Raw genomic sequence first — 115343 nt, 5'->3', positions numbered from 1 at the left:
TTCGCCTTTGTTGGTCAATATGGTGAGAAAGCCCTAAGTCAATTATTTACTCGGGGCATCCGCGACCAAGCGTGTTTTAGTGAAAGTTTACTGACTTTTTTTTCACAGCAACTCTGCGTATTAAGTAGCGATATGCGTGCACGTTTTTTGCAGATTTTAATTATCGCTTTTTCCACGTTACCAACTGGCGTTTTTCAGTCGTTAGAAGAGCGCGAACACCTTATGACCGAATTGAAGGAAAGCATGGATCACCTTATGGCGATGGAATTGACTTTAGCTCAACGGACATTAAGTGATAAAAAAGAGAATATTTTATGAATAAAATAACCGGACTATTATTAGATATTCGCAAACGTCCTGAATTGATGGTTTTAATCATCATGGTAATGGTTATTGCGATGCTGATTATTCCGCTACCGACTATTTTGGTCGATTTGTTAATCGGCTTGAATATCATGATATCAGTATTGATATTCATGGGGTCATTTTATATTACCCGGGTACTGGATTTTAGATCATTCCCGTCCATCTTATTAATTAGCACTTTATTTCGGCTAGCATTATCAATCAGTACCAGTCGACTTATTTTAATTGAAGCCGATGCTGGCGATATTATTGCCACATTTGGCCAGTTTGTTATTCAAGATAATCTGGTCGTTGGGATGGTGGTCTTTGCCATTGTCACGATTGTACAGTTTATTGTGATAACGAAAGGTTCAGAACGTATTGCCGAAGTCGCGGCGCGTTTCTCGCTGGATGCGATGCCCGGTAAGCAGATGAGCATTGATGCTGATCTTCGTGCGGGTGTTATCGATGAAGCAACGGTGAAAGAGAAACGTAATGAGATGGAAAACGAAAGCCAACTTTACGGCTCTTTTGATGGTGCGATGAAGTTCATCAAAGGGGATGCTATCGCCGGTATTATCATTATTTTTGTTAACTTGATTGGCGGTATTTCCGTCGGTATGGCTCAACAGGGCATGGATATGTCCACCGCGCTTAATACCTTTACCTTGTTGACGATTGGTGATGGTCTAGTGGCGCAAATCCCTGCACTGCTTATTTCCATCAGTGCCGGCTTTATTGTGACCCGTGTGGGCGGAAATGAGAAGAATCTCGGTGAAAATATTGTTTCTGAACTGTTCGCCAAAGATTTCACGATTCTGATTACGGGTATTATTGTACTGGCCATTGGTTTCCTGCCTGGATTTCCTACCCATATATTCCTGCTGCTGTCCGGTTTAATGTTTGGGCTGTTATGGTATCGCTTCTATCAAAAACGTCAGGATAAAAAACAGCTATCAGGTGAAAAGCAAGGCGAGACGGGAGTCAGTATTGATGTGGCAGAAGGTGAGACTCGGCGGGAAAGCCATGAGTCGGAGGATGAATATGTCCCTGAAACACTACCGATTATTATTTCTGTGAGCCAAGCGCATAAGACGTTATTAGAGGAGAATTATTTTCTCTCACGTATTAAGAAAGATATTTTTGTTCGCTATGGCTACCGTATTCCAGATATTGCCATTAACTATTCGCCGGTAGTACCTGATAACAAAATTATTGTGCTTATTAATGAAGTGCAGGCGGGGAGTTATAATATCTGTTTTGGGGGTTATCGTCTTCTCACTGTTAATGATGAACTGGAATATCTTGGATTAGAGTTGACTCAATATAGTGATGATAACAGAGTCGTTAGTTCTTGGCTTGAGGGTAAGTATGTTGATGAGATTAAGCAGTTAGGGTTAATCGTACGTGATGATATGCAAGAAATGATCGATTGCATTGGAACGCTATTATTGCATCACATTTCTGAATTCTTTGGTATTCAAGAAACAAAGAACTTACTCGATGATTTGGAAAAGAAATACCCTGAATTATTAAAAGAGTGTTATCGCCACGCAACAGTCCAAAAAATCACTGAAGTATTTCAGCGTTTGCTGATGGAAAAGATTTCTATTCGTAATATGAAGTTGATTCTGGAAACGCTGGTGCAGTGGGTCCCGAAAGAAAAAGACGGCATGATGTTAGTCGAATATGTTCGGGGTGCGATGGCCCGATATATCTCATCCCGTTTTGCCACCGACGGGCGTTTGAATGTCCTGATGATCAATGCCCAGTTTGAAGATACGATTCGTCAAGGAATTAGGCAAGCTTCTGGAGGCGGTTTTCTTAATCTTGAACCAGCGAAAACAGACGAAATTATTCAGGCATTTTCGCTGGCATTGGAAAACAGTTATTTATCAATTCGTGACATGAATGTTCTTGTGCCCGTTGATATTCGTCGTTTTGTGAAAAAAATCATTGAAAGTCGCTTTCCTGAATTAGAGGTTCTCTCATTTAACGAGATCTCCGAAACAGTGAAAGTTAATGTCATTAAAACTGTATAAAGGAGAGTTAACATGAAATATCGGTTTATCGAAGCGTTAAATACATTTTTATCTTATGAAGGTCGTCAGGATTTAATTAATACTCAATTAGATTGTCACTCTACTATTCAGTTGGAGTTGAACGAGTCGCCACCCATTAACGTCGATCTGGCGAGTGATGATGTTATTTTGTGGAGCAACCTTTATGAATATCATGCCACAGGTTTCGATACTAAAAGCAGCTCATTATTAAGCGAACTGTTGGCTTATACACCGCGTAATTTCCAAATTGGGCAACCCGCGCTGAATATTACCAATGATACTTTTGTCCTTTCCGCAGTCATGCCTGAAGCCGCGATGAATGACCCGCAGTTATTCTCCGCCAGTCTGGAAGAGTTTTATGAGCGCAGCCATCAGCTCATGACACTGTTAACTGCTTAAGTGATGAAAATTTTTGAAACCTGCGCGCATCCGTCGCGCATTCATGGTTGTCTCATTGAAGCCCCACTGCAAGGGGTCTTTATCGGTGAAATATGTCTGATTGAGCGTGATTTACGCCAGCGAGAAGTCATTGCCAAAGCTCAGGTTGTCGGTTTTAGAGGCAATCTGACCCTATTAAGTTTGATTGGTCGGGCGCAAGGAATGACACGTGACGTGGTGATCCGCCCGACTGGCCAACCCTTTGTTTTTGAAATGGGTGATCATTTAGCGGGAAAGATTTTTAACGCCGTTGGGGAGGAAGTTGGTGTTCTGAGCCGTGAAGCTACGATAGTGAAATCCCCATACACGACTTCGCGTCGAGTTGATAGCCCGCCGGTTGGCGTTGAGCTGCGTCGCCCGGTTAATGAGCCTTTGGTCACGGGTGTTAGGGCGATCGATGGTTTACTCACTTGTGGGCGAGGGCAACGTATGGGGATCTTTGCATCCGCAGGCAGTGGTAAAACGTCCTTAATGAGTATGATCATGAACCATGCGGAGGCGGACATTTGTGTTGTCGCGTTAATTGGTGAACGTGGCCGCGAAGTCACGGAGTTTATCCATGAGCTGCAAGCATCACCGCGCAGTGCACGAACTATTTTAGTGTACGCCACATCAGATAGCCCAGCCGTAGAGCGATGTAATGCCGCTTTATTGGCGACTGCAATTACAGAGTATTTTCGCGACCAGGGGCGAGATGTGTTGTTGTTTGTTGATTCAATGACCCGATATGCACGTGCCTTGCGTGATGTCGCACTGGCCGCAGGGGAGCTTCCGGCTCGACGCGGTTACCCTGCTTCTGTTTTCGAACAACTTCCACTTTTATTAGAACGTCCCGGCGTATTACAGCATGGCTCGATTACGGCGTTTTATACGGTTCTGTTGGAGAGTGAAGAAGAATCTGACCCCATTGGGGATGAGATTCGTTCGATTATTGATGGTCATATTTATCTCAGTTCAAAACTTGCCGGACGGGGCCATTATCCCGCCATTGATGTTCTGCACAGTATCAGTCGCGTTTTCTCCAAAGTCAGTACTCCCCACCATCGTCAGGCGGCGGCCAAAACACGTGAAATGCTTGGGCGGCTGGATCAGATACAGCTTTATCTTGATCTCGGTGAGTACCAGCGTGGTGAGAATGCAGACAACGATCATGCGTTGGATAAGCGGGATGCAATCGAAGCGTTCTTACAACAGTCAATGGAGGATTCGGGCAATTTTGAAAGTACGCTCAGTCATATCAATGAGTTGGCAGGCTAATGGTTAAGAATTTGCTGAGTTTGACGGAGCGAAGGCTGGAGCGAGTAAAGCAAGAGCGGCAAACATTGCTGCGTGCGATACAGACCCTGAAGCAAGAACAGCAAGATATTCATATGCGTGTTAACGCTCTGGAAGCCCAGAGTACTCTTTATGAACAGTCCGCAGAGCTTACTCGTGACGCTTTTTTTGAGCGGCAACGTCATAAGGCGGCCTTATTGGCAGAGGTTGCCCGCCTGTTATACCAACAGGAGAGCTTAAGCTCGGAACAGAAAAAACTCGAGCAGCAACAACGGTTGTTACAACAAAGATTAATAGAGACGAATAATCGGTATGAGAAATTCCAAAGTTATCTAAAGCAGGAGCGTCTCAGACTGAGGTTAAATTTAGCACTTCAACAGCAAGACGAAATTGAGGAATTATCCACGTATGGTGGCGATAAAACAGGCACCTAATAGCACTGCATTTGATCTCAAGTGTGATGACTCCGCCCGAGTGTCTCCGTCGAAAGTTCGGCGTGGTGATAATGAACCGAAAGTGAGCTTTATACGGGAGGAAGCGCAAAAAAAAGCAGCAGAGTTGCTGGAGAAAATTAAGCAGCGCAAAAAAAAGATGGAAGAGCAGGTTGCTCCGGCGGTACTGATTCCCGTCATGACAGTGAGCAATATGCCCCTTAGCACGCAGCTTAAATTGCAGGCCGCACCTTTACCAAGCACTGAACATTTTCAGGCGGGAGAGATGATGCCATCCCTGCAAAACGTGGTAGCAGTCCGACCCCAAACTGGTGAGAAAACGTCGGCTAAACCCGTCATGTCAGGTGAGTTTATCGGCGAAAAAGCACCGATAAGTACCGTTGAGGCTAAAACAGATACTCAGCTAAATGCTGTCCAACAAGATAGCGATGCTGTTCCATTGGATGCCTTATCTTCAGCGAATCGTGACCAGTCAACAATATCGAAAGTTTCTGTCGCCTCGTTATCCGCTGAGGGGCAAAAACAGAATGATCACGACACCTCGGTCAATGCTCGCCGGCCTGATGTCGTGGCCAAAGAGGGTGATATTGCTTCATCAGCACTGGGCCATGAATTGAGCACTGCTGCTTTACATGCGCAGAAAAAAGCGCCTGCTCAAGGTGATGAGTCACCGCTTGAACTGTTTACCCAACAGCCGGCTGTACAGTCTTCTTCGTTTGCGGAGCCAGTCGAGGTTAAAGCGCCGAATAGGGCGCTACCCGAGGCATTAGTGGCTGAAGGTAAGCCGACAGCAGGGAATCGCACACTGAGTTACACCTTCACTCAGTGGAAAAATAGCCCGGTGGTGACGTTTGAGTTATCTGGTGCAGGTGAACTAACTGCGATAACGACTAGCGCCGACGTTCAGCAAACGCTACAGGAAAATCGGCATTTACTGACATCGGATAACCCGTTGCGTTTTCGCGATGATGAGCAAAATAAAGAGCGTCGCGAGCAGCAACAAGCCGAGCAAGAGGACGAGGCATAACCATGCTTAATATTCGTCGACTCAGTACGCTTCAGATTCAGGTGATGCGCTGGCAACAGCGCTATCAACCAGAAAAAAGTGCGATTACCCCCGAAACTGGGGAACTTTATTTTCGTGCTCAGCTATATAGCACCACTGAAAAAATCTCTGTGCTAATACCTGTTGATCAGTGGTGTTGTCATAGTTGGCCTGAGCTGAACAGCTGTGCTTGGCAAGCATTGGATAGCCAGAGTCTCGTCAGTGTTTTCATGAACAAAAATGAAGGTTGTACTTTTTTCGCGAATGAGTTTCGCGTGGACAGTGTTGAGATTGTTGAAGGTGGAGTGATTAATCGACCTTGGCTGACAGTTATGGAGCCTTTGTTAGGGACCGTATTGTTAGCGTCACCGATTCGCCAGCTTGAGGCTGTATCTGCCCGAATGAACATTGGGTCAAACGTGACTCAACAGCTTGATTGGGTACTGGGCTACAGCTACATCAGCGCAGGTTTATTACAGACGCTAGCACTGCGTGATGTGCTCTGTATTCAGCAACTGCAACTGCAATTAACCATAGCGGGTCGTGCGATAGCCCGTTTTCAGAAACAGCAAGAGGGAGTATTCGTGGTGGAAGAAAATATTGACTATGCCTCGGGGGCGGAAGATACCCTGCCAAGGTTGGATGACGTGCTGCCGGAGGACTCACCACGCCCGTTCAATATGGGTGATGTCACTGTAAAATTAACCTTTGTATTAGGCCAAAGTGAAATCCCATTAGAAGAATTGGCCTTTATTCAACCAGGTTCAGTGTATGAGTTAGGTGCAGATAAAGATCGTGAAGTGAAAGTTTACGCCAATAAGCAACTGATCGCGGAAGGGGAGCTTATTTATATCGGTGACGATAATGAGTTGGGTCTGGAGGTCACAAAGTTGGCGTGCCAAGGCCATTTAGGGTCATAAGTCGATGCCAACTATTCCCAGCGATATTCCCTTATTGGCGATTGTTGCACTTTCTACATTGCTGCCTTTTATTATCGCGGCGGGGACTTGCTACTTAAAGATCTCAGTAGTGTTAATCATGGTCCGTAATGCCATGGGCGTGCAACAAGTCCCCTCCACCATGGCACTTAATGGGATCGCACTGTTGCTCTCACTGTTTGTGATGATGCCAGTTATCCAAGATGTGCATCAGTATATGCGCACCGAACAAGTTGATTTCAGCAATGCTGAGTCGATGGATAACTTTGTTGAAGGAGGACTAGGCAGCTACAAAGCCTACCTGAAAAAATACTCTGACCCAGATCTGCTTAAGTTCTTCGAGTCAGTCCAGCAGGGGCGTAGTGAAGATCCAACCGTAGAAGAGGACATTGAACCAACCTTATTCTCATTGTTACCGGCGTACGCATTGAGTGAAATTAAGTCAGCATTCGAAATTGGATTTTATATCTATCTACCGTTTGTGGTGATTGATCTGATTATCTCCAGCATTTTGCTCGCCCTTGGGATGATGATGATGAGTCCAGTCACGATTTCTGTTCCGGTAAAGCTAATTTTGTTCGTGGCAATCGACGGTTGGTCACTTATCTCTAAGGGGCTGATTATGCAATACATGGAACTGGCGCAGCATTAGTAAGGTAATTAACAGATGGACGAAATTATATATGCCAGTAACAAAGCTATGTTGCTCATCGTGCTGCTGTCGGCAATTCCGGTCTTTGTTGCGACGGTCGTCGGATTATTAGTGGGCTTGATTCAAACCGTGACTCAGCTTCAAGAGCAAACGCTGCCCTTTGGCATCAAATTACTGGCGGTGTTTGGATCGCTATTTATGATCTCAGGTTGGCTGTCCGATAAGGTCATGAATTATGCCACTGAAGTACTGGCGATCGCACTGGCACCTGCGGGGATCGGCTAATGAGTGCGGAGGCGCTGGGGTTTTACGTATCGTTCTATTCTGCTTTTCAGATAGGGTTATTGAAGTTGGTACTCGCTTGGGTACGGATCGCACCGGTGTTTTTTTTCTTGCCGTTTCTCAGTGCTAAGTTACTTAACAGCGGCATTATTAAGAATTGTGTTGCTGTCTTTCTGGCTTTAGGGCTGTGGCCTTTTTTCTCAGCACATGAAATCGATTGGGAAGAGACATTTTTAAGTGAACTCATCCTATATGAGCTGACTGTCGGTTTGATTCTGGCATTTATTCTTAGCTTGCCGTTTTTTATCGCTAATATCATCGGTGAACTGATAGATAACCAACGAGGGGCGACGATCAGCGATACTATCGATCCAGCAAATGGCGTGGAGTCTTCCGAGATGTCCGTCCTAGTCAGCTATATCATTGTGATGATTTTTCTGGCACAGGGTGGAATGTTGTTACTGGCGCAGACTTTTGCTGAGAGCTATCGGTTATTGCCCTTTGCCGCAGGTTTTACACATTTCGATAGCTTGCCGTTGGGGCGCTGGCTCAATCAATTAGTGGTGCAAGGGATTATTCTTGCAGCTCCTATTTTGGTGACTTTATTTATTACGGAGGTTGCGCTAGGGCTATATTCCCGTTTTTGCCCCCAGCTCAACGCCTTTTCTTTATCATTAACCATTAAGTCCGTCATTGCATTCATGGTGTTCTTACTCTATTTCCAGAATGAAGTCCCTTCTATTTTGGTGAATATGATCTCCCTGAGCCCGCTGTACGATATTTTTGGCGTAGCGCAGCAATAATCGCGGAGGTGTAATATGGCAGAAAAAACAGAAAAGCCTACCGAGAAAAAAATTCGCGATTCGGCAAAGAAAGGACAAAGTTTTAAAAGTAAGGATATGGTTGCCGCTGTAGTATTAGTTGCTGGAGCAATGGCGATTTCCGGTTTCTCCAGCTTATATGGATTAGGGAGTTTACTGCAAAAGATTTTACTCTCCCCGACCGAAATTGGTGTTGAAGCATTTTTGGATAAACTATATAGCTTATTTTTATGGGCCGTGGTTCCAGTTTTACTGGCCTGCTTTTTACCTGGTGCGATCATTTCGCTATTACAAAGTCGCTTTCGTTTGGCGACAGAAGCGGTGAAAATTGACTTTTCTCGCTTAAATCCGATTTCAGGTATAAAAAAAATATTCTCCATGCGCTCATTAAAAGAGTTCGTGAAAGCTTTTTTCTATTTATTGGTGTTTGGAACGTCAGCATTACTGTTTTTTGTTTTTTGGCGACAAGAGATATTTATGCTCTATCGCACCACAATCAATGGAATGATTAATCAGTGGGCTCATCTGTGTATTGTTTTTATTGTTGTTTTTCTGGCTGTGGCATTATTGGTTTTGATTATTGATACACTCACCGAATTTTTCCTTTTCATTAAAGATTTGAAAATGGAAAAACAAGAAGTGAAGAAAGAATATAAAGATAATGAGGGAGATCCTCATATTAAGAACGCCCGTAGAGGTTTGCATCAGGAGCTATTATCGGAAGAAGTGAAGTCTACTGTCCGTGACTCGACCTTTGTGATGGCAAACCCGACGCATATCGCTATGGCAATCTATTTTAATGATAATGTGGCTCCATTGCCATTCATCATGATGAAAACCAAAGGAATACAAGCAAAAGCGATAATAGCCTATGCCGAACAACAAGGGATACCGGTTGTGAGGGATATCCCTTTGGCTCGCCAATTGTGGCGGAACTATCGTAAAGACAGTTTTATCGATGAGCAGGGGCTAGATGATGTGATGAAAATTATTCACTGGCTGATACGTGTTGAACTGGAAAATATGGGCATTGATATTGATGCCGTACTTGAGCAATTAGAGAGAAAAAATGATCCCACAAATGATGTTGAGGAGGGAAACAACAGCAACCATACCGCTTAAATCGCTTTTTATAAGAACACCTTTTTAAATTTAATTATGATGCATGCATTGGTATTGCATCATATTTCTTAAAATATAATCCAGGAGAGTATATGAACCAGAACCATGATGCAGAACAAAGCCAAAATGAAGATATGGAAGCTGTGCTTGATGACGTTTGTCAGGCATTAATGGATGGCGCTAGTTATAAAGATATTCACGGTATCCCACAAAGTACAATGGATGGACTTTATGCTTATGCGTATGAGTTTTATCAACAGGGTAAGTTAGACGAAGCCGAAACGTTTTTCCGTTTTCTCAGTATATATGATTTTTATAATACTGATTATGTTATGGGGCTAGCAGCAATTTACCAACTGACAAAACGTTATTCCAAAGCAGCAGAACTTTATTCTCTTGCTTTTGTTCTGGCTAAAGATGATTACCGTCCATTATTTCATGCGGGTCAGTGCAACTTGATGATGAAAAAAAGTAGCGCGGCACTGCATTGCTTTGAAAGTACTTATAACGGGACATTGGATACTGAGTTACAGCAGAAATCTTCCGTATATATCACCGCATTGAAACGAAATCTGACTGAGAAAAGGCAGACAGAAGAATCAACTTGATTTAACAAGGTAAATCGTATGGTTAATGCAACACAGACGAGTAATGAACGTATTAATAATATTCGAGCTTTTACCCAGGGTGTGAATATTAACCAAGTACGTGATGAGACGACTAAAAATCTGTTAGCACTTGAGGATGCTTGTCGAGAATTAGCCTCAACTGAGCAGGAACGTCGTCACCGCCGAGAAGGTAGCCCGTTACTAGCAGCACCAAAAATAAGTCTGTCTCAGGCCTATTTAATGTCGAATACACCCGAAAAACTTAAAGGAGATGCGACCAATCGAACCGAAGGAAAAAACCAAAAAACGGCAGAGACTCAAGGATTTAATGCCTCTGCAGCGTTGTTCGAATCTATTGCGACATTACGCCAGCTCTTGCACAGCAATAATTTGAGTGAACTACGTGGCCGTTTACAACTGATCAACGCTGAATCCTCTGCACTACGCCAGCATGGCGATAAATTGTTATCAGCATTGGAACAGGGCCTTGGCGAACTGAAAGCCGCCACGGATAAGGCTGAAACTTGTAGCCAAGCTTTGCAACAAGGCAAAGACACCGTACTTAGTCTTACGCAACAACAACAATCATTAGAAACGCAACTCAGTGACAGCAAGTTGCAATTGAACAACAGCAATGTTTCGACGCCGAAAAGTGGTCAAAAGCTGGCGACGGAAAGCCTCAATACACAGACGACGAAAAGTCAAAATAAGCTCACTCCAGAGGGCAGCAATAAGCCAGCACTCGAGAATAGCCAAAAATTAACGCTAGAGCAGACGGCGCAGCTTCAGGCAAAAATCACGATGCTAGAAGACAAACTGACTGTTTTGGCCACCAAGCAGGCTGAAGCCAACCTGAATGTCTCAGTACTCGAAAGTAACCATAAATTGGCGTTAACGCAGGCGACGAAACTTGCAGTGCAAGCGAACAACAGTCGCATCGAAATCAATAATTTTATTGAGAGTGCTCCACGTCCACCACAAGTGGAGGGCGAACGTTGGGAGAGTTCATTGGCCCTGCTGACCTTGCTAACCGCGCAGCTGAAAAAGGCTATGAACGAGGACAGCATTAAAAGTATGCGTCAACAGCAAGAAGTGATGGAAGCCATCAACGAAGCCTCGCGTAAAGACTCTGAAAAGAAAGCAAAAGAAGCGGAAGAGGCCCAACGCAAAGCTGATGAAGCGAATAAGGCCGCTTCCTGCGCCAGTAAAGTTTTCGGTTACATCATGCTAGCCGTGTCCGTGATAGCAACCGTGGCCAGTTTGGGAACGGCGGGGCCACTCATGATAGCTGTCGCCGCCATTGGTATTGCCATGACCGTGGCCGATATCGTGCTGGAGGAGACAGGGAATAGCAGCTTGATGGGGATGCTAGCGGCAGAGATTTCGACGGGTGTCACCAATATGTTGATTGCATTTGGTGTTCCGGAAGAACAGGCCAAAGAGATCGGCAGTATTGTAGGCATGATATTAGCCGCAGTGGCATTCCTCGCGGTCTCATTGTTCTCAATGTCTTCATTTGCCAAAAATGCCGGTCAAGCTGCTGTCAATATCAGTAAGCAAGTCGTGACTAACGTGATGAAAAGCGCAGTAAAAGCCTTGCCGCGCCAGCTCACTGGTGCGCTGAGTCGAGTTGGCGGTAAAGCCACTAATTTGAGCCAACCTTTGGCGAAGTTTGCTGATAAAGCAGATGATGTGGCCAAAGTCGTCGATAAGGTGGAAGACGCAGGAAAAATCACCAATGTCACGGCTCGCAAAATCGAGCTTGGCCTCAATGGCACCAATATGGCTCTGGGTGTAACCAACGCCGCCGTTAGTGGTGGATTGAATTTACATGCCAGCGCCCTTATCCGAGATATGAAAGAACTGCTGGCAGATATGCTGCGTAATAACACTGCCATTCAGGCGATTGATGAGCTGCTTAAAGCACTAATTAAGTCTATGGGGCAAGCATACGACCAAATCAACGAGATGTTTGAAGGCATGCTCACCGCACTGAATGAATCTGGCCGTTCGAAAGCCAACATGATGAAAAGCAGTTTTGCTTAATTAATTACAAGAGAGATTATTGATGACCACTATTCAACAAGCCCCCCACATCGCTAATGTCAGAATGAACCCAAACCTTACCCCATTACCAACGTCAACGGGGAAAGAACAGATCACGGCAAACAATCTGAATGTGCAGGATGTTAAATCACTGACTAGCGATTTTACCGCTGCGAGCGGGAAGCCGCAGTTGGCAGCTCCTTTGGTGGGTATTAGCCATGACGATATGTCGACCCAACTTAACGATTTGAGCAATCCAGAAAATACCGCTCGTTTAGATGATTTACGCATTGCAATGTCAATCACTCCCGAGGGGCTAAAACAAGCCCTGAACCATGTTTTACAACGCGAAATAGCTGCAACTAGTGAGAGTGCTGGGAACCGTGTGTTGCTTGATGCACTCATGGCAGATGATGTTGAACAGCGTAATTTGACGGCCGCCGCGCAGACCATGTTATCGAGCTCGTTATTAAAAGAGACACAGGCTGTGCAATTGGGGGAAGAGAGTCTAGACAACATTGCTGAGTCAAAAGATTCGGTGAAGGAGAGTCGTTTTATTGGCATTCAAACCAATGACATGATGCGATTTATGCTCAGCATGCTGCGTCAAGTTATGGCGGAGATCAATATCTCTGAGCGTCGAATTAACAGCATGTTTACTACGCTCAGCGCCGATATGACTGAGAAGGCAGCGGAATCAACCATCCGAGAAGGGAAGGAGATTTTTAATGGCGCAATCGCAGGGTTCGCCACATCACTGGGGATTGCGGGGGCTGGTGCTGCTTTTCAGGGCCGAGGCTTAAGTAAGCAGAATCAGGTCGTGAATAAGCATCTGAAGCCAGCAAATATTGACCGCGCCCAAGCGCAGAGTATGGCACGTAATCTGCATAAAATGGATGCTCCCACTCTTGCGAAGGCTAATGATGCCAATAATTTCATGGAGATCGGTGGGCATCGAATCGATATTGGTGCAAAACAAACTCCAGCCGTGAAGGGGAACTCATCTTCAGACGTGACGGCAAAACCATCTCAAGTTGAGACGACTAAGCCATCTCAAGTTGAGACGGCAACGCTAGCTGAGCAGACAAATGCCAAGCAGGCAAATATAAAGAGCATTAATGACGTGCAGAATCGAGCGGAACTTCATGGGCAAGAGTATGACCGGAAGACCAATAAATATCGCACGCAAGGCAGCATTGCTGAGCAGATGTCGCGTATGTCTGATAATGCTGGTCAGTTAGCAAATAACTCAAATCTGTCGGCCGTCAAAGAGAGCGAAGCAGACAAGATGATCCAAAACAGCACTGCTGAGGTTGCTCGTAGTATTGCCAGCGATAAAGAGAAACAGATTGATCGCAGCCAAGAGGCAATAAAAGAGATGCGCCAGCATATGAGCAACATGCGTGACTCGACTATTCGTACAAACCAAAGTTTGATTAAGGGATAATCACGATGGCAGAAGCGATAGTCACATCAAGGCCTCTGCCTCTCCTCGTGGGGGGGCACGCGAGAAGTACGCCAATGACGCACAGTGATGGAAACCAATCGGCAGCGATGGCCTTGCAAGGAATGGATACGCTTATCTTGTCTCAAGATAAAAACGATCCCTATAGCGCCGCAACACTATTATTGGCCCAAAATCAGTCTCTGTTACCTTTATCAAATTCATATACAAACGGTATGAATTCTTCATTGTCGACGAATGCGGATGATGTTCAAGGCCAATCACGTCAATTACACCGTGATTTACAGCGGAGTAGTGATAACTATAACAAGATGGCTAAAAATTTTTCGTCAGCAGCGGCTACCAACGGTACTGATGGAGGTTTCCAGTTCGCCAGATTAAAGAGATCGACGAATAGCGGAGTAGCAGCAAAACCGCTTGGTTCTGAGGGAACACCACCTCATATTGACGCGCTGGAAGGTCTGATAAACACCATACATGGCGGTTATCAGAAAACCTATTCTGAGATCAACCAGAAAGCCGCTGAATTTATGAAAGATGCCAACACTGCGATTGGGAAAATGAGTGATTTCATTAAGGCCGGCAGTGATGGAAAAATTCATTTTCGTCCAAAAGCCTTTTTGGAGGAAATGAATAAAACTTTCTCAAAATATACGCACTTCAATGCGTATGGACAAGGTCATTATCAGAATTGGTCACCAAATGATAACTCGACAAAACTTATTCACTCTTTTAGTGGCGATGATACCGCACTCGGTTTTTGGAAGGAAAAACTCGGTGATGGGTATATCGTAAAACGAGGCGGCGATGGAAAAATTGAAATATTTCCCAACTTAACTGCGATTAGACAGATATATGCCAGTGTAGCCAATAGTAGTGCGAATTGGGAAGGCGGTGATATGGCATCACAAAGTTTCCAGAGTTTGCAAACAGCGATTGATAGCCAAAAGAACTCAGTCAATAGTAGCGTTTCGCAATTGTTGGAAAGATTCCGTCAGGATAACAGCACGTTTGAAACGATGATCCAGCTGCTAACCAAAATGACAGAAGATCTGCACCGCTATAATGCTGGCTATTTACAATAGTTAAAGAGCAGCAAACTTCACGTTTGTTGCTCTGTTCATTGGAGCTTATTTTCATACCTTTTACTCAAGTATATTCTGGTCAGATAATATAACGAGAGGGTGTAAATATGAGCTCTCCCTTATCTAACTCACATCGGCCTGTTGTGTACTCTTCACTCTCTATGTTTTCGGTATTGGGTATTTTCAATGTGTCTCTATTTTCAAGCTTACTAGCTGATGATAGCAATACTTCTCTGTGAGTGAGAATAGATATGATAATAAGCATGCAATTAAGTGCAGTGGAGGATAGATGCTCAAAAAACTTTCTGATAGCTGCAATACTATCTAACCCAAGTATTTTTCATTTCAGTAAGCAGTATCGTCTCGCTAATTGTTTAATTAATTTACAATGAGTAATAGTCATGAATATATCAACTTCACCAAATTATACTTCCCAACAAGTTGCACCGAGAAAACCCAATCCCTCTAATAGTTATGGGCCTTTGGTCGCTGAGAATATCACTAAAATATCTACTACGTCACAAAGTAATCCACTGGATGTTGCAAAATCTAGTGAGAACAATAAGTGCCACTCTTTCTGTTCAGATTCAGCTAATGGTAAACCATTAGGGGATGTTAATGGAACAAAAAATATTAATTTTTTTTACCAGTATATGAGTAAAAACTCAAGTAAGGTTAACGAGTTAGAGCAGTTTGCTAAAGTAATGAGCCAAGGAAATGAAAATTCCATTACGTCCTCAAATATCATGTATGGAACTAAAGCTTCTCTTGCGCTTTTTAAGTTTCTTCCTGAAGATAAAATAGAAAAAGTGAAGGATCAAGCAGTAGCATTCTATAAATCGATGCTGACGCTATCAAACGACGGTACCAAGGAAAAAAATGCGAATAAAGCATTGGAGAAGTTTTCTAATGCAATTTTTGAGCAACTGGGAATTGATACTAATGGAGCGAACAAGCAAGAAAATCTTGATTCAGTTTGCCAAAAATACCTGCAAGATAGTGTTTATCCGGATATTATAGAAAAACTTTCAACTGTATTAGATGCTGAACAACTTCAGGAATTGAAGGCGAATCCGGAAATAGTTCTACAGAAGCTCTATCCTGAACTTAATAAAGCAAACGATGAAAATATTAGTAAGTTGAAGGAAGGTTTTCTTAAACATAAAGAGGGGAATAATAAAGCGCCTCAAATGTTTTTCTTGATGACAGCGTTGGAACACAAAACGCAAATCATCGCTAGAAGAATCGAGAAAAATACTAGCCCGGATTCAGCTGCCTCACAGCCAAATACCGAACCACATTTACAACACTCTCCTCCAGCCGAGCCACCAATAGATTATGATATGGGCTTACCCGCATCATTGCCTAACACTAAAGCATATTCTCAACGCTCGCCCATGCCTGAACCTCTTATTGATTATCGTAGTGCGCCAGCTACCACCCAGCCTGTCGGCTCTTTTTCGCCGGTATTTTCTCCATCGATCAACGTAAGCCCTATCATTAATAACAATATCAATGAGCTGCTCACCCCATTAGCGCCTGTTTTCAATAAACTGGCGGATGCGTTAGATCGCGTGACTTTACTGACAGAGCGGCTATTGCCGGGCAATATTGAGTCAACTCGTCGTGCAGATATTCCTGATGTCGTGGTCCCAACAACAAGGGGTCAATCTGAAAAGATTATTTCTGATGTTGTGACCTCTGGAACAACAGACAAAGCTGAAAAGATTGTGCCTGATGAAGTGAAGGTAGAAAAACAACCACAACCGGCTACCACTGTATCTAAAGCCCGCCCCCCATTGATTGAAAAAGAGAAACCGGTCATTGATGATGAAATAGACAGTAGCTCGGCTTCCATTGTTGACGCGGTTTCAATCCCCCCGCTCACGGATAAGCCCGTTCCACCTGTTATTCCCGTTCCAGCATCCAGTGTTGAATACAAGGTGAATAGTCAGGCCAACGAGGTTCCATCTAAAGCGCCCGTAAAGAAAACGACTTATCAACTTAACTCACAGGGGGGCTACTTTGGTACTCAAGGGAACGTTCTTCCATCATACAAAGATGTACCCGTCGTGGCGTTGACCAATGGCGCGATATCGGGTTCCAGCCAATCATCGAGTTACAGGAAAAGCGGCATGCGTTATCTTGCCCAAAAAAATGCATCACCTACTGCTGTTGAGTTGGCAGATGCGAGAAAGGCAAAGGAGACTGAAAGTACTCAAGCACCTAAATCCCTTAATGCGTCCGGTTCTGAATTTATGGGAATCTCTTCTGAAGTTATTGATCTATTCCAGAAGCATAACGACGCATCTTCAGTGAAGAATATGGATAAAGCTCAATCAAAAGTATTGGGCTCTGTTAGCCCAACTCGTCAACGCCTATCTTATGAGCAACTCACTCAGGGTGGAAAATATAAGGAAGTGCTAGGGTCTATTCTGAAAGAGCAGGACAACGACAAACTTGTGTCAGTCGACCAACAAGATAAGGCGTCAGCGTCAGGGGCTAGTGTATGACCATTGAGAATGCACACTATTGCTGGCTCCTAAATGAACTCACTCAGATCCGTAGCTATGCAGGGCAGGCACAATGTATTGATAGGCAATCGCGCCTGATTATCGATCTGCATCTGGATTCTTTAGAGATGCTGGAGTTGGTGTCATCCGTGGAGCAATACAGTCAACAACCGCTTGAAGACCGTATTTGGATGGAGTGGCATCAGGTACAAGATGTACTGGACTATCTTGTCGATGCCAGCTCAGTACAAGAGATCGTATCTTAGTGCCATGATAACGAAAGAAACAGCCGCGGAGGGTTGCTTCTTTCTTCTTTGAATTGCGCTGGCTGTAAGCACTAATTGGCGACCGGTGCGGCTCTATTAGTCGCCACCGCCAACGAAACACCCGCCGCTCTCAATCGCGTTAATATACTGAAGAGTAACGCACTTTTGGTTGTACTGACCATGCGTGGGCTGGGGACCAAACCAGTAACACTGAGCACGATGCCGTCTGGACTTAACTGGCTAAATTTTACCGATGGGGCCGGCGTGGTGAGTATCGACTCATGTTCTTCGTAAGCTTCTATCAGCAACGCTTGCGCCAATTCAACATCTAAATCGAGTGGGAAGGTCAGCGCGATGGTCACCACCCCTTGAGCATTGGCCATGGTGGCATTGCGTACATTCTGAGAGATCAATTGGGAGTTCGGGACGATCACGGTCGAACGGTCAGTGAGCTGGATTTCAGTCGCGCGGACATTAATACGGCGAATATCACCTTCCACTCCACTGATACTGATCAAATCCCCGACTTTTACTGGCCGTTCGGTCAGCAAGATAATACCGGAAATAAAGTTTTTCACGATCTCCTGTAAACCAAAACCGATACCTACCGACAGGGCACTGACAATCCAGGCTAATTTATTCCATTGGATACCGAGTACAGATAACGTCAGTAAAATCACCAGCACGTAACCAATATTACTGAACAGGGTGACAGCTGAGGTTTTTATGCCGTTATCCATCTGGGTTTTGGGCAGGAATTCATTATTTAACCAACGGCATGCCGCTTTTAATACATATATCCCAACAATCAGGCAAATTACGGCATTCAATAAGTTGGTTGGGACGATATTAAGCTTTTCCAGTCCTTCACCACTGAGAAGCTCCATGGCCTTTTGCAGCAACGAAATTGGCGTCGTTGAGCCGAAGGTGCCATTGAGCAGAGCGATAATCGCTAGCAGTATCAGAACCACTTTGCTGGTGGCGGATAATAACGTTGCCGCTTGTGCTAAATGACGATCGTCAATATTCAGCGATTGTTTAATGGCTTTACCGGCACTGCTAGTGGGGGAAAAGAGACTTTCTGCTGTATCAACGAAGAGATGAATCAGTAAATAGAGACATGCCAGAACTAGGCAGCTCCATACCAGTTTGTAGCTTAAGAATTTTGCGAGAGCGATATAACCGACCAACAATGACAACAATATGGCCACCGCTGTAATGCCGATGGCGAAATGAATCAGCCCGGCGAGCGTGGAATAGGCTTCAGGTTTTTCGCCACTGATGATGAGTTTACGTCGCACCCGATTGGCGCGTAATGGAATAATAGCGGCGGTGAGTGCCATTAACAGTGCCGATATGCCATTACCAAAAATGGCCGCTGAAACGCTGATATTGATCATATTATTCATTTGATCAATCGCGCCAAAAATCAGGATACAGCTGGCTAATAACGGTGGGAATTGTTTCAGCGAGATGGCGACCTCATCGGCAATCGCGGGTAAACGCCATGAAGGGCGCTGATTGGATAAAAATGCACGCCCTAAACCGGCGACTAGCGCAGAGAAGAACATGAGTTGAACAAACGCGAGCGAAAAATCCATCACTAGCTGTGATGTGTCCGGCGAGCGGGTAAAAGCTTGAGTGATGCATTGTGCCATCGTCACGGTAATGAGCACGGTCGATAACGTGGTCGCCGATGCCATAAAGCTACGACGTAATGGGCCTTGTGGGAGGCAGTTGGTGCAGAACCAAGCGGTTAGGATATCGAGGAACTTAAAGCCAAATGCGCCGATAAGCAGTGTTAGCAGCAGGTACATTGACGTACCCAAACGCCATTCAGGGTCCCAAGCGGTATTCCAAGCGTCGCCGAGTTCTTGCATAAAATCTTTTAATCGACTGTCATCATCGGCATTCGGGTTGACGATCGGTGCCCAGAAATGTGCTCCCAGAATACTCCCAGAATTTAAGGCGATTTGTGATTTCAGGGCAGTACGCCGTAAGGCAGTGATCTGTGTAACCAAATTATCGGCATTGGTTCTAATGGACTGAGCTTGATCATTCTGACCATCGAGCTGAATTTTACGCGTGTTCAGCACCCGCCGTTGTTGCGCCACGACAGACGTTTCAGGTAAGGCTCCGGCGGCAGGTGGCGGGCCTAACACATCCAGTTGTGCTTGCAATTGCTCTCGCTTGGGTTTCAAGTCGGCGAGTAATATATCGGCATCGCGAACCAAGGCTAAGGCGGTTTCATTGAGCACACTTAACTGGTTATCGGACGCACTGACAGAAATGTTCTGCTTCAGCTTATCGAGCTGTTTTTGTAGGCTAATCAGTTGCACAGAAACCGCCGGCTTTGCCGGTTCTTCGCTGCTGTCAGACGTGCTGTCTGATGCGGTGGCAGCTAAGACATTACCTGCTGCAGAGGTAAAAATAAGTGCTAGTAATAGGCATAGCAGCGAAAAATAGCGACGTGAAGCAACGAACCCAATCTTTTTCATAAAACCGGTTAGCCTGAAAGTGAGTGCCATAATTAACCCAATAACTGAGTGTAGGCGCATTACGTCATGTCGAAGCATCGTTGTCGCCTATCTGGCGGCTATTGTGGCACATAGATTCAAATCCTGAATCATCTTACTCCTATAATTACCACTAAAAAATAAATGCTAAGGATAATAATTATCATTGTAATTATTAGTCGCATTTAATAAATTGTTCGCTGCAATTAGGAACCCCACTCATGTGGCACGCAGGCAAGGGTATTTGCAATGCGGAATAGCAATGGATGCTAATCAATAACCATCTATTTCACATGCTTATGCCCTGAATGTTTCGTGTTGCTGGGAGTGAATATTGCCGCTCAGATACAACACTAAATTCTTAGGGCAACCTTATCTGGGGAAGATAACGATGCTCTCGGCTTTTATCAAAAAGCGTTCTGTTGTTTTGTGTTCATTGGCTATTTTTATTCCACTCGCCTCCCTTGCTGACGATACGATAGAAGTCACCGCCCAAGCGGGTCATGAAGCTGATTTACCCACTTTGGGATACACGGCAAAAACCACCAAAGGGGCCACGAAGACCGATCAGCCACTCATTCTGACCGCGCAGGCGGTTTCAGTCGTCACTCGCCAGCAAATGGACGATCAAAACGTCGCCACGGTTAACCAAGCGCTGAATTATACGCCGGGGGTGTTCACCAACTTCGCCGGTGGTGCAACCCGCTATGACACCATTGCTCTGCGTGGTTTCCACGGCGGTGACGTAAACAATACCTTCCTTGATGGCCTGCGCTTACTCAGTGACGGCGGTAGCTTTAACGTGTTGCAGGTAGACCCGTGGTTCCTTGAACGCATCGATGTGATCAAAGGACCTTCTTCTGCGCTCTATGGCCAGAGCATCCCTGGCGGTGTTGTGATGATGACATCCAAACGCCCGCAATTTATCTCGGAAGGCCATTTCCGCCTGGCCGGTGGTAATCACAACACACAGTCTGCGGCATTTGATTATACCGATGCGATATCAGAGCATTGGGCGTTTCGTTTGACAGGGATTACTCGCAACAGTGACACCCAGTATGACCATCAGCGCGAAGAGCGTTATGCGATTGCACCGTCATTATTGTGGCAGCCGGATGAGAATACCTCGTTGCTGCTGCGGGCTAACTTGCAAAAAGACCCGTCAGGCGGATACCACAGTGCAGTACCCGCTGATGGCAGCATATACGGACAAAAACTGAGCCGTGGCTTCTTTGATGGTGAAAGTAACCACAATGTCTTTAAGCGCTGGCAGCAAATTTATAGTTCTGAGTTTTCGCATAAATTTGATGACGTCTGGTCATTCCGCCAGAACGCCAGCTATACCCATTCCAATACCGAGTTGGAGCAGGTGTATCAAGGCGGCTGGAATAGCGATCGCACGCTGATGAACCGTTACTATTCTGGTGAGAGTTCTTCTTTGAATGCCTTTGCTGTTGATAACCAATTAGAAGCTGACTTTGCCACGGCAGCAGTTGACCACAAGGTTATGCTGGGCTTTGATTTCCAAAAATTTAGCAATAATCTGCGTAGCGATAGTGCTTTTGCCACCACGCTGAACCCTTATACGGGCATTTCCGGCGGTAGTACGCTGTATCGCGATTATTTGCTGACAACGCCAGGCATCAACACTTCGTACTTAAACCGCCGCTATGAACAGAGCGGCGTTTATCTGCAAGATGAAATGACGCTGGATAACTGGCATCTGAATTTGTCGGGTCGCTATGACCGCATGAAAACAGAAAATATCGATAAAACAGCGAATAGCACTGATGAACGCACCGATAATCATGCCAGTGGCCGTGCCTCATTGCTGTACAGCTTCGAGAGCGGAATCTCGCCTTACATCAGTTACAGCCAAGCCATTACACCGAGCTTATTCCCAGATGCACAGCAAAAATTGCTCAAACCGATGACCAGCGAGCAGTATGAAGTGGGCATAAAATACCAGCCTCTGGGCAGCACTTCGCTTTACTCTGCTGCGCTGTATGACCTAACACAAAATGATGTAGCAAACCGTGCTGTACCGGCTACCTACTATATTCCTGCGGGCAAAGTGAATTCACAGGGATTAGAGCTGGAAGCCAGAAGCCAAATTAATGACCGCTTGAGTCTGATCGCAGGCTATACCTATAACCGAGTCAAATTCAAAGATGCCATTGATGGTAATGATGGCAATACACCCGTGCTTGCACCTTCCACCATGGCCTCGTTGTGGGCGCAATATGATGCAGGTTATGGCATCAATATCGGTGCAGGTATCCGCTACATTGGTAAGCAATGGGCCGACGATGCCAATACCTTACGAGTCCCTTCTTATACCTTGGGCGACGCATCAGTACGTGCTGATTTAGGTACGTGGTCAACATCACTGAAAGGCGCATTTGTACAATTGAACGTGAATAATATCGCCGATAAGAAATACGTCGCCGCGTGTTACAACACCTCTTATTGCTATTGGGGTGCAGAGCGTTCTGTACTGGCGACTGTCGGGTATGATTTCTGATAGAACAGGGCTGGATTCGGCATGCTATATGCTGAATTCAGCCCGTTCAGCCTTATTCAAATGATCTCACATCAGCGCCAAAATGGGCGGCTGTAGTCTCGCTTGATATCTTCCCGTGTTAAGCCAATATCCTTTAACTGAGCGGGATTCAAACGCGCCATGGTATTGGCCGTTTTGCGCAGTTCATTCCAGCGACAGGTATATCTGTATGCTTTCAGCCATAAGCGAATGAAAATATTGCGGCGGCTTTGTTTTGCTCGCATCGCCGACGAGCAGCATTCATCTATTTGATCTTCAATTATATTATTCATTATTGACTCCCCGTCAGTAGGTGAGTCACTAGCATGAAACTTTGGCGGAAAACATTACAGATGCAAAATAAGAGTATTATTTTAATACAGATGCGGGCTATATAATCTGAATGGTGTAAATTTAAGCCATCTGTACTGGTCCTTAATCAATTATCAGGTGAACTCCATGACGCGTTACCAACAACTGGCTGACATTCTGAGTCAGCGGATTAAAGAAGGGCTATATGCGGCAGGGGAGCGGCTTCCTTCTGTCAGAGTGCTGAGCGAAGAGCATGGAGTCAGTATCAGTACAGTGCAGCAGGCTTATCGGCAACTCGAAGAGTGCATGCTCATTGAAGCGCGTGCCAAGTCAGGCTACTTTGTGCGTTGCAGTTCGAATCTCCCTTCATTACCTGCGACATGCAGTCACGCACAGCGACCAGTAGAAATCTCTCAATGGGAAAATGTGCTGGCATTTTTAACGCGCGGCGACCAAGAGAATGTCATTCATTTGGGGATTGGTTCGCCTGATCTTTCTGGGCCGGGGTTAAAAATACTCACTCGCCTATTGAGCCGAGTGAGCCTTCATCAACGCGAAGAAATTCTGGAATACGACAATATTTACGGTTCGCTGGTATTACGTGAGCAAATCGCTCGGCTGATGCTTGATAGCGGCAACCATCAATCAGCGGAGAACATTATCATCACCTCGGGGTGCCATGGTGCGCTTTCGGTAGCATTAGGGGCGGTTTGCCAGCCAGGAGACATTGTTGCGGTAGACTCCCCCAGCTTTCATGGTGCGATGCAGACCCTGAAAGGGATGGGCATGAAGGTGATTGAGATCCCAACCGATCCGGTTATTGGTATCAGTCTGGAAGCCTTAGAAATGGCGCTAGATCAATGGCCGATTAAGGCAATTCAGCTCACACCAACCTGCAATAACCCGCTGGGCTACACCATGCCAGTTGAGCGTAAAAAAGCATTGCTGACGTTAGCGCAGCGCTATGATATCGCCATTATTGAAGACGATGTGTATGGCGCATTGGCTTATCAATACCCGCGCCCGCCGACTATTGCCTCATTCGATGATGACGGGCGAGTATTGCTGTGTAGCTCCTTTTCGAAGACGGTGGCACCCGGTTTACGTATTGGCTGGATTTCACCGGGCCGCTATTTAGATAAAGCGCTTCACATGAAATATATCTCTGCTGGGCGGGTGGCTTCACTGCCGCAATTGGCGATGGCGGAATTTATCAAGCAGGGGCATTACATGCAGCACTTGCGCCGCATGCGCCGACAATATCAACGTAACCGTGACATTATGACCGGTTGGGTGATGAAGTATTTTCCGCCCAACACCTGTCTGAGCAGGCCGGAGGGGAGCTTTATGTTATGGGTCGAGCTGCCTCATGGTTTTGATAGCTTGCGCCTTAACCGCTGTTTGTTACCGCTGGGCGTGCAAGTCTCGGCAGGGTCGATCAGTTCTGCTTCAGGAAAATATCGTAACTGCCTGCGGTTGAGTTACAGCAAGCCGATGACGGCAGAGATTGAGCGGGCAGTACAGAAAGTCGGCAAGACGATTTATGAATTAATGGCGGAAGATGAACCTAAAGTGACTGAAATGCAAAATCAGTCATAGCTTGATGGGGTGCTGACGAACTGCGGTGGCGAGAACAGGTAGATCGTAAAGACGCCGTGAATCCATCCTTGGAGGCTCGAGCCGCGCCATCCTTGGCGCGGACGCTTTACTCTTCTACCTGTTCTCACCCCTTGGCATTGAGTCGCGGATCTACTATCAATCTCTGGCTTGTCATCGGGGCAATTTGAAGCGAAAAGCAATTTATTGGATGCGGCCCAGTCTATTGGCGCAGATATATTTGCGGTAGGGCTGTCTCTGGATGGCGTGAAATCCCCAGATCTGCCTGATACCACCGAGTCAATGTTTCAGCGTTAAGCACTTCTTCCGGTGTACCACAGGCGACCAACTCGCCCTTCGCCAACAGTAAAATGCGGTCTGCGTACAATGCCGCTAGGTTCAAGTCATGGAGCACGCAACAAACGGCTAGCGGCTCTTGATTGGTCAACTGGCGTAGCAAGCGCAGCGTATGCTGCTGATGATATAAATCCAGCGCAGATGTGGGTTCATCCAGAAACAACCAGCGCGGCGACGGTTCTGGTTGCCACAGCTGTGCTAACACACGGGCTAACTGAACACGTTGCTGCTCGCCACCCGATAATGCTCGGTAGTCACGTTGAGCCAGCGCCAGACAGTCCGTTTGCGCCATGACCTCTTGCAGCGCTTGATCATTCTGTGCCTTGCCATAAGGGGCGCGGCCCATCTGAATGACTTCACTGACACTGAAGGGGAACGCTAAATCACTGTATTGGCGCATCACCGCACGGGTTCGAGCCAATGCTTGTGGTTGCCAGCTGCTTAGGTTTTTCCCTAGTAACTGACATTCGCCATCAGAAGGAGCAAGGTAACCGGTTAGCAACCGCAATAGGGTAGATTTCCCTGCGCCATTGGGTCCGATAATGGCTACCATTTCACCGCTGGCGATTTGCAGTGAGACATCATGAATCAGCCGCTGCCCTTGAACATGATAGGAGAGATGATTTGCCGTCAATAACGGCGCAGGTGTTATCGGCATATCAGCCCCAAAGGTATTAGCTTGAGTCTCATTCATCCCAGCGACATTAGCCCCTGCTGCATCCAGCGTTGCCCCAACGATATCAACCACTGCGTTGCTCCCGCTGACGTAAAATCAGCCATAGAAAGTAGGGGCCACCCAACAGGCTGGTGATCAGCCCGACGGGCATTTCAGCCGGTGCGACTAGGGTTCGAGCCAATGTATCCGCCGTCAGTAACAAACAAGCCCCACCCAATGCAGAACCGGGCAGTAACCAACGATGATCAGCGCCAATACGCATACGGATAAGATGCGGCACCACCAAACCAATAAAGCCGATAACACCACTGACAGCGACTGCGGCCCCAATCAGAATGGCGCTGAGCAGCAACAGCCGTAGTTTGGCTTGCCGTACATTCACCCCAAGATAGTGAGCTTCTTCATCCCCTAGCTGCAATAGATTCAACTGACGCGCCTGCATTAATCCTAGTACACAGGCGGGCAGGATCAGCGAGGTTGCTACCATCAATGTTGACCACTGTGCTTGACCCAAACTGCCCATGCTCCAGAGGGAGAATTGGCGTAACTGCTGGTCATCGCTGATGTAAGTCAGCACCCCAACGGCAGCGCCGCATAAGGCGTTGATGGCAATGCCCGCTAACAGCAGGCGGGATAAATTGCCATGCCCCCAACGGCTGAGGGTAAAGATGACGATAGAAATGGCCAGACTGCCGATAAAGGCCCCCACCATATGGCTGTAAAGCGCCAGTAGGGGTGGCAAGCTGAAAGGCATGATGATGATGATACCCACACAGAGCGCGGCTCCGCTGCTGATCCCTAATAAACCGGGGTCGGCTAGTGGGTTACGAAATAGCCCCTGCATGATCGCGCCAGAAACCGCCAGCGCGCAGCCAACTACAACGGCTAGCAGCACGCGGGGTAAGCGAATATTCAACCAGATATGCCACATGGCATCATCGAGTGAGGCATGCCACAAGGTGCGAAATGAGAGCGTTAAGGCTCCCATATTCGCTGAACCGAGCGCTAAAATAATCAAAATCATCAGCAAGATGCTAAGCATCAGACGCGGATGGACACGGCAATTCATTGTGCTTGTTCCATGCCTTTGCGCAGTTGCGCCAGTACTTGCGGCGTTTCCAGACCAAAGCCCAGTAGTGCCATATCATCAACAACTAACAAACGTTTGTTTTTACCAGCTGGCGTTAGCGCCATACCGGGTAATTTCCAGATACCTTCACTGCCCCCCAAGGCTCTTACGCCATCACTGGTGATCAACAATAGGTCTGGGGCACTGGCGATAACACCTTCCTGAGACAATGGACGATAGCGGCTAAAACCTTGCATGGCATTGCTACCACCGGCGGCGCGGATCATGGCATCTGCTGCGGTATTCTGACCGGCTGCCATCGGTGTTAGGCCACCGTGACTCATGACAAACAGTACTTTAACGGGCAGTGGCGTGCTGTTTACTGCCGCCAAACGTTGCTGATAGTCCGTAATCAGTTTCTGCCCTTGTTCCGGCTGATTAAGCGCGGTGGCGACCGCGTTAATCTTCGCCGTGACACTTTCTGGCGTGGTTTGGCCCGGAATAGTGACCACATTCACGCCGCTATCTGCAACCTGTTTCAGCACCAGAGAGGGCTGAGCCAGTTCGCTAACCAACAGCATGGTTGGCTTCATTGCCAAAATCCCTTCGGCATTGAGCATGCGCATGTAACCCACATCAGGCAGCTTTTGCACTGCCTGAGGTTGTAGACTGGTACTGTCACGGGCCACAATCTCGTCACCGGCACCCAGTGCATAGGCGATTTCTGTTACATCACCACCAATGGTGACAATACGTTCTGCGGCCGACGGACTTGCTGCTAAAGTTGTTAGCGGCAACAGACAGGCGCTCAGCGACAGAATGAAAGGGAGTGACAGCAACCTTAGTCTCATGCGGCGATATCCTTATTGATCAGGCGAGAAATTTGCTCACGCCATTGATTTTGTTCCGGCTGCCCTTCTGTACGCTGACCGTAAAGTTGAGCAAGTTGTGTACCGTCTTCGGCAAACAGTTCCAAGCTAGTGACAAAACCGTCTTTGGTCGGTTTGCGGGTGATCCAGCTTTCGGCAATGGCCGTTTCAATCAAGTGCAGCGTAAAGCGTTTGTTGAACACGTTAATCCACTCTTGATGCGGGGTCACTTTCTCAATCAAACCGGTGAAAATTTGCACGCAACCACGGTTGCCGACAAAAATCATGATTTCGTTTTGATCTTGCAAGGCAATATTGAGCAGCTGTGTCAGTGAGCTGTTGTCAACACGGTAGGCTAAATCATCACCCACGGCGCGGAAGGCTTGCTGGCGCGTCAGGTTATTGCGTTTGAGCAACTGGAAGAACTGATGCACATCGGTCATGGCGCGCCATTCGGCATCCACGGTGGCATCATCGGCAGTCGGTTCGGTCACTTCAGGTGCACTCGCCGGCTCTAACTGCAATGCTGGGTTTTCAGCGCTGACGAACTTCGCCAGTAAGGCTTCCCACGCTGGCATATCAGTTTGGTCAGTGACATACACTTTATGTAATGCATCACCTTGATGATCAAAGAACTGGATACTGTGGCGGACACCGTGACGCGTTTCTTCCGTCAGGGTGAAAGCGGTGGCCCATTGGTTGAGGAACAGACGCAGATCCAAATCACGTGGATTGAGGATCAAGCCAGCATGGCCGTTCAGATGCTGATTCTCATAACGACCCAATTGTTCGTGTACGGCATAGGTATTGCGGGTAATAGCTTTGACTTCACCGACAGCTTCCAATGCGGCTAGCAAAGTGCGGGCATCTGCCTGTAAACGCTTTGCATCATGCCCAACACGGCTATGAGTCAGTTCGGCTTCGGAAATACCCATCAATGTGGCTAAATCGCGTGCGTATTTGCCCGGATTATCAGATTTGGCTTGTAAGTATTGTTCATATATTGATTGGCTCATTATAACTTCCTCTTTCTATTGATTTTTTATATGCAGGTGACAGCGTTAAATAATAACCCGACGTTATGACGTTTGGGTGCGTCGGGTTATTTTTCAGACTATTTTTTGTCTCAATGAGTTACCACTGATAGCTCACGAAAAGTTTTGCATTGCGGCCATCTTGTGGCACGCCTTGTGGTGCGTAGTACTCTTTATCGAAGGCGTTACCTAATACCACGGTAGTGGTCACACCTTTCAACTGCTCTTGGCCTTTATAGCTGACATAGAAGTCATTAATGCCATAACCCGCTTGGCTTTTACCGGTAGAGGTTAACGGCTTAGAACGTTGAGCAAAGGTACCAATCCAGCCCACCGCGAAGCCACTGTTGGCAACAGGGACATCCAAGACACTGGTCACGGTGTCAGGATTGATGGAGTCCAGCCATTTGTCGGTGCTTTGGTTTTTACCGCGAGTACGGTTATAGGCCAGATCCCAGTTAAAGAGTGCCGTTTTGTAGCTCATTGTGGCATCCCAACCCCAGATTTTTGCCCGATCGATATTCACAGAGGTGGTGGTCATGGCAGTCATGTTCACCTTCGTATCGATGTAATCTTTTGCGTTGGTATCGAAGTAGCTGGCTTTGAATTGCAGATCATCTTCAGCCATCAACAGATCATTAAAGCGCAGACCAAAACCGTATTCCTGTGTTTCGTTGGTTTCCGGTTTCAGATTAGGATTGGGTACCCAGAAGTTGGTGATTGTCATTCCCGGGCGTATTGGGATCGAGAAATGTTTCGAGTCGTTATACATCTCACCCATGGTTGGCGCACGGAATGCTTGTGCATAGGAACCGAACAGCATCAGCCAGTCGGTTGGCGTGATGCTGACAGCACCGCGTGATGACCATTTGTCGGCATCGACATCGGCGTAGCCTTTGCTGCTGCCGCTGTAGTTGTCATAGCGAGTCCCCGCCAAGAAAGACACTGGTAGGTCACGCAATGTTATTTCATCTTGCAACCAGCCAGAGCCAAAACGGATATCCGCTTGTGGGAAGCTTTCGGTCGCGCCACCTGGGGTTTGCTCTTGTTTGTAAGCTTCGGTGCCGTAAGTCAGCAGGTGTGATGCAAAACTATCGGTGAACAGACGAGTGCGGTTTTCCAGCTTTGCACCTTCGGTGGTCTGTTTACGGCCTTCTTCCGCTGAGCCTTGTGGGCGAGCATTGATTTCGACTTCGGAATAGTAAACGCGTGCGGTCGCATTCAGCCACTCTTGGTCAAGGGGCTTAATGTTATAGCTAAGCTGGGCATCACGCTGAATTGTCGAGCGATTTGTCAGGACGTTACCGCTGGATACGGCACTGGTTTGCGGGTTTTTGGGTTCAATGGCGTTGTTGTTGTAATAGCGTAGATTGGCGCTCAATGACTGAGCTTGGTCAATACGCCAAGTACCTTTCGCCAGCACATTACTGATGGTTTCATCGTTCGGTGCATTAAAGCCGTCGCTTTGACGGATGTTGCCAATATCGCGCGTCCCGAAAGAGAGAACCCCGTCTACGTCATCGGTGCGGCCAAAGGCGCTCGCACCCAACCCAAAGCTATGATCACCGGTGGCGGCAGAACTGAAAACACGGTAGCCGGAGTTTTGACCAGGGAATAGCAGATCGGCAGCATCAACAGTTTCATAAGCGATAACGCCACCCAATGCACCACTGCCGTACAGCAGCGCGGACGGGCCACGTACCACTTCAATACGCTTCACCAACGCGGGATCGAGGAATGTTGAGTTCAAATGACCCGTATCGGTGCCTTGGCGAATGCCATCAACCAGCGTTAATACGCCATTTTTACCATAACCACGCAGTGTCACATCCTGACCATTAACACGCCCGCTACCGGTCACAGTCAGTCCCGGAATGTTGCGCAGCATATCGGCGGCGCTGGTGGCCGTTTCGCTAGTCGGCGTGTTGGCTTCAACGACCGTGACCATCATCGGTGCTTCAAAGCTGCTACGCTCATTACCGGTTGCTGTCACCACCATGGTATCGGTGCTGTGTTTTTTGTTGCTGGTTGGTGAGGTGGTTTCGGTCGTGTTAACCGATGATGTCGTATTAACTGCTACGGTATCAGCAGCTTGCGCAGCTAAAGGCAATGTACAAGCGATGGCCAAAGTGAGTGGGGACCAGCGGAAACGGTCGGACGTGGAACGAGGCATGTCGGCAATTCTCCATATTTTTATGCAAATATTCATATGCAAAACAAATAAATAGATAGATGCTGGCTGCCTTGACTCGAGAATCTGGGTGGCTTGCATGGTGCTTTGCGTGATTGTGTCCCTCAGCAGGATTTCTGCTGTAACATCAATGACGTTTGGCATTTTATGATTAAGTAAGCACTATTTAGTCAGTATCAATTTCCCAGATTTGGTTTGGCGTAATTGATAACTTTCACCCTGATGGATGATAAAAGCGACGCCGTGCTCCCCCAGTAATTGCATACTAGTGACAGACAGGGGTTTGCTTACCGTCGGTTGCTCGACAGCAGATTCATCATTCAACATTGGCGCTTTAGTCAACTTCTTGTCCATATGATCAATAGGGTAATGATAATCTATATCGATATGATAACTATTATCAGTTATCGAAGAATGTTACATCAAGAAATGTTTATTGTTAATTCATTTTTATTTTTCTTGTTAACTCTGGATCGATAAGGGCATAGATCTGATGGTAGGTGGCTGTATCCTCTATCATTTTACTCAAATGTCGTGCGACATCTTCACGGGTTACTAAGCCATGAGCCTCCGCTTGTAAGCAAACAGCATTGTCGGTAGCGGGTTGGTCTATTAGGCCACCGGGTCGGACCAAGGTATAAATCAGTCCACTGGTCTGCAACCAACTCTCTGCCAGTGATTTTTCGCGTACCGCCTGACCAAAAGCAGCACGGGCGGCGGGGGATAGCGTTGGCCAGCTATCACCGCAACCAATGGACGTCACCAAAAGCATGCGCTTAATCCCTGTTTTCTCGGCAGTATCAATGATCAATCGGTTGCCCTGATAATCGGCGCTACGGCTGCCTAGCGTTGAGATGATTGCGGCTTCAGGCCCCGCTAACTGACAGGCTTCGAGTACACTGGCCGGATCGCAGGCATCACCACATACCACCGTCAGACCTTGGCTGCGTAGCGTTTCTGCTTGTTGTGGATTGCGGATCAATAACGTGACTGAACGGGGATTCGGTGCGGCAGTGGCATGTTGATTTGCCAAGGAAAGCAGGTGTGCGCCTACACCATGGCCTGCGCCAAAGATCAACCAAGGCTTCATGGTACTTCCTCAGTCGTTTCAGCCGTGAGCTGTTGAGCCAATTGGTGGAAGGCGGCAAGACCCTCTGCGCGCAGTTGGCGATGCTCATCGCGGCCAACGTACACTTTCAGCATCACATCACCTTGCTGGTTAAAGAATTGCACTGATGCAGTTGCCATCCCCATAAATGGGCGTTCCAACAACGCGATAGCTTGGCAGTTTTGCGCCCGCAGATGACCACTAAGCCCCTGTTTTTCCCGCAGATTAAAATAGCCGTGACGATGAAAACCACTAGGTAAGGGGCCTTTGTGCTCCAAAATAATATCGGCGGTATGGACTAAGGTAGTGACATCACCCCATTCGGTCATGCTGTCCCATACGCGGTCAAATTGGTCGGCATCAACCAACACCCGTTCAGGTAACGCGCGCACCACTTCAAGCGGGCTGATCTGATAATCCTGCGCGATTTGCTCCAGCGTGCCGTCTGGCTGAGTGGCGAGGAATTCTGCGAGTGGTAGAGATGATTTGCTCATGAGTGATTTTCCGTAGTGATAAGTGAAGGGATAAGTTGTTGCAATGCCTGCATCATATTACTGGCCCAAAAACGGCCGCTGTCCGTCAGTCGCAAGCAGAAGCTATTGTCTTTCAGCAGGTTGTTTTGATGCCACTGTGCGACCAATGGCATTAACGGGTAAGGGTTAGCCACAAGTTCGCTCAGATCTAAACGGCCAATTTCAATGCCACTTTGTAATTTGGCACGCCACGGATGCTCACCGCTGGCTTGCGTCATCATCATCAATGGTTTTTGTCCGCTATCGATTAATCGATAGTAGTTATCCAGACTACGGTGCTGCATGTACGCATGCCCTTGCAGAGAACCACCGGCACCGCTACCAAGCGCAAGGCAATCTGCTCCTTGCTTGATCAACAGATTGTACAGATTGCGTTCACGGGTGGTACGCGCCCAATGGCTGTTGCTCAGTTGATGCCAACCCGCCTGTGCGAGGCTATCAGCACCGCTACAGTAAAAGTCACACTGCTGTGCCAGTGTCGGTAACTCGATGCGATTATTTTCCACCGATTTTGCCAATGGTGTGGTCGGTAGCAGATTCAAGGCATACAGATCGACACCATCGAGCGGCAATTGGCGCACGATAGCTAAATCTTCATGCCAAGTTTCAGGGGTTTGATGGGGGAGGCCAAACATTAGATCACACACGACGGCGGCGCGATCACGGTTTGCCAAATTAGTGAGAAAACAGATCGCCTGATCGCGATCAGCCTTACGGCCCATGCGCTGGCGAATACGGGTATTGAAGGTTTGTACACCCACAGAGAAACGGTTAGCGCCAGCTTCTAAGCAGGCATCGATCCGTTCATCATCAAAATTGAAAATACGGCCTTCGACGGTGATCTCGCAATCCGGTGCCAGTGGCAACGTTTTACGTAACTCACTGATGATGCAATGTAACTGTTGTGCGGAAAGCGCACTGGGCGTTCCTCCGCCGAAATAGACGGCATGAATCGGGCCCCCTTGCAGCAGTGGACTATTTGCTTCCATGCTCAATTCACGTAACAAATAATCGGTATAGCGCGCGGTACTGTCTGACTGGAGAGGATTTTGGTAGAAGCCGCAGAAGGTGCAATGAGTGGCACAGAAGGGAATGTGTAAATAGAGCAAACGCTTATTGGGAGGCAGTGCCTTCTGTAATAGCGTCTGCCAGCTATCTTGAAGCGACTCTGGGGGGAGTGGCCGGCTGTCGCGCCATGGCATTGTCGCCCAGCGTTTGGGGAACGGCAGTAACCCAGGTTGAGCATGATAGGGGACCAGATCAATATTCATAGTAAGTCCGTTAATCTATAGATGCGAAATTAAATGATAATCATAATCACTCAATCAATAGTTAAAGCGGGATATGTTGATCTAAGTCAGAAAAAAGGCGTGAAAAGTGTTCAGATTGGGATCGGTGAGATAAAAAGCTAACGTCATTTGATCGACGTTAGCCTATGTTGCAGATTAAAAAGGGGATATTGGCTTACTGCTGTTTGGCTGCCCACCAAGAAAGTAAACGCAAGCAAGATGAGTAGTAATCTTCTTCAGGCAGCAATGTGGTGGTCAATTGGCCCAGATCACCGAAGGTCAGATCGCGTATTGCCAGCATGCCGGGTGTGAGTGAGTATTCGGCAGTGGCACCCGTCACAACATTGACCCAAGCGGGTGTTTTCAACCGTGCAAACCCTTGCCAGTAGCGAGTAAAGGGTGATAAAGCGCTTTGATTCTTGGCTCCCCAACTGAGATAGAGTGGGATACGCACAGCATCAAAACTAAAGCGAGCAGGCCAGCCATTTGCTGGAGCAAAACTGCCGTCTGAGCGCAATGAAACCCAATCTGTCGGGAGTCCTACTTTCCCGAGCTTCATCGCCGATAGCTGCTTTATCCCGTCATTATTCAAGTCTTGCCATATTTTCAAATGGCTATATTGGAAGAACGCCTGCCAAGCTGGAAAGATATAATAAGATGGGTTAACAACCACATAGCTCGTATGATTAAAGCTGTTCGCGCCTGGCAACATAATATGATAGCCAGCAAAGTTAATAACGGTATGTTTAAGAATGGCGCTCTGGATTTTATTCGACTGATTAATGTAGTCGCTATTTTTCCATTTATCACCGGCAAGTAATAATGCCCAAGCAATAAGCACATCACCATCTGTCGCGTTATTTTTATCCGCGACTTTTACTTTGGCATTGGGTTCATAGCGCCATGAGAATAGCCCGTTTTCCTCATTGTAGAGCGTCTTATTTGTCCAACCCAATAATGAATCAAATGTCGGCTTATCATCATTAAATACGGCAAATAACATGCCAAAACCTTGGCCTTCGGTATGGCTAACATCATGGTTGCCGGTATCAACAATACGGCCATCAGGCTTAAGAAAACGACTTTTGAATTGCTCCCAACCCGGGTCTTGTGCCTGTACACCCGTTGAAAAAAGTAAACCGAATAACATACAGGCAGTAAAAACAAGACGCGTTGTTTTCTTGATTAGCATGATTTTCCTTAAATACCGCGTTTGTAGCGGAATACCAATGGACCCTCGATTTCATTATCGAGCCATCGGGCATTAATTTCAGGGTCACCTCCTTGTTGATTCAACCAGGTGCCATAAATACCCGCTAAAAATGCGGCAAAGGCACTTTTCCATTGTTTTTGTTCGCCAGCATTATCGGTATTTGGCCATGCACTGTGCGTTAATCTTATCTCTTGTTCATTGGCATCGATATGCACAAATCCCCAGTGATAGTTGGCCCATAAGCGGTTGATATTATCTTCAAGCTCTCCCACGGTGTGGCTCAGGGGCAATTGTTGTTGCTGCGCCAGATTCGCGCCCATGCTGTGCAAAAAAGCGCGAGCATCGGCATTTTCAGCGTTGGCCTGAATGCCTAAGAATAGGACTTGTACCACATTTTGCCACCCTGATTGATGCTGGTGTTGGCGGTAATAATCCAGTTGTTGTGAAAGATCGTTATTCTCTTGCATGGTTATTTCCCATCCAACAAGTATCTGAAATAAATTAATGCAGTGGTTTCGGAGTAGTCACCAAAAGTATCGTAGCCAACTTGCCCCCCAATCTGCATATTTTTCTGTAAGTTATAACTGCCATCCGCTTTGAAGTTATACCCAATGCCATTTTTGCTTTGCGCCGCGTAACTGGATTCTGTGCTATAACCATCGCGCACATATTGCTCAAGTTGCGCTTGCAGTGCTGGATTATTGGGGAAGTATTTACTCTCATCTTGAGAATAGGATTGATACCCCACAGCACCGCCCAATTTATAATTCCAGTTACCATAATGCTGGCTATATTCCACAGGGAAAGAGACGCTGACATAATCTTGTGGGCTGAAATAGCCCCCCTGACCAAAGCTGAAGTAGCTGAGGTTTTTGGAGAAGTTCATGTAGCTGATGTTTACGCCCGTTTTTAATTCGCGATCGTCATAGCGATAAGGGCGAATATAAGCGCCGACTGAGGACGTAATAGCGTTGTTGCTCTTAACATTGTCCCCGAGATAACTGTAATAATTGACGCCCGCGTAAAGACCCGCATCGCCATCATCATAGCTGAGGTTTAACCCGCCGCCATTTTTAGTGACTGCCCCCCATTTTTGGCCACTAATTCTGTCTGTCGCACCCACATAAGACAGCAAGCTGTCGATCACTGGACGGCGTTCTGCCGTCATGGCTAATCTGGCGAATTGCCCCAGTTTCGGTGCCCACTGTAAGCCACCAATCAGGGAGCTCATATCTTGCCCCAACGGCGTGGTGCCGATGTCCGCTTTATAGTCTTCACCGGCCAGCGCCAGTGCTAATTCAACGCCAGATTCCTGCTGCGATCCTGGCGAGTCAGCGGTAAAGTCATTTGGGCTAAAGGTTTGAGCGGTGATCAAATTATTGGCAGCCAACTGTTTAGCGGTATTAGCATCGTTTTCTGCCAATCTGGCATCGGTACATGCTTGGGTTGCCGATCCAGTTCCCTGACAAGCCGTTTCTCTGTCGGTTTGGGCTTGTAACTGAGCTGTCGTCGCCGCTGCCAGTGCTGCTGCTGAAGTTGTCGCTGCCAGCGCTGATGCCTCAGTGGCATTTTTAACTTCCAACCCTTGTTGCAACGCCCCAGTACCAAAACGATTACTGCCCGTGCCGGAGGTTGAACCGGCATTAAGCGAAACAGGGGTCACGGTAAAGCTTAAGCGCGAGGTATCAAACGGCACACCGGCAAAGGTTAACGGCGCTTTTGCCTCGGTCAATTCACTTAGCCCCGATTCACCATCGCGGCTACGAATACTGATATTGCCCTGCGCCCAACTGGCAGTTTTATCCTGCAAGCTGTCCATCATCTGATCGACTTGTTTCAGCGTGCCGCTTTGCGCCACGCTGGCTGTCGCCGCGAGATTATTGACTCCACCAGCCACGACGCCATCACCGGCGGCATTTTGCCACGGTAACACGGCACCATAGAGAGAACCGGTGCGGGCTTGAGTGCGCGTGGTTTGGTTAATGAACGGGTTATCGACGAGTTGTAAGCCGGCAATGTTGGCGCCACTGACGCTATCTGCACCTTCCAGTCCAATCATTTTCCCTTTGGCTGAACGCAATAGGGCCAGTGCCTGTTCGTGATCGCCTTCAGCTTCCGCCACGCGGGCCGCCAGCAATAGCCGTTCCGGTGTTCTCGGGCCACGCATGCCTAACATTAATTGGCGGGCGCTCTGCACATCGCCCTTCGCCAATGCCACGTTAACGGCACCAACGCGTGCGCCTTCATTGGTGGGATCACGTTTTAATAGGTAAGCATACACTTTGCCCGCTTCATCATTCATTTTGCCGGATTGATAAAGACGGCCCATTGCCAGCATCAAATCAATATTTTGTGGGTCGTTTTGCAGCGCCACGATCAACTTGTCATACGCCGCCGCATATTGGCCCTGTTCGCGTAGTGCATCTGCCTGATTGATGGTGGTTCCCATCCGTAACCGGCTGATTTCAATCGGTGAAGTGCTGCTTTGAATCGCGGGGTTACTCAGTAAGGCTTCCGCTTCTTGCGTCAAACCCGATTGCGTCAGCACACTAATTTGTGCTGCGTAATCACCTGCTTTGCCATGAATACCGTTACTGATATTTTTACGCACCAAATTCACCGCCGTCGTGCTGTCACCGGCAGCCATCAAATCTTTCGCCAAATTGCCGACATCAGAAGGGGCTGATGGGGGATTTTGTGCCAGCCCACGCAGAATAATGGCAGCATTCGCTGAATCGCCATTTGCCAGATACGCATCTGCGGTCGCCATTTTTTGATTGAACTCGACGCGATCACTGAGCGCGCGGATCTCTTTGGTTTGGCGAGCTGGCGGGATTTGGTTCAACAACCTATGGCTGGTGGACCAATCCTTATTTTCGGCAGCAAACAGTGCGGCGGCATATAAGTTATCTGCGGGTGCACCTGGCATAGCCGCTTCTGCCATCAAACTTTGCGCCTGAGCGGCATTACCCTGCTGTTGCAGAATTCTTGCCATATCCAGACGAACCCAGATATTGGATGGCTGTTTTGCCAGCGCCTGTTGCAGCAGATTTAATGCACCTTGTGGGTCATTGCGCTGTAGGGCCAATGCCGCTTCACGGCGAATAGGATCAACATTAATACCCGCGGGCGCAGCGACTGGTCGAAGGTTACTCGGTACGGTTTGCAAGACTTGCTGCGCTTGTGCATCTTGCTTTTGTTGCTGCAAGACATAATACAAACCCAGTTTTGCATCATTATTTTGCGGATTCTGCGCCAAAATATTGCGATACGCTTGCTCTGTGCCGCTTAAATCACCTTTGCGGCGTAATAAGTCAGCTCGGAACAGGGCCACAGAGGTACCTTTATCGCCAGTGGCTTGCGCAAGCGGTGCGCTCAATGCTAATGCACTACCAATATTCCCGCTCGCTAGGGCTTTCTTGGCTTTATCCAACTCGCCATAGAAATGCGCATCTTGCGCTTGTGCGGCCAGCTGTGCGCTATTAGCACCACCCTGTTTTGCCGCCTGATTTAAGTAGTTTTCTGCATTGGCAAAATCCCCACTGCGTAATGCAATAAAGCCTAAGCCCGCCAGTGCATCACCATCGTTAGGGTTGATCGCCAAAACAGATTCGAACTGGGTTTTTGCACTGGCTAAATCGCCGCTATTCAGTTGGCTATAGCCTTGACCTTTCGCTGCCCCACCAATGTTTTTCTTATAATAATCAGCCAAAACCTGATCATCAGGATGGCGCTGCTGATAAGCCTGATACAATCTTTCATCGGCAGGTTGTGGTGTTATCCAAAGCAATGCTTGGCGCAATGCGGCATCAGCCTCACGGTTACTTGCCGCCATGCTCTCGAGCATCGCGATACCATCACGGCGTGTTGCTTGCTGGTAGGTCAATGCCTTCCCCAGCGCCACGCGCGCAGCAGTATCATTGGGGAGTTGCGCTACTCGCTGCTGTAAGCCCGAAATAGCCATTGGCAAAGTAGTCGGATCGCCCGCCATGGTTAAATAGTATTCGACAGCCAAATTATCCAACGGCTTATTACCGTTAAAGACATTCTGATAGCTTTCAATCGCCTTAGGAATATTCCCCTGACTGGCAAATTGGCGTGCAGTCGCTAATTGGCTCGGCGAAATAGACTGCATGACTTTGGCATTATCCAGTGATTGCAAGCGTGGGTCTTGAGGTGAGGCTGCCGTCAATTTGTTGCGCCATTCGAGCGCTTCATCTTTATTCCCGTTTTCAGAGGCATAAAGCGACATCAAATACAGTGCATCCACGTTGTTAGGATCAACCATCAAGATCTTCTGCAGCGCGCTCGTCGCCAGATCATTATGCGCTTTCTCATGCCAATAGGCGGCTTGATCTAATAGCGCTTTTATCGCGGGTGTATTCTCCGCCGCTTGTACGAAAGCGGGAAGTGCAGCAAATCCGATGACCCCTGAGAGGTACAAGGCATTCATCATGGATGATTTCACTTTACTTGACTTCATATCGCCCCCGCTCGCAATAATAAGGCCAGGCCATCAACAATTTTATTATCATTTTTCAGGATCTTTACCTAAGCGTAATGCTGCTCGGCGTTTTAATAAGCCATACATACTCAAACCAATCATGGCTGAAACCAGTAGGGCGAGTAATGCCAGAATCACAATATGCTGGCTGGCATACCAAACAATCATTTGATACCAAGGTAATTCCCCTCGCGGGAACTGTTCCCCGACGCTAAAACTGCGCACGCCATTTTCATTGGTAATAATCGCCAAATCACCTCGAACGCCAGCGTTAACGCTTGATGATTTCAAATCGCCATGAATATTGACTAATTGGTCATCACCCGTTGCGGTGGCCATTACCACCACTTTTTGTGGATTCCAAGTGGAGCGGAAACTCAAGAAGCCACGCCAATTATCGGTAGAGGAGAGGTAGCGATCGGCTTCAACTTGCTGGCGGAACCAAAATCCAGTGAGATAATCGACAACCTTTTCCACGGTTGACGGCGCTTTCACCGACAATACCCCGTTTTCTAAGTGGAATGACGTTCCCGCAAATAACGTCTGGGCGAAATCTGCATGTTCTAACACCGATACCACTAAAATATCGTTGTCCGTGAAGAGTGAGTCATCTTGCGCATTCGCCGGTATGCCGAGTTTGACTCGAGCATTGATAATGGGTTTACCCGTTGAGTTACCTGCGCGAGCAGCTAAATCGAGCAAGGTACGAACTTCCGTTTTGCTGGGTTTTTCCGGCAAGATAATCAAGGTTTGCGAGAAATCAGCTAAGCGGGTGAAAGGGAAAGATGCGCCGACAAAATAAGACAGATTCGGCAGCAAGGTAAAGTGATAAGTATGGCTAAGGTCAATATAAGAATCCGGCTCAATGCGGCTCTTAATATTGTTGTTATTTAATACATTACACGGCGTTCCCGCTTTGGGATTGATGGCGAAATAGAACTCTAATTGGTTATCGCCATAAATCAAATAAGGGGCTAAACGGAGTGAGTAGCTTTCTTGACGGGTATCGCCGCCCATCTTCCGCCACAAGGTTTCAACCAGCCCTTTTTTATTGACCGGCAAGTTATATAAGAACGTATCGTTAATTGAGACGTTGAGTTGGGAAGTATTTTCATCAATCCAGTTCTCAATCGGGAACCGGTAGCCAATATGGATTGGAATGGTTTCGCCATCCCACATAAATAGATCAGGTGCCGCTCGGAATCCGACACGAATACCGTCATGGTAAATACCATTAGCGGTAAGCGCATCTAAGTTCGGCACTAATGACTTCAGCAGCACCGGATGTTCGGTATTAATCCAACGTGGGGCGTCATACGGCAAACTTTTAGGAATAGATTGCGGTTTAACCTCTAGGCTACTGACATCTTGTGGTAAGTCTTCTGATGTTAAACGCCAAACTGCTTGGCGCAGCTCTCCATCATTGCGGCCAATCACCAATAATAACTTAGCCACTGGATTGATAGGGTTATCAATTAATTGCAGGCTAGGGCCATTACTCTCTGGCAGGATCAAGTCCCCGATATGTTCACCGGGCTTGCCAAATAGGATCCCATTCCCTTCAGGCAATGAATCAAACTGTACCGGGAAGTCGATATCACGGTAATTGGCTTGATAACCAAACCAAGAAGCAACACCAGCGGCGGCGGCAATGATATCTGCACGAATATTGGCTGGGAATGCCATGGCGACTTTCGTTTCTTTCATTTGCATGATATCGAAGAATGGCCGTGGCAATATGCCTAGATTCCTACCGAGATTCAGTTGTTGCCCTTCTAAATGAATACTCGAGGTCGGTAAAATACTCACCCAGAATTTATTTAATTGGTCGGTTTCACACTGCAATGCATTGTTGTCACCGGTAATGCTCATGCTCAGATTATTGGTCGCAACGATCATCGCTGCGGGAACATCCACTTGATATACCGCACTTTTATCACTGGATTGATTCAGGGGTATCGCACCCAGCGGTTGCCCATTCAGCATTAACTGCAAATTGTAATTTTTGCTCGCCAATTCTGGCGATATTTTTAGTGCCAACGATAGCTTGGCGTTGGTGATCACTAAGTCATTTGGCAGTGTGAATACGATACCGGATTGTAACTGCCCCCCACTTAATAGCAGGCCGTTGGGTTGCCCCATGTCTTTCACCGTAATATTGGTATTCACGAGCGAATTGTATGACGCTGGACGTGTTACCAAGGTGGAAGTCCCCGTGTTAGGGGGGGCTATCGCCGCGTCTGGCGGTAAGCTATTTTCCGGTGCACTGACGGGGGCGGGATAGCTCTCTGATGGGAGTGCTGTCTCGCCAGAGTCCATGCCACCTGCCGCGGTGCTCTCTCCTTGCGGCCGAGGCAATAATGGGAAGTCGCCTTCAGTCACCGCATCAGTCATTTGTTGTCCTGCGCTTGAAACTGTATCGGCTGCAAATCCACTGACCGGCATGAACATCAGAGAGCCAGAGACCATCACAGCGGCAAACCAAACTGACGGCAATAGTTTGCTCAATATCACCTTCATGCCTCATTTCCTTTTTTCAGCAGAACAAGGTCTTTCTTTCTGGCACGACGCTCTTTCAACGGTAGATAGAAGAGTTCAAACGCACAGCGAATAATACTGGCCAGTGAATGTAATGGTCGATCTTGAGGGTGCGGCTCTGTAATCCATGCATCCGCCCTCGCGAGGACAATTCGTACCAATTCACGGCGCTTATTCAGTGGGATCTCACCAAACATTAACCGGATTGCATCTTGCTCCACATTAATCAGGCTAACAGGAAGGCTGACCACACCGCGGTGCAATGACAATTCCACCTCTTCGATTCCTTCAGTGGGGTAATTGCCCTCGTTGATGGCGAGACGAACGCCGCCCATTGACAGGTCAATGGTGTGCGTGCGCAGTGAGACGCCATTGCTATAGTGAATAATGGCTGGCACTTGTACATCAATACGGATCGTTTTACGTGTCTGTTTCGATTCTCGCGCAACAGAAATCGCGGCGAGTAATAGGATCACGCTGAAACTTGCCCAAGCGACGTTGAGCGCAATAACGTTCGGATTCACGCCAAAATATTCTGGCAATGCCAGTCTGACTAAGCCCCATGCAATCCCCAGGAACATCAGAATGACGGCAATAATATGAGGGCGAACGATATTAAAATCGAAGAAACTCTTATTAAGCAGATCGCCTTTATCCGTCACGTTAAATTTGCCACGTTTAGGCGAAATCATCGTAATAATGGTCGGGATCACCAAATGGAATGCCATCACTGTCTCATAAACTTCACCCCAGAATGAGTAGCGGAAACGTCCGTTACTGCGGGAGTTGATAGCAAGAGACATAATTAAGTGAGGCAGTACATAGGCAAAAATTAATTCCGCCGAAGAGGCAATAATGCTTTGGTTAAACAGCAGGTAACCTAATGGGGCGAGTAAGAATATGACGCGCGGTAAACCAAACTGGTAGTAAATCATGGCGTTGAGGTAACACAATCTTTGAGGCAGCGTGAGTCCACGGCCCAGCAGTGGATTATCCACTCGGAAGATCTGTGTCATGCCACGCGCCCAGCGTGTTCGCTGGATGATATGCAAGGCTAAACGCTCCGTCGCTAAACCTGCCGCTAATGGAATAGCAATAAAAGCAGAGTTCCAGCCTAAACGTTGTAGTTTCAAGGCAGTATGTGAATCTTCGGTCACTGTTTCAACGGCAAAACCACCAATTTCATCCAAGGCACTGCGGCGAATGACCGCACACGAGCCACAGAAAAATGCGGCATTCCAGTTATCGTTACCTTGCTGGATGGGGCCATAAAATAGCTCACCTTCATTGGGAACATTACGACCAGTCGAAAGATTACGCTCAAAGGGATCGGGAGAATAAAAGTAATGGGGAGTTTGCAGCAACGCTAAGCGTTTATCCGTCAGGAAACCGCCAACGGTGGCTTGTAAAAAGCCTCGTGTGGTCACGTGGTCGCAGTCAAACACGCAAATGAGTTCACCATGGGTGATTTTCATCGCATGGTTAAGGTTACCGGCTTTGGCGTGGCGGTTATCGTTACGCGTGATATAGCCGACCCCTGCATCCGCAGCAAATACCGCAAACTCTGTTCTTTTGCCGTCATCCAAAACATATATTTTTAGTTTTTCTTTTGGATAATCAAGACACTGAGCTGCAAGTATCGTGTCTTTTACGACATCAAGACTTTCATTGTAAGTCGGGATGTAAACATCCACGGTTGGCCATAAATCGGTGTTATCGGGCAGTGGTTCAATGGGCCTTTTCAGCGGCCAAATTGTTTGGAAATAGCTTAGCGATAGGATCACCCAGATATAGAGTTCTGCCGTATACAGCAGAATACCTAATATGGTTTCGGTTACTGAGCCAAAGTGTAGTGTCTCGGTGGTTCGCCAATAGATATATCGAGATGACATCAAAAACGATAGCACTGTCATCACAATCGTGACTTTTCTACTTTTGCTAAAACCAAGTAGAAAGAAAACAGCAATACTGAATATCCCAAAAATATACTGCTTATTACTGTCCATCGGCGTCACGATGACCAATATAATAATGGGTAATAACAGCAACAGCAGAAGATAAAATTGAATTTTCTTCATATCGAATTCAGCCACTAATTATATATGTCATGTTTAGGCGTTGAGTAAACTTCACCCCCACCGATTTTAATGCCCAAAATGGCGGCAACCTTTTTACTGATGAGCTCAATATCAAAGGCGGCAGCGGATACGGGACTGAAATCAATAATAGAGCGCTGCGATGCGTTGGCTTCAGGGACGCACTCATCCCGATGAATCATCCCGAGCAACTTATCGCCTAAGCGCTGTTCAAAGAATTGCGAAACATCATGGTTAATTTGGCGACGATTATCAGTTTGATTCACCACGAAATAAGTGCCTTCTTTATTCTCAAATGGGGCACCAATGAGCTTTCCTTTCTCGACTTGTGGCAATAATGATAAGGAGGCAGTATCCGCCAGCATGACCACCAAATGCATATCGGCAAGCCCCTGCATGGCTTTGAGTGCTGGACTTGGCCCTGGCGGGAAATCAGCAATCACCACCAATCCGGGGTAATTCAACACTGAGTGCAATCCGCGTTGTAAGAAATGGGGGTCAGCAACGAGTTCGTGCTCAAAAGCCAGTCGCTTATCTTCGTCGACATCGCCATAAGGCAGCACGAAGGTATTGGTGCCAGCCTTAAGAATAAATTGGCTCCAATCAGAGGCATGATCTGATTCAGAGACATAGCCACGCTCGTCTGATAGCGGCACGCCGAAGTGTAAACGCAGAGCGTTTTGCACATCGAAATCAATGACTAAAACCTTGCTACCACTACGTGCCAGTGAATGCGCCAAATTGGCTGCAAAAGTTGTTTTACCCACACCACCTTTCGGTGAACAAATACAAACTAACGGCATAAGGCGATGCTCTCTAGCAGAGATTGTAAAGGAATATCCCGTGAGGACTCGGCAAAATCAGCCTGACGCAGTTGAGGCTCTTTTGGTGAAAAAATATGTTTAAATTCAGTCTTATGATCTGAGCCAAGCTTATCAAATGGGGACGATGAAATAGGTGGAGCGGGTTCGACTTTAGCAACAGGCTGAGTGGCTGTTGGTTGCTCGGTAACTGGTTTGGATGCCGTAGCTTGCTCAGTATGGGGCGCAGGGAAAAGTGATTGCATTATCGCAGGCTGTGTTGTTGTTCTGGGATGTTGTAAAACATCGACTTTAGCTGGCTGCGTTTCACTCATCATATTGAGTGCATTGGGTTCGGCAAACTCAGAGGCAGAAACAGGCTGAGGTGTCGGCTGCGTCGTCCGACCATTCTCCAACAGTGAATTGTTCTCTTGCGAAGACATCTGCTTGATTAGCGCCCACGCAGATCCGCCGTTGTTGGATTCACCTTCAGATATTTCTTTATAGTTAATGCCTTGCATGTCAATTTTATCTTTAAACTGCTTAATATCATCATATTTATTCATCAGTTCGCACCAGTTTGATACAAGACGTTTAAAATAAACCCAGCATTATCCTATTTTTTCGAATTACCCTCATAAAAATCTCACATTAGCAAAAATAGTTCTATAGCTTGATGATTATAATCGGCTTAATTCAAGGTAATAACATAAATATAGGGCGTTATCTCAAATTGTGTATAGCGAAACGTCAGGACATTTCGACTATCTGTTGCGCTGGTCGTCTAATTGGGGGGCCAGTGGCGTCCATCTCGTCCAACTCAGAGACGGCGAACACGGGGGAACTACGGGGACGTAAAGGAGTTCGACCAACAATTGGGAAACGAAGTGGCATGGAAATTTGGTATCGGGTCGTGCGATGAGCGGTTCGTCGAAAACGTTCGGAGCATACGCGACTTGCCTACAGTAGAAAAAAGGTTGTGTCGCATGGTTGCTGGTCGGTATCCCAAATCCCGTTGAGAAGATAACGACATTGCGGCCAGCTGCCAACCCAACCTGCCACGCTAGCGTGGCAGGTTGATCAGCGCCTCCCTGGTGATAAAACTGCTAACACTCAAGAATACTGATTCATCCGTCAGGTCGACTTTGTCATTGGATTATTCGCATTGATACGAAACCGATGCCAAGAATCCGACTATCCGAGCTTCCAGTAAGCTGCTTAGGCGATACCGCTTTGGGTGGGATGAAGGTGATGCTATCGGCGCTCTCGCCAGCAAGGTCAACATCCAGACGGATTTCAGAGAAACCTGCAGTGAGCGGAATACGGTATTCACGACTGCCTATCCTGACGAGAGTCGGTTCATGATCCTGCGCGCCAAAAGCTCGAGCATTCAGTATAAGAGAGAATTTCTGCGGCAGTGGGTCGGTAAATTTGAAAACGGCTTGTTGGGATGACCAGCGTCCCCACGGCTCGGGCCCATACAGACCTTGGGCGTCGTCTATAAAGTCAGGCCAACTGGCCCGGGTAAAGTCTATTCCGCTGATCAAGTCTGCGCTGTAGCGTGGGCCTAAAGCGTCTGCAATGTACCCTGCCTCTCGCTGAATTTGCTTTGCTGTCAGACTTGCCAAGTCTGGATGCGCGCTGTTATCCAGCTTATAGAATACCAATTCTTTGTTGTCACTCTGAAGCAAAGGCGGTTGCTGTAGCAACTGAGATAATTCTTTAATAATCGCTTCGCCGTTGTCTGCATAGCCGCGACGATCGATATAAATGCCATCGAAGCCGAGTTTGCGGATGACCTCAATCTGATGCGACATTGGCTCTTTTGCCAGCGCACGATAGAACAAATCACCTGGCCGCCCCTTCGTACCACCGTAGCTCCAATGCAGGTCTTTCGAATGCAGCACACCAGCCATCATTTGGTAACTGCGTAAGCGGTGCATTATCGGTGTTTCAGGAAAGCCTATGTAAGGCAACTGATAAACCGCACCCCCCGCAGGGAGCGCTTTTTCGATAGATTGGACAAAGTCTCTGTCGTTATCGAACCAAGCCTTAACGGGCGAATTATAGTTTTTGCGGATTGGCAAGGTTTGGTCGTACATACCCACGAATAACAGTACTACTGCAATGGCTACCGACTGATTGGCAAACCGTGGTGCTTTCTTCTGCAATAAAAGCTGGAGCGAGATGAAGAAGAAAAGTAGGGCGCCGCAAGCGATGAAAATGCTGTCTCTATTCCAACCCCTTATCAACGGGGAAATGACCATCGCAAATAGCGAACCTAAGCCGCCTACAGTTGCAAACAGGAACAGCACAAATGTCGTGACCGCCAGAAGGCGAAGCCTATCATCGGATCCCGTCCGTGCAGGGATGAAGATTAGGTAAAACAACGCCATCATAAAGCCCGCAGCACCGATGATACCCAACGAGGCAGTAGCATTTTCGTTGACTAAGGGGGTTTGTTGATACTTCTGGGCAATCTCTCTAAATTGTGAAATCCGGTGGTCCGCCCGTGGCATCAACAACTGCATCATCTTCAGCCCATAGACTTCAGATTCGACAATTGAACGCTGAGCCATCTCCGGGTTAGGACCGTCCTTATAAGTCCCAAGTACGTTAGGCGCGATGTTTAACATCACGCCCAAAATGGTTGCACTGATGAGTAGCGCCGCTTTTTTCGCACCGTGGGAGCTTCGAGTTTTGATAGCGTTCATGACACCGGCCGTGGCGAGAATAATCACCCCGAACAAAGCGTAATACACCCCGAAGGAGGCGAGAACCAGCATGCCTACAGCGGACGCCACGAGTTTGCGAAGCGTCGATTTAAGTCCCGTGCGACCTGTAGGCTCTCGGGTCAGGTAGATATCTAATGCCAGATAGAAAAACAGCGGGGCGACAAAATACCAAGTGTAAAAAAGATGCCCTAACCGAAAGAAGTGGAAGGAGGCAAATGCGTAAAGGACGCTCATCGCCACGGCAAAACTGCGATTCAGAGAGAAAGCCCGAGCGGTCACGTAGGTGGCAACGAAGCAGGAAGCAAATCCAAATAAAAAGAAAAGATTCACGCCACCTACCCAGCCGCCACTCATCAACGCGAATACTTTGATTAATAAGTGAGCGCCAGAATCTGAGCCTGGGAAGTCTCGGAAGCTTGAACCGAATGGATAACCACTTCGGACGTTATCGAACAGCCAGCCTTCCGTGACTCTTTGCGCCATCCAAGCATGGAACAATCCATCATCCGAATAGGCATAGGGGGTTGTCAGGTTGGGTATCAAGCCGTCGGGCAGGCCACTCATGAAAATACTTGCGAGGAAGAAAGTCGCAATCGTCCCGATGATTATCAGCTTCCAGTCGGCGGCAAACGTCGCTCGCCATGTTGGATAAGCACTCATCTCAGTTTCACTATGGGCACTTGGTTTAATTAGAGATTTCAATGCATTCCCCAGAGTGGTTAGTCAAAATTAACGCGTTCGCTTTCGATGACTAACGGCATATTGCGGATTTTGGTGTGAACCGATCCCAAGTACTCCCCAAGCATCCCCAAGAACAGGATCTGTACCGAGCTGAAAAAGAACAACGAAATGAGCAATGGCGCGATACCCATTTGGAAGGAGTTCCAGAATACCAACTTCGCGATCAAGAACCCAAATGCGGCCAATAGGCTTAACCCTGCGAGCATTGCGCCGCCTATCACCATCAGCCGTAGCGGCACTTTGGAGTGATTGGTAATACCCAGCATGGCAATGTCATATAACGTGTAGAAATTGTTTTTGGTTATGCCGCGCATGCGCCGTGGTTGCTTGAATGGCACGGTCGCGATCGGGAAGCCTATCTCACACAGCAGACCACGGAAATAGGGATAAGGGTCGTCAATCTTCTTCAGTATGTCCAGAACGGCCCGGTCGAATAGACCTGCTCCCGTGGCATTTTGCACCAACGGCACTTCGGAGATACGGGTGACGAAGCGATAGTAGGTACGGCGTGCGAAGAACATTAGGCGCGACTCTTCGCTTTCGGGTTTCACCGCCATGACTGTTTTGAAACCTTCCTCCCACTTTTTCACGAACTCTTCGATCATTTCGGGCGGGTCTTGCAGGTCAGAGGCAATCAATATTGCGGCATCGCCCCGAGCCTGAAGCAAAGCATAGTACGGCGAGCGGATATGGCCGAAGTTTCGCGCGTTCAGGATGAGCTTTACCCGCTTGTCTTGGGCCGCCAATGCACGCAACTTGACGAGGCTGTTATCCGTTGAGCAGTTGTCGATGAAGATATGTTCGTAATCGTAGTCAAGGCGAGCCATAACGTCGACGATGCGCTGGTAAAGTTCATCAATATTGGCTTCTTCGTTGTAGCAAGGTGTCACTATGCTGATGAGTTTACGCATGATTGAATATATACCTGTTATTAATGACAAATGAGAGTAGAGCCATCGGCAAAATTAATGCGATGCCAGCTAGATAGGGGGTCGCGCCTAGTGATGTAAGCGCAGCAATACCTGCTACGTTGGCACCGTAGACTACGGTATACCCGGCCACAAAACGGAAGATGAGGCTATTTTTTTTCGAGCCAAACACCAAGGCACCGATGCTTTTAAAGTTGAATAAGACGCCGAGGATCGTGGCCAGTAGTAGAGCCATGCTGTAATGCAGACCGAGGTAGAGAAAGGCAGCAAAACAGCCGTAGCCGAACGCTGCATTCATCACCCCCACCAACAAAAAACGGACCAGCTTTACCTCTAGAAGTGCGCTAATCCGTGGGCATGCTTTTTCAGTCTTCTGCATGCAGTGCCTGCCTGATCTCATGCATCACACCGCTCAGCGAAGAATCGGTGGGGACATAGCCGAATAATTGCTCGGCCTTGCGATTGTACGAATAGTAATGCGCCTTTTGGCCTGTGGCATTCACCTGGGACTGCTCACCGACAATTGTGAAGTTCAGGCCGAACTGCTCGCCCAAAGCTGCGAGCAACTCAAATTTCCCGACGGGCGCGAGGCTGTAACAGTCCACAGCACTGTTGCATGCAGGTGCTTGCAATATTCGGTCGATTAACTGCATGAAGTCAGCAGGGGTAAGGTAGTCTCGCAGCATGTCGTCCGGTGCCACTTCCAGAACCGTCCCTGCATGCAGTGCCCTTAGGATGTCACTCAGGAAAAATCGTGCCTCGCGCGCCTGACGATGACTGAAATAGCTGAATACACGAACATCGACGATAGCCGCATCCGGCAGTGCTCGATGGCGACACTCAGTCTGGAATTTGGCAGCGCCATACCAGTGCTGGGGCAATAGGCCATTGATTGGAAAAACTGCTGTTGAGGTCTCGGTGACCGGGGCTGCAAAATTGGAACCATAGGCGGCGCCGCTACTGAGATAGATGTATTTGCACTCAGGGTGGCTGCGCAGATAGGCCAAAGCAAGGTTGTCATAGTGTTCAGTGACGGTAAAAATGGCTTGACCCATTTGTAACGCTCTAGCCGGATCGCCTACGCCAACGAAGTTGATGATCGCATCGAACTGGTCGCTATCATCAAAGCTGTCGTAGGTGACGACGGCAAATCCCTTGCGCGCCGCGGTCTCTTGAAGCTCAGCATCCAACGTGCTGGTCGCACGGACGAACAGGGTGCACTGATAAGTCGTCGACGGGATGCTGGCTATCAGGTCCTTGGCGATATGGCTGCTCGCTCCTAGGATGGCGAGTCTCATTGACCCAGTTCCAGTAGCGGCGACTGTTCGTTGATAGGGCGGCCGAACTCCAGACGTGGTCGGCACTCCCGTGCATCTGGCATCAACACCTCAATCAGCATCGGCTTCCCATTCGCTAGGAACTCAGACACCGCCGCCTTGAAGGTTTCCAGGTCGCTCAAGCTCCGCGAATCGATGCCATAGGCAGCACCCAGTGCTTGGAATTGCGATGTGTAGCCATCCCAGTAAGTTGAGGAGTTACGACCCTCGAAATACATTTCCTGAAAGCCTCGTACCATGCCTAGGGAATGGTTGTTCAATACCACCGTGAGGATGGGGAGGCGCTCACGGGCGATGATATCTAGCTCCTGGATATTCAGTTGGGCGCCGCCATCACCAGTAATCACCACAACTGGCTTGTCACCAGCGATACAGGCACCCACCGCAGCGGGAATGGCAAAGCCCATCGTACCTAGGCCGCCGGAATGGTGCATAGCCTGACGAGAGTCTAGGCGCAAGGTGTGCGCGGCCCACATCTGGTTATTACCCACATCGACGACGTAATCTAGCGCTTGACCTTCAGCCAGTTCGTTGAGGGTACTGAACAATTTGAAAGGGCTGATACTCCAGTCCGTATACTCATCTTTGAACGACTGCTCGAACACCTGCGCTAGGTGCGTTTGCCAAGCCGTGGGGACGGATTGAAGTTTTGGTGCATGGGTGACGAAAGAGGCAAATACCGCCTCAAGGTTGGCATTGATCGACTGTTGCGCTTTTACCCTGTTATCCAACTGGGCAGCGTCCAGATCGAACTGCACGATATGTGCATTGTGCGCGAAGGTTTCCGTCTTTGCGCCGGTTTGGCGCACATCCATGCGGCTGCCGAACACGATCAGCAGGTCGCAGTTCTGCACGGCATAATTAGCTGCTCGGGTGCCATAGGCCCCCAGCATTCCAAGGTAATGCTCGCTGGCAGGTAGTTTCTCGGCACCCTTAAGGCTTGCGACGTGAGGGATGCCCAGTTTACTGACCTCGCTCAACCATTGGCTGAACCCTGGCACATTGACTGCGCCGCCACCAATAAGGAACACGGGTTTCTGCGCTTTTTCCAACAACGCCCATACATCGTCGTACGGGGCGCTTTGCTCCGGTGCCAACGAAGACTCGTAGGCCCAGACGCTTAATAATTCATCCAATACCGCCTCGTCCACCTCGGCTCGCTGGATGTCCATGGGGATGTCCAGCAATACAGGGCCTGGGCGACCTGATCGAGCGATGGTAATCGCTTTGAGCAAGCAGGGAATCAGTTCATCAATGTGCCCGACTTGGTGAGCATACTTGGTGATACTCCTCACCAACGCGACGCTATCGAGCTCTTGAAAACCCTGTTGACGGATGGCCCGTTCCCCTTTGAGCTCATGCGTATTGACCTGGCCGGTCAGGAACAGACACGGGTGGCTATCCAGCCAGCAATCGGCAATTCCTGTGATCAAGTTCGTGGCACCTGGGCCACTCGTGCCCAATGCCACGCCCATCACCTTGTGATTCGTCGCGCGTGCGACAGCAGATGCAGCGAAGGCGGCGCCTTGCTCATGGTGCATTGATACCAATTTGGTTTTGCCAAGCAAGTTAATGCTGTCCACCAAATGGGTGATCATTCCACCGATAAGCTCAAAACCATAAATGACTTGGGTGTCCGCTAGGACTTTTGCTACTGCATCTGATGCTTTCATAAGTTAGAAACCGATCCCGAAGAACTCTTCCAGTTTTTCACCAACGTAGTCGAAATGTTCCTGACCCAACGACGGTTGCACACCCAGCCAGAAGGTCTGGTTCATGGTGCGATCGGTGTTGGTCAGCTCACCCACCACGCGGAATTCCACATCATGGAAGTACGGTTGGCGAGTCAGGTTGCCTGCGAAAAGAAGCCGAGTGCCGATCTTGTGTTGATCAAGAAACTTCAGCAAATCTACACGCTTAACGCCAGCAGTCTCTTTCAAGGTCACTGGGAAACCGAACCAGGATGGATCACTGTTAGGCGTAGGCTCGGCGATTTCCAAGAAGGCGCTAAGGCTGGACAAACGCTCTTTCAGCAGTTTGAAGTTGCGCTTGCGGGTCTCGATGAACTTCGGTGCGCTCTCCAACTGGGCCAAGCCGCAGGCGGCTTGCATGTCAGTGATTTTCAGGTTATAGCCCAAGTGTGCGTACACATACTTGTGATCGTAACCTTGTGGCAGGCTACCGAATTTCTGTCCGAAACGATTGCCGCAGGTGTCGTCGCAACCTGGCGCGCAGTAGCAGTCACGGCCCCAATCACGGAACGATTCGGCGATCAGCCTCAGTTGAGCGTTGTTCGTAAACACAGCGCCGCCTTCACCCATGGTGATGTGGTGGGCAGGGTAGAAGCTGAGCGTGGCGATATCGCCAAAGGTGCCGACCATTTTGCCGTCGTATGTCGCGCCCAGCGCGTCACAGCAATCTTCCACCAGCCACAAGTTGTACTTTTCACACAGTGCTTTCACCTTGTTCAGATTGAATGGGTTGCCCAAGGTGTGAGCGAGCATGATGGCCTTGGTCTTCGGCGTGATGGCCGCTTCGATCAAGTCTGCATTGATGTTGTGGGTGTTCATTTCAACATCGACGAATACAGGGATCGCGCCGAACTGAACGATCGGGTTAACGGTCGTCGGGAAACCTGCTGCGACGCCAATGACTTCGTCGCCTTTTTTGATTGCACGATCACCCAGTTTCGGTGAAGTGAGGGTGCTGAACGCAACCAAGTTGGCCGAAGAACCTGAGTTCACGGTCAGCAGGTAGTTCACGCCCAAAAACGCAGCCAGTTTCTTCTCGAATTCAGCGTTGAAACGACCAGTGGTCAGCCAGCCGTCCAGCGAGGCCTCAACCATCAGTTGCAGTTCACGTGCGCCGATTACTTTACCCGATGGAGGGATGACAGTTTCGCCCCCGACAAAAGGTTTAGCCGCCAAGGCAGTTTGGGCGTAGCGCTCAACGAGTTGGCTGATTTCCTGACGGAGCATATCGGGAGTCATAGTATTTCCTGTTCAATCTAATTATCGGTTAAGTGCCAGTGGCATAGCTGCCATGTAGCTATTGATTTCGTCGATGCAACGGGCATGCATGTCATCGCTCTGCAACCAGGCGCGATGCCAGTTGACGATGCGAGTGAGTGTCGTCTCCAAGCCCCATGTTGGTTCCCACTTCAGGTGAGTGCGGGCCTTGGATATATCCAGTTTTAAATAGCGTGCTTCGTGCGGTTGTGGGTCGCTGTCAAGTTGCCAGCTAGCGCCATCCCCCCAGGCTTGCACCATGTGATCAAGTATCCACTCGACAGGTTGAGCGTCTTCGTCGCGAGGACCGAAGTTCCAGCCCTGGGCAAATGGCTGGCCATGCTCCCATAGGTGCTGGGCCAGAACAAGGTAACCGCTTAGCGGCTCAAGTACGTGCTGCCAAGGGCGAGTGGCCTTCGGGTTACGTACGACAACGGGCTTGCTCTGTTCCACAGCACGCAGGATGTCCGGAATCAACCGGTCGTCGGCCCAATCGCCTCCCCCGATGACATTGCCGGCGCGTGCCGAGGCCAATGCAGCAGAGTGTTCGGTATTAAAGAATGAGTTGCGGTAAGCACTGGTGACCAATTCCACGCAGCCCTTACTGTTGCTGTACGGGTCATGGCCACCCATGGGTTCATTCTCGCGATAGCCCCATTCCCATTCTTGGTTCTCGTAACATTTGTCGGTGGTGACATTTACGATAGCACGTAGGGCGGGGCACTGACGCGCGGCTTCCAACACATGAACGGTGCCCATGACGTTGGTGGAGTAGGTCTCGACAGGCTCGCGGTACGACAGCCTAACCAGCGGTTGGGCCGCCATGTGAATCAGGATGTCTGGATTGAAGGCAACCATGCTCTCAGTAATGGCATGCAGGTCGCGAATGTCGCCTATCTGCGACTCTATACCCCTTTCAACCTGTGCCTGTTCGAACAATGAAGGCGTCGTTGGCGGCGCCAAGGCAAAGCCTTTCACCTGAGCACCCATGTCCTGTAGCCATAAAGCTAGCCAGCTACCCTTGAAGCCAGTATGGCCGGTGAGGAAGACCTTTTTGCCTTTCCAGAAGTCAGCGGAGACAGAAGCTTTCATATCGTTCTCAGTCCCAGGTTTTCCAAGGTGCGTTGCCGCTCTGCCACAATTTCTCAAGCAGATTTTTGTCGTGCAGGGTGTCCATCGGTTGCCAGAAGCCCGGATGCTCGAACGCCATCAGTTGGCCCTGTTCGGCGAGGCTCATCAGCGGGCCTTGTTCCCAGACCGTGCTGTCCCCTTCTAGGTAATCCAGCACCTGAGGAGAAAGCACAAAGAAGCCGCCATTGATCATAGCGCCATCGCCTTTAGGTTTTTCCTTGAAGTTCAGGACATGGCCTTCACTCATGTCCAGCGCGCCAAAGCGGCCTGGTGGAAAAGTCGCGGTGAGCGTGGCAGCTTTGCCGTGGCTCTTGTGGAAGGCGACGGCAGCGCTGATGTCCATGCTACCCACGCCATCACCGTAGGTGAAGCAAAAAGCCTCTTCATCGCGCACATAGTCTGCCACACGGCGCAGGCGGCCACCGGTCATCGACGTTTCGCCCGTGTCGACCAAGGTCACATGCCAGTCTTCAGCACGCTGATCGTGAATCTTCATGGTGTTTTCGCGCATGTTGAACGTGATGTCCGACGTATGCAGGAAGTAGTTGGCGAAGTATTCCTTGATCATGTAACCCTTGTAACCACAGCAAATGATGAAATCATTGATGCCATGGGAAGAGTACATTTTCATGATGTGCCACAGAATCGGCTTGCCGCCGATTTTAACCATAGGCTTCGGCCGCGTACCGGTTTCTTCGCTTAAACGCGTGCCGAGCCCACCAGCCAGAATGACCGCTTTCATAACCGTTCCTTATAAGTATTAGTTCGAACTCACGAATGCATCGGAGTAAAAGTGTTTCACAGGTAACCCAGCAATAGTCAGTGCTTCGCGGGCGGAATGAATCATGCTTTCCGAGCCACAGGCGTAAACCACCGCCTTAGTGAGGTCGATTCCATCATCCAGCAGGACGTTCTGTACGTAGCCTGTACGCCCCTGCCAGTCCGAGCTGGCTCGCGACAATACCGGAATAAACACCGCGTTCAGACTCTCGAAATGAGGAGCCCAATAAATATCGTCTACTGTACGCCCGCCCCAGTATATGAGAATTTTCTTACCTTCTGCCAGAACCGGGTTGCTTAGCAGTTGCTCAAGCATTGCCTTCACTGGCGCAATACCGGTGCCGGTAGCGAGAAACACGATTGTACTGGCGTCTTTGTCTCGCAAGCAGAAGGTGCCGAGTGGGCCTTCTAGGCGAAGCAGATCATTCGGTTTGGCGTTGCCGAACCAGTATCTTGACATCGCGCCTTGCTCGACTTCGCGGATCTGCAGTTCCAGTTTGCCGTCGGTGCGTGGGGCATTGGCAATAGAGTAACTGCGACGCAGGCCGCCATCACCGATCACGTCCAGATATTGACCCGGAAGGTAATGCAGCTTACTGGCGGGAGGCACTCGCAAGAGTACTTCCACAACGTTATCAGCCAAACGGGTGATCGTATCAATGCGGCAAGGGAGAGTTTTGACTTCGATGTCGCCCAAAGCGCCAATGTCTTCGGCATCAATCTCGACATCGCTTATGGCATGGCGGCAGCAAGTAAGAATCACTCCTGCTGCAATTTCCTCGGTAGTCAGTGACGTTTCTTCCCTGTGAGCTTCAGTATCTCCGCTGAGTACGGTGGCTTTGCACACGCCGCAACGACCCGTGCGACAGCTGTATTCCAATGTGATGCCCGCTGCTTTGGCGCTGTCCAGCAGCGAAGTGCCAATGTCGGAACTGAATGTCTGTCCATTGTTAAGTTTTACTGAAACCATGGATTACCGGATTCGAATTTTGAAAGTCTATTAGAATATACTATCTATTTAGGGGTTGCCATTATTATGAGCTCAAGCAGGAATGCGTCAATCTCGGACAACCCGCGCAGCGGTGTTGAACGTCGCTTGCGACGGCCCCGAAGGGGTGAGACCTGCTTGCAGGGCGAATAATCGAACCCTGTTTGATGAAGAGTCCAAACGTCAGAAAGCAAAAAACCAGCTATTAAGCTGGTTTCTTTAAAAGTGGTGCCCGGACTCGGACAACCCGCGCAGCGGTGTTGAACGTCGCTTGCGACGGCCCCGAAGGGGTGAGTCCTGCTTGCAGGGCGAATAATCGAACCCTGTTTGATGAAGAGTCCAAACGCCAGAAAGCAAAAAACCAGCTATTAAGCTGGTTTCTTTAAAAGTGGTGCCCGGACTCGGACAACCCGCGCAGCGGTGTTGAACGTCGCTTGCGACGGCCCCGAAGGGGTGAGTCCTGCTTGCAGGGCGAATAATCGAACCCTGTTTGATGAAGAGTCCAAACGCCAGAAAGCAAAAAACCAGCTATTAAGCTGGTTTCTTTAAAAGTGGTGCCCGGACTCGGACAACCCGCGCAGCGGTGTTGAACGTCGCTTGCGACGGCCCCGAAGGGGTGAGACCTGCTTGCAGGGCGAATAATCGAACCCTGTTTGATGAAGAGTCCAAACGTCAGAAAGCAAAAAACCAGCTATTAAGCTGGTTTCTTTAAAAGTGGTGCCCGGACTCGGAATCGAACCAAGGACACGGGGATTTTCAATCCCCTGCTCTACCGACTGAGCTATCCGGGCAACGGGGCGCATTAAACCGTATTGGCTGCTGATCGTCAACGAATTTATCGCCTAAAACCACTAAAACTGTGCTGATCGCTCTCTTTTCAGACAAGATAGGGCGCAATTTACCGACTTCACTCTCGAAATCAGCTTATCAGGACTAACTGAGTGCACCATTTTTCCGGCACTGCGCAACATCCAAAACATCTTCTGCTAGCCGTTTAGCCACTTCAACATCCTGCAATTGGCGCTTTACCAGCAGCTTACTCAAGCAACCTTCCAGAATCAGCTCCATCTGCTGTGCCACCATACTCGCATCATCCGCGTCCATCTCGCGCAACAGTGCTTGCGTATAGTGCAGTGACGCTTGCTTTTGTTGTTCGGCTAATTGATGAATGGGGTGCTCATCATCAGGGTAAAAACTGCACGCGGCGATAAACAAACAACCGGGGAAACGCTGATTTTGGACTTGCTCACTGAGCGTTTGGTAACGAGCCAAGAGCTTTTGCTTGGGTGATAACGTCTCATCTAACTGTAATTGCCGCCGCCAAGTATCAATCTGCTGACCATGATAGCGCAGGCAGTCATACAATAAGGCCTCGCGATCTGGCCAAAAACGGGTCAGGTCACTGACGGTGACTGAAACTTCTTTTGCTAGCATCTCTAGCGTAGTATTTGCCAGCCCTTGTTGCTCTAACAGATTGAGTGCACTGCCTAATACTTGTTCACGTTGCACGTTGCTCTCCTCCAGCTTCATCTCTGGCAAGTGTGGTTGACCGCCACTGATAATACAAACCGCCCAACAAGGTAGAGCGTTCAACACAGATTAGCCTATCTATCCGGTGGCGTACTTCTCCAGTCGATGCTTTACCTTATCACTACTGTGGTGTGATTGGGCGAACTCTTTAGCTTGCTTATCGTGAGTCTCCATATTTATACCTCACCCTAGTCTGTGAAGCAGTACGCATTATCTTGTGCATCTGCCTATAACCATTCGTTAATAAATCATTATTCCTGTTCTTTTGCCTGATGGCTTATTGGAACGCGGTTTCTATAATGGCTATCGTGAAGTGAAGCGATACCCAATCGTACAGAAACAGGCGCAAGATTAAGCGACAGAATGCTTGCCGTATGCGCTGGCAACCTGAATTGCATAACGTCCTGCATCGAGCCTTCGTTCAGACCGGGCGTTCTATCATAAGGATCGAAAATGAGTCTCCAAAATTATCCAAATCAGTTCCGCCGCAACCTACTACAAGGGCAAATCCTGATCGGCTGCTGGAGCGCACTGGCAAATCATATTTCAGCTGAAGTCTTGGGTCTGGCGGGTTTTGATTGGTTGGTATTGGACGGTGAACATGCCCCGAACGATGTCACGACATTCATTCCACAGTTAATGGCGCTGAAAGGCAGTAACAGCGCGCCAGTGGTGCGAGCACCATGTAATGAACCCATTATTATCAAACGTTTATTGGATATCGGCTTCTACAACTTCCTGATTCCTTTTGTTGAAAGCGAAGAAGAAGCGATCCGTGCCGTTGCCTCAACCCGCTATCCGCCAGCCGGTATACGTGGCGTCTCGGTCTCTCATCGTGGCAACAACTACGGCACCGTGCCGGATTACTTCGCCACCATTAACGACAACATTACCGTATTAGTCCAAATCGAAAGCCAGCAAGGGGTCGATAACATTGATGCGATAGCGGCGGTGGATGGCGTGGATGGCATTTTCGTCGGGCCAGGAGATCTCTCGGCAGCGCTGGGGTATTTGGGGCAGCCGAATCACCCAGAAGTACAAAAAGTCATTCGTCATATTTTTGAGCGTGCGAAAGCCCATGGTAAGCCAAGCGGCATTCTGGCACCGGTTGACGCTGATGCCCGCCGCTATCTGGAATGGGGAGCCACCTTCGTTGCCGTCGGCAGTGATTTGGGTGTGTTTCGAAGTGCAACGCAGGCGTTGTGCGACAAATTCAAGAAATAATCATCATTCTATTTCAAACATTTAGCGCTACCGTGCTGACGGTTGGGCGAGTTAATTGAGGAGTCACAAATGAAAATCGGCTTTATTGGTTTAGGGATAATGGGAAAGCCAATGAGTAAAAATCTGCTGAAAGCAGGCTACTCATTAATCGTCCTTGATCGCAATGCAGCGGCACTGGATGAATTGCTCAGTGCAGGTGCTACTGCGGCGGCAACGCCCAAAGCGCTGGCCGCAGAATGCGATATTATTATCACCATGCTCCCGAATTCCCCTCACGTCAAAGAGGTGGTATTGGGTGAGAATGGCGTGATTGAGGGCGCTAAAGCGGGCGCGGTTGTGATTGATATGAGTTCGATTGCCCCGTTGGTCAGCCGTGAAATCAGCGAAGCGCTGGCATTAAAACAGATCGACATGCTAGATGCGCCCGTCAGTGGTGGCGAACCGAAAGCCATTGATGGCACGTTATCGGTGATGGTAGGCGGGGATAAAGCCGTATTCGACAAGTGCTACGACATCATGAAAGCGATGGGCGGCTCGGTTGTCCACACGGGTGATATCGGTGCAGGTAATGTGACCAAACTGGCTAATCAGGTCGTTGTTGCACTGAATATTGCCGCGATGTCTGAAGCGCTGGTGCTGGCGACCAAAGCGGGCGTCAATCCTGATCTGGTCTTCCAAGCCATTCGCGGCGGATTGGCGGGCAGTACCGTATTAGAAGCGAAAGCGCCGATGGTGATGGATCGCAACTTCAAACCGGGCTTCCGCATTGATTTGCACATCAAAGATTTGGCTAACGCTTTGGACACCTCCCACGGTGTCGGCGCACAATTACCGTTGACGGCTGCCGTCATGGAAATGATGCAAGCATTGAAAGCCGATGGATTGGGCACTGCCGACCACAGCGCATTGGCCTGTTATTACGAGAAACTAGCCAAAGTTGAAGTGACACGTTAATCCGTGGTGCCGGCACTTGCGAGTGCCGGTCATTGGGTCGCATAGCGATACGGATAAGTATTCCGAGCGGCGGTGGATCAAGTCGGCGCTTGCGTGACGTCGGATAGCTCATGAGATTGAATCATTTATGAAAATTGTCATCGCCCCGGATTCTTATAAAGAAAGTTTATCCGCGCTAGACGTTGCGGTGCAGATTGAAGCGGGTTTCCGTACTCAGTTTCCTGATGCGCAATATATCAAGTTGCCCGTTGCTGATGGTGGCGAAGGTACGGTAGAAGCCATGGTTGCCGCGACTGCCGGTAAAATTATCAAGGTGGATGTGACCGGCCCGTTAGGTGATAACGTGGATGCCTTTTATGGGATATCCGGTGATGAGAAGTGCGCCTTTATTGAGATGGCCGCCGCCAGTGGGCTAGAACTGGTGCCATTGGCGCAGCGCAATCCATTGAAAACCACCTCCTACGGCACCGGCGAACTGATTTTACATGCGCTAAATAAAGGCGTGAAACATATCATCATTGGGATCGGTGGCAGTGCCACCAATGATGGTGGGGCCGGTATGGTACAGGCGCTGGGGGTCAAACTGCTGGATAAGCAAGGCCAACAGATTGGGTTTGGTGGCGCTAAACTGACTGAACTGGCGACCATTGATATCAGCGCGCTCGACCCACGGATTGAGCAGTGCCAAATTGATGTGGCCTGTGATGTCACAAATCCGCTGACAGGCAGTGAAGGAGCCTCGGCTATTTTCGGCCCGCAAAAAGGCGCGACGCCTGACATGATCACACAACTGGATGAAGGGCTGTTGCACTACGCCAGTGTCATCAACCGTTATCTAGATATTGACGTTGATCAGGTCGAAGGCGCAGGGGCTGCTGGTGGATTGGGCGCGGCGCTACTGGCGTTTTGCGGAGCAACGCTGAGCCCTGGCATCGACATTGTGACGGATGCGCTCGGTCTAGACGCCTTGGTTCGTGATGCCACTTTTGTGATTACCGGCGAAGGGCGTATCGACAGCCAAACCATTCATGGCAAAGTGCCGATTGGTGTCGCGAGAGTCGCCAAACGTTATAACAAACCGGTGATTGGCATTGCGGGTAGCCTGACAGATGATGTCGATGTGGTTTATGAACATGGTTTGGATGCCGTATTTAGCGTGATTTACACCATTTGCACTTTAGAGCAGGCCTTAGATAACGCCGCGGATAACGTGTTTAAAACGGCGCGTAACATCGCTGCCACGCTAGCGATTGGTATGGCGGCAGGCAAAGCATAACGGTTTCTCAATCAGGGCTAACGTGGATTGGCCCTGACTGACTCCCAACATTTTCCCGCAACACGTCCCCGTATTCGTCATTTTTGTGACTCTCACCGCAACTCTCTCTTTTTGTGATGTAAGTTGGGCATTTGTCCAATGTAATCCCCTGTACGACCACCTATGCTGGTGCATCAGCCCAGATTGAGGCCCGCTCATGAGTGTATATAACCTTGACCCACGCTTAGCCCAAGATATCGTCACCCGTACCATGAAAATCATTGATACCAATATCAATGTGATGGATGGAAAAGGGCGGATCATTGGCAGTGGCGATGAAGAACGCCTCGGCGAATTGCATGAGGGGGCGCTATTGTCGCTCTCTCATGGCCGGATCGTTGATATAGACGAAGCTGTCGCTCGCCAACTACACGGTGTGCGGCCGGGGATCAACTTACCTTTGCGCCTTGAGGGGGAGATCGTCGGGGTGATTGGCTTAACCGGTAATCCGGGCCAATTGCGCCAATACGGCGAGCTGGTGTGTATGGCCGCTGAAATGATGATGGAGCAGGCGCGGTTAGTGCATTTGCTGGCGCAAGATAGTCGCTTGCGTGAAGAGCTAGTGCTGAACTTAATCCGTACGGAAGAGATCTCTCCTGCGCTCATTGAATGGGCGCAACGCCTTGGGGTCGATATCAACGAGCCGCGTGTCGTTGCGGTCGTGGATGTCGACAGCGGCCAACTGAGTGTTGATAGTGCGATGTCTGAATTACAGGAACTCCAAACCCTGCTGACGACACCGGAACGCAACAACCTGATTGCGATTGTTTCTCTGACAGAAATGGTGGTGCTCAAACCAGCACTAAACAGCCATGGCCGTTGGGATGCTATCGACCATCGGCGGCGAATGGAATCTCTGCTTTCCCGTATGACGGAGCGGGGCCGCCTTCGGGTACGGCTCTCATTGGGGAATTTCTTCACCGGCCCCGGCAGCATTGCTCGTTCCTATCGTACTGCTCGCACCACGATGGCGGTGGGCAAGCAGCGGATGCCAGAGCAACGCAGCTACTATTATCAGGATTTGGTGCTGCCCGTGTTGCTGGACAGCTTGCGTGGTGGCTGGCAAGCCAATGAGTTAGCGCTGCCATTAGCCAAGTTACGGGCGATGGACAGCAATGGCCTGCTACGCAGGACGCTGGCTTGTTGGTTCCGCAATAACGTGCAACCGACGGCCACCGCCAAAGCACTGTTTATTCACCGTAACACCTTGGAATATCGTCTAAATCGAATCTCCGAACTGACGGGGCTGGATTTGGCGAACTTTGACGATCGTCTCTTGCTGTACGTAGCCTTGCAATTGGGTGAGCAGGAATAACCTGTAAAGCGAGAAAGGTGGGCCGAAAAGGCGAACGCGTGGGGGGATAAAAAAATGGCCGGGTGAATGACCCGGCCTGAGTACTCGAGTGGCGCTTTTAGGTCACTGGCGCCGGGTTAAATACTGCCAAGGCGTTACGTAGCCCCCATTGATCTGACCAAGTGCGTTTACGGTCACTGGCAATATCCAGAATGAATTCAAATAATTGCTGGCCGACTTCTTCGATTGTCGCATCACCGGTCGCAATGGTGCCGGCATCAATATCCATCAAATCATGCCAACGGTTCGCCAAATCAGTGCGAGTGGCCATTTTGATCACTGGAACAGCGGCTAGCCCATAGGGGGTACCACGGCCAGTGGTGAATACCTGCACGGTAATACCTGAAGCCAGTTGTTGCGTGCCGCAGACGAAATCACTTGCAGGCGTGGCGGCAAAAATCAGGCCGCGTTTCGTCGGGCGTTGGCCCGGCGAGAGCACTTCAGAAATGGCGCTACGACCCGATTTCGCAATCGATCCCAGCGCTTTTTCAACCACGTTAGCCAGTCCACCTTTCTTGTTACCGGGGGAAGGGTTAGCACTACGGTCAGTTTTGCCGGTTTCGAGGTAATCGTCGTACCATTTCATCTCTTCAAGCAATCTTCTGCCGACATCTTCGTTAATGGCCCGTGGTGTTAACAAATGAATGGCATCACGGACTTCGGTCACTTCTGAGAACATGACGGTCGCACCGCAACGTACCAGTAAGTCAGAGGCATAGCCGACCGCAGGGTTCGCTGTCACGCCAGAGAAAGCATCGCTGCCGCCACACTGCATACCCACCACTAACTCAGAGGCAGGACAGGTTTCCCGTTGGCGCATATTCAGGCGTTGCAGGTGTTTTTCAGCCACTTGCAGAATATCTTCAACCATGGAACGGAAACCAACGTGTTTTTCATCCTGTAGACGCACAATGTTGCTTTCATCCAGTGAGATGACCTGCACATCAGGTGTCCCTTCCAGTAGGCGCTCGGGTTGCAGTTTTTCACATCCCAAACCGACCACCATCACTTCGCCACCAAAATTCGGATTCAGCGCTAGATTGTGAATGGTGCGGATGGGCACCACTGCTGCCGGAGCATTGATGGCGACACCACAACCGTAGAGGTGATTTAGCGCGACCACGCCATCGACATTGGGGTATTTCGGCAATAGCGTGCGTTCAATGATATTGACCACATAATCCACCACGCCCGCTACACAATGGACGCTGGTGGTGATGGCGAGCAGATTCTTGGTGCCGACACTGCCGTCCGCATTGCGATAGCCCTCAAAGGTGTAACCCTCCAGTGGCGGCAATGGCGCGGGCACGGCGGTTGCCAGAGGTAGGGTGTCCAGTGCTGGCGCAGCAGGTAACTCGACCAGTGATTCGTCTATCCAGCCGCCGCGAGCAATATCGCGCACCGCTAAACCGATGACTTCGGCATAGCGAATAATTTCTCCGCCTTTAGGGATATCCACCAAGGCGACTTTATGGCCCTGTGGGACATGCTCAATCAGTTCAAGACCACATTTAAACCGGGTGCCAGCACAAAGCCCATTGTTATTAACGACAATGGCAACATTATCCGCGTCCTGTACTTTAATATAAAGCGGGTTGCTTACAGGACTATTACAAATGCTCATAATATTATCCTTATAATATTTATATCGATAACATAACTGTTATTTTTTTAATTGCAGTCGTTATTTATCTAAAACATAACGGTCATCAACTTGTAAATCAGTATACGCCGGTATATTGCCTAAGGCATTGTGCGGATGACCGAGATACTTACGGCTTTAGTCCCTATTTTTGTTCGCCAGCCCAAAAGTAGGTGAGCATTATCACGAAAAGAGTATTTATCCTTAACCGTGTTTAATCGCCATAAATCGTCATAAAAAAAGCCCTTCGACAAAGGGCTATGTTAAAAGTAAAACACTGCTTTTTTTATTATGTTGAGGCGTTAATCTCTAATGAACAAATGCCCATATTAATCACAGAAGCAATATTCCGAGAGGCAGACCTAATATTATCAGCGGCTTGTGTCAGCGCATCTTCAAGGGTACAAATGCGGTCAATAATACTGAAAATAGCATCTACCCCGTGCTGATGAACAAGATTGGCATCGGGGGTCAGGCTGCCCGCAATACCGATCACCGGCTTATTATACTTTTTAGCCAGTCGCGCAACGCCCACTGGCACTTTGCCATGAATACTTTGGCTATCTATTCGGCCCTCGCCCGTTAGGACGAAATGGCAGTCTTTGATATAGGTTTCAAGGCCGAGTGCCTCGGTGACAATTTCTATCCCTTTACCCAGCTCGGCACCACAAAAAGCCAGTAATGCTGCCCCCATTCCCCCTGCGGCACCCGCACCGGGTATGTTATCGACCTCAATCCCCAACTGCTGTTTAATCACCTGTGCGTAATGGGCCAAGTTGTTATCCAAGGTGGTTACCATCGACGCCGTTGCCCCTTTTTGCGGTCCAAAAATGGCTGAAGCACCTTGTGGACCGGTTAAGGGATTGGTGACATCGCATGCCACTTCAATGCGGCACTCTTTCAGGCGCGGGTCCAGATGATGAATATCAATGGTGGCTATCTCATGTAAACAACCGCCGCCAAAACCAATTTCCTCGCCAGATGACTGACGTAATTTTGCCCCCAACGCCTGCATCATGCCTGCACCGCCATCATTGGTGGCACTGCCACCGATGCCGATAATCATATGGCGAACGCCTTTTTCCAGCGCTGAACGGATTAACTCGCCGGTGCCATAGGAGGTGGTTTTTAGTGGGTTGCGTTGCGCCAATGGCACCAGCTCTAATCCACTGGCGGCGGCCATTTCGATGAACGCAGATTTTCCATCGCCCGATAATCCCCAGAATGCCTGAACACTCTCTCCCAATGGGCCTGTGACTTCCGTCATGACTCTTTGACCGCCAGTGGCACTGATCATCGCTTCTACAGTGCCTTCGCCGCCATCGGCAACAGGGATTTTGATATATTCAGCATAGGGGAAGACTTCGCGGAAACCCTGTTCAATTGCCTGGGCCACTTCTATCGCAGATAAACTTTCTTTATAGGAGTCCGGTGCGATGACTATTTTCATGAGATATCCTGTCGCTGAATGCTCAATAACAAGTGCCTCCGAAGAGGCACCTGATTTTTATTCCATTAAGATGTTTTCAATTCCAGTCGTTTGATATCACCGACAACAAATAAGTAGCAGAACATCGCCATAATGGCAGAGCAACCCACAAAGATTAATGCGGCATTAAAGGAATGTAATTCTTTCACCAAATAACCGATAACCAACGGGGTGACGATAGAGGCGACGTTACCAAATACGTTAAACAAGCCACCACACAGACCGACAATTTCTTTTGGTGCTGTGTCGGCAATCACTGGCCAACCCAGCGCACCGAAGCCTTTACCGAAGAAGGCTAATGCCATCAGTGCAACAACCACGAAATCACTATCAACGTAGTTACACATAATAATGCTTGATGCCAATAACATCCCGACGACGATGGGGAGTTTACGGGCAAAGGTCAGCGAATGGCCGCGCTTAATTAATGAATCTGAGAATACGCCGCCTAATACCCCACCAGCAAAACCACATAATGCTGGAATTGAGGCCACCATCCCGACTTTTAGAATAGACATCCCTTTATCTTGGACCAGATAAATAGGGAACCACGTTAAGAAGAACCAAGTGATGGTATTAATAAAATATTGCCCGAAAAATACGCCCAGCATCATTCGACTGGATAACAATTGCTTCATGTAATGTAATTTAGGACCGCTCTTATGACCATCTGGTTTCTTGTGATCCATATCAACAACGGCACCGCCTTGTTTTATGTATTCAAGCTCAGACGCCGACATATCAGGATGATCCGTTGGGTTATGAATAAATTTAACCCAGACGATAGTTAATACAAATCCTAACCCACCCATGACGGTAAATACGTGCTGCCAGCCCCAAGCAAAGGTTAAATAACCTAACAGTGGGGAGAAGATAGCCAGTGAGAAATATTGTGCCGAGTTAAAGATGGCTGATGCGGTCCCCCTTTCTTTGGTGGGGAACCAAGCGGCGACAATTCTGGCGTTAGCAGGGAAGGACGGCGCTTCAGAGAAACCTAACATAAAGCGCATGATAAACATGGAGATAGCGGCATAGGCTATCGGGAACATGTCGACAAAACCTTGCGTAAAGGTAAAGAGCGACCAGAAGAACAAACTGTAGGTGTAGACACGTTTGGAGCCGTAGCGGTCAAGCAGCCAGCCGCCCGGTATTTGCATCAGCAGGTAAGCCCAGCCAAAAGCCGAGAAAATATATCCCATGGCGACCGCATCTAATTGCAGCTCTTTTGCAACTTCGGTGCCTGCTATAGATAATGTGGCCCGGTCAGCATAGTTAATTGCTGTCACAATAAAGATAATGAATAATATTATATATCGGACGTGGGTCCGTTTTTCAGGTACAGCGGCTTCCAGACTCATTTTTATACCCTCTATCAATCATTTTTCAGGTTGCCGCATTTAAATTCACGATGAACAAGATGCAATAACCTATTTTTTATTTGGTGTCATATAAATACAGAATTTAATTATCAAAGTGTCTTTGTTAGCGCTGTCAACATTATAAGGAGGCCGATATTAAATCGCATTGTGCATCGGCCCAAAGATATGTGGGTAAATGATTTAATTGTTGTGTGGCTGTACAGCTCAATGGGGCTAACATCACAATTCATCAGGGTTTCTATGGGCTGAGTTCACTATCTGGTATTAGAGTGATCTAGATCACTATTTATCCGAATAAATATTGAGATTAATTAAGTCATCAATCTGTGCCTAGCAAATGAATACGCTCAATAAAAATGATTATTCGACCTAATACCCTATTTTGACACTTATTTACCCGATTTTAATACTTTTTATCTTTGTGCATCCGCCAATTTAATACGTCAAAAATAGCGGCAAGAGCACGATTCTTTTGCATCAAAAATTAATTGTAATAATACAAAATCATAGCCACTATGTTTGTAAGGTTAATGAATTGATAGAGTTGTAACGAGTTGTTGAAAATAATAATTATTTATCCGGCAATGGCATGACTTCTGGGAAGAAATAAGATGAATCCATTTATTGTTGCTGACGCCGAAAGTTGTATTGGTTGTCGGAGCTGTGAAGTTGCTTGTGTCGTGGCGCATCATGAGGGCAAATTCCCTGATAAGCCTGAATATTTCACGCCGCGAGTTAAAGTCTTTAAAGGTTTCCAAGACGCAACTGATCGCCAAGGTGCGACGGCGGTTTTTTGCCATCATTGTGAAGATGCTCCTTGCGCCAGCACTTGCCCTAATGGGGCTATTGTTGAAATGAATAACAGTGTTCAAGTGATTCAGGAAAAATGCATTGGCTGTAAAACCTGCATGATTGCTTGCCCGTTTGGCATGATGACGGTGGTGACGGAGACGGTTCAACCTGCGAGTCATCGCCTTGCCGATGCTTATCAACGTACTGAAGCACAAAAATGCGACCTTTGTATCGACCAGCCCGATGGCCCTGCTTGCATCAAAACTTGCCCTACTCAGGCACTGACCTTAGTCGACCAACATTATTTGCTGAATCAACAACGGCTCAAACGCCAACGCACAGCACTGAATGAGCATAATGGCCGCCTATTTAGCAGTGCCACTTCTGCGGGTGCGACTCACTCTTTCAGCCCATTAAGCAAAAATATCCGTGATGCTGCGCCAGTCAATTTGTTGCAACGCCCACGAACACCACGTTTGGAGCCGAAAAAGATCCCGCTGGCTGAACGTAAGAATAGTTTTGCTGAAATCTATCTGCCGTTTACCGAGGGGCAGATTAATGAACAAGCTGAGCGTTGCCTCAATTGTGGCGATAAAACCATTTGCCAATGGACTTGCCCACTGCATAACGCTATCCCTAAATGGATTGCATTGGCTCATCAGGGCCGCATTCATGAAGCAGCCGAATTATCTCATCAAACCAGTAGCTTGCCGGAAATATGTGGGCGCGTCTGCCCACAAGATCGCCTTTGCGAACAGGCTTGTACGTTAAACGATCATGACGGTGCGGTTACCATCGGTCAAATTGAGCGGCATATCACCGAAACCGCATTGGCAACCGGCTGGCGGCCCGATATGACGCAGGTTAAACCCACCGGCAAACGCGTCGCGATTATCGGTGCAGGGCCAGCAGGCTTAGGTTGCGCCGATATTTTAGTGCGCAATGGCATCACGCCAGTGGTGTTCGATCGTTACCCTGAAATCGGCGGCTTACTGACCTTTGGTATTCCCGCATTTAAATTGGAAAAAGGGGTCATGACGCGCCGGCGCGAGATCTTTAGTGAGATGGGCGTCGAATTCTGCCTGAACACTGAAATTGGTCGCGATATCACCATGGAGAGCTTGCTCACTGATTTTGATGCGCTTTTCCTCGGGGTGGGAACCTACCGTTCCATGCGTTCAGGCTTGGAAAACGAAGATGCCTTAGGGGTCTACGATGCCTTGCCTTTCCTGATTGGTAACACTCAGCATTTGATGGGCTATACCGCTAGCAGTGCTCACCCTTATGTCAGCATGGAAGATCAGCGAGTGGTGGTACTCGGGGGTGGGGATACCGCGATGGACTGCGTGCGTACCTCACTGCGTCATGGTGCGGCTAACGTCATTTGTGCTTATCGTCGTGATGAAAAGAACATGCCTGGCTCCAAACGCGAGGTTAAAAATGCGCGCGAGGAAGGGGCTGAGTTTATGTTCAATCTCCAGCCGCAACGTATTGAAGTGGATGAGCAGGGACAGGTGACGGGCATCAAAATGGTGCGAACCGAAATGGGCCAAGCGGATGCGAAAGGGCGGCGGCAAGCACGGCCTATCGCTGGCTCCGAACATATTATCCCTGCGGATGCGGTCATTATGGCCTTTGGTTTCAGCCCGCACCGGATGTCTTGGTTAGCGGAGCACAATGTGGTGCTGGATAAACAAGGGCGCGTGGTTGCACCGACCATTTCGGGTTATCCGTATCAAACCAGTAATCCCAAAATATTTGCCGGTGGTGACATTGTGCGCGGCGCAGACCTGATTGTGACGGCCATTGCCGAAGGGCGCAAAGCCGCCGAAAGCATTTCTTACTATCTGAATGTGTTGTAGTTGATAGCTGTGTTACGGCGGGCTGGAGAAAAGATGAACCGATTTGTGATTGCTGATATGACCCAATGCATTGGCTGCCGTACTTGTGAAATTGCCTGCGTGGTGGCGCACAGCGCGGAAAATAAGGCCAGTAGTATTACGCCTGAACAGTTCCACCCTCGTTTGAGCGTGATGAAAAGTTTTGCCGTCAGTACGCCCATTCTTTGCCATCAATGTGAAGATGCGCCATGTGAAAACTCTTGTCCGAACGGGGCAATTCTCACCGGTGAGCATGGTGTACAAGTGTTGGCATCACGTTGTATTGGTTGCAAAACCTGCATGTTGGTCTGCCCTTTTGGGGCCATGAATATTATCGAGCAGGCGAGTCAACATGCCGCCGTACGGGCGCAGGCGCACAAATGTGATTTGTGCCATACGCGAGAAAATGGCCCAGCCTGTATTGAGGTTTGCCCCACCAACGCGCTGAAGCTGGTGACGCCGATGGCGCTGGAAACGCTACAGCGGGACCGACAATTGCGGGCCGCGCGTGGCACGGCATCGGGTATCACTCGCTAATCTCTGTGGTCATAAGGATAAGAAAATGGACAAGATCCTCACGGTCTGCCCCTATTGTGGCTCCGGATGTAAATTGAATTTATTGGTTGAAGACGGCGAAATTGTCGGCGCGCAACCGGCTAATGGTGTCACGAATCAGGGTGAATTGTGCTTGAAAGGGTATTACGGTTGGGATTTTCTCAACGATACCCGCTTGTTGACGCCACGGTTAACCGCGCCTTTATTGCGCCGCCAACGGGGTGAGGCATTTCAGCGTGCGAGTTGGCAAGAAGCCATTACTTTCATCAGCAACAAATTCAGCGCCATTAAAAAGGCCCATGGGCCAGATGCCATCATGATGACGGGCTCTTCCCGTGGGCCGGGTAATGAAGCCAATTATGTGATGCAAAAGTTTGCCCGTGCTGTCATTGGCACCAACAATATTGATTGCTGCGCTCGTCTGTGCCACGGCCCTTCTGTGGCGGGGTTGCAGCAAACACTGGGCAATGGCGCGATGAGTAACTCCATCGGTGAAATTGAAAATACCGACTGCATATTGGTCTTTGGTTATAACGCCGCAGACTCTCACCCGATCGTGGCTCGTCGGATCCTAAAAGCCAAAAGCAAGGGTGCGAAGCTGATCGTTTGCGATCCACGGCACATTGAAACCGCGCGCATTGCGGATCAATGGTTACCGCTGAAGAATGGCGCGAATATGGCGTTGGTAAACGCATTCATATACGTGCTGATTGAAGAAAAACTATACGACGAAAATTATGTTCGCGCCCATACCCGAGGTTTTGATGAGCTGAAAGTCGGCGTCGCTGATTATCGCCCCGAGGACGTAGAACAGATCACGGGCTTACCTGCGCAAGCGGTTCGTTTAGCGATGCGCACCTATGCAGCGGCGCCAGCTGCCACCATTTTATGGGGCATGGGCGTGACCCAATGGGGGCAGGCGGTAGATGTGGTGAAAGGGCTGTCCTCGCTAGCATTACTCACCGGCAACCTTGGGCGGCCCAATGTGGGTGTTGGGCCAGTGCGCGGACAGAATAATGTGCAAGGTGCCTGCGACATGGGGGTTTTGCCTAATACCTTCCCCGGCTATGAAAAGGTCACTGACGAAGCCGCTAGAGGCCGTTTTGCTGCGGCTTGGGGGGTGCCAGAACTGCCCGCTCATGTCGGCTATTCCATTACTGACGTCCCCCATAAAGTGGCGGAGGGCAAGCTGAAAGCCTATTACGTTTTTGGCGAAGACCCCATCCAAACAGAGCCGGATTTAGCCGCTATGCGTGCCGCGTTTGCCGCATTGGATCTGGTGGTTGTGCAGGATATTTTCATGACCAAAACCGCTGAACTGGCGGATGTGGTACTGCCTGCCACCTCTTGGGGAGAGCATGAAGGGGTGTATACCAGCGCAGATCGCGGTTTCCAGCACTTCAATAAAGCCATTGAGCCAAAAGGGGATGTGAAACCGGATTGGGAGATCATCAGCCTGATCGCCACGGCCATGGGCTATCCGATGGCGTACCAGAACACCCAGCAAATCTGGGATGAAATGCGCGCGTTATGCCCGCCTTTTTATGGCGCGACCTACGAAAAAATGGCCGGTCTGGGCTATGTACAATGGCCTTGCCCGAGTGAAGACCATGCCGGTACGCCTTATCTCTATACTGATAGCCAGTTCGCTACGGCTGATGGCAAAGGTTTATTGAGCTGCGCACCTTGGCAGCCCCCCCATGAGCAGACGAATAGCGATTATCCACTGGCGTTATGTACCGTGCGTGAAGTGGGGCATTACAGTTGCCGTTCAATGACTGGTAACTGCGCCACGCTGAAAATCTTGGCGGATGAACCCGGTTACATACAGATTCATCCTGATGATGCTAGCGAGCTAGGGGTGGTCGATCAGGCGCTGATGTGGATCGCGTCACGGCGTGGCAAAGTGATTGCGCGTGCCAGTGTGACTGACCGAGCCAATCGCGGTGCGGTGTATATGACTTATCAATGGTGGATTGGTGCTTGTAATGAGCTGACGGTGGATCATGTCGATCCGGTGTCAAAAACACCGGAATTCAAACACTGTGCGGTTAAGGTGGAAGCCATTAGCGATCAGCATGCGGCAGAACAATATGTTGAGCAGCAATACCATCTGCTGAAAAAACGGTTGTTAGAGGCGGCGACAGTACAGTAGTGGCACATGCACTGTCGCGGTTAAACGTATTCCCATCAATATGTTGAACGAGATTACTGCTGCCGGTTTTGTAAATGTTGCAAAAACTCTGTGGCGTTCATAAAACCAGTCACTCTGGCGGCGGTTATCTCGTTTCCTTGAGCATCGAAAAACAAGATTGTCGGTAAGCCCAACACGTTCAGTTTTTTCAACATCGCCGCATGTTCCGCACTGTTGGCCGTCACATCAGCTTGAATGAGCACGGTATCGGCTAATTCACGCTGCACCTGAGCATCGCTAAAGGTGTATTTCTCAAACTCTTTACAAGCGACGCACCAATCGGCGTACAGATCCAGCATCACCGGTTTACCTTGCGCTTGGGCCAATGCCGCTTGTAGCTGAGGTAAATCGTTGACCGGCTTAAACGCCAAATGGTTGATCTGATTTTGCGTGGTATTGCCGTTAAATGCCCAATCTTGCAGCGGGCGGGCGGCGACCAACAAGGCCGCCAGCAGCAATAGCTGGCAAGCACGCGCCCAGCCAGAGTGCGCTTTTAGGCTCAGAACGAAGGCCCAGCCAAAGAAGGCGACAGCCAGTAGGCTCCAGAGGCGCAAGCCCCAAACATCGCCCAGTACCCTTTCTAATAAGAAGACGGGTAGCGCCAAAATCACGAAACCAAACGCCTCTTTGACATACTGCATCCATGGGCCACTGCGCGGGATGAGTTTGTTACCGAACAGCGTCACAATCACCAGCGGAATACCCATCCCTAATGCATACAGATACAGCGTGCCGCCACCGGCCAGCATATTACCGCTTTGCGCGATATACAGCAGGATGGCGCTGAGTGGTGCCGTGGTACAAGGTGAGCAAATTAGGCCCGCTAATGCGCCCATGGCAAATACACCCGCCAGCGAGCCACCGCGCTGGCTGCTGCTCCACTGCACCAGTCGGGTTTGCAGTGAAGAGGGCAGTTGCAGTGAATAGAGGCCAAACATTGATAATGCCAGCAACACAAACAGTGCCGATAATCCAATCAGCACATAGGGGTGTTGCAGGGCGGCTTGGAACTGTAAACCCGCTGCCGCGACAACTAAACCGAGCAAGGTGTAAGTCAATGCCATCCCTTGCACATACACCACCGCCAGTAGCAAGATCCGCCGTTGGCTATGAGGCTTCTCACGGCCCAGAATGATAGCGGAAATCAGCGGGTACATCGGTAATACGCAGGGCGTAAAGGCAATGCCAATACCAATCAGCAGCGCCCACAATGGCGAGAAGGGCAGTTCAGCGGGAGCGGGTGTTGCCTCATTATTGACTGGCGTTGCGGCATCACTGGTTTGCGCCGCAGTGGCATTCTTGATGACGGCTGCGAGGGGCACCACTCGCGTTTCTGGCGGATAGCAGAATCCGGCTTCGGCGCAGCCTTGGTAGGTCACACTGACACTTGCACCATCACCCGCCTGTGTAATGGGGATTTTCAGCGTGAGTTGCTGCTTGAAAATCGCCACTTCACCGTAGAATTCATCATGATGTGCTTTACCTTCCGGCAGCGTAAATGCGCCGAGCGTGGCATTTTGCGGCACAATTTTGATTTGCTCACGATACAAGTAGTAGTCGGGATTAATCTGCCAACTCAGCGTGAGTTGGTCGCCTTGTTGGCGAAAATCAAAGGCAAACGCTTGATCGACCGGTATAAACCGATTCTGGCTGCTTTTTTGGCCAAAAGATCCATTTTCACCAAATAGCGAAGCTTGTGCGCTGTACGGCGTGAGTAAAACGCTGCACAGCAGCAGAATCAGAGTAAGGAAGCGTTGAGCCATGACAGGTAATCTTTATCTCCGTCCCGTACCGGTAACACCAGCAATTCTGGCGTTTCGTAGGGGTGATGCTGTTTGATGTAACTCAGCAGGGCGTGCTGATGGTCAGTATTGCTCTTGAACAAGAGTTGGACTTCATACTCTTGCTGGAGTTTCCCTTCCCAGTAATAAATCGAGGTCGCACCTGGCAATAAGGTGGCGCAGGCGGCCAGTTTTTCACCCAATACCTGCGCGGCTAAATCCTGCGCACTGGCTTCATCAGGGGCGGTGCACAATACCACAATTGCATCACACATTGTCGTATTGCCATTCATCGTTTCACTAGCAGACATGTTTGCCTCGTAAGTTGCACAACGTGCTTGAACTATAACGCGAAGCTATGGAAGGGCAGAAGATGATTTATGTAACAGTGGGATATGAGAGGGAAAGCGGGGCGCGAAATGCGCCCCATCAAGCAGATTACAGGACCAAACCGCCCATCACGAAGCCGAAACAAACGGCCAGTGCCACCCCGATGGTGCCTGGGATGAAGAACGGATGGTTAAACACGAAGCGACCAATACGAGTGGTGCCGGTGTCATCCATTTGTACTGCCGCAACCAGTGTTGGGTAGGTCGGCAGAATGAACAGGCCAGAAACAGCGGCGAAAGAAGCAATGGCCGCCAGTGGAGAAACGTTCAGGGCCATCGCCATTGGCATCAATGCCTTGGCAGTGGCTGCTTGAGAGTAAAGCAGTGCTGAACAGAAGAAGAAGATAACGGCCAGCAACCATGAGTGAGTCTGAATCAGGCTACCTGCCGTTTCTTTAATCCAATCCAAGTTATGCTGTACGAAAGTATCGCCCAACCAAGCTACACCCAGAATACAGATACAAGCACTCATACCGGCTTTGAAGGTACTGGAGTTCAGGATTGAATCCGTATCAACAGAGCACACGATGGTGGTGATAGTCGCCACACTCAGCATGATGATCAGGATAGCATTGGTGGTGTTCATCAGTGGTGTTGCCACCAGACCGACGCTTGGGCTGTTGATAATGGCATAAGCCACAACACACAGTACGCCCGCCAAGAACAGCAACACGGAGGTTTTAGCTCGTGGTTTGATGACTTTAACGGTATCGCCACGCAAGGTGACTAAACCTTCTTCCAAACGCTTCAGATAGATAGGGTCATCTGACAGTTTGGAGTTAAAGCACCAAGAAACGATTAACGACATCACAAACACGGCAAGCAGCGTAGAAGGGATAACGATCATCAGCAGATGTAAGTAGCTGACGCCGTGACCTTCCATGACTGAAGACATGTAGACCACAGCCGCAGAAATAGGGGATGCGGTGATGGCGATTTGCGCAGAAACCACCGCGGTAGAAAGCGGACGGCAAGGTTTGATGCCTTGTTCTTTTGCCACTTCTGCAATGACCGGCAGTGCGGAAAGTGAAATGTTACCTGTCCCAGCAAAAATGGTCAGAAAGTAGGTGACCAGTGGTGCAAGGATAGTGATGTGTTTTGGATTCTTGCGCAGTAACTTTTCAGTTTGTTGCACCAGATAGTCCATACCGCCAGCAACCTGCATCGCAGAGATAGCAGCAATAACGGCCATGATGATTGAAATAACGTCAAAGGGAATGCTGCCAGGTTTGACGCCAATGATCGCCAATACCAAAACACCAATCCCACCCGCAAAGCCGATACCGATACCGCCTAACCTGGCCCCTAAAAAAATGGCCAGCAGAACGATGACTAATTCTACGGCTATCATAGTGTTTACTCCTTGATCCAAATGAAAAATAAAAGTTAAAAGAATGTATTCGTCAGAAAGTAAAAAGGCACGCTGTCCAGAGGAGCATGCGTGCCTTACAGGGCTACCGGATGATTATTTTATTGTTCATTTTCATCGGTATAGCGTTTCGCTTTATAAGCGGGGTGCATCAGGTTCTCAACAGAGAAAATGTCGTCGAGTTCAGCTTCCGTTAATAGGCCGCGTTCCAGAACCACTTCCCGCACATTTTTACCAGTTTCCGCACAGATTTTACCCACGATGTCACCGTTATGGTGGCCAATGAATGGGTTCAGATAAGTGACGATACCGATAGAGTTAAAGACGTAACGCTCGCATACCTCTTTGTTGGCAGTAATGCCGTTAATGCATTTTTCCAACAGGTTGTAACAAGCATTTGTCAGGATGTGGATAGACTCAAACATCGCCTGGCCAATCACCGGCTCCATCACGTTCAACTGGAGCTGACCTGCTTCGGCCGCCATAGTAATGCAAGTGTCGTTACCAATCACCTTAAAACAAACCTGGTTAACAACTTCAGGGATCACCGGATTCACTTTCGCTGGCATGATAGAAGACCCTGCTTGCAACTCTGGCAGGTTAATTTCATTCAGACCAGTACGTGGACCCGATGACAGCAGACGCAAGTCATTACAGATTTTTGACATCTTAACGGCCAGACGTTTCAGGGCACTGTGTACCATCACGTAAGCACCGCAGTCAGAGGTCGCTTCAATCAAATCTTCAGCCGGAACACATGCCAAGCCGCTGATTTCAGCCAGTTTTTGTACCGCCAGTTGTTGGTAACCTTCTGGGGTGTTCAAGGCTGTACCGATAGCCGTTGCACCCAAGTTAACTTCCAGCAGCAACTCTGCGGTACGTTGCAGGTTTTTTGTTTCTTCGTTCAATAACACTTGGAAAGCACGGAATTCCTGACCCAGTGTCATTGGTACTGCATCCTGTAATTGGGTACGCCCCATTTTCAGAATTTTCTCGAATTCTTTCGATTTTCTACCGAAACCTTCGCCTAATTCATTGATAGCATCGATCAACTTCATAATAGAGGCGTAGACCGCAATGCGGAAACCGGTTGGGTAGGCATCGTTGGTGGACTGACATTTGTTCAGATGGTCGTTAGGGTTAAGGTATTGATACTCCCCTTTTTGGTGACCCATCAGTTCCAGACCGATATTGGCCAGAACTTCGTTGGTATTCATGTTGAGAGACGTACCCGCGCCGCCTTGGAACACGTCGACTGGGAACTGATCCATGCACTTGCCTTTATCCAGAACTTCATCACAAGCCTGGATAATGATGTCAGCAATTTTGCGAGGGATAGTGTGCAGCTCTTTGTTCGCCATTGCCGCTGCTTTTTTTACCATCACCATGCCGCGGACAAATTCCGGAACATCACTGATTTTACTGTTACTGATATAGAAGTTTTCAATCGCACGCAGGGTATGAACACCGTAGTAAGCCTCTGCGGGGACTTCTCGTGTACCTAACAGGTCTTCTTCAATACGAATGTTATTTGACATGAGAACCTTCTCTAATGTGCTGTCTTGTTTTGTATTTGTTAACTAAATTATGCCGCCGTGGACGCAATTTGATGCCGTGATGAACCTTTCGTGCGGAAAGATTAACCATTCATCCAATTGCTAACAGGATCATATGCTGCTTAACAATAAAAAGCCTTGAACTAGGATCACTATATGGGCGTTATTAATCGACATGATCTGATATCTGTGATTTCACTCACAGATAGACTAATAAGTAATAAAAGTATCTCGCCAACTTGAAAAGCCTGTCCATAACCACCATTTAATGGATGTCGACTCAGGTTGAAGGTGGTGCTGACGGCCAAATCCGCGCATTTGGGGATAAGAGCAGAGCGAGCACCGATTGGGTCAAGGTTTTCATGGTATCTGTCAGGCAGGTTTACCTGATGAGGGATACTGAATGATTGGAATAAGGAGAATGCGGTGCGTTGGTTACCGTTAGCGCTGATATTTTTATTGGCATACATCGAAATCTCGATATTTATCAAGGTCGCCGCTGTACTCGGTGTCTTTGTTACCCTACTGCTGGTTATCCTGAGTTCCTGCGTGGGGATTTCTCTGGTGCGTAACCAAGGGATAAAAACCTTTATCCAGATGCAACAAAAACTGGCGGCAGGGGAAAGTCCTGCGGCTGAAATGGTGAAGAGTGTCTCACTGATATTAGCCGGCTTCTTACTGTTGATCCCTGGCTTCTTTACTGACTTCCTGGGTTTGTTGTTGCTTTTACCACCGATTCAAAAATCACTGACGCTAAAGTTGATGCCGCATCTGAACATTTATCGTGGCGGTAATTTTGGTGGTGGTAGCGGCCCAATGGGCGGTGGAAATACCTTTGATGGCGAGTTTCAGCGTAAAGCAGATGATCGCTATATCGTAGAGCATCATCCGGATGAGGATGATAAACCTACAGATAATCGTTTTAAAGATGATAAGTAAACGGCGACATTAAGTTAATAGCTTGTTTATTAATCAAAAACTCATTATGTAAATGACCGGTTTTTTTCTTTGGGTAGGGCAGAGAAAAGGGGGATATCACCTCACTTTCAGGCGAGAAAAAAATGAAATTTTTTTTGTCACCTCCCTTGAAGCGATACGACATCGTCCCCATTAAGAAAGCCACGGTATCGGTTATGAAGGCAGACCGATATTAATCCTAAATCTGATACGGACCTTCTCATAGGAGAGCTATCAATGAAAATTCGTCCATTGCATGACCGCGTTATCGTCAAGCGCAAAGAAGTTGAATCCAAATCTGCTGGCGGCATCGTTCTGACTGGCACTGCAGCGGGTAAATCTACCCGTGGTGAAGTACTGGCAGTCGGCAATGGTCGCATCCTAGATAACGGTGAGATTAAGCCGCTGGATGTGAAAGTAGGCGACATCGTTATTTTCAACGATGGTTATGGCGTGAAGTCAGAGAAGATCGACCACGAAGAAGTGTTGATCATGTCCGAAAGTGACATCCTGGCAATTGTTGAAGCGTAATCACGCTCTCTAATCTTCTGAACTGAACGAGTTAAGGGAAATACCAATGGCAGCTAAAGACGTAAAATTCGGTAACGACGCACGCATCAAAATGCTACGCGGCGTAAACATCCTTGCTGATGCAGTGAAAGTGACCCTGGGCCCGAAAGGCCGTAACGTAGTTCTGGACAAGTCTTTCGGCTCTCCAACAATCACCAAAGATGGTGTATCTGTTGCACGTGAGATCGAACTGGAAGACAAGTTTGAGAACATGGGTGCACAGATGGTTAAAGAAGTTGCCTCTAAAGCGAATGACGCGGCAGGTGACGGTACTACTACTGCAACTGTTCTGGCTCAATCAATCATCACTGAAGGTCTGAAAGCCGTTGCGGCTGGCATGAACCCAATGGATCTGAAGCGCGGTATCGACAAAGCGGTTGTTGCTGCGGTTGAAGAGCTGAAAAAACTGTCTGTACCTTGCTCTGATTCTAAAGCTATCGCGCAGGTCGGTACTATTTCTGCGAACTCCGACTCAACTGTGGGTGAGCTGATCGCGCAAGCGATGGCAAAAGTAGGTAAAGAAGGCGTTATCACCGTTGAAGAAGGCTCTGGCCTGCAAGACGAGCTGGACGTCGTAGAAGGTATGCAGTTCGACCGTGGTTACCTGTCTCCTTACTTCATCAATAAACCAGAAACAGGTTCTATTGAGCTTGAAAGCCCATTCATCCTGCTGGCTGACAAGAAAATCTCTAACATCCGTGAAATGCTGCCAGTGCTGGAAGCCGTTGCGAAAGCCGGTAAGCCACTGCTGATCATCGCAGAAGATGTTGAAGGTGAAGCCTTGGCAACATTGGTGGTTAACACCATGCGCGGCATTGTGAAAGTGGCTGCTGTTAAAGCACCTGGTTTCGGTGACCGTCGTAAAGCGATGTTGCAAGATATCGCTACCCTGACTGGTGGTACTGTTATCTCTGAAGAGATCGGTCTGGAACTGGAAAAAACCACTCTGGAAGATCTGGGTCAGGCTAAACGTGTTGTTATCAACAAAGACACCACTATCATCATCGATGGCGTAGGTAACGAGCCGGCGATTCAAGGCCGTGTGACTCAGATCCGTCAGCAAATTGAAGACGCGACATCTGACTACGACAAAGAAAAACTGCAAGAGCGTGTTGCTAAACTGGCTGGCGGCGTTGCCGTTATCAAAGTGGGCGCCGCAACTGAAGTTGAAATGAAAGAGAAGAAAGCTCGCGTTGAAGATGCGTTGCACGCTACCCGCGCTGCGGTAGAAGAAGGCGTGGTTGCTGGTGGTGGTGTTGCACTGATTCGTGCTGCATCTGCTATCACAGCTTCTGGCCTGAAAGGCGACAACGAAGACCAAAACGTGGGTATCAAAGTAGCGCTGCGTGCAATGGAATCTCCACTGCGTCAGATCGTGGTTAACGCCGGTGAAGAAGCCTCTGTTATCGCGAACAACGTTAAAGCGGGTTCAGGTAGCTACGGTTACAACGCTTACAGCGAAGAATACGGCGACATGATCGCGATGGGTATCTTGGATCCAACTAAAGTGACTCGTTCTGCTCTGCAGTACGCAGCCTCTATTGCTGGCCTGATGATCACCACCGAGTGCATGATCACTGACCTGCCACGTGATGACAAAGGTGCTGATATGGGCGCTGGCGGCATGGGTGGTATGGGCGGCATGGGCGGCATGATGTAATGCCCCTCTATCTTTCGGCTGCCATTTAGATAAAGGCAACGAAGGGTAAATTGTCGAAGAAAGCGAGTAGGGTGACCTGCTCGCTTTTTTTATTTCATTCAGTGTGATGATTGCAGGACTTTTTTTAGCAGCTTAGCTGATTTAATGTGTAAACTAACATTTCCTGCATACTTGACATTGCATTGGACATTTTCGGCAACGGATGCCTAAGCGGCGGCGGTGCTTTCTGGTAATCTTTAGCGTGATTCTCAACTTCGAATGGGGAAAAAAATGCGGATTAAAGTGTTACTCGGTCTTTCAGCTGCGGTATTGCTGGCTGGCTGTAGCTCCACTAACCAACTGAGTTCAGCAGGCGAGCAAGTGAAGTTTGCTGATACCAAACCGGGGAGTGAATGTCAGTTAGTCGGTCAGGTGACTGGGGTTCAGAGCAACTGGTTCTCAGGTGGCGGCGGTGAAAGCAGTTCTATGCGCGGTGCGGCGAATGACTTGCGTAATAAAGCTGCGGCAATGGGTGGCAACGTGATCTACGGTGCAACCAGCCCGAGCGAAACCTTCCTATCGAGCTTTGCACCACTAGACAGCAAAATGGTTGGCGAAGTCTATAAGTGCCCTTGATAGCGGCTGTAGTGTGAATCTTGATCAATCAGGGGACGCATAGCATCCCCTGATTTTTAACTATGTCATTATTTAAAACTGTCACTATTTAAAACTGTCATTATTTAAAACTGTGGCTCGACTGGCCGTTATCACTCGCTTTGCATTAATCGCAAATCCAGCGGCGTTTTACTTGGCTGCCCACCGATCTCTCTCGCCAAACGTGGAACCAGATAACCGGACACGCGGCTGAGCAAGCCTTTCATTAATTGTCGTGCTTCATCATCATCGACCATAAAGTGAGCAGCACCTTGCACTTTATCTAATACGTGGATGTAGTAAGGCAAAATCCCAGCATCAAACAAAGCATTGCTTAATGCTGCCAGTACATCGGCATCATTATTGATCCCACGTAGCAGCACACTCTGGTTTAACAGCGTCACTCCCGCCTGTTTCAGCTGTGCCATACTGTCTCGCAAGGACTGGTCGATTTCATTGGCATGGTTGATGTGTGTGACCATTAATACCTGCAACCGTGAATCACCAAGTCGCTGACAGAGCGTTGGTGTAATACGATCAGGAATCACCACCGGCAGCCGTGTATGAATTCGTAACCGTTTGATGTGGCTGATACTTTCTAGTTCATCTAATAGCCAACTGAGTTCGCTATCTTTTGCCATCAACGGGTCACCTCCCGAAAAGATGATTTCATCCAATTCGGGGTGTTGGCGGATATAGGTTAAAGCCTGACGCCAATTAGCCTTATTACCTTGGTTATCTTGATAAGGAAAGTGACGGCGGAAACAATAGCGGCAATTGACGGCACAACCGCCTTTCACCAGTAATAGCGCGCGGTTGCGGTATTTGTGCAACAGACCGGGAACCACGCTACGTTGTTCATCAAGCGGATCGTTGGTAAAACCGGGCGCAGCGATAAACTCTTCACGTGCAGTCAGCACTTGAAGCAGTAAAGGGTCAGCAGGATCACCTGGTTGCATACGCGCAACAAATGCACGCGGCACTCTGAGCGGGAATAAACGCCGCGCCGCAGTGCCTTGTTGCAGGTTAGGGTGTTCATTTAAGAACAGAATTCTTAGCAATTCGTCCGGATCAGTAATTACATCGGCGAGTTGTTGCAACCAATCTTCTCTAATTGGCATGTTTCGGGTTACAATACTTGCCATTTTTTAGGCTTACTACCAGTTTCTTGAGGACCATTATGGCCACTTATTATAGCAACGATTTTCGTCCCGGTCTTAAAATCATGTTTGAGGGCGAGCCTTATGCAGTTGAGGCCAGCGAGTTCGTAAAACCAGGCAAAGGACAAGCTTTTGCTCGCGTTAAAATGCGTCGCCTGTTGACTGGCGGCCGCGTTGAGAAAACCTTCAAATCTACTGACTCAGCCGAAGGCGCAGACGTTAACGATCTGAACCTGACTTACCTGTACAACGACGGTGAGTTCTGGCACTTCATGAATAACGAGACTTACGAACAGTTGCAAGCTGATGCTAAAGCGATTGGCGACAATGCTAAGTGGCTGATTGACCAAGCCGAATGTATCGTAACTCTGTGGAATGGCCAGCCAATCGCTGTCACTCCGCCAAACTTTATTGAGCTTGAAATTACTGATACAGACCCAGGTCTGAAAGGTGATACAGCGGGTACAGGTGGTAAACCTGCAACGCTGAGCACCGGTGCAGTCGTTAAAGTGCCATTATTCGTACAGGTTGGCGAAATCATCAAAGTTGATACCCGCTCTGGCGAATACGTTTCTCGCGTTAAGTAAGCTTAAGAGAGCACTAGGCTCGCTCAATAGCGAGTTTGGTCAATCAGCTGCGTTGAGAATAAAAGAAAACCGCCCAAAGGCGGTTTTCTGCTTTCTAGACCAGATGCATCTCAGTCGAATAGCAGTGCCAATGAAGTGCGAAAAAGCGTAATACAGTTTTTATGACTATCCTTATAAAGCGACTATGCCAAAGCCCTATAAGGAATTTTGATCATGTTGAAGAAAAGCATCGCTATTATTTTCTCACTGTTGGTTATCTCTTCATTGAGCGCCTGCAACACAACAAAAGGTGTGGGCAAAGATGTACAAAGTGCCGGCAGCGCGATTGAACGAAGCGCTGAATAAACCTCGATGATGTTGCTATCGGCGGCAACTTCCGCCGAATTTCCTTTCTCACGTTGAAGATATTGCTGCTTATTATTAGGCGTGATAACTTATCCCTCTGATCTTTTGGCTGTTCTGGACGACCTGAACACGCATCTATTTTCTGGGGACGACCCCGCCTAAGCGAGGTAGTTACCATGGCTTGGATTATTCTGGTTATTGCGGGTTTATTAGAAGTCATTTGGGCGATTGGCCTGAAATACTCTCACGGTTTTACGCGTCTGAATCCCAGCATTATTACCATCGTGGCGATGGCGGCGAGTGTTTTCTTGCTGGCCTATGCCATGAAAACATTACCTGCGGGTACGGCGTATGCTGTTTGGACCGGTATTGGTGCGGTAGGGACGGCGATTTTAGGTATCGCGTTGCTAGGTGAATCGGCGAGCTTGGCACGGGTGTTGAGTTTGGGGTTGATTTTGGCTGGGATTATTGGGTTGAAGTTGGCGTCATAAGAGTGGTTTTTGTTTTAGTTGAGGGATTCAGGTGATCGGTTCGGTTGACATGAGATCGGCGATCACCTTGGCTCTGATGCCTCAACTGCCAAATGGGCAATGAGCGTGGCCCCTTGTGGAATCCCGCGCTTCGCACGTATCGCTTGCCTGCTTCGCAGGTGGATCCGGTTGCTTGGCTTGGCTTGGTTTGGTGATCGGTTCGGTTGACATGAGATCGGCGATCACCTTGGCTCTGATGCCTCAACCGCCAAATGGGCCATGAGCGTGGCCCCTTTGGATACCCGCGCTTGCGCACGCATCGCTTGCCTGCTTCGCAGGTGCCCTCACTCATCGTTTCGGCTGACGGACCGGGCCGATTCACTCCTGTTCAAGCGGCCCTCGCTCGGCATCCATGCCTCGCGTCCTACCTTCTCTCTTCATTCGGCAGCTCAAATGTGCTTTTGAACTTCAAGGTCAAAACCATGATTTATAGGTCTTGGGTCTTGGGTCTTGGGTCTTGGGTCTTGGGTCTTGGGTCTTGACGTTGAGCGCAATTAGGAATATTGCCGACAAAGATTGCAGGCCGAATGAGCCGCATGGACGCGGCGAAAGGGGCTGTCGAGCTGGGAGCGAGTCAGCGCCGGTTCGATAAGCCAGCAAGCTGCCGGAGGGAATGGCGAAGCCACAATATTTCGCGCAAAGGCGCGGGTGTTGGGCCGCCGCCCTGCGGCCCGACTCGGTTGAGGCTACGAGGTTAAAGTGGCCGCAGAACGCCTCTCAACCGAAACCAGATCCAATCTGCTGTTAAATCATCAGAGATAAGATGATAAAATGACCACCTTACCTCTCCCCCTGCTCAACCCAAATCAACTGCTCCACCGGAAAACCATACTGCTTCGCTACCGCGACCAAACGATCACGAGTCTGGTTATCAATGGTTGGCGTGCGGGATAAAATCCACAGGTAATCTCGGTTAGGACCGGCAATCAAGGCATGCTGATACTCATCATCTAAATCAATCACGTTATAGCCGCCATAGAATGGCCCGAAGAATGACACCTTCAGTGAAGCTTGTTGCGGCGACCCAATAAAATAGGCTTTCCCAATACTCTCCTGCCACTGCTGTTTCTTGGCGTTATAACCGCGATTAGTCACTTTTACGCCACCATCATCGCGGAGTGTGTAATTTGCGGTGACATGATCGAGTCCACGCTCAAACGAATGATCCAGACGCGCAATCTCATACCATGTCCCAAGATAGCGGGGTAGTTGGAAGTTATCGACGACCTTCACGTCTTTTGGCGGTGTGACACTACAGGCGACAGAGAGCAGAGTCGCCGCTAACACAGAGAGTTTTGACCACAGACGCATTAGCATTCTTTCCTATTTCAGCCAGTGAACTGTTACTGAGAATAGCTATCATCTGTTAGAGGCGCAAATGGATGAATCTGAGTTATAAGCGAGAGGGATAAAAAAACGGCCCAGCAGAAGTGCGGGCCGTTGATAAGTATTGATTAGGTTTAGGCGATTACAGCGCCAAAACTATTACAGTGTTAAAGCGACTACAGTGTTAAAACACCAATAATAGCGACGACACTCAGAATTGCAGCCAAACCATAGAAGACCCATTTCCCTGCGGGGACGTGGATTTTCAAATCATGCATGGCGTGATGGATACGGTGCAAACCACACCACAGTGGCAGAATAATCATTAGCAGCAGGAATACGCGGCCAATAAAACTCTGACAGAACGCCAAAATACGTTCATAGCTCAATGCATCGCCTGGGAAAGCGCCCAATGGCAGCAAAATCGCCACCAACAAGATAACTGCAGGGGCGATAATGGCACTCCACATGCCGCCCGCACCAAACAGACCCCAGAAGATAGGTTCATCGGAGCGCTTAGGAACTTGATTCATCTTATTTTCCTCCGAGTTAGAGTAATGCAACGGCTAAAATAATCGCGGTAGCCACGACCGTTACCACCCACAGTGCCTTGATAATTGGCCCTGGACCCATTTTTTCGCTATCTACGATGACAATTGCCGCTTTAGGCGCCAGTTCAAACCATGTTTTGGTATGTAACACTGCGGCCAATAACGTGATGATATTGATCAGGAGAACCAGCGGATTTTGCAGGAAACCAACGAAATTTTCCCACCCGGCTGGGCCACTTTTCAACGCGAATACGCCATAAATCATCAGAATACTGAACCACACAGTGGGAACTGATGTCCCTTCACGCAACATGTAAAAACGGTAGAAACCAAGGCTTTGCCACCAGTTAGGGGCCATGGTGCGGACATAAGCTTTACGTTTAGTCGTCATTTTTGTCTCCCCTCCCTTATTGTGGTTTCAGCATGGCGATCATGAAGTCTTTGGCACTTTCGACCTTGCCCTGCTGGATAGCAGCGGCCGGATCAACGTGTTTCGGACACACTTCAGAGCAGTAACCGACGAAGGTACAGCTCCAGACACCATTTTTACCGTTAAGCTGAGGCATACGCTCTTTCTTGCCGTGGTCACGGGTATCCAGATTGTAACGGTGCGCTAACGTAATCGCAGCTGGGCCGATAAATTCTGGATTTAAGCCAAACTGCGGGCAAGCGGCATAGCACAAACCACAGTTAATACAGCCGGAGAACTGATGGTATTTCGCCATCTGTGCTGGGGTCTGCTTATTAGGGCCATCTTTAGGTTTGCGTTCATTACCAATGATGTAGGGCTTGATGGCTTCCAGACTTTCGATAAAGTGAGTCATATCAACCACTAAATCACGCTCGATCGGGAAGTTACCCAGCGCCTCTACTTTCATCCCTGCGGTATATTCGCGCAGGAAGGTTTTACATGCGAGCTTCGGCACTTTGTTGACCATCATGCCGCACGAACCGCAAATCGCCATCCGGCAAGACCAGCGATAAGACAAGTCTGGCGCGAGGTTATCTTTGATATAGCCCAACGCATCTAGCAGTGAGGTTTGCTCATCGTAAGGAACTTCAAAGGTTTCGAAGTGAGGTTCGCTATCACGTTCTGGGTTATAGCGCATGACCTCCATTTTCAGGACTTTCATATCAGTCATTCGCCTGCTCCTTATCCTTCAAATCTTTTGCATCTTGAGCGGTGGCTTCACCACCATAAACACGTTTAGCCGGTGCCAGCTTGGTAATTTTTACGTCGCTGTATTCAAGACGTGGTGCGCCACCTGGGGTATGGAAGGCCAAAGTATGCTTCAGGAAGTTTACGTCATCACGCTCAGTACAGCCTTCATCCAGACGTTGATGCGCACCACGAGACTCTCGGCGATTCAGTGCTGAGTGAGCCATACATTCAGCCACATCTAAGCCATAGCCTAGCTCAATGGTGTACAACAGATCCGTGTTGAAAACACTGGAGTTATCGGTAATTTTCACGCGTTTGAAGCGCTCTTTCAACTCAGCCAGCTTATCGACGGTTTTCTGCATCAATTCAGGCGTACGGTAAATACCGCAACCTTCTTCCATCGACAGACCCATTTCATCGCGGATTTTGGACCAATTCTCAGTCCCTTCCTGCTTCATTAAGTCACTCAGACGGGTTTCAACATCGCGGGTTTGGGCATCTAATGCGCTGCCGTTTGCAGGGCCAGTTTCCATGGCGCGCAGAGCAGCTTGTTCACCCGCCACACGACCAAAGACCACTAATTCTGCTAGGGAGTTAGAACCCAAACGGTTTGCGCCGTGCAGACCGACAGAAGAACATTCGCCGACAGCAAATAGCCCTTTGATGCGGGTTTCGCACTGTTGGTTAGTTTCGATACCGCCCATGGTGTAATGCGCGGTCGGGCGCACTGGGATCGGCTCTTTGACTGGATCGACACCCACGTAGGCTTTCGCTAATTCACAGATGAACGGCAAGCGTTCAAGCAGTTTTTTCTCGCCCAAATGGCGCAGATCCAGATACACCACATCACCACGCGGTGTTGCGATAGTGCGGCCAGCTCGCCATTCATGCCAGAAGGCTTGCGAAACTTTATCGCGCGGGCCTAATTCCATGTATTTGTTTTTAGGCTCGCCAAGGGGGGTTTCTGGCCCCATGCCGTAATCTTGCAAATAACGGTAACCGTCTTTATTGACCAGAATACCGCCTTCGCCACGACAACCTTCGGTCATCAGGATGCCAGAACCAGGTAGGCCGGTGGGGTGATATTGCACAAATTCCATATCCCGCAGCGGAACGCCGTGGTGGAATGCCATCCCCATACCATCACCGGTAACAATACCGCCGTTGGTATTATAGCGATAAACACGACCTGCACCGCCTGTCGCCATGACCACGGCATTCGCGCGGATTTGGACTCGGGTGCCTTCCATCATATTCATGGCGACGACGCCACGTGCTTGACCTTCATCAACCAGAATATCGAGGACGAAATGCTCATCAAAACGCTGAATTTGCGGGTATTTCAACGAGGTTTGGAACAGGGTGTGCAACATGTGGAAGCCGGTTTTATCAGCGGCGAACCACGTACGTTCAATTTTCATCCCACCGAAGCGACGCACGTTAACTGAGCCATCCGGTTTGCGGCTCCACGGGCAGCCCCAGATTTCCAACTGTGCCATCTCTTCTGGGCAACTGTGAACAAAATGGTCAACAACATCTTGTTCGCATAACCAGTCACCACCGGCGACAGTGTCATGGAAATGATAGTCAAAGGTATCGTGGTCCTGCGTGACGGCGGCTGATCCCCCTTCTGCGGCCACGGTATGGCTACGCATCGGGTATACTTTCGAGATCAGAGCAATCTTCAGCTGAGGGTTGGCTTCCGCTGCGGCTATTGCTGCACGTAAACCAGCGCCTCCGGCCCCGATAATGGCAAGATCGGCGTTAAAGGTTTGCACTGCGCTTCTCCATTGTTCAAGTGAAAAACTTATATCCTTCGCTCTTGGTATTGCTGCGGTGTGAGCCTGCTACCCTGCTGCTACACCAATGACGTTGGGTATATAAAGTGAATCTCTATTCTTAATCGGTTTTTTAATATTATTATCTGACTAACTTATTAGCCGGTAACGAGAATGCTGTTATTAAGGATAGCTATTTCTTACTTTTTGTATGGGCATAATTATACCCAATGCTAAGTAGTAGAAATTTGATGTGATCGATTGTTTTGTTTTATTTGAACCGCCTCAAAGGCATTACTGACAAAAACGTGATCCCAAACAGGATCTACTAGGCTTAACTCTTTTTCACAGAGTGAAATGCTGAATTCGCCGCAAAAAGCGCCCTGAGGGGAGGGAGATTTGTCTGAATGAGGAGATGCGAGTAGACTGCATCCCCTGTTTGATTTCGGAGTTAACCACCATGAGCGAAACGGCAAGCTGGCAGCCGAGTGCACCCATCGCCAATTTGTTGAAGCGCGCAGCAATAATGGCAGAGATCCGGCGCTTTTTTGCCGATCGTGGCGTATTAGAAGTTGAAACGCCGACCATGAGCCAAGCGACAGTGACGGACATTCATTTAGTCCCATTCGAAACCCGGTTTGTTGGCCCGGGCGCTGCCGATGGTTTGACGCTGTACATGATGACCAGTCCGGAATACCACATGAAGCGACTGTTGGCAGCAGGCAGTGGCTCTATCTATCAGTTGGGGCGCAGCTTCCGCAATGAAGAAGCTGGGCGTCATCACAATCCTGAATTCACCATGCTTGAATGGTATCGCCCACATTATGATATGTATCGCTTAATGAATGAGGTTGATGACCTATTGCAGCAAATTTTGGATTGCAATAGCGCTGAAACACTCTCTTATCAGCAAGCGTTTCAGCGTCATTTGGGTATCGATCCATTATCGGCAGATAAAGCACAATTGCGCGAAGCTGCAGCAAAACTGGATTTAAGCAATATCGCAGATACCGAAGAAGATCGTGACACGCTACTGCAACTGCTATTTACCGTGGGCGTTGAGCCACACATTGGCCGTGATAAACCTGCTTTTGTTTATCATTTCCCTGCATCACAGGCGTCACTTGCCGTGATTAGCACTGAAGATCACCGTGTCGCTGAGCGTTTTGAGGTTTACTTCAAAGGCATTGAGCTGGCGAATGGCTTCCATGAACTGACAGATGGCGATGAGCAGCTGCAACGTTTTGAACAAGACAACCGCAGCCGAGCTAAACGCGGCTTACCGCAGAATCCCATCGACATGAATCTGATTGCGGCACTAAAGCACGGTTTACCGGATTGTTCTGGTGTGGCGCTCGGGGTTGATCGTTTAGTGATGTTAGCGCTGAATGCGGAAAGATTGAGTGATGTGATTGCATTCCCAGTCAATATTGCCTAATCCCTTCTGTGCTCGGTGATACGCTCATCGCCGACTAGGATCAGCCAAAAAAATGGCCTGACACTTTATCGCGTCAGGCCATTTTTCTATCTATAAATGTACACCTTTAGAGACTGCCCGGCGAACGACTACGGCCCGAGGTAATGGTGCGCCCAGCGCCACGGCCCAATGTTTCCAGACGAGCTTGGAAAGGTGGGAATGGCAGAGTAATACCGTGCTCACGATAACCGGCCAGAATCAGCTGGTGGATCTCATGGCGCAATGGCATACGATGGCCCATTTCAGCGGCATAGATACGCAGCTCGAAAATCTGAATCCCTTGCTGAAGATCGACCAAATACACCTCGGGTGGTGGATTCTCCAATACCAACGTACAGCGTTGTGCGGCAGTCAGTAACACATCAGTCACTTCTTCGCTGCTGGTTTCAGCTGGCGCAGGCACCGTTAGCACCACACGGGTAATCGAATCAGACAGCGACCAGTTAATGAATTGCTCAGTAATAAACGCTTTGTTTGGCACAATTATTTCTTTGCGATCCCAATCTGAGATGGTGGTCGCACGAGTGTTAATTTTGGTCACGCTGCCTGTGAGATCGCGGATCGTCACGGTATCGCCAATACGAATCGGCTTTTCAAACAAAATGATCAGACCAGAGACGAAGTTGGCAAAAATTTCCTGCAAACCAAAGCCCAAACCTAAGCCTAATGCAGCAACTAGCCACTGGAATTTCGCCCATTCAATCCCCAGCATTGAGAAGCCAATCAGCCCACCAAACAGGATCAACAGATATTTGGTGATCGTGGAGATGGCATAACCCGTTCCTGGTGTCAGATCCAAATGTTGTAGCAGCGCCAGTTCCAGTAGAGCCGGTAAGTTACGGACTAATTGAGTGGTGACAATCATCACTAAGATGGCGATCAGCAATGATCCCATGGTGATCGCTTGCACAGACTCAATGCCGTTAACCGTCGATGAGACATCCCACAGACGAATATTCTCTAAGAAACCAAAAGCGGAGTGAATTTCAGACCACAGGGCGATCACGGACACCAAAGCGATCATGGTGAGAATCGATCGTACCAGCCGCAGTGACTGGGCGCTGATCACATCCAGATCAATGACTGGCTCTTCTACATCAATAGACCCTTCAGTGCTGTTATTGTGTGGCGTGTCTTCTTCACCTCGCGCGCGTTGCGCCAGAATATCGGCCCGACGCTGTTTCGCACGATCAAAGGCAATACGGCGCCGCTGGATTAACATCCAACGGCGGACAATGTGATAAATCACTAACAGGAAGAACCAGATGGCGACCGATGTCTCCAGTCGTGCTAATAGCGCCTGTGAGGTGGTGAGGTAACCGAGTGCTGATGCCAGCGCTGCGATTAAGGGCGCAGAGAGCAACAGCCCCCACAGCGCGGTGTTAATGATATTTTCCCCTGATCCTTTTTTATCTAAATAGAGGGGGATGCCTGCCCGCTTCAAGCTGTTGGTGACCAAACTTAAGGCGATACACAGCAAAATAAAGCACAACCGGCCGAGAGTACCGGCAAATTCACGGTCGTTATAATTCTCAAAAGTAATCAGGGCCATCATCAATGGGATAATGAGCCATACGGACATGCGATAAAAACGCATTGCGCGCCCAACTTGCGTGGGTGACCAACGGAAATGCGTGATAAACAGGCCATGTGGATGGGCAAACGAGGCACTTATCATAAACACCCACAGCACCGGTACAGTGGCAGTGACGGCATTCCCAATGGCGATAGCCATCGGGTAGGACCAAGCACTTTGTAGGCCATAACCGAGTGCGGCCCATAAGACCGGCAGCGGTAGTGCCACCAGAATTGACCAAAACACAGTCCGTAGCGTCAGAGAAAAGTGGTCTTGCGTGACTTTACCGACTCGGCTGCTGGCACGTTCAAGGAAGGCGTGATAGTGACGGCGTGAACTGATACTGAAACCCACAAACAGTATGGCACCAATAATTGGCAATAATGTTTCTTGGCTGGTCATCATCATGACAAACGCGCTGCTGAGCTGTGACAGGGTGTCCAGTGACAGCAGGCGGGTCAGGTCTTGGGCAACGCTAATCGGGTATGAGAGCGATATGGGACTGACATCTGCGACCCAAAATAGGTAGCGATGCGTCGCTTCGCGCACTTCACTCAGTGCATCTACTAACTGGCTATTCGCCACTTTTAGCTTCGTCAGCTCAAGAATCTGAGTGTCATAACCCGAGAGCAGAGAATTCAGCAATTCACGCTGTGTTCGCCATTGAGCATCCAGAATCCGTTGCTGCTCGGTGGTTAATGGTGTGCCATCATCTTGTTTTAATTTTACATCCTGCTGTTGCAGCTTATCCAACATATCTTCATATTGCAGGCGCTGAACCCGCAACTGAGCCATATCACGATCCAACTGCTGAGATTTTGGCACATCAGGTAATCTGGCCACCTGTGCGCGTAACGTTTCCCCCAGTGCGGTTGAAACGCCTAACCATTGGGCCTGCTCACGAATGGTACTGAGCGCTTGCCGAACTTGCTGTGTCTGTGCAACCGCTTGGCGCTGCTGCGAAGAAATAAGGTCAATACGCTGTGCTTGTTGATTCAGCGCTTGGGATAGCTCACGGTTTATTTGCAACTGCTGGGTGATGGATTCTGGCAGGTCACCGCCTTGCTCCGCCAACTGTTCAGTGCGCTCTAACGCTTGTTCAGCTGCCTGTTGGCGTTGATTATTCAGATTATTTCGCAACGTTTGCAGCTGGGCATCCACCCGTTCTTGCCGCTTCTTGTATAACTCTGCACGTAGTCGTGACAGCTCTTGCCGGTTATTGGCCGAGAGCTGAGAAAGCTCCAATTCATTGACTTTCGCTTTGCGCGCGACCATTTCAGCTTGCAATAGCGTCAAATGTGCCTGTGCGACAGGGTTTGCGGGGTTACTTTGCGCCTGAAGCCGCGCGCCGATTTCGGTCAGAATACGCCGTGCTTCTGATTGTTGCTGCGGTAGTTGGTTGAGAGACTCGCTTATTTCCCGCGCTCGGTCTTGCTCTTGCTGCGACAGACGGCTTAGTTCCAGCAATTGACTGCTGATTTGCAGTACTTGCTGCTCTAGCTCTGATGTGGACAGATTATTGGGGACAGGCAGAGGCTTATCCCCTTCCTGCGCCAGTTCTTGCCGCAGTTCACGGGTCAGTTTAGGGAAGTCATCAATCGCTTTTTGATATTGCTGAGCACGAATATCAGCTTCTTTGGCATCCGCTAACCAGCTAAGGGCCCCTTGCAGCGCCTGAATAATCTCTGCCTGATTGGTCATTCCTTTGTTAGCTTCAACTTGTTTCAGTTCTTGCCGCAGTTGTTCTTCATTGGGTTGAGTTGCCGCATGAAGCGGCAAGGAGAACAACATGACAAATGACAACAAGAGGCCAGCCACCATTGACTGACTAAATGATAAGAGCGGGCCAAAAAAGCGAGAAATTATTGGGCGCAAATCAGGGTTCCTCAACATCGGTTACGTCGTCAGCAGCAAGCTAGCACGGCGGGGTGGTAGGGACGATTTCGGCCAATACTTCACCCATACGGGTGATAGAACCGCTGTTTAACTGTGGTGCTAAGTGTACTTTGCCTTCGGCGAACAGGTTAATCACCGTTGAGCCTAATTTAAAGCGGCCCATTTCTTGCCCTTTTTCCAGCACGACCGCGCCGTCAGTGCCGGCTTGCGGGTATGTCCAGCGGCGAATAACACCTTCGCGTGGTGGGGTGATGGTCCCTGTCCAAACTGTTTCGATGCTACCAACAATCGTGGCACCCACCAAAATTTGCGCCATCGGGCCAAATTCGGTATCGAAGATACAAATAACGCGCTCATTGCGAGCAAACAAATTCGGGACATTCGCTGCGGTTAATGGGTTAACCGAGAATAAATCACCGGGCACATAAATCATTTCACGCAAGACACCGTGACACGGCATATGTACGCGATGGTAATCACTTGGTGCCAAATAGGTGGTGACAAACTGGCCATTCTGGAATTCAGCAGCAAGCAGGTAATTACCGGCTAATAGCGCTTCTAAACTGTAATGGTGGCCTTTAGCTTGCAATATTTGCCCATCATGAATCATGCCTAACTGGCTGATAGCACCATCGGCAGGTTGGGCCAAACAGTTTTCTTCGGCTGTGATAGGGCGCACACCATCACGCAGTGGCCGCACAAAGAATTCGTTAAAGGTGCGATAAGCTGAGAACTCAGGATCCTGAGCTTCTTTCATATCGACTTTATAAAAACGGGCAAAAGCCTTGATCACCAGTTGAGTTAACCAGCCGCCTTGCTTATCCGCGCCCCAGCCAGCCAAACGGGTCAAACCCTGCTTTGGGAGCAAATACTGTAATCTGATTTTGATACTGTCTAGCACGTAGACCTCTTCGGTAAACGATAAAAATAAAGGGACGCAGTATTTTGCCCTGCGCCCGTTATGGAATATCGGCGATAAAAACCGCGCTTAAAGCATCACTTCTCGTCGCTATCTGCTGTCTTGCGAGGTTTCACCTGCTCCATACTTTCTAAAATACGATGGTAATTATCAAAACGCTCTTCTGCAATTTTGCCTTGCTCTACGGCTTCACGCAGTGCGCAACCGGGATCGGTGGTATGGCTGCAATCGCGGAATTTACAATGACCGAGATAGTCACGGAATTCGACAAATCCTTGCGTGATTTGTTCCGGTGCCAAATGCCAGAGGCCAAATTCACGTACCCCTGGTGAGTCAATCACATCACCGCCATGCTGGAAATGATACAAACGAGCGGCAGTAGTGGTGTGCTGGCCTAAACCTGAGTTATCCGAAACGGTATTCACCAGAATTTCGTTATCAGTCGGTGGTAACAGCGCATTCAGTAAGCTGGATTTGCCCACACCCGATTGACCCGCAAAGATACTGATTCGCCCCGCAAGTGCTTGCTCGAAAGCCTCCATTCCCTCACGGGTCTGGCTAGAGACTTCCAGCACGTTGTAGCCAATACGGCGATAGATATCCATCATGCCATCAACGAATTTACGGCCATCGGCATCCAGTAAATCGATCTTGTTCAGCACGATCAACGGCTCAACATCCAGCGTTTCACAAGCCACCAAATAGCGATCGATAATATTAAGAGAAAGCTCTGGCAATATCGCCGATACGATCACGATCTGGTCGATGTTTGCGGCGATCGGTTTCACGCCATCATAAAGATCGGGACGCGTTAAAACAGAGGTGCGCTCATGAACAGCCTCAACGATACCTTTCACCCTCACGCCTTCCTGCGCTTGAAGGCCAGGACGCCAGACCACACGGTCGCCAGTCACCAATGACTTAATGGTGCGGCGGATATTACAACGGTGTTGTACACCATCAGTGGCTTCGACATCAGCATGCTGACCGAAACGGCTGATAACGATACCTTCTTGCGCATCGCCAAGCTGAGAGTCATCTAACTCAGGTTTTCTATCAGTGCGTAGCCGACGCTGATGATTCGCCTGTACACGGCGTTGTTGACCTTTGGACAGTTTATTCTTACTCACTGTGCCTCACTTGAATTTGCATTAATGCCCTTTGTCTTTGACGCCGCAGGGACCTATTTGCTGCCCGCCTAAAACGCCAATTTCTTTGGGTATATCGCTGGGAGCGACCAAAAGGGCTATGATACACATAATTTTATCAATTAACCTTTTGTTCGCTCGACTCATCCGCAACAGGCAGGAAATAAAATGGCAGAGAACCAAAATAATTTAATCTGGATCGATCTGGAAATGACGGGTCTTGATCCAGAACGGGATCGGATCATCGAGATCGCGACACTGGTCACCGATGCTAACCTTAATATTTTAGCCGAAGGCCCAGTCCTTGCCGTCCATCAATCAGATGAGCAGCTTGGGCTGATGGATGAATGGAATGTGCGTACTCATACAGGCAGCGGTTTGGTTGAGAGAGTAAAAGCCAGCCCATTTACTGACAATGATGCCCAATGGCAAACCATTGAGTTCCTGAAGCAGTGGGTGCCAGCAGGAACGTCGCCCATTTGTGGCAACAGCGTGGGTCAAGATCGCCGTTTCCTATTCCGTTATATGCCTGAGCTGGAAGCCTATTTCCACTATCGCTATCTGGATGTCAGTACCTTAAAAGAGCTGGCGCGCCGCTGGAAACCTGAAATTCTGGCTGGATTCAAGAAACAAAACACTCACCAAGCGCTGGATGATATCCGCGAGTCTGTGGCTGAATTGGCTTATTATCGCGAGCATTTTATTCAATTATAGTTCTCCTTCGCCCTTGCAGCGGCAGGGAGAACTGCCTTCCTGCCACTCCAAAAGCTTTGGATATATAATGTGTTTTGTTCCATCGATTAGCCTTGGTGATGCATTATTCATCACTCGGTGCTGGCAAATGAAACATATTGCTGCTTTAATCAGCACTTGCGTCGAAAAATGATTTTTTTGCTTTCAGGGGCTTGCGACAAAACGGATTTCTCGTATAATGCGCACCCCGTACCGATGAAGAATTCGCAAGTCTGCGTGAACGGATTCAGTACAGAGAAAACAGCCGCATTTAGGCTGAAAACAGTATTCAGGGCGGGAATAGCTCAGTTGGTAGAGCACGACCTTGCCAAGGTCGGGGTCGCGAGTTCGAGTCTCGTTTCCCGCTCCAACTTCTTCCAGTAGCGGAGAAGTTTGTAACAAAAGAATTAGCACTAAAAGAATAAATATATAAAAGCAATGCGTTAGTTTTTATGTGACGCGGGAATAGCTCAGTTGGTAGAGCACGACCTTGCCAAGGTCGGGGTCGCGAGTTCGAGTCTCGTTTCCCGCTCCAATTTTTATCTCTTTTAGCGTGCAGTTTTTGTAGTGAAAGCCAAATGCTGTCATAACAGCAGGGTGTAATAGCCTCTCAATGCGGGAATAGCTCAGTTGGTAGAGCACGACCTTGCCAAGGTCGGGGTCGCGAGTTCGAGTCTCGTTTCCCGCTCCAAAATTTTTATCCAATCCTGATTTAATTATCCACAGCCATGTCATGCGCTGTAACGTGCCTTACATACTATGTATTAACTTCTTCAACAGAGTTATCCACAGTTTCTGTTCATTTTATATTCAGGTGGTAATTTGAGCGATTTTATTTCGTGCTTTCTATCTGTCTGATTCTATGAAGTATATTTTTATGTGAAAACGTTACGCTGATCACTTGTGCTTTTTTTGGCGTTTGATTGCCAAGGCGTTTTTATTTTTATGCACAGGATTACTCTGAGTGCATTCGTGACACAAACAATAAAAAAACGATACCTAACCTCATTAAGACTCTGGTCATTAATGGCGTGTCAGGCATCGCGGGGGAGACCTTTTTCGATGGCCCGCACCAATCGTTTTTTCTGTGGTGATTGCACATCCACAATCAGTGTAGACCGTCTTTTCAATTGTTGTGATATTGCCCAATTAATATGTTCATCCAGCATCGGGTGAATACCCCTTCGTGCTTCCAACGCTAAGACAATACTGTCGAGATAGGGCGCATTGCCAAGCGCTACCGAGATATTGCGCAGCCAACGCAGATGGCCGATACGGCGAATAGCAGAACCTTCCGTGACACGCAAAAACTTCTCTTCATTCCAGGCAAAGAGATCCAACAAATCGGGGGTATGTAATACTTTGCGCGGGCTAAAATCTTCTTCGTCGGTGAGCTGGGAAAAACGATTCCAAGGGCAAATTAGCTGACAGTCATCACAACCATAAATGCGATTACCCATTAACGGACGAAATTCTTCTGGTATCGCGCCTTCTAACTCAATGGTGAGATATGAAATGCAGCGGCGCGCATCAACGGTGTAAGGGGCGACAATGGCACCAGTCGGGCAGGTGGTGATACAGGCCACGCAACGGCCACATTGCTCTTCTTGTGGTTTGTCTACTGGCAGTGGTAGGTCAATGAGCAGCTCGCCCAAAAAGAACCAAGAACCCGCATCACGATTTAAAATCAGTGAGTGCTTACCAACCCATCCAATCCCAGCCTTAGCAGCTAATGAGCGCTCCATGATCGGGGCGGAATCGACGAACGGACGGAAATTGATTGCTTGCTGCTCTAAGCAGTAATTTTGGATTTGATCGCCCAACTTTTTCAACCGTTGGCGCAATAATTTATGATAGTCGCGGCCTAATGCGTAACGGCTCACATAAGCTAACGATGAATCTTTCAAGGTGCTGGCAAATGCCGCTTTAGCGGGCAGATAATTCATCCGCACGCTGATCACCCGTAGCGTACCCGGCAATAATTCATGGGGTCGCGCGCGCAACATACCGTGGCGGGCCATCCAAGCCATTTCGCCATGATATTGTTTATCAAGCCAAGCCTGCAAACGCGGCTCTTCCGCAGACAAATCCGTATCACAGATACCAACTTGCTGGAAACCTAGCGATTGCCCCCATTGCTTGATATGTTGGGCTAATTGATTCAAATCGAGGGGGTGTGCCATGACGGACCATAGTAAGAAACAAATCGGGCTTAGTTTACCACACTCTGTTTTTTCTGCGGACTGGGTGCGTCAGAATGAGGCTATCGCTGCGGCGCACTTCTCTCTAACGCTATTCGATTTGATGGTCAGGGCGGGTGATGCCGCGTTTGAATTGGCGAGAAAACAATACCCTGCAGCACGTCATTGGTTGATTTTATGCGGTCATGGCAATAATGGTGGTGACGGTTATATCGTGGCGAGTCGGGCATTGGCGGCGGGATTAAATGTCACTCTCATCGCCTGTTCTGGCAATCGCCCACTGCCTGTCGAAGCCCATCAGGCGCAATCCCAGTGGCTGGCTGCTGGGGGAGTGATTAATCAGCCTGATACGCCATGGCCAGCCCATGTTGATTTGATTATCGATGGTTTGCTGGGGATCGGCCTGCGCGCCGCGCCACAAGGTGCCTATGCCACCCTCATTGATACCGCGAACCGCCATCGAGCGGCGAAAATTGCTTTGGATATCCCTTCTGGACTCAGTGCCGATAGCGGTGCTGCTCTGGGTTCTGTCATTCGTGCAGACCATACTTTAACGTTTATTGCGCTCAAGCCGGGTTTGCTGACTGGGCAGGCTCGAGATTGGGTTGGCCATTTACATTGTCATGAGTTAGGGCTGACGTCATGGTTAGCCACTCAACCCATGCAAATTGAACGTTTAACGCCGGCTCAATTGCCGCAATGGCTTAAACCGCGCCGCCCCTGCGCCCACAAGGGAGAACATGGCCGATTACTGCTGGTGGGGGGCGATAAAGGGCTTGGCGGGGCCATTCGTATGGCTGGGGAAGCCGCTTTACGTAGCGGTGCTGGGTTAGTGCGAGTACTCACTCACATAGAGCATGTGGCACCCATTTTGGCCGCGCGTCCGGAACTGATGGTGCAGGAATTAACGACCGAAACCCTCGAACAAGGTATCCGCTGGGCGGATGTATTAGTCGTTGGGCCAGGGCTAGGCCAATCCGAATGGGGCAAGAATGCGCTGAATTTATTGCAACAAAGTGATAAACCAGCATTATGGGACGCAGACGCACTTAACTTACTGGCATTAAATCCATTGAAGCGTCAGAATCGGGTACTGACCCCTCATCCAGGGGAAGCCGCTCGTTTGTTGAGTTGCCGCGTCGCTGATATTGAAAGTGACCGCTTACTTTCTGCCCGTAACATCGTTAAACAATATGGTGGTGTGGTGGTATTGAAAGGAGCTGGTACGCTTATTGCCAGTGAGCAGGGTGAAATGGCGATTGCTGACGTGGGTAATGCAGGGATGGCCTCCGGCGGCATGGGGGATATTCTGTCCGGCATTATTGGGAGTTTGATAGCACAAAAGCTAGTGCTGTATGATGCTGCCTGCGCAGGTTGTGTTGTGCACGGCGTTGCCGCAGACCAACTGGCTGAAGTTCAAGGCACCCGGGGTTTACTGGCCACAGATCTGCTGCCGGTTATTCCGAAGTACGTTAATCCTGAGTTAGCAAGATAGATATCATAGAATGAAAGAACTCGTTTTACCTCTGCCTGATGAGGCAGCGACCGTTGCATTAGGCGCCACATTGGCTCATGCCTTCGATGGTGCCAGCGTCATTTATCTCTTCGGCGACTTAGGTGCCGGGAAAACGACTTTTAGCCGTGGCTTTCTTCAGGCGCTTGGCCACGTAGGGCATGTGAAAAGCCCAACTTATACTTTGGTTGAGCCCTATGCATTAACGCCAAGGCCTGTTTACCATTTTGACCTCTATCGCTTAGCTGACCCTGAAGAATTGGAATTCATGGGGATTCGCGATTATTTCGATACACAGGCAATTTGTCTGGTGGAGTGGCCGCAGCAAGGGGCAGGGTTCTTGCCTCAGGCGGACGTAGAATTACATTTGGCTTATCAAGACGAAGGCCGTGAAGCGCGTCTGTTAGCTATTTCTGATGCGGGTGCAGAGGTATTGCGCCGTTTAGCTGCTGTGCAAGGATAAATTTGATAATGATGCATAGCATGACGCGAATTAATCGCTGGAAACATGCCTTGACCGCTGTTCTGCTAGTTTTGGTGTGGCTATTTACGCTACCGTCAGCGTTGGCGATGAAACTGACAGATATTAAGGTTAACAATGGCTCGACAGAAAGCCGAGTAACACTCAGCTTTGATGGTAAGCCAATCTATGCCTTTTTCTCGTTAAGTGGACCAGAGCGTGTGGTATTGGATGTTCGTCAAAGCGGCAATCTTTCTGGTCTACCGCTTGAGTTCAGTGGGCAGAATTTGCTGAAAAGAATTCGCTCGAGTACACCGAAAGATGAACAAAGCACGCGCTTAGTGCTGGAACTGACGCAAAAAGTCAAAACGCGCGCCGTCACTCAACAGTCGGGGAACAATTACACGGTGGTCATTACGATGACCGCCGCTGAAAGTGCGCCTGTTCGCCAAGCTCAGGTTTTAAATCAAACGAATACGCCTAGCCCTAATGCAGGGCGATTGACGTCTCAGGCAGCCAATACCAATACGCCTAGCCCCAATGCAGGGCGATTGACATCGCAGGCGGCCAATACCAATACCGCAGCTCGCGTGACTAATTCAAATCCCCCTACTGCGGCTAAAAACCCGTTTAATAATAAGCCAACAGTAGTCGTGAGTAGCGCCACCACGACGACCAATACGGCTCGCCCGATTAAGACGGCCAGTGTTGCGAACAGCAGTCGCGTGGTCGTTGCTATTGATGCGGGTCATGGTGGTCAAGATCCTGGTGCTATCGGGCAAAATGGCCTGAAAGAGAAGAATGTCACTATTGCCATCTCCCGTCGGCTTGAAGCGCTACTCAATAACGATCCGATGTTTAAACCGGTTTTAACGCGTAATGGCGATTACTTTATTTCAGTGATGGGTCGTTCAGACGTGGCGCGTAAACAGAGTGCTAACGTGCTGGTATCTATTCACGCCGATGCGGCACCTAACCGTAGCGCCACGGGGGCTTCTGTTTGGGTGTTGTCGAACCGCCGCGCGAACAGTGAAATGGGTAACTGGCTGGAGCAGCATGAGAAACAATCTGAGCTGCTTGGCGGTGCAGGTGATGTATTGGCTAATACCGCTTCAGACCCCTATTTAAGTCAGGCGGTGCTGGACCTGCAATTTGGTCATTCACAGCGGGTCGGCTATGACGTGGCGACCAAAGTGCTGCGAGAACTGGAAACGGTTGGCGATATTCATAAACGCCGCCCCGAACACGCCAGTTTAGGGGTGTTACGTTCACCGGATATTCCATCGTTACTCGTGGAAACCGGCTTTATCAGTAATAGTACGGAGGAGCGGCTGCTAGGCAGTAGCGCGTATCAGGAGAAGATTGCTCAGGCTATTTATAAAGGCTTGCGCAGTTATTTCCTCGCGCATCCGCTACAAGCCGACCCAAAGGTCGAAAACCGCCCGCTAATTGAAACGGCGGCGGTTGATTCATCTTCAAGACGTTCAAGTGCTAATCAGCCAGAACCGATCGTCAGTAATGCGCAAAGCGGCAGGGTATCTGCCGCTAAACCGGTTGTGACGGGGAAAACCCAGATCCACAAAGTGCAGCGTGGTGAAACCTTATCCGGTATTGCCAATCAATACGGTGTCAGCATGGCCGTATTACGACAAAATAATACGCTGAAAAATGATGTGGTCTGGGTTGGGCAACGTTTGAAAGTTCCTGCGTCAGGCAGCGCGGCTTCAGGTGCAGCCCCCAAGACGGTCGCTAAAGCTAAGACGAGCAAAAGTCAGCCGATTAAGCATCAGGTAAAACGTGGCGACACGCTGTCTGCCATTGCCGCCAGATACGGGGTGTCGATGAGTGAGATTGAGCGGACGAATAAGATTAAGTCAGGTAACGTCCAGCTCGGGCAGACCCTCACTATCCCACAATCGTAAGCAAAAGGAACCGCTATGCCGATTCAGATTCTACCACCACAGCTCGCTAACCAAATTGCCGCCGGTGAAGTGGTAGAACGTCCTGCATCGGTAGTCAAAGAGTTGGTAGAAAATAGTCTGGATGCGGGTGCCACGCGGATTGATATCGATATTGAGCGTGGTGGCGCGAAACTTATTCGGATCCGTGATAACGGATGCGGGATTAACAAAGACGATTTAGCGTTGGCTCTGGCGCGCCATGCCACCAGCAAAATAAGTTCGCTGGAGGATTTGGAAGCCATCCTGAGCATGGGGTTTCGCGGAGAGGCTCTCGCCAGTATCAGTTCCGTCTCTCGTTTGATTTTGACATCACGAACGGCTGAACAAAATGAAGCCTGGCAAGCTTATGCTGAAGGCCGCGACATGGCCGTTACCATCAAACCTGCCGCGCATCCTGTCGGTAGCACGCTAGAAGTACTGGATCTGTTTTACAATACGCCGGCCCGCCGCAAGTTTATGCGTACAGAAAAAACCGAGTTTGGTCATATTGATGAGGTTGTGCGGCGTATTGCGTTGGCGCGCTTCGATGTGGCTATCAACTTGAGTCATAACGGCAAGTTAATGCGTCAGTATCGAGCGGCAACCGATCCTTCGCACCATGAGCGGCGACTGGCCAGTATTTGTGGGCCAGCTTTTTTGCAGCATGCGCTGGCAATCTCTTGGCAGCACGGTGATTTGACGATTCGTGGCTGGGTGGCTGATCCGGCGGCGAGCCGTGCACTCAGTGAAATGCAATATTGCTACGTTAACAACCGCATGATGCGTGATCGGCTGATCAATCATGCGATCCGCCAGGCTTATCAGGATTTACTCAAAGACGACCAACAACCCGCCTATGTCCTTTATCTGGATATCGACCCTCATCAGGTGGATGTCAATGTGCATCCGGCTAAGCATGAGGTGCGTTTCCATCAGGCGCGTCTGGTCCATGATTTTATTTATCAGGCAGTGACGACGGTTTTACAGCAAACCGCCACCCCTGCTTTGGCCATCAATGAAGATGGTGAAGTGCTAGAAGCGCCGCGCTGGCAGCCAGAAAATCGTGTGGCTGCTGGGGTGAATAAGTATGCGCAACCTGAACCGACGAAAAACCCTTCAGTGGCGCGAAGTACAGGTTCGGAAAAGGGAGCTTCGGCCCGTGAGCATATCGCACCGACTTATCGCGCAGACCCGCCTTATCAAAAGCAACAAGGTGAGTTGTATCGCCAACTGGTACAACCGACGACGGTCGCTGCAGCCACGCCATCCGCTATAGGCAGTGAGTCAGTCATAGTTAATAAGTCAGTGATCGCTAATAAGCCAGTAGATGTGGCGATGACCATGCCTGTGTCACGGAAACTATCCGCTGACGAACCGTTACAAGGTGATAGCTACAGTTTTGGCCGCGTATTAACGGTATTTCCACCTTGTTATGCTCTGATTGAATATAAGCACGGTATAGCATTACTCGCGCTGAATGTTGCAGAGCGTTGGTTGAAGCAAGCGCAGTTGAACCCACCATCAGAGGGGCTGCGCGCTCAGCCACTTTTAATCCCCTTGAAGCTGCCGTTAGAGAAAAATGAAGCGGCAGCCTGTCAGCGCCATCAGACATTATTGGCTACGATGGGGATAGAAATGACCGTTGAGCAGGGTCGAGCGACTTTACGTGCCGTTTCTTTACCATTACGCCAACAAAATTTACAAAAACTGATACCGGAACTGTTAGGCTATCTGTCGCAGCATGAAGAGATATCGCCAGATACTTTGGCCACATGGTTAGCCCGCCACCTCGGCAGCGAACATGAGGTATGGAATGTGTCTCAAGCGATACAATTATTGACGGACGTTGAACGTCTTTGTCCACAGTTGGTGCATTCACCTCCTGTCGGGCTATTACAACCTATTGATATAAAGGCTGCATTGGCAACTTTGACTCATGAATGATATTGAAAATACCGCTCGGCCACCGGCAATTTTTATAATGGGGCCAACCGCTTCAGGCAAAACAGCACTTTCAATTGCGCTGAGACAACGCCTACCCGTAGAGCTGGTCAGTGTTGATTCCGCGCTGATCTATCGTGGTATGGATATCGGCACGGCGAAGCCCAGTGCAGAAGAACTGGCATTAGCGCCGCATCGCCTCATTGATATTCGCGATCCGGCTGAAGCCTACTCAGCCGCTGATTTTCGTCAAGATGCTTTAAAAGAGATGGCCGACATCACCGCAGCAGGGCGAATTCCGCTGCTGGTGGGGGGAACGATGCTGTATTTTAAGGCACTATTGGACGGGTTATCGCCATTGCCCTCTGCCGATCCGCTCGTGCGACAGCGCATTGAACAGCAAGCAACAGAACTGGGGTGGGAGGCATTGCACCAGCAATTGGCCGAGATAGACCCTGTTGCGGCGGCAAGAATTCATCCTAATGATCCCCAACGGCTCTCTAGAGCACTGGAAGTTTTTTTTATTTCAGGTAAAACTTTAACGGAACTGACTAAAATTTCGGGTGAAACCTTACCTTATCAGGTTCACCAATTTGCGATTGCGCCTGTTAGCCGGGAGCTTCTGCACCAGCGGATTGAATTACGTTTTCACCAAATGCTGGAAGCAGGGTTTGAAACAGAGGCTAGGGCGCTTTTTGACCGCGGTGATTTGCATACGGATTTGCCTGCCATTCGTTGTGTGGGATACCGGCAGATGTGGTCTTATCTGTCCGGTGAGATTGATTACAACGAAATGGTTTACCGCGGAGTTTGTGCGACACGTCAACTGGCAAAGCGCCAAATGACTTGGTTACGAGGCTGGAGTTCAGTTCAGTGGCTCGACAGTGACAAGCCGGGAGAGGCTTTAGACTCTGTAATACAGGTTGTTAGTGCATAGGTTGAATGATTGTGTACAATTGATTAGTACTCAACGCGCGGATTTTTTTTTACGCAGTTTATTTTTGAGCCGATAGGTTCTTAGTTAAAAACAACAAGCAAATAAGGAAAACATAGAATGGCTAAGGGGCAATCTTTGCAAGATCCGTTCCTGAACGCATTGCGTCGTGAACGTGTTCCGGTTTCTATTTATTTAGTGAATGGCATTAAACTGCAGGGCCAAGTTGAGTCTTTTGATCAGTTTGTCATTCTGTTAAAGAATACAGTCAGCCAGATGGTTTATAAGCACGCCATCTCTACTGTCGTGCCTTCCCGCCCGGTTTCGCATCACAGCAATAACCCAGGTGGTAGCACCAATAATTATCATGGTAGTAATCCGTCTGCGCCTCAACAGCCGCAGCAGGATAGCGATGACGCTGAATAAAGCGTATCGCAGTTCGACCATGACGGAGAGCATAAGCAACGGATTCGGGCTTATGTTCTCCGCACTAGCGGTATTGATCCGTTTGAGAGGTTGCACGTTTGTTTGACCGCTATGAAGCCGGTGAGCAGGCCGTACTGGTCCATATCTATTTCTCGCAAGACAAAAACTCAGAAGATCTGCGTGAGTTCGAAGCGCTAGTCTCTTCTGCGGGCGTTGAGGCTTTGCAAATTGTGACGGGGAGTCGCAAAGCACCACACCCTAAGTTCTTTGTTGGCGAAGGAAAGGCCGTAGAAATTGCTGACGCAGTAAAAGCCAGTGGCGCGACTGTCGTCTTGTTTGATCATGCCCTATCCCCTGCTCAAGAGCGAAATCTTGAGCGTTTGTGCGAGTGCAGAGTTATTGACCGTACAGGGCTGATTTTAGATATTTTTGCCCAACGAGCTCGTACCCATGAAGGTAAATTACAAGTCGAATTAGCGCAATTGCGCCATATCGCGACTCGTTTGGTACGAGGCTGGACGCACCTTGAGCGTCAAAAAGGGGGGATTGGCCTAAGAGGGCCTGGTGAAACCCAGTTGGAGACTGACCGCCGTCTGTTACGTGACCGAATTTCCTTGATTTTGAGCCGGCTAGAACGCGTAGCTAAGCAGCGTGAGCAAGGTCGTCGTGCGCGTACACGCGCTGATATTCCGACAGTCTCTTTGGTGGGATATACCAACGCCGGTAAATCCAGCCTGTTTAACAAAATTACGGCAGCTGATGTTTATGCAGCTGACCAATTATTTGCCACACTGGATCCAACGTTACGCCGCATCAATGTGGCTGATGTCGGGGATACGGTATTGGCGGATACGGTAGGTTTCATTCGGCATCTGCCGCACGATTTGGTTGCTGCTTTTAAAGCAACATTACAAGAAACGCGGCAGGCCTCATTACTGTTACACATTATCGATGCAGCTGATCCTCGGGTAACTGAGAATATGGCCGCGGTCGATTCTGTCTTGGCAGAAATCGAGGCCGATGAAATACCTACATTATTAGTGATGAATAAAATCGATTTGTTGGATGATTTTGTCCCGCGAATTGACCGCAACGAAGACAATCTGCCAGTCAGAGTTTGGCTTTCAGCTCAAACCGGCGCAGGGATCCCGTTGCTATTTCAAGCGTTGACGGAGCGTCTTTCAGGTGAGATCGCACACTATGAATTACGTTTGCCGCCTCAGGCAGGTCGTCTACGTAGCCGTTTTTACCAGCTTCAGGCAATTGAAAAAGAGTGGATAGATGAGGACGGGAACGTCGGTATGGTGGTAAGAATGCCTATCGTGGATTGGCGTCGTCTCTGTAAACAAGAGCAAGAATTGAACAGTTATATTCAAACACATTGATTAACTAATCTTTCTTGCGAGATTGAGAGCCAGCGTCTTTGGCATGTGCTCTTGGCCTGAAGAAAACCAATCATAGAAGAATGGAGCTAAAACATGGCGTGGAATCAGCCCGGTAATAACGGACAGGACCGCGATCCGTGGGGGAGCAGCAATAATAATGGCGGCAACTCTGGCGGAAATAACAATAATAAAGGTGGCCGTGACCAAGGGCCGCCTGATCTGGATGATATCTTCCGTAAACTGAGCAAAAAACTGAGTAGCCTCGGTGGCAAAGGTGGCGGAAGCGGTAATGGCAACAATGGCGCGACACAAGGCCCTGCTATCAGTGGTCGTATTGTGGGCATCGCCGTCGTTGCGATTGTGGTTATCTGGGCGGCAAGTGGTTTCTATACAATTAAAGAAGCCGAGCGCGGTGTTGTGACTCGCTTGGGTAAATTAAGCCACATCGTACAGCCTGGTTTGAACTGGAAACCGACCTTTATCGATGAAGTGACCCCAGTTAACGTTGAATCTGTACGTGAATTGGCCGCTTCTGGTGTCATGCTGACCTCCGATGAGAACGTGGTTCGCATCGAGATGAACGTGCAGTATCGTGTGACCGACCCAGCTGCATACCTGTTTAGCGTGACTAATCCTGATGACAGTCTGCGTCAGGCAACAGACAGCGCAGTGCGTGGTGTTATTGGTAAATACACCATGGACAAAATTCTCACCGAAGGCCGTACCATCGTTCGTAGCGATACTCAGCGTGTACTGGAAGAAACGATTCGTCCGTACAACATGGGGATAACGTTGCTGGACGTTAACTTCCAGGCTGCACGTCCGCCGGAAGAAGTTAAAGCCGCATTTGATGATGCAATTGCAGCCCGTGAAAACGAACAGCAGTATATTCGTGAAGCGGAAGCCTATACCAACGAAGTCCAACCTCGTGCTAATGGCCAGGCGCAGCGTCTGTTAGAAGATGCTCGTGCATATGCCGCGCGTAAAGTATTGGAAGCGCAAGGTGAGGTTGCCGGTTTTGCCAAGTTGCTGCCTGAGTATAAGGCTGCACCAGAAATTACCCGTGAACGTTTGTACATCGAAACCATGGAGAAAGTTCTGGGTAAAACCCACAAAGTGTTGGCTAATGATAAAGGCAATAGTTTGATGGTGTTGCCATTGGATCAAATGATGCGCGGTCAAAGCGCAGATAAAGCGGACGGTAACAAAGACACCAGCCTGCTTCGTTTGAATCCACCTTCCTCTGCTAATAGCAGCCAAGAGTCTGGTGCAAGTAGTTCAAGCTCAACCAGTGGCTCTATCATGGATCAGCGCCGAGCGAATGTTCAGCGTGATACTTCCACTCGCGTAGGGAGAGAATAACCAATGCGTAAGTCTATTTTACTTATCGTCGTTGTGGTGTTAGTTGCACTCTACGCTTCGATGTTTGTGGTACAAGAAGGCCAGCGCGGGATTGTGCTGCGCTTTGGTAAGGTATTGCGTGATAGTGATAACAAGCCACTGGTGTACTCACCGGGCCTGCATTTCAAAATACCCTTTATCGAAACAGTGAAGACGTTAGATGCTCGTATCCAGACTATGGATAACCAAGCTGACCGTTTCGTTACCAAAGAGAAGAAAGACCTGATTGTCGACTCATACTTGAAGTGGCGTATCAGCGATTTCAGCCGTTACTATCTGGCAACAGGTGGTGGTGATATTTCTCAGGCAGAAGTCCTGCTGAAACGTAAATTCAGTGACCGTTTACGTTCTGAAATTGGCCGTTTGGATGTGCGCGATATCGTGACTGACTCCCGTGGTCGATTGACGACTGAAGTTCGTAACGCATTGAATACCGGTACAACAGATGATGAAACTGTCACGACAGAAGCTGATGATGCCATTGCCTCTGCTGCTGCCCGTGTTGAGCAGGAAACCAAAGGTAAACAACCTGCGGTTAACCCGAACAGTATGGCGGCACTGGGGATTGAGGTGGTTGACGTGCGAATCAAGCAAATCAACTTACCAGCTGAAGTCTCTGATGCTATCTTCCAGCGTATGCGTGCTGAACGTGAAGCGGTAGCCCGTCGTCACCGTTCACAAGGTCAGGAAGAAGCAGAGAAGTTGCGTGCAACGGCTGACTATGAAGTCACACGTACACTGGCAGAAGCAGAGCGTCAGGCGCGTATTACTCGCGGCGGCGGTGATGCAGAAGCGGCTCGTCTGTTTGCCGATGCCTTCAGCAAAGATCCAGACTTCTATGCCTTCATCCGTAGCTTGCGTGCGTATGAGAACAGCTTCAACAGCGGCAAAGATGTGATGGTGTTGAGCCCAGACAGCGATTTCTTCCGCTACATGCGTTCACCTGATAACTCGAGCAAGCGTCCATAACGGCTGTTGTAACAGCGTGTTTTGACCGTAATAGCAAGGCCCGTTCATACGGGCCTTTTCTTTTTGAAACCATTTTGACCTTTTGAGACAGACCATGAATTCAACCATTTTGTTAGCATTGGCACTGGTTTTGGTGCTTGAAGGACTGGGTCCGATGCTTTACCCCAAAACTTGGCGCAAAATGATTCAGTCGATGACCCAATTACCCGATACGACTTTGCGCCGTTTTGGTGGAGGATTAGTGGTTGCCGGAGTCGTTATCTACTACATGTTGCGTAGCCGCATGGGTGGCTAAATGTAAGCACAAATATTGTTCAATTATGTGTTAAAAAGTACTGAAAGCCACCGTATGAGATGTTAGAATCCTTTTTTAAGCAACCTGGTGATTTTTGAGATGGGTAAGAACGTCGTCGTACTGGGCACCCAATGGGGTGACGAAGGTAAGGGCAAGGTCGTTGACCTGCTGACTGAACGGGCTAAATATGTTGTGCGCTATCAAGGTGGTCACAACGCTGGCCATACTTTGGTTATCAACGGTGAGAAAACCGTTCTTCATTTAATTCCCTCAGGTATTCTGCGTGAAAACGTAATCAGCATCATCGGCAACGGTGTTGTACTGGCGCCTGACGCTTTAATGAAAGAGATGACAGAACTTGAAGCGCGCGGTGTGCCTGTTCGTGAGCGACTGTTACTCTCCGAAGCATGCCCATTAATCCTGCCTTATCATGTGGCTCTGGATAATGCGCGTGAAAAAGCACGTGGTGCAAAAGCTATCGGTACTACTGGTCGTGGTATCGGTCCTGCCTATGAAGATAAAGTTGCTCGTCGTGGTCTGCGCGTCGGTGACTTGTTCAACAAAGAAACCTTCGCAATCAAACTGAAAGAAATTGTGGATTACCACAACTTCCAGTTAGTGCATTACTACAAAGAAGACGCGGTTGACTACCAAACTGTGCTAGATGAAGTGTTGGCTATTGCCGATATTTTGACTGCTATGGTTGTTGACGTTTCTGAATTGCTGGACAGTGCCCGTAAGCAAGGTGCATTGATCATGTTCGAAGGCGCACAAGGCACCTTACTGGACATCGACCACGGTACTTATCCATACGTGACCTCCTCTAACACCACCGCTGGTGGCGTTGCGACAGGTTCAGGCCTTGGCCCACGTTATGTTGATTATGTACTGGGTATCGTTAAAGCGTATTCTACTCGTGTTGGCGCAGGTCCATTCCCGACTGAGCTGAACGACGAGACAGGCGAATTCCTGCGTAAGCAAGGTAACGAATATGGCGCGACCACTGGCCGTAGTCGTCGTACTGGCTGGTTGGATATCGTTGCGGTACGCCGTGCTGTACAGATCAACTCCTTATCTGGCTTCTGCATGACCAAATTGGACGTGTTGGATGGCTTGAAAGAAGTGAAACTGTGTGTCGGTTACCGTATGCCAGATGGCCGCGAAGTGGAGACTACACCACTGGCTGCTGAAGGTTGGGAAGGTATTGAGCCAATCTACGAAACCATGCCAGGCTGGTCAGAAACCACCTTTGGCGTGAAAGAACACAGCAAGTTGCCACAGGCTGCTCTGAACTACATTGCACGTGTAGAAGAGTTGACGGGTGTTCCGGTTGATATCATCTCTACCGGCCCTGATCGTGAAGAAACCATGATCCTGCGCGACCCATTTGATGCGTAATTGATGATTCATTGGCTCACCGCCAAAAATCAGCATTAGATGTGTGCTTTAAGTAATAGCCGGGCTTACGTCCGGCTTTATTGTTTATGCTTTCCCTGCATTAGCGATTTACCTGCAACGTCAAACTTGTATACAACGTCAATAAAACTGGGGAAGGAAGATATGCTGAAACTGCCCCGACATGCCGTTTTACATCAAAAACTCACCTGTCACCTAAATGATTAGTCGCAAGCTTTATGGCTGGTTTATCATTCAAACTATATATCAGTCATACTACAAGTTGCATGGGTGTTCACTGTCTTCGTTCCCCCTAATCACTTACTGATGGTAAGCTCTTGGGAATTCACTCAGTTGCTGCCTTTCTGTAACTCGAATGATTTAGGATATAAGTTTTCTAAATAACACTTAGAATCGCACTTCTGACTGATCAAATATGTGTCATCTTAGATGGGTTTAAGCCGAGTAAACTGATACTCAGGGGTATATGTGCAGTTAACAAGTTTTACTGATTATGGTTTGCGGGCGCTGACTTACATGGCCTCGCTGCCGGAAGGCGAAATGACCAGCATTTCTCAGGTAACTGAGGTCTATGGCGTGTCTCGTAATCATATGGTTAAAATAATCAATCAGTTGAGCCGTGTCGGGTTGGTCACTGCGGTGCGGGGTAAGAACGGTGGAATACGGTTGGGTAAACCTGCCGAGCAGATTCGAATTGGTGATGTTGTACGCCAACTTGAACCACTCTCACTGGTGAACTGTAGCAGTGATTTTTGCCATATCACCCCCGCTTGCCGCTTGAAACAAGTGCTAAATCAGGCGGTGCAGAGTTTCCTAAACGAGCTGGATAACTATACTTTGGCTGACATGGTCCAAGATAACACTCCACTCTATAAGCTATTACTTGTTGAGTAGTTTTTATAATAAAACATGTGTATACCCCATAAAATGAGAGGTGTAGGACGGCGGTAAGCAAGATAATCCTGAGATGCCCAATGAGTGAGGGCTGCTGCAAGTCAGTGATTCGGGAGAGCGAGTGCCGTTAATACGCCTACAATTTGGGAATACAGCCTGCTGCTGACAACGGAGGAACCGCAATGTCACAAGATCCATTCTTGGAACGAGAAGCAGAAAAATATGAGTCGCCGATCCCAAGCCGGGAATTCATTTTGACTCATCTCGCCAAGCGCGAAACCCCTGCCAGCCGTGAAGAGCTGGCTAATGAACTGAATTTAACCGGTGAAGAGGCTTTAGAAGCACTGCGCCGCCGCCTACGCGCGATGGAGCGTGATGGGCAATTGGTCTTCACTCGTCGCCAGTGCTACGCCTTGCCGGAGCGCCTAGACTTATTACGCGGTACGGTTATTGGCCACCGTGATGGCTTCGGCTTTTTGCGTGTTGAAGGTAGCAAAGATGATTTGTATCTCTCCGCAGAACAGATGAAAACAGCGATTCATGGTGATGTGGTCTTGGCTCAAGCGATGGGCGCAGATCGCAAAGGTCGCCGTGAAGCGCGTATTGTGCGGGTATTGGTACCGAAAACTAGCCAAATCGTTGGCCGCTACTTTACCGATGCAGGTATTGGCTTTGTGGTGCCGGATGATGGTCGCCTGAGTTTTGATATCCTGATCCCACCGGAGGCAATCAACGGTGCGCGGATGGGGTATATGGTGGTGGTTGAGTTAACCCAGCGTCCGACTCGCCGGACCAAAGCTGTGGGTAAAATCGTTGAAATTCTTGGCGAAAATATGGGCACGAGCATGGCGGTAGACATTGCTTTGCGTACCCATGAAATCCCGCATACCTGGCCACCTCAGGTAGAAAAACAGGTTGCAGATCTAAAAGAAGAAGTGCCAGAAGCGGCGAAAAAAGGGCGCGTAGACTTACGCAACCTACCATTGGTTACCATTGATGGCGAAGATGCTCGTGACTTCGATGATGCTGTGTATTGCGAGAAAAAACGGGGTGGCGGCTGGCGTTTGTGGGTTGCCATCGCGGATGTCAGCTATTACGTGCGCCCACGTACGGCGCTAGACGATGAAGCGCGTAGCCGTGGTACTTCAGTCTACTTCCCATCGCAAGTCGTCCCGATGCTGCCGGAAGTGCTGTCGAACGGCCTCTGTTCATTGAACCCGCAAGTCGACCGCTTGTGCATGGTGTGTGAGATGACCATCTCCTCACAGGGCAAGCTTTCATCTTATAAGTTCTATGAAGCGGTAATGAGCTCCCATGCGCGTCTGACCTATACCAAAGTGTGGCGCATCATTGATGGTGAAGAGTCGCTGCGTGAACAATATAAGCCGCTGGTGCCGCACTTATTAGAGCTGCATACCATGTACAAGGCGCTGGATAAGGCCCGTGCTGAACGAGGCGGTATTGCGTTTGAGACCGAAGAGGCTAAATTCATTTTCAACGCTGAACGCCGTATCGAGCGTATCGAATCGACGGTGCGCAATGATGCACATAAGCTGATTGAAGAGTGCATGATTTTGGCGAATATCGCCGCGGCGCGGTTTGTCGAGAAACATAACGAACCTGCCCTGTTCCGCGTCCATGACCGCCCAAGTGATGACCATATCTCCGCGCTACGCAGCGTGCTGAGTGAGTTGGGTCTGACACTCGGTGGTGGCTTGAAACCTGAGCCAAAAGACTATGCGGTGCTGATGGATGAAGTCGCTGATCGTCCAGACCATGAAATGCTGCAAACGATGTTGCTGCGTTCCATGAAGCAGGCGATTTACGATCCGGAAAATCGGGGTCACTTTGGTTTGGCATTGGCTTCTTATGGTCACTTTACCTCACCCATCCGTCGCTATCCTGATTTGGCGATGCATCGTGCTATCAAGTACCAGCTTGCGAAAGAGCAAGGCAATGTGAAAGAACGTTGGACGCCTACTGGCGGCTGGCACAGTGAGTTCGAAGAGATGCTGCAATTGGGTGAACACTGCTCAATGACTGAGCGCCGCGCGGATGAAGCCACCCGTAATGTGGCGGATTGGCTGAAGTGCGACTTCATGCAGGATCAAGTTGGTAAAGAGTTCACCGGTATTATTGCCAGTGTGACTGGATTTGGCTTCTTCGTGCGTCTGGACGATCTGTTTATCGATGGTTTGGTGCATGTTTCTAGTTTGGATAACGACTACTACCGCTATGATAGCATCGGCCAGCGCTTGATCGGCGAGTCTTCTGGTCAAGTTTACCGGTTGGGCGATACCGTCGAGATTCGGGTGGAAGCGGTCCATATGGATGAGCGCAAAATTGATTTTGCACTGGTATCCAGTACTCGCAAGCCACGTGGCGAAGGCAAGACTGCTCGTGATAAAGCGAAGAAAGCGGATGGTCAACGTACTATGCGCGATACGTCCTCGAGCCGTGGTGGTCGTGGTAGTTCTTCCGGTGCGCCGCGTCGTGATCAGGCACCAGCAGGGGCAGGTCAAAAACGGCCTCGTCGCGCGAAGAAACCGGTTAATTTCGAGCCAGATAGCGCTTTTCGCCCAGCAGATGCAGCCGCTAAGCTAGACGACAAAGTGAAAGCTGAGAAAAAAGCTAAAGCAAAAGCGAAAAGAGCCTCTGCAAAAACGAAAAAAATTGCCGCTGCCACCAAGGCCAAGCGTGCGAAGAAAAAAACCAGTAGCGACGAGTAATGGCGTTGTAGTCGGGTGGCTTCGGTCACCCGCATTAATTTAATCATTGGCTGGCAAATTATGTTGTCTGCTAACACATGTAAAAGAGCATCATGAGCGAAATTATTTACGGCATTCACGC

94 protein-coding genes and 4 tRNA genes (2 of these 98 only partly in view) are annotated in these 115343 nt (G+C 49.0%); 52 read left to right on the top strand and 46 right to left on the bottom strand.

Annotated elements, in window-relative coordinates; genetic code table 11:
* The 17 genes from sctW to DA391_RS20770 all read left to right on the top strand — a co-directional run.
* Window positions 1-318, top strand: partial view of a type III secretion system gatekeeper subunit SctW gene (sctW, locus tag DA391_RS20850; RefSeq protein WP_057644119.1) — the final stretch only. 792 nt of this gene lie to the left of the window's left edge; only the last 318 of its 1110 coding nucleotides appear in the window; the start codon falls outside the window, past its left edge; the stop codon is at window positions 316-318.
* Complete coding sequence (locus tag DA391_RS20845) at window positions 315-2387, top strand: EscV/YscV/HrcV family type III secretion system export apparatus protein (protein WP_057644122.1); 2073 nt, start codon at window positions 315-317, stop codon at window positions 2385-2387. The genes sctW and DA391_RS20845 overlap by 4 nt, the downstream gene beginning before the upstream one ends.
* A gap of 12 nt (window positions 2388-2399) precedes the next feature.
* Entirely contained in the window at window positions 2400-2807 is a 408-nt protein-coding gene (locus DA391_RS20840; RefSeq protein ID WP_057644126.1) for a type III secretion system protein, read from the top strand.
* A 3-nt stretch (window positions 2808-2810) separates the two neighbouring features.
* Window positions 2811-4103 (top strand): type III secretion system ATPase SctN, encoded by a 1293-nt coding sequence (sctN, locus tag DA391_RS20835; RefSeq protein ID WP_108088163.1) that lies wholly within the window; start codon window positions 2811-2813, stop codon window positions 4101-4103.
* Entirely contained in the window at window positions 4103-4555 is a 453-nt protein-coding gene (locus tag DA391_RS20830; protein ID WP_057644132.1) for a hypothetical protein, read from the top strand. Before sctN ends, DA391_RS20830 begins: the two co-directional genes overlap by 1 nt.
* Entirely contained in the window at window positions 4530-5600 is a 1071-nt protein-coding gene (locus DA391_RS20825; RefSeq protein ID WP_108088162.1) for a type III secretion protein, read from the top strand. Before DA391_RS20830 ends, DA391_RS20825 begins: the two co-directional genes overlap by 26 nt.
* 2 nt (window positions 5601-5602) lie before the next feature.
* Window positions 5603-6538, top strand: coding sequence for a FliM/FliN family flagellar motor switch protein (locus tag DA391_RS20820; protein WP_057644138.1), 936 nt, complete (start codon window positions 5603-5605; stop codon window positions 6536-6538).
* Window positions 6539-6551: 13 nt separating this feature from the next.
* The gene (locus tag DA391_RS20815) at window positions 6552-7208 is read left to right on the top strand and encodes an EscR/YscR/HrcR family type III secretion system export apparatus protein (protein ID WP_172678442.1); all 657 of its coding nucleotides are present in this window, start codon (window positions 6552-6554) and stop codon (window positions 7206-7208) included.
* A gap of 15 nt (window positions 7209-7223) precedes the next feature.
* Window positions 7224-7493: a type III secretion system export apparatus subunit SctS gene (sctS, locus tag DA391_RS20810; protein ID WP_049605042.1), complete on the top strand. Its 270-nt coding sequence runs from the start codon at window positions 7224-7226 to the stop codon at window positions 7491-7493.
* On the top strand, window positions 7493-8293 hold the full coding sequence (sctT, locus tag DA391_RS20805) for a type III secretion system export apparatus subunit SctT (RefSeq protein ID WP_057644144.1): 801 nt from the start codon (window positions 7493-7495) through the stop codon (window positions 8291-8293). The genes sctS and sctT overlap by 1 nt, the downstream gene beginning before the upstream one ends.
* Window positions 8294-8308: 15 nt before the next feature.
* Window positions 8309-9433, top strand: a complete 1125-nt coding sequence (locus tag DA391_RS20800) for an EscU/YscU/HrcU family type III secretion system export apparatus switch protein (protein ID WP_057644147.1) — start codon at window positions 8309-8311, stop codon at window positions 9431-9433.
* A 92-nt stretch (window positions 9434-9525) separates the two neighbouring features.
* Complete coding sequence (sicA, locus tag DA391_RS20795; protein ID WP_057644151.1) at window positions 9526-10041, top strand: type III secretion system translocator chaperone SicA; 516 nt, start codon at window positions 9526-9528, stop codon at window positions 10039-10041.
* 18 nt (window positions 10042-10059) lie between these two features.
* Entirely contained in the window at window positions 10060-12087 is a 2028-nt protein-coding gene (sctE, locus tag DA391_RS20790) for a type III secretion system translocon subunit SctE (RefSeq protein ID WP_057644155.1), read from the top strand.
* A gap of 22 nt (window positions 12088-12109) precedes the next feature.
* Window positions 12110-13534 carry an IpaC/SipC family type III secretion system effector gene (locus tag DA391_RS20785; protein WP_050874606.1) on the top strand — a complete coding sequence of 475 codons (1425 nt, stop codon included), beginning with the start codon at window positions 12110-12112 and terminating at the stop codon, window positions 13532-13534.
* A gap of 74 nt (window positions 13535-13608) precedes the next feature.
* On the top strand, window positions 13609-14637 hold the full coding sequence (locus DA391_RS24385; RefSeq protein ID WP_050874608.1) for a hypothetical protein: 1029 nt from the start codon (window positions 13609-13611) through the stop codon (window positions 14635-14637).
* Window positions 14638-15038: 401 nt separating this feature from the next.
* Entirely contained in the window at window positions 15039-17150 is a 2112-nt protein-coding gene (locus DA391_RS20775) for a hypothetical protein (RefSeq protein ID WP_098905144.1), read from the top strand.
* Window positions 17147-17416 carry a hypothetical protein gene (locus DA391_RS20770; RefSeq protein WP_050080974.1) on the top strand — a complete coding sequence of 90 codons (270 nt, stop codon included), beginning with the start codon at window positions 17147-17149 and terminating at the stop codon, window positions 17414-17416. The genes DA391_RS20775 and DA391_RS20770 overlap by 4 nt, the downstream gene beginning before the upstream one ends.
* A 71-nt stretch (window positions 17417-17487) precedes the next feature.
* On the opposite strand, the gene DA391_RS20765 is transcribed toward DA391_RS20770, so the two are convergent.
* Window positions 17488-19944, bottom strand: coding sequence for a DUF3772 domain-containing protein (locus DA391_RS20765; RefSeq protein ID WP_057644201.1), 2457 nt, complete (start codon window positions 19942-19944; stop codon window positions 17488-17490).
* Between the two features lie 379 nt (window positions 19945-20323).
* Between DA391_RS20765 and DA391_RS20760 the strand changes: the two genes are divergently transcribed.
* Window positions 20324-22456: a TonB-dependent siderophore receptor gene (locus DA391_RS20760; protein ID WP_108088161.1), complete on the top strand. Its 2133-nt coding sequence runs from the start codon at window positions 20324-20326 to the stop codon at window positions 22454-22456.
* Between the two features lie 71 nt (window positions 22457-22527).
* Here DA391_RS20760 and DA391_RS20755 read toward each other — a convergent pair whose 3' ends face one another.
* Window positions 22528-22767 (bottom strand): DUF1127 domain-containing protein, encoded by a 240-nt coding sequence (locus DA391_RS20755; RefSeq protein ID WP_049605154.1) that lies wholly within the window; start codon window positions 22765-22767, stop codon window positions 22528-22530.
* Between the two features lie 166 nt (window positions 22768-22933).
* Between DA391_RS20755 and DA391_RS20750 the strand changes: the two genes are divergently transcribed.
* Window positions 22934-24385: a PLP-dependent aminotransferase family protein gene (locus tag DA391_RS20750; protein ID WP_050080972.1), complete on the top strand. Its 1452-nt coding sequence runs from the start codon at window positions 22934-22936 to the stop codon at window positions 24383-24385.
* A gap of 220 nt (window positions 24386-24605) precedes the next feature.
* Here the strand turns inward: DA391_RS20750 and DA391_RS20745 are convergent, their stop codons facing one another.
* The 27 genes from DA391_RS20745 to DA391_RS20610 form a co-directional block, all read right to left on the bottom strand.
* Window positions 24606-25397, bottom strand: a complete 792-nt coding sequence (locus DA391_RS20745; RefSeq protein ID WP_108088316.1) for a heme ABC transporter ATP-binding protein — start codon at window positions 25395-25397, stop codon at window positions 24606-24608.
* Window positions 25398-25479: 82 nt separating this feature from the next.
* On the bottom strand, window positions 25480-26484 hold the full coding sequence (locus DA391_RS20740; protein WP_019211413.1) for a FecCD family ABC transporter permease: 1005 nt from the start codon (window positions 26482-26484) through the stop codon (window positions 25480-25482).
* Window positions 26481-27335, bottom strand: coding sequence for a heme/hemin ABC transporter substrate-binding protein (locus tag DA391_RS20735; protein WP_050287187.1), 855 nt, complete (start codon window positions 27333-27335; stop codon window positions 26481-26483). Before DA391_RS20735 ends, DA391_RS20740 begins: the two co-directional genes overlap by 4 nt.
* Window positions 27332-28369, bottom strand: coding sequence for a hemin-degrading factor (locus tag DA391_RS20730; RefSeq protein WP_050080970.1), 1038 nt, complete (start codon window positions 28367-28369; stop codon window positions 27332-27334). Before DA391_RS20730 ends, DA391_RS20735 begins: the two co-directional genes overlap by 4 nt.
* A gap of 118 nt (window positions 28370-28487) precedes the next feature.
* Entirely contained in the window at window positions 28488-30560 is a 2073-nt protein-coding gene (locus tag DA391_RS20725; protein ID WP_050874616.1) for a TonB-dependent hemoglobin/transferrin/lactoferrin family receptor, read from the bottom strand.
* A gap of 180 nt (window positions 30561-30740) precedes the next feature.
* Window positions 30741-30932 (bottom strand): hemin uptake protein HemP, encoded by a 192-nt coding sequence (gene hemP / locus DA391_RS20720; RefSeq protein ID WP_050080968.1) that lies wholly within the window; start codon window positions 30930-30932, stop codon window positions 30741-30743.
* An 85-nt stretch (window positions 30933-31017) separates the two neighbouring features.
* Window positions 31018-31668, bottom strand: a complete 651-nt coding sequence (locus DA391_RS20715) for an SDR family oxidoreductase (RefSeq protein ID WP_050080967.1) — start codon at window positions 31666-31668, stop codon at window positions 31018-31020.
* Window positions 31665-32180: a heme utilization cystosolic carrier protein HutX gene (gene hutX, locus DA391_RS20710; RefSeq protein ID WP_050080966.1), complete on the bottom strand. Its 516-nt coding sequence runs from the start codon at window positions 32178-32180 to the stop codon at window positions 31665-31667. Before hutX ends, DA391_RS20715 begins: the two co-directional genes overlap by 4 nt.
* On the bottom strand, window positions 32177-33490 hold the full coding sequence (gene hutW / locus DA391_RS20705) for a heme anaerobic degradation radical SAM methyltransferase ChuW/HutW (RefSeq protein ID WP_050080965.1): 1314 nt from the start codon (window positions 33488-33490) through the stop codon (window positions 32177-32179). Before hutW ends, hutX begins: the two co-directional genes overlap by 4 nt.
* Before the next feature lie 193 nt (window positions 33491-33683).
* Window positions 33684-34700, bottom strand: a complete 1017-nt coding sequence (locus tag DA391_RS20700; RefSeq protein ID WP_050080964.1) for a glycosyl hydrolase family 8 — start codon at window positions 34698-34700, stop codon at window positions 33684-33686.
* 8 nt (window positions 34701-34708) lie between these two features.
* Entirely contained in the window at window positions 34709-35188 is a 480-nt protein-coding gene (gene bcsD / locus DA391_RS20695) for a cellulose biosynthesis protein BcsD (RefSeq protein WP_050080963.1), read from the bottom strand.
* A 2-nt stretch (window positions 35189-35190) separates the two neighbouring features.
* Window positions 35191-39204 carry a cellulose biosynthesis protein BcsC gene (locus DA391_RS20690; protein ID WP_167398189.1) on the bottom strand — a complete coding sequence of 1338 codons (4014 nt, stop codon included), beginning with the start codon at window positions 39202-39204 and terminating at the stop codon, window positions 35191-35193.
* A 48-nt stretch (window positions 39205-39252) separates the two neighbouring features.
* Complete coding sequence (bcsB, locus tag DA391_RS20685; protein ID WP_240624769.1) at window positions 39253-41745, bottom strand: cellulose biosynthesis cyclic di-GMP-binding regulatory protein BcsB; 2493 nt, start codon at window positions 41743-41745, stop codon at window positions 39253-39255.
* A complete protein-coding gene (gene bcsA, locus DA391_RS20680; RefSeq protein ID WP_072084675.1) occupies window positions 41742-43841 on the bottom strand; it encodes a UDP-forming cellulose synthase catalytic subunit in 2100 nt (699 codons plus the stop codon). Before bcsA ends, bcsB begins: the two co-directional genes overlap by 4 nt.
* A gap of 14 nt (window positions 43842-43855) precedes the next feature.
* Complete coding sequence (gene bcsQ / locus DA391_RS20675; RefSeq protein ID WP_049605024.1) at window positions 43856-44662, bottom strand: cellulose biosynthesis protein BcsQ; 807 nt, start codon at window positions 44660-44662, stop codon at window positions 43856-43858.
* The gene (locus tag DA391_RS20670) at window positions 44653-45225 is read right to left on the bottom strand and encodes a cellulose biosynthesis protein BcsO (protein ID WP_050080960.1); all 573 of its coding nucleotides are present in this window, start codon (window positions 45223-45225) and stop codon (window positions 44653-44655) included. Before DA391_RS20670 ends, bcsQ begins: the two co-directional genes overlap by 10 nt.
* Before the next feature lie 582 nt (window positions 45226-45807).
* Complete coding sequence (locus DA391_RS20665) at window positions 45808-48096, bottom strand: DUF7024 domain-containing protein (protein ID WP_240624767.1); 2289 nt, start codon at window positions 48094-48096, stop codon at window positions 45808-45810.
* Window positions 48097-48113: 17 nt separating this feature from the next.
* The gene (locus DA391_RS20660; protein WP_032899095.1) at window positions 48114-49046 is read right to left on the bottom strand and encodes a glycosyltransferase family 2 protein; all 933 of its coding nucleotides are present in this window, start codon (window positions 49044-49046) and stop codon (window positions 48114-48116) included.
* On the bottom strand, window positions 49039-49443 hold the full coding sequence (locus DA391_RS20655) for a GtrA family protein (protein ID WP_050080957.1): 405 nt from the start codon (window positions 49441-49443) through the stop codon (window positions 49039-49041). The genes DA391_RS20660 and DA391_RS20655 overlap by 8 nt, the downstream gene beginning before the upstream one ends.
* On the bottom strand, window positions 49430-50362 hold the full coding sequence (locus DA391_RS20650; protein WP_050080956.1) for an NAD-dependent epimerase/dehydratase family protein: 933 nt from the start codon (window positions 50360-50362) through the stop codon (window positions 49430-49432). Before DA391_RS20650 ends, DA391_RS20655 begins: the two co-directional genes overlap by 14 nt.
* Complete coding sequence (locus tag DA391_RS20645; RefSeq protein WP_050080955.1) at window positions 50359-52074, bottom strand: thiamine pyrophosphate-binding protein; 1716 nt, start codon at window positions 52072-52074, stop codon at window positions 50359-50361. Before DA391_RS20645 ends, DA391_RS20650 begins: the two co-directional genes overlap by 4 nt.
* A 3-nt stretch (window positions 52075-52077) precedes the next feature.
* Window positions 52078-53391 (bottom strand): lipopolysaccharide biosynthesis protein RfbH, encoded by a 1314-nt coding sequence (gene rfbH / locus DA391_RS20640; RefSeq protein WP_050080954.1) that lies wholly within the window; start codon window positions 53389-53391, stop codon window positions 52078-52080.
* Window positions 53392-53412: 21 nt separating this feature from the next.
* Complete coding sequence (gene rfbG, locus DA391_RS20635) at window positions 53413-54501, bottom strand: CDP-glucose 4,6-dehydratase (protein ID WP_050874629.1); 1089 nt, start codon at window positions 54499-54501, stop codon at window positions 53413-53415.
* 7 nt (window positions 54502-54508) lie between these two features.
* On the bottom strand, window positions 54509-55282 hold the full coding sequence (gene rfbF / locus DA391_RS20630; RefSeq protein WP_050080952.1) for a glucose-1-phosphate cytidylyltransferase: 774 nt from the start codon (window positions 55280-55282) through the stop codon (window positions 54509-54511).
* Between the two features lie 18 nt (window positions 55283-55300).
* Window positions 55301-56290 (bottom strand): FAD-binding oxidoreductase, encoded by a 990-nt coding sequence (locus DA391_RS20625; protein WP_050080951.1) that lies wholly within the window; start codon window positions 56288-56290, stop codon window positions 55301-55303.
* 733 nt (window positions 56291-57023) lie between these two features.
* Window positions 57024-57099, bottom strand: a tRNA-Phe gene (locus tag DA391_RS20615).
* Window positions 57100-57241: 142 nt separating this feature from the next.
* Window positions 57242-57817 (bottom strand): transcriptional regulator, encoded by a 576-nt coding sequence (locus DA391_RS20610; protein WP_050081028.1) that lies wholly within the window; start codon window positions 57815-57817, stop codon window positions 57242-57244.
* A gap of 474 nt (window positions 57818-58291) precedes the next feature.
* On the opposite strand from DA391_RS20610, the gene garL reads away from it, so the two are divergent.
* The 4 genes from garL (at window position 58292) to DA391_RS20590 (ending at window position 62646) form a co-directional block, all read left to right on the top strand.
* Window positions 58292-59062: a 2-dehydro-3-deoxyglucarate aldolase gene (gene garL / locus DA391_RS20605; RefSeq protein ID WP_108088159.1), complete on the top strand. Its 771-nt coding sequence runs from the start codon at window positions 58292-58294 to the stop codon at window positions 59060-59062.
* A 69-nt stretch (window positions 59063-59131) separates the two neighbouring features.
* On the top strand, window positions 59132-60016 hold the full coding sequence (gene garR, locus DA391_RS20600) for a 2-hydroxy-3-oxopropionate reductase (protein WP_050080950.1): 885 nt from the start codon (window positions 59132-59134) through the stop codon (window positions 60014-60016).
* A gap of 127 nt (window positions 60017-60143) precedes the next feature.
* Entirely contained in the window at window positions 60144-61292 is a 1149-nt protein-coding gene (locus tag DA391_RS20595; RefSeq protein ID WP_050080949.1) for a glycerate kinase, read from the top strand.
* Window positions 61293-61488: 196 nt separating this feature from the next.
* Window positions 61489-62646, top strand: a complete 1158-nt coding sequence (locus DA391_RS20590; protein ID WP_019211377.1) for a CdaR family transcriptional regulator — start codon at window positions 61489-61491, stop codon at window positions 62644-62646.
* 97 nt (window positions 62647-62743) lie between these two features.
* Here the strand turns inward: DA391_RS20590 and garD are convergent, their stop codons facing one another.
* From garD to DA391_RS20575, 3 genes are all read right to left on the bottom strand, one after another.
* On the bottom strand, window positions 62744-64309 hold the full coding sequence (garD, locus tag DA391_RS20585) for a galactarate dehydratase (RefSeq protein WP_019211376.1): 1566 nt from the start codon (window positions 64307-64309) through the stop codon (window positions 62744-62746).
* A gap of 307 nt (window positions 64310-64616) precedes the next feature.
* Complete coding sequence (locus DA391_RS20580) at window positions 64617-65777, bottom strand: glycerate kinase (protein WP_098905149.1); 1161 nt, start codon at window positions 65775-65777, stop codon at window positions 64617-64619.
* A gap of 65 nt (window positions 65778-65842) precedes the next feature.
* Window positions 65843-67174 (bottom strand): MFS transporter, encoded by a 1332-nt coding sequence (locus DA391_RS20575; protein WP_050080947.1) that lies wholly within the window; start codon window positions 67172-67174, stop codon window positions 65843-65845.
* A 632-nt stretch (window positions 67175-67806) separates the two neighbouring features.
* Here DA391_RS20575 and aegA point away from each other — a divergent pair.
* From aegA to fdhF, 3 genes are read left to right on the top strand one after another with little or no spacing between them, the layout of a single operon-like run.
* Window positions 67807-69849 carry a formate-dependent uric acid utilization protein AegA gene (gene aegA, locus DA391_RS20570; RefSeq protein WP_050287422.1) on the top strand — a complete coding sequence of 681 codons (2043 nt, stop codon included), beginning with the start codon at window positions 67807-67809 and terminating at the stop codon, window positions 69847-69849.
* Between the two features lie 33 nt (window positions 69850-69882).
* Window positions 69883-70404, top strand: a complete 522-nt coding sequence (locus DA391_RS20565; protein ID WP_050080945.1) for a 4Fe-4S binding protein — start codon at window positions 69883-69885, stop codon at window positions 70402-70404.
* Window positions 70405-70429: 25 nt separating this feature from the next.
* Window positions 70430-72577, top strand: coding sequence for a formate dehydrogenase subunit alpha (fdhF, locus tag DA391_RS20560; RefSeq protein ID WP_108088158.1), 2148 nt, complete (start codon window positions 70430-70432; stop codon window positions 72575-72577).
* A 53-nt stretch (window positions 72578-72630) separates the two neighbouring features.
* On the opposite strand, the gene DA391_RS20555 is transcribed toward fdhF, so the two are convergent.
* The 4 genes from DA391_RS20555 to aspA form a co-directional block, all read right to left on the bottom strand.
* Window positions 72631-74379 carry a protein-disulfide reductase DsbD gene (locus DA391_RS20555; protein WP_057645744.1) on the bottom strand — a complete coding sequence of 583 codons (1749 nt, stop codon included), beginning with the start codon at window positions 74377-74379 and terminating at the stop codon, window positions 72631-72633.
* The gene (cutA, locus tag DA391_RS20550) at window positions 74355-74708 is read right to left on the bottom strand and encodes a divalent cation tolerance protein CutA (RefSeq protein WP_049605005.1); all 354 of its coding nucleotides are present in this window, start codon (window positions 74706-74708) and stop codon (window positions 74355-74357) included. Before cutA ends, DA391_RS20555 begins: the two co-directional genes overlap by 25 nt.
* Before the next feature lie 127 nt (window positions 74709-74835).
* Window positions 74836-76137, bottom strand: a complete 1302-nt coding sequence (locus tag DA391_RS20545) for an anaerobic C4-dicarboxylate transporter (protein WP_050874883.1) — start codon at window positions 76135-76137, stop codon at window positions 74836-74838.
* A 119-nt stretch (window positions 76138-76256) separates the two neighbouring features.
* The gene (aspA, locus tag DA391_RS20540; RefSeq protein WP_004706985.1) at window positions 76257-77693 is read right to left on the bottom strand and encodes an aspartate ammonia-lyase; all 1437 of its coding nucleotides are present in this window, start codon (window positions 77691-77693) and stop codon (window positions 76257-76259) included.
* A 444-nt stretch (window positions 77694-78137) separates the two neighbouring features.
* On the opposite strand from aspA, the gene DA391_RS20535 reads away from it, so the two are divergent.
* The 4 genes from DA391_RS20535 to DA391_RS20520 all read left to right on the top strand — a co-directional run bounded on the left by DA391_RS20535 (window position 78138) and on the right by DA391_RS20520 (window position 81513).
* A complete protein-coding gene (locus DA391_RS20535; protein WP_050080942.1) occupies window positions 78138-78650 on the top strand; it encodes an FxsA family protein in 513 nt (170 codons plus the stop codon).
* 255 nt (window positions 78651-78905) lie between these two features.
* Window positions 78906-79199: a co-chaperone GroES gene (locus tag DA391_RS20530; RefSeq protein ID WP_004391824.1), complete on the top strand. Its 294-nt coding sequence runs from the start codon at window positions 78906-78908 to the stop codon at window positions 79197-79199.
* A 46-nt stretch (window positions 79200-79245) separates the two neighbouring features.
* On the top strand, window positions 79246-80898 hold the full coding sequence (gene groL / locus DA391_RS20525; protein WP_019211367.1) for a chaperonin GroEL: 1653 nt from the start codon (window positions 79246-79248) through the stop codon (window positions 80896-80898).
* A 270-nt stretch (window positions 80899-81168) separates the two neighbouring features.
* Window positions 81169-81513 carry a DUF4156 domain-containing protein gene (locus tag DA391_RS20520; protein WP_049605003.1) on the top strand — a complete coding sequence of 115 codons (345 nt, stop codon included), beginning with the start codon at window positions 81169-81171 and terminating at the stop codon, window positions 81511-81513.
* Window positions 81514-81644: 131 nt separating this feature from the next.
* Here DA391_RS20520 and epmB read toward each other — a convergent pair whose 3' ends face one another.
* Complete coding sequence (gene epmB, locus DA391_RS20515) at window positions 81645-82676, bottom strand: EF-P beta-lysylation protein EpmB (protein WP_050874875.1); 1032 nt, start codon at window positions 82674-82676, stop codon at window positions 81645-81647.
* Window positions 82677-82711: 35 nt separating this feature from the next.
* On the opposite strand from epmB, the gene efp reads away from it, so the two are divergent.
* The 3 genes from efp to sugE all read left to right on the top strand — a co-directional run bounded on the left by efp (window position 82712) and on the right by sugE (window position 84114).
* On the top strand, window positions 82712-83278 hold the full coding sequence (gene efp / locus DA391_RS20510) for an elongation factor P (RefSeq protein WP_019211364.1): 567 nt from the start codon (window positions 82712-82714) through the stop codon (window positions 83276-83278).
* A 213-nt stretch (window positions 83279-83491) separates the two neighbouring features.
* Entirely contained in the window at window positions 83492-83623 is a 132-nt protein-coding gene (locus tag DA391_RS20505; protein WP_004392446.1) for an entericidin A/B family lipoprotein, read from the top strand.
* A gap of 176 nt (window positions 83624-83799) precedes the next feature.
* Window positions 83800-84114, top strand: a complete 315-nt coding sequence (gene sugE, locus DA391_RS20500) for a quaternary ammonium compound efflux SMR transporter SugE (protein ID WP_019211363.1) — start codon at window positions 83800-83802, stop codon at window positions 84112-84114.
* Window positions 84115-84933: 819 nt separating this feature from the next.
* Here the strand turns inward: sugE and blc are convergent.
* The 5 genes from blc to frdA all read right to left on the bottom strand — a co-directional run bounded on the left by blc (window position 84934) and on the right by frdA (window position 88970).
* Window positions 84934-85464 (bottom strand): outer membrane lipoprotein Blc, encoded by a 531-nt coding sequence (gene blc / locus DA391_RS20485; protein ID WP_108088156.1) that lies wholly within the window; start codon window positions 85462-85464, stop codon window positions 84934-84936.
* 191 nt (window positions 85465-85655) lie between these two features.
* Window positions 85656-86012 (bottom strand): fumarate reductase subunit FrdD, encoded by a 357-nt coding sequence (gene frdD / locus DA391_RS20480; RefSeq protein WP_019211360.1) that lies wholly within the window; start codon window positions 86010-86012, stop codon window positions 85656-85658.
* Between the two features lie 16 nt (window positions 86013-86028).
* Window positions 86029-86421: a fumarate reductase subunit FrdC gene (gene frdC, locus DA391_RS20475; protein ID WP_050080939.1), complete on the bottom strand. Its 393-nt coding sequence runs from the start codon at window positions 86419-86421 to the stop codon at window positions 86029-86031.
* A gap of 16 nt (window positions 86422-86437) precedes the next feature.
* Window positions 86438-87172 carry a succinate dehydrogenase/fumarate reductase iron-sulfur subunit gene (locus DA391_RS20470; RefSeq protein WP_050286602.1) on the bottom strand — a complete coding sequence of 245 codons (735 nt, stop codon included), beginning with the start codon at window positions 87170-87172 and terminating at the stop codon, window positions 86438-86440.
* A complete protein-coding gene (gene frdA, locus DA391_RS20465; RefSeq protein ID WP_049604997.1) occupies window positions 87165-88970 on the bottom strand; it encodes a fumarate reductase (quinol) flavoprotein subunit in 1806 nt (601 codons plus the stop codon). Before frdA ends, DA391_RS20470 begins: the two co-directional genes overlap by 8 nt.
* A gap of 460 nt (window positions 88971-89430) precedes the next feature.
* Between frdA and epmA the strand changes: the two genes are divergently transcribed.
* Complete coding sequence (gene epmA, locus DA391_RS20460; RefSeq protein ID WP_050080937.1) at window positions 89431-90408, top strand: elongation factor P--(R)-beta-lysine ligase; 978 nt, start codon at window positions 89431-89433, stop codon at window positions 90406-90408.
* Window positions 90409-90514: 106 nt separating this feature from the next.
* On the opposite strand, the gene mscM is transcribed toward epmA, so the two are convergent.
* From mscM to rsgA, 3 genes are all read right to left on the bottom strand, one after another.
* The gene (mscM, locus tag DA391_RS20455; protein WP_409574509.1) at window positions 90515-93898 is read right to left on the bottom strand and encodes a miniconductance mechanosensitive channel MscM; all 3384 of its coding nucleotides are present in this window, start codon (window positions 93896-93898) and stop codon (window positions 90515-90517) included.
* Window positions 93899-93938: 40 nt separating this feature from the next.
* On the bottom strand, window positions 93939-94820 hold the full coding sequence (gene asd / locus DA391_RS20450; RefSeq protein ID WP_108088155.1) for an archaetidylserine decarboxylase: 882 nt from the start codon (window positions 94818-94820) through the stop codon (window positions 93939-93941).
* Between the two features lie 95 nt (window positions 94821-94915).
* Complete coding sequence (rsgA, locus tag DA391_RS20445; RefSeq protein WP_019211353.1) at window positions 94916-95968, bottom strand: small ribosomal subunit biogenesis GTPase RsgA; 1053 nt, start codon at window positions 95966-95968, stop codon at window positions 94916-94918.
* A 186-nt stretch (window positions 95969-96154) separates the two neighbouring features.
* Here rsgA and orn point away from each other — a divergent pair, with 186 nt between their 5' ends.
* The 4 genes from orn (at window position 96155) to DA391_RS20420 (ending at window position 97409) form a co-directional block, all read left to right on the top strand.
* Window positions 96155-96700: an oligoribonuclease gene (gene orn, locus DA391_RS20440; RefSeq protein ID WP_098905156.1), complete on the top strand. Its 546-nt coding sequence runs from the start codon at window positions 96155-96157 to the stop codon at window positions 96698-96700.
* A 312-nt stretch (window positions 96701-97012) separates the two neighbouring features.
* Window positions 97013-97088, top strand: a tRNA-Gly gene (locus DA391_RS20430).
* Window positions 97089-97177: 89 nt separating this feature from the next.
* Window positions 97178-97253 (top strand) — tRNA-Gly (locus DA391_RS20425).
* A gap of 80 nt (window positions 97254-97333) precedes the next feature.
* Window positions 97334-97409 (top strand) — tRNA-Gly (locus DA391_RS20420).
* A 343-nt stretch (window positions 97410-97752) separates the two neighbouring features.
* Here the strand turns inward: DA391_RS20420 and queG are convergent.
* On the bottom strand, window positions 97753-98901 hold the full coding sequence (gene queG / locus DA391_RS20415) for a tRNA epoxyqueuosine(34) reductase QueG (RefSeq protein WP_108088154.1): 1149 nt from the start codon (window positions 98899-98901) through the stop codon (window positions 97753-97755).
* Between queG and nnr the strand changes: the two genes are divergently transcribed.
* The 14 genes from nnr to rlmB form a co-directional block, all read left to right on the top strand.
* Window positions 98900-100414 (top strand): bifunctional ADP-dependent NAD(P)H-hydrate dehydratase/NAD(P)H-hydrate epimerase, encoded by a 1515-nt coding sequence (gene nnr, locus DA391_RS20410; RefSeq protein ID WP_098905157.1) that lies wholly within the window; start codon window positions 98900-98902, stop codon window positions 100412-100414. The genes queG and nnr overlap by 2 nt on opposite strands.
* A 10-nt stretch (window positions 100415-100424) precedes the next feature.
* The gene (tsaE, locus tag DA391_RS20405) at window positions 100425-100895 is read left to right on the top strand and encodes a tRNA (adenosine(37)-N6)-threonylcarbamoyltransferase complex ATPase subunit type 1 TsaE (protein ID WP_050080932.1); all 471 of its coding nucleotides are present in this window, start codon (window positions 100425-100427) and stop codon (window positions 100893-100895) included.
* A 62-nt stretch (window positions 100896-100957) separates the two neighbouring features.
* On the top strand, window positions 100958-102814 hold the full coding sequence (amiB, locus tag DA391_RS20400) for an N-acetylmuramoyl-L-alanine amidase AmiB (protein ID WP_050286654.1): 1857 nt from the start codon (window positions 100958-100960) through the stop codon (window positions 102812-102814).
* Between the two features lie 15 nt (window positions 102815-102829).
* The gene (gene mutL / locus DA391_RS20395; protein ID WP_098905160.1) at window positions 102830-104776 is read left to right on the top strand and encodes a DNA mismatch repair endonuclease MutL; all 1947 of its coding nucleotides are present in this window, start codon (window positions 102830-102832) and stop codon (window positions 104774-104776) included.
* On the top strand, window positions 104769-105710 hold the full coding sequence (miaA, locus tag DA391_RS20390; protein ID WP_108088153.1) for a tRNA (adenosine(37)-N6)-dimethylallyltransferase MiaA: 942 nt from the start codon (window positions 104769-104771) through the stop codon (window positions 105708-105710). Before mutL ends, miaA begins: the two co-directional genes overlap by 8 nt.
* Before the next feature lie 117 nt (window positions 105711-105827).
* Window positions 105828-106133: an RNA chaperone Hfq gene (gene hfq, locus DA391_RS20385; RefSeq protein ID WP_019211346.1), complete on the top strand. Its 306-nt coding sequence runs from the start codon at window positions 105828-105830 to the stop codon at window positions 106131-106133.
* Between the two features lie 98 nt (window positions 106134-106231).
* Window positions 106232-107518: a ribosome rescue GTPase HflX gene (gene hflX, locus DA391_RS20380; RefSeq protein ID WP_042806653.1), complete on the top strand. Its 1287-nt coding sequence runs from the start codon at window positions 106232-106234 to the stop codon at window positions 107516-107518.
* A gap of 93 nt (window positions 107519-107611) precedes the next feature.
* Window positions 107612-108880 (top strand): FtsH protease activity modulator HflK, encoded by a 1269-nt coding sequence (gene hflK / locus DA391_RS20375; protein WP_050080929.1) that lies wholly within the window; start codon window positions 107612-107614, stop codon window positions 108878-108880.
* Between the two features lie 3 nt (window positions 108881-108883).
* On the top strand, window positions 108884-109888 hold the full coding sequence (hflC, locus tag DA391_RS20370) for a protease modulator HflC (RefSeq protein ID WP_050080928.1): 1005 nt from the start codon (window positions 108884-108886) through the stop codon (window positions 109886-109888).
* Window positions 109889-109982: 94 nt separating this feature from the next.
* The gene (locus DA391_RS20365; RefSeq protein ID WP_049604988.1) at window positions 109983-110183 is read left to right on the top strand and encodes a DUF2065 domain-containing protein; all 201 of its coding nucleotides are present in this window, start codon (window positions 109983-109985) and stop codon (window positions 110181-110183) included.
* Window positions 110184-110282: 99 nt separating this feature from the next.
* On the top strand, window positions 110283-111581 hold the full coding sequence (locus tag DA391_RS20360) for an adenylosuccinate synthase (RefSeq protein ID WP_019211342.1): 1299 nt from the start codon (window positions 110283-110285) through the stop codon (window positions 111579-111581).
* Between the two features lie 486 nt (window positions 111582-112067).
* On the top strand, window positions 112068-112493 hold the full coding sequence (gene nsrR, locus DA391_RS20355) for a nitric oxide-sensing transcriptional repressor NsrR (RefSeq protein ID WP_050080927.1): 426 nt from the start codon (window positions 112068-112070) through the stop codon (window positions 112491-112493).
* A 182-nt stretch (window positions 112494-112675) separates the two neighbouring features.
* Window positions 112676-115222, top strand: coding sequence for a ribonuclease R (gene rnr / locus DA391_RS20350; RefSeq protein WP_050286609.1), 2547 nt, complete (start codon window positions 112676-112678; stop codon window positions 115220-115222).
* A 92-nt stretch (window positions 115223-115314) separates the two neighbouring features.
* Window positions 115315-115343, top strand: the start of a protein-coding gene (gene rlmB, locus DA391_RS20345; protein ID WP_050080925.1) for a 23S rRNA (guanosine(2251)-2'-O)-methyltransferase RlmB. The gene runs 712 nt beyond the window's last position; only the first 29 of its 741 coding nucleotides appear in the window; the start codon lies at window positions 115315-115317; the stop codon falls past the right edge of the window.

This window comes from Yersinia massiliensis (assembly GCF_003048255.1).
GTDB lineage: Bacteria > Pseudomonadota > Gammaproteobacteria > Enterobacterales > Enterobacteriaceae > Yersinia > Yersinia massiliensis_A.
This window is presented reverse-complemented; position numbering and strand designations above follow the sequence as displayed.

Coding starts and splice junctions, on each gene's coding strand:
- DA391_RS20845 (WP_057644122.1), top strand. CDS start 315: ATGAATAAAATAACCGGACTATTATTAGATATTCGCAAACGTCCTGAA.
- DA391_RS20840 (WP_057644126.1), top strand. CDS start 2,400: ATGAAATATCGGTTTATCGAAGCGTTAAATACATTTTTATCTTATGAA.
- sctN (WP_108088163.1), top strand. CDS start 2,811: ATGAAAATTTTTGAAACCTGCGCGCATCCGTCGCGCATTCATGGTTGT.
- DA391_RS20830 (WP_057644132.1), top strand. CDS start 4,103: ATGGTTAAGAATTTGCTGAGTTTGACGGAGCGAAGGCTGGAGCGAGTA.
- DA391_RS20825 (WP_108088162.1), top strand. CDS start 4,530: ATGGTGGCGATAAAACAGGCACCTAATAGCACTGCATTTGATCTCAAG.
- DA391_RS20820 (WP_057644138.1), top strand. CDS start 5,603: ATGCTTAATATTCGTCGACTCAGTACGCTTCAGATTCAGGTGATGCGC.
- sctS (WP_049605042.1), top strand. CDS start 7,224: ATGGACGAAATTATATATGCCAGTAACAAAGCTATGTTGCTCATCGTG.
- sctT (WP_057644144.1), top strand. CDS start 7,493: ATGAGTGCGGAGGCGCTGGGGTTTTACGTATCGTTCTATTCTGCTTTT.
- DA391_RS20800 (WP_057644147.1), top strand. CDS start 8,309: ATGGCAGAAAAAACAGAAAAGCCTACCGAGAAAAAAATTCGCGATTCG.
- sicA (WP_057644151.1), top strand. CDS start 9,526: ATGAACCAGAACCATGATGCAGAACAAAGCCAAAATGAAGATATGGAA.
- sctE (WP_057644155.1), top strand. CDS start 10,060: ATGGTTAATGCAACACAGACGAGTAATGAACGTATTAATAATATTCGA.
- DA391_RS20785 (WP_050874606.1), top strand. CDS start 12,110: ATGACCACTATTCAACAAGCCCCCCACATCGCTAATGTCAGAATGAAC.
- DA391_RS24385 (WP_050874608.1), top strand. CDS start 13,609: ATGACGCACAGTGATGGAAACCAATCGGCAGCGATGGCCTTGCAAGGA.
- DA391_RS20775 (WP_098905144.1), top strand. CDS start 15,039: ATGAATATATCAACTTCACCAAATTATACTTCCCAACAAGTTGCACCG.
- DA391_RS20770 (WP_050080974.1), top strand. CDS start 17,147: ATGACCATTGAGAATGCACACTATTGCTGGCTCCTAAATGAACTCACT.
- DA391_RS20765 (WP_057644201.1), bottom strand. CDS start 19,944: ATGGCACTCACTTTCAGGCTAACCGGTTTTATGAAAAAGATTGGGTTC.
- DA391_RS20760 (WP_108088161.1), top strand. CDS start 20,324: ATGCTCTCGGCTTTTATCAAAAAGCGTTCTGTTGTTTTGTGTTCATTG.
- DA391_RS20755 (WP_049605154.1), bottom strand. CDS start 22,767: ATGAATAATATAATTGAAGATCAAATAGATGAATGCTGCTCGTCGGCG.
- DA391_RS20750 (WP_050080972.1), top strand. CDS start 22,934: ATGACGCGTTACCAACAACTGGCTGACATTCTGAGTCAGCGGATTAAA.
- DA391_RS20745 (WP_108088316.1), bottom strand. CDS start 25,397: ATGCCGATAACACCTGCGCCGTTATTGACGGCAAATCATCTCTCCTAT.
- DA391_RS20740 (WP_019211413.1), bottom strand. CDS start 26,484: ATGAATTGCCGTGTCCATCCGCGTCTGATGCTTAGCATCTTGCTGATG.
- DA391_RS20735 (WP_050287187.1), bottom strand. CDS start 27,335: ATGAGACTAAGGTTGCTGTCACTCCCTTTCATTCTGTCGCTGAGCGCC.
- DA391_RS20730 (WP_050080970.1), bottom strand. CDS start 28,369: ATGAGCCAATCAATATATGAACAATACTTACAAGCCAAATCTGATAAT.
- DA391_RS20725 (WP_050874616.1), bottom strand. CDS start 30,560: ATGCCTCGTTCCACGTCCGACCGTTTCCGCTGGTCCCCACTCACTTTG.
- hemP (WP_050080968.1), bottom strand. CDS start 30,932: ATGGACAAGAAGTTGACTAAAGCGCCAATGTTGAATGATGAATCTGCT.
- DA391_RS20715 (WP_050080967.1), bottom strand. CDS start 31,668: ATGAAGCCTTGGTTGATCTTTGGCGCAGGCCATGGTGTAGGCGCACAC.
- hutX (WP_050080966.1), bottom strand. CDS start 32,180: ATGAGCAAATCATCTCTACCACTCGCAGAATTCCTCGCCACTCAGCCA.
- hutW (WP_050080965.1), bottom strand. CDS start 33,490: ATGAATATTGATCTGGTCCCCTATCATGCTCAACCTGGGTTACTGCCG.
- DA391_RS20700 (WP_050080964.1), bottom strand. CDS start 34,700: ATGCTAATCAAGAAAACAACGCGTCTTGTTTTTACTGCCTGTATGTTA.
- bcsD (WP_050080963.1), bottom strand. CDS start 35,188: ATGCAAGAGAATAACGATCTTTCACAACAACTGGATTATTACCGCCAA.
- DA391_RS20690 (WP_167398189.1), bottom strand. CDS start 39,204: ATGAAGTCAAGTAAAGTGAAATCATCCATGATGAATGCCTTGTACCTC.
- bcsB (WP_240624769.1), bottom strand. CDS start 41,745: ATGAAGGTGATATTGAGCAAACTATTGCCGTCAGTTTGGTTTGCCGCT.
- bcsA (WP_072084675.1), bottom strand. CDS start 43,841: ATGAAGAAAATTCAATTTTATCTTCTGCTGTTGCTGTTATTACCCATT.
- bcsQ (WP_049605024.1), bottom strand. CDS start 44,662: ATGCCGTTAGTTTGTATTTGTTCACCGAAAGGTGGTGTGGGTAAAACA.
- DA391_RS20670 (WP_050080960.1), bottom strand. CDS start 45,225: ATGAATAAATATGATGATATTAAGCAGTTTAAAGATAAAATTGACATG.
- DA391_RS20660 (WP_032899095.1), bottom strand. CDS start 49,046: ATGCGTAAACTCATCAGCATAGTGACACCTTGCTACAACGAAGAAGCC.
- DA391_RS20655 (WP_050080957.1), bottom strand. CDS start 49,443: ATGCAGAAGACTGAAAAAGCATGCCCACGGATTAGCGCACTTCTAGAG.
- DA391_RS20650 (WP_050080956.1), bottom strand. CDS start 50,362: ATGAGACTCGCCATCCTAGGAGCGAGCAGCCATATCGCCAAGGACCTG.
- DA391_RS20645 (WP_050080955.1), bottom strand. CDS start 52,074: ATGAAAGCATCAGATGCAGTAGCAAAAGTCCTAGCGGACACCCAAGTC.
- rfbH (WP_050080954.1), bottom strand. CDS start 53,391: ATGACTCCCGATATGCTCCGTCAGGAAATCAGCCAACTCGTTGAGCGC.
- rfbG (WP_050874629.1), bottom strand. CDS start 54,501: ATGAAAGCTTCTGTCTCCGCTGACTTCTGGAAAGGCAAAAAGGTCTTC.
- rfbF (WP_050080952.1), bottom strand. CDS start 55,282: ATGAAAGCGGTCATTCTGGCTGGTGGGCTCGGCACGCGTTTAAGCGAA.
- DA391_RS20625 (WP_050080951.1), bottom strand. CDS start 56,290: ATGGTTTCAGTAAAACTTAACAATGGACAGACATTCAGTTCCGACATT.
- garL (WP_108088159.1), top strand. CDS start 58,292: ATGAGTCTCCAAAATTATCCAAATCAGTTCCGCCGCAACCTACTACAA.
- garR (WP_050080950.1), top strand. CDS start 59,132: ATGAAAATCGGCTTTATTGGTTTAGGGATAATGGGAAAGCCAATGAGT.
- DA391_RS20595 (WP_050080949.1), top strand. CDS start 60,144: ATGAAAATTGTCATCGCCCCGGATTCTTATAAAGAAAGTTTATCCGCG.
- DA391_RS20590 (WP_019211377.1), top strand. CDS start 61,489: ATGAGTGTATATAACCTTGACCCACGCTTAGCCCAAGATATCGTCACC.
- garD (WP_019211376.1), bottom strand. CDS start 64,309: ATGAGCATTTGTAATAGTCCTGTAAGCAACCCGCTTTATATTAAAGTA.
- DA391_RS20580 (WP_098905149.1), bottom strand. CDS start 65,777: ATGAAAATAGTCATCGCACCGGACTCCTATAAAGAAAGTTTATCTGCG.
- DA391_RS20575 (WP_050080947.1), bottom strand. CDS start 67,174: ATGAGTCTGGAAGCCGCTGTACCTGAAAAACGGACCCACGTCCGATAT.
- aegA (WP_050287422.1), top strand. CDS start 67,807: ATGAATCCATTTATTGTTGCTGACGCCGAAAGTTGTATTGGTTGTCGG.
- DA391_RS20565 (WP_050080945.1), top strand. CDS start 69,883: ATGAACCGATTTGTGATTGCTGATATGACCCAATGCATTGGCTGCCGT.
- fdhF (WP_108088158.1), top strand. CDS start 70,430: ATGGACAAGATCCTCACGGTCTGCCCCTATTGTGGCTCCGGATGTAAA.
- DA391_RS20555 (WP_057645744.1), bottom strand. CDS start 74,379: ATGGCTCAACGCTTCCTTACTCTGATTCTGCTGCTGTGCAGCGTTTTA.
- cutA (WP_049605005.1), bottom strand. CDS start 74,708: ATGTCTGCTAGTGAAACGATGAATGGCAATACGACAATGTGTGATGCA.
- DA391_RS20545 (WP_050874883.1), bottom strand. CDS start 76,137: ATGATAGCCGTAGAATTAGTCATCGTTCTGCTGGCCATTTTTTTAGGG.
- aspA (WP_004706985.1), bottom strand. CDS start 77,693: ATGTCAAATAACATTCGTATTGAAGAAGACCTGTTAGGTACACGAGAA.
- DA391_RS20530 (WP_004391824.1), top strand. CDS start 78,906: ATGAAAATTCGTCCATTGCATGACCGCGTTATCGTCAAGCGCAAAGAA.
- groL (WP_019211367.1), top strand. CDS start 79,246: ATGGCAGCTAAAGACGTAAAATTCGGTAACGACGCACGCATCAAAATG.
- DA391_RS20520 (WP_049605003.1), top strand. CDS start 81,169: ATGCGGATTAAAGTGTTACTCGGTCTTTCAGCTGCGGTATTGCTGGCT.
- epmB (WP_050874875.1), bottom strand. CDS start 82,676: ATGGCAAGTATTGTAACCCGAAACATGCCAATTAGAGAAGATTGGTTG.
- efp (WP_019211364.1), top strand. CDS start 82,712: ATGGCCACTTATTATAGCAACGATTTTCGTCCCGGTCTTAAAATCATG.
- DA391_RS20505 (WP_004392446.1), top strand. CDS start 83,492: ATGTTGAAGAAAAGCATCGCTATTATTTTCTCACTGTTGGTTATCTCT.
- sugE (WP_019211363.1), top strand. CDS start 83,800: ATGGCTTGGATTATTCTGGTTATTGCGGGTTTATTAGAAGTCATTTGG.
- blc (WP_108088156.1), bottom strand. CDS start 85,464: ATGCGTCTGTGGTCAAAACTCTCTGTGTTAGCGGCGACTCTGCTCTCT.
- frdD (WP_019211360.1), bottom strand. CDS start 86,012: ATGAATCAAGTTCCTAAGCGCTCCGATGAACCTATCTTCTGGGGTCTG.
- frdC (WP_050080939.1), bottom strand. CDS start 86,421: ATGACGACTAAACGTAAAGCTTATGTCCGCACCATGGCCCCTAACTGG.
- DA391_RS20470 (WP_050286602.1), bottom strand. CDS start 87,172: ATGACTGATATGAAAGTCCTGAAAATGGAGGTCATGCGCTATAACCCA.
- epmA (WP_050080937.1), top strand. CDS start 89,431: ATGAGCGAAACGGCAAGCTGGCAGCCGAGTGCACCCATCGCCAATTTG.
- orn (WP_098905156.1), top strand. CDS start 96,155: ATGGCAGAGAACCAAAATAATTTAATCTGGATCGATCTGGAAATGACG.
- nnr (WP_098905157.1), top strand. CDS start 98,900: ATGACGGACCATAGTAAGAAACAAATCGGGCTTAGTTTACCACACTCT.
- queG (WP_108088154.1), bottom strand. CDS start 98,901: ATGGCACACCCCCTCGATTTGAATCAATTAGCCCAACATATCAAGCAA.
- tsaE (WP_050080932.1), top strand. CDS start 100,425: ATGAAAGAACTCGTTTTACCTCTGCCTGATGAGGCAGCGACCGTTGCA.
- mutL (WP_098905160.1), top strand. CDS start 102,830: ATGCCGATTCAGATTCTACCACCACAGCTCGCTAACCAAATTGCCGCC.
- miaA (WP_108088153.1), top strand. CDS start 104,769: ATGAATGATATTGAAAATACCGCTCGGCCACCGGCAATTTTTATAATG.
- hfq (WP_019211346.1), top strand. CDS start 105,828: ATGGCTAAGGGGCAATCTTTGCAAGATCCGTTCCTGAACGCATTGCGT.
- hflK (WP_050080929.1), top strand. CDS start 107,612: ATGGCGTGGAATCAGCCCGGTAATAACGGACAGGACCGCGATCCGTGG.
- hflC (WP_050080928.1), top strand. CDS start 108,884: ATGCGTAAGTCTATTTTACTTATCGTCGTTGTGGTGTTAGTTGCACTC.
- DA391_RS20365 (WP_049604988.1), top strand. CDS start 109,983: ATGAATTCAACCATTTTGTTAGCATTGGCACTGGTTTTGGTGCTTGAA.
- DA391_RS20360 (WP_019211342.1), top strand. CDS start 110,283: ATGGGTAAGAACGTCGTCGTACTGGGCACCCAATGGGGTGACGAAGGT.
- rnr (WP_050286609.1), top strand. CDS start 112,676: ATGTCACAAGATCCATTCTTGGAACGAGAAGCAGAAAAATATGAGTCG.